Here is a 115,343-nt window from a genome sequence, read left to right on the forward strand (position 1 = left end):
AATTCTGTCTGCGAATACTTTAAGTGCGAGTTCAGCCCGCTCATTGTCTTTATCCGCTTCAACTTGAATATCGCGCAGGTCACTGGAAAAACCGGAAAGGGCCAGCATGCCGCTTTTCTTATTCAGGACATCCAGAACTTCATCTGCTGTTTTACCCGTCTTCTCCATGATATAAGGAATCAATGCAGGGTCGATGTTCCCTGAACGCGTTCCCATAGTAACACCGGCCAATGGCGTAAATCCCATTGAAGTATCAATTGATTTGCCGCCCTTTATGGCCGTGATGCTTGCACCATTCCCTAAATGGCACGATATCAATCGAAGCTGTTCAATTGGGCGGCCAATCATTTCGGCTGCCCTCTGTGATACATATTTATGTGAAGTACCATGAAACCCATACTTCCTTATTCCGTATTTTTCATAATATTCAAGAGGTAAGCTGTACAAATAGGAACCTGCTGCCATCGTTTGATGGAAGGCAGTGTCGAATACCGCAACCGCCGGCACATCATCAAGTGCTTGCCTGAAGGCTTTGATCCCGGTGATATTGGCGGGATTATGAAGGGGCGCCAACTCGGAAAGCTTTTCGATTTCCGCTATTACATCCTCCGTAATCAAGACCGATTCGCTGAATACCTCACCTCCATGCACCACCCGATGCCCTACGCCATCTATCTCTTCAAAGGAGCCAATGATGCGATGGTCAATCAGCTTTTCCAATAAAAGCCCTACAGCCACTTCATGATTGGGTATATCCATCGTTTCAGAAACCTTTTCGCCTTCGACGCTTAAAGTAAATGCGGAATTTTTCAAGCCTATTCTTTCTACAAGACCTTTTGTAATTACTTTTTCACTTGGCATCTCAAAAAGCTGAAACTTCAATGAAGAGCTGCCCGCATTAATAGCCATGATTTTTGACATCCATCCTGCTCCTTTTCTCTAAGCTAGTTCTTCCAATGTTATCTCAACGAAACGTGCAGTATATTGTACAATCTTATCATGACAAGCGGATTCAACCAAATATTAATGAATAATTGCAAATAATCACTCTCAAATAAAAAAAAGAAAGCCAATGCCTGGGGCATCAGCTTTCATTGACTATTTTTCCTCTTTAAACCAATCGTCCATCTGTTGCATGACAGACCTGGTCGCTTCGAAATCCGACAGCTTCGGAAGTTGTACGAGCAACGCCTTCTTCGGTGCTTCGATACCCTCTTTTTTCTTTTGAAGGATCAAGATGCTTTTCGCAGCCGCTTCACTCTTAAACATGGAGAGCGGCAATTGCACCATCCCTTGGATATGTGTATGCTTCTTCAGGAAATCATTGAGTTTCGGCGCTTCCTCCGAGACGAACAGGTTATTCGGGACAATGAAGAATAGATGTCCGCCATCCTTCGTGTGTTTAACACTTTGTTCAATAAACAAATGGTGTGCAAACGAATGTCCCTTATCGGCCTTCAATTCATATTCAGCTGCACGCACATCATTCGGGTAATAACCAATCGGCAAATCACTGACCACAACATCTGAAGGATCGATGAATAGCGGCTCCAGGCTGTCCTGATTGAAAAATTGCAGCGGGTGTTCTTGCAGGTTGGCACCTGCATAAGCAAGCCTGATCAAGGTTTCATCAATCTCGACACCATATGAAGCGATGTTTTTATCAGTAAGTTGATTCAAGATCGCAAATAGTAAGTTCCCTGTTCCGATGGCTGGATCGAGCATGACTATCTCTTTTTGATCCTTGGTGAATTTACCGACTAAATAGCTGACGAACATGCCGACTGCATCAGGTGTCATCTGATGATTCGGCTGAACGCTCTGCTGCATGCCTTTTAAAATGGCAAGCTGGTACGCTTTACGGATTGCTTCCTTTTCATATTTCTCGGGTGAAAAATCTGCATAATGCTTCACTAACCTTTTCTTCGATACTTCACTGATTTCCTCCTGCAGGACTTTCCCTTCGAAGAAATTCTCTCCCGTTTCACCTAAGGCATCCAGATACGTACATGATAGTTCACTTTGCAATATTTGGGCTGTTTCATCAAATTCATAAAATAATTGTTCAACTGGGGTAGACTTCACTTATTAATTCCTCCTGTTTGCTTCTGTCCCTATTTTAAAGGTAAGAAGAAAGAGATACAAGCCGTACGTCCTGCTTATCATTCTTCGTTTGTTTTGCGTACTGTTTTCCGATTTGAAAGCCGCATATATTGAACTCGCGCAGAACCCTTTTGTCAACATTTTTAACCATGAGACATTAATAGGGTAAATGCACCCAGTCCAGGCCTTTTGAGCAGATCCGGTTAGCTTTATTTTTCCCTCATTATCCATGAATGTCCGACTTGTCTGTTGAACTTGGCTCAAAATACTGGGTTGTTGCCCTGCATTTTTTATTAATTGGATAGGCTCAATGAATGCCCAAACAGAATACCATGCATGAGGTGGTGATTATATGGATAATCAATATCAAAACTATCATGGGCAGGTTAATCCAATAAACCAGCAACATGATATACAGTCAGCAGATGAACTTAACAGGCAACAACATGGTATACAGTCAGCAGATGAATTTAACAGGCAACAACAAGGGTTTCAACAAGGGTTTCGTCAAGGGTATCGTCAAGGGTATCGTCAAGGGTATAGAGATGGATATCGAGCAGGGCAACAAGCGGGGTTTTATCCAGGACCTCATCAAAGACAAATGCCGTCGTGGCCTAACGAAATTGACATAAAAGTTGGTACACCCAATGGTCAAGAGTGGTCTGGCAAGATTATTTTACCACTAAATGGCCCGACTTTAGAGCCTTAACTAAATCGAGCATATATAAATGAACTCGTCAAAAATTATAAAAACCAGTGTATTAGAAACGAACGCCCCTGTCCACCTCAACGACAAGGTGTTTATCAACAAGAAAATCAACATTAAAACAAAAAACCGGGCACATTGTGCCCGGTTTCTTAGAATTCGCATCTTATTTTGCCGCTTTAGCCGCTTCGATTGCACCTTCGTAATTTGGATGGTTAGTACCTTCACTCACATATTCTACATATGTGATTTCATCAGAGCTGTTCACTACGAATACAGAGCGAGCCAATAGACGAAGTTCCTGCATGACGACACCATATGCTTCACCGAATGAAAGGTCACGGTGATCGGAAAGAACTTGAACATTGTCCAAGCCGCTGGCAGCACACCAGCGTTTTTGCGCGAAAGGAAGATCGTTACTGATCGTCAGTACTTTCACATTATCCAATTTTGCCGCTTCTTCATTGAATTTACGTGTCTGTGCATCACATACACCTGTATCCACGGATGGAACCACGCTGATAATGCGGACAGAACCTTTGGAGTCGCTTAATGTAACCGGTGATAAGTCATTAGCCAATACCGTAAAATCAGGTGCTTTGTCCCCAACTTTTAGTTCTTGTCCCACTAAAGTGATCGGGTTGTTTTTAAATGTAACTGAAGCCATTAATAATTCCTCCCTTTTCTGCTATATGTACAAGCATAATGATATTTGTTTTGCCGGAATTTTGCAATTAATTGAATTGGGAAATGTGAATGGTGATTGCACATGACATCCAGACCTTTAAAGGTGTAATGGCAGATTGCAGCAAAAATAAAACTCGGCGGATGCCGAGTCGCGTTAGAAATCTATATCCATTTTAGGTTCTTGGTACCTTCTTGCAGTTGGTTGACTGCCGCCTTGATTACCGCCTTGATTACTGCCTTGATTACTGCCTTGCTTTTGATTATTGTCTTTCTTGGATAGCATGGACTGAATTTTATCGACGACTTGAGGAGCTAAATCCATCATTTTTTCGAGAAGATGCGTCCCTTCATCCAGATGAATCATTTTCACCCCATGGGAACCAACAATCAAAAAGGCAATTGGTGTTATGGAAACCCCGCCGCCGCTACCGCCGCCAAAAGGCTGCTTGGAATCGCCTTGCTGTCCTTGATGGTTTCCATCCATCACAAATTCGCTGCCACCGGCTGCAAAACCAAATCCCACTTTGGATACGGTTAAAATGACACTGCCATCCGGAGTTTCCACCGGATCCCCGATGATCGTGTTCACATCGACCATTTCTTTCAGATTTTCCATCGCTTCTTTCATTAAACCTTGGATCGGATGATCTGACATTTAAATTCCTCCACTCTAGAACGATTGTTTATTGGAATCACCTAATAGCTTCGCTAATTTCCTGGACTTGAAATGCGGCTTTCCGCCTTTCCAATAACGAAGCAGTTTTATTCCAGTCACCATAGCCTGCCCGATTCTAAATTGTAATATGCAGGAAATCGACGTGTTTGCCTGCCATCTCTGAAAGTCGGGTGTAATGGAATAGGAGGGCATGATCCGGAAGTTGAAATAGGTTGTCAGCAAACCGATGATTGAACCTTTAAGTGCCCAGCATGCTCCAGTTAAAACACCGGTGTGTGCAGCGTTTTTAGTACCGACCATACTGTGCCAGGTGAATTTTTTGACTTGGACTTTCCCTGCGAATTGACGGACGATCCTATGAAATCCGATTATATGCTGAAGCATCTCCAGAATGTCTGCGAATCCGTCACGCAAATCTTCGGCTGTGATTTTTTTCTTTTCTTCCTTATCGGTTTTCCCGTTCATTTCTTGTTCTTCCTTTACTACTATAGTTGCCGAGTCATCTTCTTTTTTCATGACCGGAACCTTGAATGTATAATGAAAAAGTCCATACCAAGCTGATAATTTAATAAGTATTTGGTCATTCGTTTGGACACGTTTGTAGTCGATGTACATTCTTACTTTAGTGAAAACAACAATAAGCAATACAAAAATGAGGATACCTATAATCAAAAAAAGCCACTTCATGCACCCACACCCCTTCAGCCTATCATTATCGGCATATGCAAAAAAAATAAACCTGCAAAAGCGAAAATCACGCTCTTACAGATTTATGAATGGAAGAAATCATCTTCTGATCAACACAACGCCCGTGTCTGCAAAGACATCATGCAAAGCCTGTTTCTTCGGTAATAGACCCGCCAAGAGATAGCCAATCCAAGTGACTTTTGAAATATAGCGGCCAATCAGCTCCCTGAACAATATCGTACCCCATGAAATGGTTTTTTTCTCTTCCTTCAATGCAACGACTTTCAGTCCAAAAATCATTTTACCAAGGGTTTGGTTCAAGAATTTGGTCATCAAAACAAAGTATAAGAAGAATACGCCCCCTGTTAAGAAGCCCTCTGCGGAAAACCAGAGATCATCTGTCCCTTCATAAAACTTGAAGATGGGATGAATCAAAATCCGGTTCAAACTTCCGATAACCAATAGATCGGCTAAATAGGCCCAAAACCTCATCCAAAAACCGGCAAAATGCACTTTCTTGACTCCGTCATCATCCACTGCCTTCCTGGCTGGTGTAAATTCCTGTTGAACGGGAACTACTTGATCTGCCATTAGATTGGATGAAGCGATTTGTTCATTGTTTTCATTTCGTTCCGTCATCCTTCAGCCCCCCTATTCCGCATACAAATACATTAAGCGTGGAGAATTTGAAGAGGAAAGGATTTTTGTCAAGACTGCCGTTTCCACATCACTTCCCAACATTTTTTGCGCACCCATACTGAATAATGAACCGAATCCTGCCTCATCTGTATAACGGATAACTTGAGCATCCTCTTTACCGATATCCGTTTTCATCGCTGCAATTACATCATCCAAATGGCCAAAATCATCGATTAGATGGTTTTCTTTTGCCTGACGTCCATCATAAATGCGGCCATCGGCGATTTCCCTTACTTCCTTCTCTGACATACCGCGTCCGTCAGCAATGATTTTTACAAATTGATCATAAGAATTATCGATCATGTCTTGGAGTATTTCACGTTCTTCACCAGTCATTTCCCGGGTTGGACTCATAATATCTTTGTGTGGCCCGCTTTTGATGGTTTCGAACTCAACACCATACTTCTTGGCCAACTTCTCGTAATTATACCCCTGCATGATGACACCAAGTGAACCGGTCATCGTTTCCGGGCTAGCATAAATCTTATCGGCTGGTGCGGAAATATAATATCCGCCTGAAGCCGCCATTGACCCCATTGATACATAGACAGGTTTTTTCACTTTCTTGATATCAAGGATCTTTTCATATATCTCTGCACTTTCGACGACACCGCCGCCTGGAGAATTCACCCGAAGGATGATTCCTTTGATATCATCATTTTCCTCAGCCATCTTCAGCTTATCCATGAAGGCACGGTGATTATATGTTGCCGAACTAAGTAATGAGGCTTCTCCTGTATCTTGAATCGTGCCCTCTACATCAAATACGGCAATAACATTAGTGAAATCATCGCCTTCTATGACTTCCTCGTAAAATGCACTTTCTGAAGCAAATAATTCATCAATGATATTTTCCGTATCCGCTGTAAATAGAGTGGTAGCCGCACCTACAGCAATAGAGACAAAAAATAAAACGGCTGCGATTCCAAGTGCCGCCCAACGCTTTCCATTCATCTGTTTTCCCCCTTAAATATATGTATCCTTCTTACCATACGAACTAATAACAAAAATGTTTCATTCCATGATAAACTAAGACATATAAAATTGTAGCAAAGAATCCTCTAATTGGAAATGGATTGGTGCATTTTGCACAATTTGTATTTATCGTAAACAGGATAAAGAAAGCCCTTTCATCACCATACATACTAGGAGGGATCATGATGAACACTCGAAGGAATATTTATTTTTTCCATGCACCGAATGCAGAGATGCTCCACAAGGTTGAATACTTGTCAGACTTGGCGAAGCAACATTCGTATGAGGTCATCCAGGATTTCACAAAAGCGAACATCATCGTAAGCATCGGTGATGACGGCACATTCCTGCAGGCAGTCCGTAAAACCGGGTTCAGGGATGACTGTTTATATGCGGGCATTTCCACCACAGGTAACTTGAATATGTATTGCGATTTCCACTTGGAAGATACGGATAAAATGATCGATGCCATGACTAGAGAGCAAATTGAGGTTCGTAAATACCCAACCATCGATATCCAATTGGACGATCAGCCCTCCTTTTATGCCCTTAATGAACTCAGTATCCGGTCTTCCATCACCAAAACGTTCGTCATGGATATTTTCATTGATCAACTCCATTTTGAAACTTTTCGCGGGGACGGAATCATCATTGCGACTCCGACCGGAAGCACCGCCTATAATAAATCGGTCAATGGGGCCGTTGTCGATCCCCTTCTCCCTTGCTTTCAAGTGAGCGAGCTTGCTTCCATCAATAATAATACCTATCGGACCTTAGGTTCCTCATTCATTCTAAGCGGTGATAAGACGTTGACCGTCCACCTTGAACAAAACGGACCAAGCTATCCGATCATCGGAATGGACAATGAAGCCTTAAGCATCAATCATGTCGAAAAGGTAAAGGTCCGGTTAAGCGGTAAAGTCATCAAGACTGTTAAGCTAAAAGACAATTCATTTTGGGAAAAGGTTAAAAGGACCTTTCTTTGAACGAACTAAAAAGGTACCGGATATGATAGCCGGTACCTTTTTATATATGATAAAAATCTTTCGTATTTTGATAGAGGATTTCATAGACATCCTCCATCGGCAATCCTTTTATCGAAGCAATTTGACGCACACTATCATGCATCATGCCGGGATGGGTCCATTTCCCTTTGAAAACCCCTTCAAACGGCCATGGGCCATCCGTTTCAATCATCATCAGCTGAAGTGGGTATGCCGAAACTAATTCCTGTATTTCCCTCTCATAACAAACATCAGGTGTAATCGAAATGCGGTAGCCCTTTTCGGCCATTCTTTCGACTGTCCGGATATCGCCTTTAAACCAATGAAAGTGCGCCTTTGTGATTTGATGCTTATCCAAAAGGTCGCAAACGATAGGTGCGTCTTCATGGACGGCATGAAGGATGACCGGCTTTTCCACCTCTTTGGCAAAAGCCAGGAACCTCTCCAATATCACTATGTACGCTGAGTTATCAATATCGGGATTTTCCTTCCTTAAGTAATAGGGCAGTCCAACCTCACCTACGGCAACCATATCTTGACGATGTTCCCGCATCCAGTTCAATAATTCGTTCACTTCTTCATCACTCGGTAGGGGCTGCTCTGGATGAAAGCCAAAGGCAGGCTTAATTCGGGAATCTTTCAGTGAAAGCTGATAATTGTTAATCGAAGAAGCCAAATTCATGGAAACAGTCAGCAAGGATTGCAAATGAACCTTTTCCATGTCAGTCAGAATCTGTTTTTGCTTAACAACATCATATTTATCCAAGTGGATATGGCTGTCGATGATTCTCAAATTTAATCGCCTCCTTAATTAAGTAGAAAAAGTTGGCATAAGTGCTGCATATAACTCTCTTTTTAAATGAAAAAATTCATCACTAAGAAGCTGTTCTTCACTTCTTGGCCTTGGAAATGGAACTTTCACTTCTTTGATGACAGCAGCCGGTTTTGCTGATAACACATAAATTCTATCTGATAGGAAAACCGCTTCATCTATGCTATGCGTAACAAAAAGCACCGACCTCCGATTTTCTTCCCAAACCGACAACAGCCATTTTTGCATTTGCAATCTTGTCAGTTCATCCAAGGCTGAAAAGGGTTCGTCCAGGCACATCAATTCCTGTGGACTTAAGATACTCCGGATGAATGCGGCCCTTTGCTTCATGCCTCCAGATAATTCATGCGGATATGCTTTCTCGTACTCTTCCAATCCAGCTTTAATCAAAAGGGCTTTTGCCTTTTCTTTATCTTTGACCCCAGCAAGTTCACTTCCAAGCAAAACATTTTCCAATACCGTTCTCCAAGGTAAAAGGGAAGGCTGCTGCGGCATATAGCTGATATGGCCTTTTAAGCCATTTATCTTTTTATCATCCAGTGAAATGATGCCATGATTCGGCTTCAAAATGCCTCCGATCAAGTGGAACAATGTACTTTTACCGCTGCCCGATGGCCCAAGGATCGTGACAAATTCCCCATCTTCCACATGGAAATTCATATTCTCCAATATATTCTGTTTGCCACCGAAGGAATAGGAGACATCTTTAATTTCCAGCTTCATCCTTGTCGTCCTCCTTTCTCTTCCAAGAAACTAAGTATTTCTCCAGGAAGGTGATGATTCCAAAAAAGATCAGGCTCATTCCCATAATGATGAAAATGGCAACAAACACCCGGTCTGTCCTGAACGCAGAGGACGCGAGCGTCATATAAACACCAATCCCCGATTTTGCCCCGAGCCACTCCGAAATAACCGCACCCATTACACTATAAGTGGCCGAAATTTTCAGGCCGGAGAAGATGAACGGGATTGAATGAGGAAGCTCCAGCTTCCAAAATAACTGTTTTTTTCCCGCTCCCATCATCTTGAAATAATGCTTAAGTTCGTATGGTGTCTGGCGAAAACCGTCCAATGATGCAACCGCAACCGGAAAAAAACATACAAGCGAAATCACTATTAACTTAGGCAGCATGCCAAAGCCAAACCAGATCACCAAAAGCGGGGCCAAAACTATGATAGGTATATTTTGTGATAGTATGAGCAGAGGATAAACCGCGTCCTTCACACCTGGAAATAGGTGTAAGATTGCCGCGATCAATAAGCCGATGCAGCTTCCAATAAAAAAACCCGACAACGCAAGCTCGGTTGTGGATATAAGGTGTCCAAAAAGATTGCGGGACGACTCAATTCCTTCAATGAAAATGGCCGATGGAGCGGGAAGCAGCCATTCCTCAACCTTCAATAAGACTGTCACTGACTCCCAAACTATCAGCAACAATAATAAAAGAAAGAAGGGAGCCCCCTTCTTCCAAATTCCCCTTCCGATCATGCCCGATATTTCTCCGTTAACGTATCCATCGTAATCCCGCTTGGCTGATATAGTATTTTCACTTGGGAAATGACATTCGGCGATCCTATTTCAATCATTCTTACATTCATTTTTTCTATCACGGCAAAAAGATCGGAAAGCTCGCCCTCCATTGTTGTTTCAAGCGGGTGAACCTCATACTTGACACCTGATTCTTCAATGATCTTGATTGCTTCATCGACCATAGGGATGACATTTTCCCCTTTAGGAATAATTTGTATACTAATTAATGAATTGGCCATTGTATTTCCTCCTATTTTGGTAAAAATTCATTGGTAAATGCCTTTTCAGGATCGAAATCACCTTCAAGAAGCTTATTTTCAGTCATCCAATCACTGTAATTCTTCCAGATTTCCAGTTTTTGTTCACCCCAACGCGGAGCATCATCCTGATACTTGGCTGCAAGCCACTCCTGGCTTTTCTTTACTAGTTTTGCATCAAGATCCGGCGCAGACTTAATTAATATGTCTGCTGCATCAGCAGGATTCTTAATCGCAAACTGGTACCCTTTCGAAGCTGCATGAACGAATGCTTTAACAGTCTCGGGATCTTCTTTTATCATCTTTTCATTTGTAGTCAAAACAGGCGTATAGTAATCAAGCTTATCAGAGTATTCGGTTAAGTAAACCATATTAAGCTTTTCATTTCGCAACTCGGCCTCAATGCCTGTCCATCCATAATAAATCCAGGCAAAATCTATATCCCTTTTAACGGAAGTGAAAAAATCCATGTCTCCTGTATTGACTATATCCACTTTATTTACATCCGCATTTTCTTTTTTCATGAGTGAATCAATAATGGCCTTTTCAACCGGAGACCCCCAGCCACCATACGTTTTCCCTTCAAAATCCTTGGGAGTTTTAATGTTCTTTGCCTCAGGTGAAGCGAATCCAGAGGTATTATGCTGGATGACGGCAGCAACCGAAACAATCGGCACGCCCTGCACGCGGGCCTGTGTTATGCCCTCCTGGTAGCTCACGCCAAATTCAGATTTTCCTGAAGCAACAAGCTTATCAGCTCCAGCTTCACCTGGCATGATAATTTCCACGTCAAGACCTTGCTCTTTAAAATAACCTTTTTCCTTGGCTACATACAATCCTGTATGGTTTGTATTCGGTGTCCAATCGAGCACGACCGATACCTTTTTTAATTCTTCATTTTTAGATGCTTCTTCTTTTTCATTAGTTCCGCCTGAACCACATCCAGCCAAAAGGAACAACGAAGTTAACAGTGGTAAGAATTTATTCAAGTCATTATCCTCCTACACATCATATAAGATCCATATGCCGGAACCATAATGGGGCTCCAGGGTCTATTCAAATACTGGATAAAAAAGCAAAAAACGCCCGAAGATGAATTCGGACGTTAACATACAAAACAGAAAGTCAGTAATAATATGTTCCCTCCGCTGGCATCACCCAGATCAGGTTCAAAGAGTCAGCATCTAAAGGATGCAATCTCAGCCAGCAGTACTGGCCCCCCTACATTTCTCGCACATATGAACTTTTCTCTCTCATTATATCAATTCATGGGGAAAAGGGAATACTAATTTGCTTCTTCTCACTAACTGGAAAGATTTTCCTCTCTCTTGAGGATATCTAGCAAAACATCTTTTGGAAGGGAAATGATTGAAAGCAAGATCATTCTGCCTTCTTTCATTCCAATCGTTCTTGACTGCAACTTTGTGGCGTTCCAAATAGTCATTTCTTTGCTGGCATTCATATAATGAACATTACCTGTAGACATTTTTGTGTACCGGCATTATTAAACCCTTAATTTCATAAGCAAAAGGTGGATATGATCATGATAAAGATTAATCACAGATGGTTAGATGTCAGTCAAATCCAACCAGTTACAGCATCTGCAGAATCGCTTGAAATTCTCCAATTGCTGGCGGAAGATTCTAACGTTTTTGAATACCGGAACTTTGGTGAGTTTAATTTCGATATACAGCTGAGGCACCGTGTCATTGATGCAGCGATTTCATTGAATAAAAGTGATGCAGAATTTTCCACACTTGAGGAATCGCAATCCAATGAACAATATTGGCACCTTTCAAAGGATGGCACCTTTACCCTTCAGCCAGGGATTTTCCCTCATGCTGCACTCCTGGACATTTTCAGGAATGGAAGGCTTTATGCCTTCGAATGCGGGACAGCAATAGTCGTCACTTTTTTAAAGGCCATTTTGGATTTGATCGGCCCTAGGAATTTCGACTACCTTTTTTCAAACCTTTTTTTATATGACTGGCGCCCTCCACAGAATATGGCTCTTAATGTTCATAAAGGGAGGGACTATTTACCAGGTGATTGTGTTTACTTCAAAAACCCTGATCACGACGAGGCAACTCCTGAATGGCAAGGTGAAAATGCCATATTATTAGGGCAAAACCTCTTTTATGGCCATGGAATCGGGATTACCACTTCACAAGGAATCATCAATGAATTAAATAGCAACAGAAAGCCGAACGCAACCATATCAGCATTCCTGACTACGCATATCATTTTCCTGGATAGTTCCTTTTATAGACAATTCCAACCGAATATCCCCCGAGCAAAGCCCGATCACAGTCCTGTCAGCCTTTCCAATTGTATTGTTTCTGAAATAGGTTCGAAGATTTACCTTTCATGACCTTTCTGTTTTAACTACCGGCATAAAAAAATGCTTGGGGAGAGATCTCCCAAGCATTTTTTTTATTCACGCACCAATATTCCCTTTGCCTTTAAGCCTGCGGACATTTGCCTGCCCCCATTTCGTTATGGATAGTGTATAAACAGCCAAGGCTGACCATATGAACAAAAAGGCTAAAAGATGCGCTTTGGTAAAACTTTCATGATAAATGAATACCCCGATCAATAAAGATAAGGTCGGAGCGATATACTGAAAAATGCCAAGCATCGATAACGGGATCTTCTCCGCCCCTTTTGCAAAATATAAAAGAGGCAAGGCCGTGACAATTCCGCCGCCCACCAACAGCAAGCTTGTGCTTCCCGCTGTAAAGAATTGCATTTCTGATCGGTTCATCAAGTATATCAGGTAACCCAGGGCCAGAGGCGTTACCATCATCGTTTCGAGCGTCAGCCCGATCGCCGCTTCGGCCTTGATCATTTTTTTTGCCAGACCGTATAAACCAAAGGTCATGGCCAAAACAAGAGAGATCCACGGGATCGTGCCGAAATGAATGCCCAGGATCAAGACTCCTATTCCTGCAAGCAGGAACGAAATGATTTGGGCCCCGCTCAATTTTTCTTTTAAGACTATCACTCCCAATAGTACACTGACTAGCGGATTGATATAATATCCAAGGCTCGTGTCGAGGATCCGTCCTGAGTTAACGGCCCAGATGAACACTCCCCAATTAGCTGTAACAAGCAGTGACGCCGTTAGTAATGCCGCAAAGAGTTTGGGATTTCCCAATATGTTTTTGACATAAACAAGAAACGCCTGCCATTTTTTCATGAACATCAATAAAACCAGCATGAACACGAAAGACCATATTACCCTCTGGGCTAAAATTTCTGTTGCACCGACTCCCTGAAGAAACTTCCAGTAAATCGGCACGACTCCCCACATCATGTAAGAAAGGGCTGCATAGATCGCCCCTTCTTTTTGTTCATCCACTTTCATAACCTGCCTTCTTTCCATTTACATTCCTTTATCTAATTCCATCTAACAATTTTGTATTTCCATTTCTTTTTTTGCAACTGTTATTTTTTATCAAACATGATTTTGTCATCGATGACCGTCATGACAGCCTCAGCTTTTAGGAGGTCATCCGGCGCCACAGTAAAGACATCCAGATTAAACACGGTAAAATCGGCATCGGACCCTTTAATGATCACACCGCGTCGTTTTTCCTGGCCGATGGCTGCAGCACTCCCTTTTGTATACAGTGCGAAAGCCTCGAAAACGGAAAGCCTTTCACCCAAGCCATATACGGTATGGTCCTCACTATTGATTTTCGTCCTTGTGACAGCTGCATGAATGCCCAAAATTGGATTTAATGGCTCAATGGGTGCATCCGACCCTCCCGCACAAATGATGCCCAAATTCAAATAGGTTTTCCAGGCATAGGAGGATTCCAGTAGATTGGCTGGAACCTTTTCTTCCACCCACGGAAAATCGGACGGGACGAAGCCCGGTTGGATATCAAAGATTAGCGGCAGCTTTGCGGCCCGCTGCAACAGCTCCGGCCGGACGATCTGCGCATGTATGAGCCGGTCCCTCTGTCCCTCTTTCGGGGGAAGGGCCTCAATTGCATTCAAGACGTATTCAAAAGCGAGATCGCCAATCGCATGGACAGCGATCGGCATTCCGGCATCCCTTGCTTTTTTCACCAATTCCTGAAGCTCGCTTTCAGTGAATATCGCGACTCCATTCGTATTCTTTTGATCTACATAAGGCTCGCTTAACAGGGCTGTACGTCCGCCTAAGGAGCCATCCGTAAATATCTTCATGCTGTCGAATTTGATATATCGCGTACCTTTCTGATAACCGCCGCCTGCTGCCAGCATTTCTTCAAACGCTTCATGATGGACGAGTAAATTGGCGCGAAAGGCCATTTCCCGGTCCTCGATTACCGATTTAAACGCCTGATATGTCGGAATGAAGCCATTGTAATAATGGAGGTCCTCCGTATGTCCGCCAGTCAACCCTAGCTTATATGCGTCTTCTATGGCCTCTGTGAGCGCGTTTTCGATATACTCTTGATCAATGCCGGGAAGGCTGTCTAAAATAAGGTTCTGCGCCTGACTTTCTTTAAATAAACCATTTAAACGTCCATCAGGATAACGGCAGATCACCCCGCCCGAAGGTTCTTTAATATCATCTTTAATATCCGCTTCCAAAAGGGCGCGGGAATTGACCACCAAGGCATGACGGCAGATCCTTTTCAATACGATGGGATGTTCTTTCGATATCGCATCAAGCTCATCCCGTAATATCAATTCAGGACTCGGCCATTCATTTTCATTCCACCCTTCGGCAACAATCCACTTTCCAGCCGGGGTCTTTGAGCACTTTTCCTTCAAGGATTTCATGACGGACTCCCTGCTATCCATCAAAGAGAGGTCTAAACGAAGCAGCCTTTCACCATGCCCGACCAAATGAAGGTGACTATCCACTAACCCAGGCAGCATCGTTTGTCCTTTTAAGTCGATTTCCCTGGAAATATTGCTGGCATATTCATTTTTCAAGTAGTCCAGGCTACCGGTATCAACAATTACCCCCTTTTCAGTGAAGACTGCCTCCACTTGATCGTTTTCTTTAACCATCGTATAAATCGACCCATTGAACCATAACGTTCCCATCCGGCTTTACACTCCTTATTAAATGATTGTTACTGTGCAGATATGCAGTAAGTGTACCATCTCATATCATGAATTCCCATATTTATGCTTTTGTCAAAGCCCCTGTTAATAAAAAAAACGCCAGCCTTTGAGGCTGACGGTAATGCTTTCGATCAATTGTTAAGCAGTGCTTCTTCCCTTTTCCGTAAATCCACCCGTTTGATTTTACCTGAAGTGGTTTTGGGCAGCTCTTCTAAAAATTCGATTTTCCTAGGATATTTATATGGGGCAGTCAATTCTTTCACGTGCGATTGGAGCGCCTTGATCAAGTCTTGGCTGTTCGGATCGATATCATCCATCAAGACGACATACGCCTTGACCACATTTCCCCTTATTTCATCAGGACTTGCTATAACGGCACACTCTTTAACATATGGATGCTTAACGAGTGCATCTTCCACTTCAAACGGTCCAATCGTATATCCTGAGCTGATGATGATATCATCAGAACGACCCTCAAACCAGAAGTAACCATCCTCATCCTTTTTCGCCTGATCGCCAGTGATATAATAATCCCCACGGAATTGCTGCGATGTCCGCTCGGGATCTTTAAAATATTCTTTAAAGAGAGCAGGTGTATCGACATGTACGGCAATATCCCCAACTACCCCAGGAGAACAGGGTTTACCGGAATCATCAATGATTTCCACATGGTTGCCCGGTGTCGGTTTGCCCATGGAGCCCAATTTAATTTCCATTCCTTTTGTTACACCTACCAACAGGGTATTTTCAGTCTGTCCATATCCATCACGCACTTCAATATGGAAATGGTTTTTAAAGACCTCGAACACTTTTTGATTTAAAGGCTCTCCTGCTGATACAGCACTATGAAGATGGGATAAATCATAGTCATCCAGGTTATCCACCTTTGCAATCAATCGATACTCAGTTGGTGTGCAGCATAATGCATTCACTTTGTAGTCCTGAAGCAGCTGAAGATATTTTTCCGCCTCGAACTTCCCATGATAAGCAAGGCCGGTCGCTCCCGTTCCTAAAACCGCCAGGAAAGGACTCCAGATCCACTTTTGCCAACCTGGGCCCGCAGTTGCCCAAACCACATCCGTTTCGCTGATGCCGAGCCAGTTTGCAGCAGAAGTTTTCAAATGTGCATAAGCCCAGCCATGTGTATGGACGACCCCTTTTGGATTTCCTGTCGTACCGGAAGTATACGATAAGAAAGCCATATCCTCACTCTTCGTGTCAGCCATAGTAAGCTGATCGGATTCCACATCGGCAAGCTCATTCAAATCCAGCCAATTTTCGATTCGTTTTCCGATTGAAAATTTCAGGAGGCTTTCCGCTCCTTCTATTTCATTCACTTCATGAGTATTTTCATGATAACTGATGATTCCTTTGACATCACCATGGTTGACTCTATACTGCAAGTCCTTCGCACGAAGCATTTCCGAACAAGGTATGACAATCATGCCAATTTTCAATGCGGCTAAATACACTTGATAAGCTTCTACCAAACGAGGGATTATGATAAGGACCGTGTCGCCTTTACCCAGTCCTTTTTTCTTTAAGGCATTTCCAATTTTATTTGCACTCTTTAGTAAATTCTCATATGTAAGTTGTTTTTTATCTCCGGTTTCGTTCTCCCAGAGTATGGCAACTTTTTCTGGATCTTTTGCATAACGTTCCATTTCACTCACTAAGTTGTAATGTTCCGGAGCCAATAAGTCTTCACGCTTCATATTCTTCCCCTCCAATTATGAACTCTTAGTACCTACTCATTATACAAGATACTTCTCTAATATTTCTATTTATTTTTACAAATAAATAAAGAGAGCGGGTGTCAGATCCCGCTCTCTTTAGACTGTAGTCAAATTCGATGAATGCCTGGAGTTGCAGTTGATTTCAGCAATCCGCTCCCTGTCCGCCAAGCCTCATCAAAGCAAGCGTCCGTGAGGTCCGGCTAGCCAGTTCTGCGCCAAACTTCTTAAATCCAGTGAGTTTTCATATTATATAATACAGTAAAAAAACCATGTAGTATAACCAAGTCGACAAACAGAAGAGAGCGGGTGTTAAAACCCGCTCTCTGTAGCCATATTTATTAAATTATCTGTTGAATCCTCCGCCTAATTGTTGTTCAGCCATTTGAACAAGGCGTTTTGTGATTTCTCCACCAACTGAACCGTTAGCGCGAGATGTTGTGTCGGCACCAAGTTGTACGCCGAATTCGGAAGCGATTTCATATTTCATTTGTTCTAGAGCTTGTTCAACTCCAGGTACCAATAATTCGTTTGAGCTGTTGTTGTTTGCCATGTGTTTTTCACCTCCTTGTGATTATAGAGTGTGTTAAAACACATGGCTTCATTCACACATTTTTATTGGTAATTACAGGATATTAAAATAAGTCTTCCATCGCTTCTTCCTTATCGAAAGTCTGACCAGGTTTAACCGTCAATATTTCTGTTTCGGAGACCGCTTTTTCAATCAAGGATTCAAAGTCGACGAAGCTTTCATAGTAATTGACCTTTTCACGTTTCGGTTTCGTTTTTGGGCTTGCCGGCGTAAAGACCGTACAGCAATCTTCATACGGCAGATTGGATATTTCAAAAGTATCAAGCTCTCTTGCAATTTTGATGATTTCCGTTTTATCCATGGTAATCAGCGGGCGCAGGATCGGTGTATTCGTCACTTCATTGATGGCAAACATGCTGCTCATCGTCTGGCTCGCAACCTGTCCAAGGCTTTCACCGGTAATCAGTGCCATTGCTTCCTCCTTTTCACGAATTCGATCGGCGACCCGCATCATTAAACGACGGGTTGTAGTCATTGAGTAGTTTTCCGGGATTTGTTTTTGAATCAATAATTGGATTTCCGTAAATGGAACGATATGCACTTTCATGCTTCCACTTATTTCCGCAAGCTTGCCCGCCAAATCAATGACCTTTTGACGTGAACGTTCGCTCGTGAACGGTGGGCTGTAAAAATGGATCGCTTCCACGTCCAATCCCCGTTTCATCGAAAGGAATCCCGCAACAGGGCTATCAATCCCGCCTGAAAGCATCAGCATCGCCTTTCCGCTTGACCCGAATGGAAGGCCGCCTGCCCCCTGGATGATTTCACCTGTCAAATACACGGCTTCGCGTCTCACTTCCACTAGCAGGTTCAAATCAGGGTTCTTTACATCCACTTTTAATTCTTCTGTATTTCGAAGCAAATGCCCGCCTATTGCCCTGTTAATTTCATCAGTATTATATGGAAAATCCTTATCCGCGCGTTTTGTCGTGATCTTGAACGTTTTTACCTCTTCAAGAGTATGATTAAGGTAATATAATGCTGCCGTTTTCATCACTTCCAGATCACGCTCTATTTTTATCGCAGGGCTTAATGACTGAATTCCAAAAATGCCTTTCAATCGGTCAATGACAGGCTTATGGTCCGCACCGTTCAGGAGAACGTACATCCGTTCCCGGTTGGCTGTAAGCACTACGTCTTCTATATCTTTCAAACTCCAGCGGATATGTGCCTTCATTTTGTCTACAAAGCCTTTACGGTTTCTTTTTTTCGTGGAGATTTCTCCATAACGGATAATTATATGATCAAATTTCATTTTGCAACCCTCATTATTTTTTCTAAATTAGCGACTATTTTCTGTATCGCCACCAGAACTTGCTTTGCTTCTTCCATTTCATTGCCATAGGTAGTACTGATTCGGATGACGCTTTCGGAACGAGCAGAATTATGGAACATCTCATCCACCGTTTTGCTTACGGTCCTTTTTTTCGAAGAACAGGCACTAGTTGTCGAAACATATATTCCTTCCGATTCAAGTGCATGAAGCAATACCTCTGATTTAAGTCCCGGAACGGAAAAATTCACAATATGGGGTGCCCCTTCTTCAGGACTGTTAACCAACACCCCGTCCATTTCCTTCAAACCTTTATATAAATAAGTTTTGATTTGCTGCAGCTTATCATGATACAGCAATTGATTGTTCATACTAATACGCAAAGCCTTCGATAGGGCGACGATTCCCGCAACATTTTCGGTGCCGCTCCTGATCTTCGTTTCTTGATTGCCGCCATGGAAAAGCGGATCGACCCGAACGCCTTCACGAACATAAAGGATGCCCGTCCCCTTCAAGCCGTGGACCTTGTGGCCGGAGATTGTACATAAATCCACATTGGCATCACGCAATGATAACGAAACTTTGCCTGCTCCTTGCACATTATCGACATGAAAAAGCACGTTTGGGTATTGTTTTAACAATTTGCCGATTTCAGCAATCGGCTGTATTGAGCCAACTTCATTATTAACATGCATGACGGAAACCAAAATGGTATCTTCCCTCAATGCATCCTTAAGATTTTTTACATCGATTTGCCCAAATTCGTTAACGGGAAGATATGTGATCTCATAACCTATTTTCGTCAATGATTGGCAAGCATCTTCTACAGAAGGATGTTCAATCGCTGTCGTGATTATGTGTTTGCCTCGTTTTCCCTGAGAGTGTGCGGCCCCTTTGATGGCAAGATTATTTCCTTCCGTCCCCCCGGAAGTGAAATATATTTCCGAACTCTTCACCTTTAATAAATCAGCGATCTGCTTTCTTGCAGCGGAAAGCAGTTTTTCTGATTGCACCCCAAGTCCATGAAGCGAAGAAGGGTTCCCGAAATAGTCCGAAGTAACCTTCATGAATGAATCGATTACTTCGGGATATGGTTTTGTTGTTGCACTATTATCAAAATAAATCATGGGCTCACCTTCCATGTTTTTGTATCTATATGGTCACTCTACTAAATATAAGTTTCAATGTTGCTGTTGCAACTTCTAATATTAACATAATTGAATTTGAAAGAGAATGTAAAACACTGGTCCATGAATGATAGGGGACCTGCTTCTTTTTATTCCCGCAGAATGATTTGAACTTCCCACCTATCCATTGGGGGTCCGGTAAAAGAAAAAACCCGCCATGGCGGGTTTTTTAGGAAAGGACTTCTTCTATGTTCGCCCCGATTTTTCGTAAACTGCCTGGGTCGACCTTTTCTATGGCCGTTGCTGCCGTTTCCAATGCTGCTTGATATTCATAGCTTCGGAATTTAGCTTCGGCTTCCCTAAGGCTCTCGGCAACCATATCGTGACTGCTTCGATAGCGATTTCCGAATTGGATCACCTTTTCGGCCAAATACATATGTTCGATCAATTCATGGGCTTTTTCGTGGACCCTATTCACCTGTTGAACCGCTTTTTCCAAATAAATATAAACAGCGGCCATGTCAAGCGGCTTTTCTTCAAGTTTCCCCTGAACGTCATCCATGCTTTCTTTGGCATCCTGAAGCACCAATTTATACTCTTCTGGAAGTCCTGGAATATTGCTTTTTGCAATTAAACGTCCAGTATCGACCATTTTGCGTTTCAATTCAGCCAATGAATCCCTGGCATCCATTTCATCTTTCCGCAAAGCCTGTAATTTAACGGTAAAGTCTTTCTGATTTTCCTGCAATTCCTTCAACTGTACTGTCAGCCCCTGCATCTCTTCGCTGATAAGGGAGCTTGCCATCACATTATCCTCCATTTTCAAGACAAGCAATTGATGGCGTTTCGAAATCTGGGCAATCTGCTTTTCCATTTTCCGTTGTGCATCGAGCTCATTTTCCGTCAGATGATACGTGTGTTGAACATGTATGGTTTCAACTTTAAGTTTATCGTTTTCATATTCAAGGTCACTAATCGTTTTCCTGAGAACTTCATCATTTTTCAAGATATACTGTTTTGAAAGTACCTCTTTTTCCAAAAGGTCATAAAGCACCTCAATGCTTTCGCGCATATCTTTAATGCCTTTATCCACGGCTTCCGTTTCGGCATTTTCCAATTGTGTTTTATATAGTTCCAGTTCTTCCTCAAGCCGGGATATTTCCTGCTCGAATTGGATATGGCTCAACAGATACCCCTGTCCTGACATCTCCTCATAACCATCCTTCAATTCTTGGAGCTGGGAATGCAGCTCGGATTGGCTATCAACCAATAATTTCGGGAGCATTTCCATTTTAACTGACAGAACCGCCAATTTTTCCTTAATGGATAGAACAAGCTCCCTCGCATTCAAATAATTGCCGTTCACGGTCTCTTCTTCATACTTCTGAAGGATCTGCAACACTTCATCCAAGGTATTTTCCAGCTTATCAGCCGCTTTCCCGTAATTATGCCTGTGTGCAAGCAGGGATTTCTTCAATTGACGGTAGGATTCCTTGATATCCTCAATTTCCAATCGATTTTTTTCCTCACTGCCTACGAGTTCATTCAGTTCGTATAAGATCTTTTTGATCATTTCCTCGATTTCATTCAGCTTGACTGTAATTTTGCGCTGTACTTCTTTTGATCGGCTGAAACGGTATTTATCGACGAATTCCTCGGCATCGAATAAAAGCTCTTCGACTTCGGGCATATGATCGGTAATGATGGCATCCCATTCAATGCGCCAGTTTTCGAACATTTCCTCTGTTTCACCTGTCATGTTCAATTGTTTGACTTTAGAAAGCTCTTCCAGCACGGGGCGGTGCATGATGCTTATTTTCCAGGATTCCAGTCGATCTATTTCTTTAAAATATCTCTTTTTGAAAAAATAACCCCAAATGATGAAAATCAAAATTAATACAATTACCCCAATTATGTAATCCATGGTAAGCCCCCTGTTCTAGTCCTTACAGTCTTGCTCATTTATATATCAATTTTAAAAATGTTAAATTTAATGCTTTTATGATACCATGTTAGCAATAATTTTTGACGAGAAAAATGATTTTTTTGTAGAAAATTGCTACAAATACCTGTTTTTTGGGAGGGAAGGACCATGAAAGCTGACGGTCATGTGCACACTCCGTTTTGCCCTCACGGCTCTACGGATAAATTCGATGAATATATTACGCGGGGAATCAAGCTAGGATTAAAGGAAATCACATTTACGGAACATGCTCCACTGCCACAAAATTTTCAAGATCCTACGCCTGAAAAAGACAGCGGCATGGACGCTGCCCTGCTCCTGGATTACTTTCAAGAGCTCCGCGTACTGAAAGAACGCTATAAAGACAAAATCCTGATCAAAACAGGTCTGGAGGTTGACTTTATAGAGGGTTATGAAAAAGAAACAAAAGAATTCCTCGACGAAATCGGAGAATTCCTTGATGATAGTATACTTTCCGTCCACTTTATCAAGCATCAAAGCAGTTGGCACTGCATCGATTTCAGCGAAAATGGGTTTGGTGAGATTGCCAATGAACTAGGTTCAGTGGAATCGGTGTATGCCAAATATTACGATACACTGGAAAAATCAATAACAACTGATTTAGGCATTTATAAACCAAAACGGATCGGGCATATAACGCTTGTCCATAAATTCCAGCATCGATATCCGCCGGCAGCTAGTTTTGACGAGCGGGTTTACAAGGTGCTCGACATGATCAAAGAACACAGGTATGAACTTGATTATAATGGAGCCGGGCAAGTAAAGCCGCTATGCGGTGAACCCTACCCTCCTGAACGGTTTGCAAAGTATGCTTTCGATCTCGGCATTCCGCTTATTTACGGTTCCGATGCCCATCAGGCAAAAGATTTGGGTCAGGGCCATCAGGCACTGATTGAAGGGTTCAATGGGTAACTCATGTATACACTTCAGGCCGGCAGGCTAACAGTGGCTGTAGGTCTATGAAAAGGGTATCTTGCAGAAACCGTCCGACTTCATTTGCATAAATATTCGTGTAATAGGCTTCCTGCGGGAACACATGAAGCACATCCATCGCATAATGGGTATGCAGGACAGGGGCCGTCAATAAGCCCTTCAACTGCAGCATATACATGGGAACGGAGACCTGCTGGAAACTCCTGCTCTTGATCCCTTGCTCCAAAATATATTGAAAATAAGACTTTTCCTTTGTAAAATAAGTCGAATGAATTTCGCGATTCAAATTGGAATCGAGTGAAGATTCCCCATATATGAACCGTGCAGCAAGGAAGTTTTCCCTCTGGAAAGCGAGAATATCCTTTACAAGATTCATCAAGCAATGCTGCGGGCCTTTAAGTTCCAGCTGTGTCATGTTCGTCTCGAGGACCAGGATATACTCTTCTAAATAGGAAGTGAAACAGAATTCCAGCAACCCCTGCTTATTCTTGAAATAGTAGGCAATATTTGCAGCGTTCACTTTCGCTTTATTCGCAATATCCCGTATGGATGTAGCATGATAGCCTTTTAAATGAAATAAATGCAATGCAGCTTCCACAATGGCTTGTTTCGTTGGCGTCTGGCGATTCATTCAGGCAATCCCTCGCTTTCTTTGAGACAAGTCTTGTGGACTACTTCTTCACGGAAGAGCCTGAATCCTTTAGTAAGTTCTCGACAATTTCCCAACAATAAAGCATCATGATCAGAAAGTGCTGTAAAAATATGCGGAAGACAGGTGAACGCTTTTGTTTAATGTCGAAATGTATCAAGGAAAAAAAGAAAATAACTATGAACTGGTCCAAAAACAACTGCTTGCCTTAATCGAAGATGAAACGAACCGAATTGCCAATTTAAGCAATGCGGCAGCTTTACTTAATCAGTTTCTTGATGAGATTAACTGGGTCGGCTTCTATTTATACGAAGAAGGCCAATTAATTCTAGGACCCTTCCAGGGTCTTCCAGCCTGTGTCCGCATTCCAATGGGCAAGGGCGTTTGCGGGACTTCAGCGGCAACTGAAAAAACCCTGCGCATAGAGGATGTCCACCAATTCCCTGGACATATCGCCTGTGATGCGGCATCGCGATCTGAAATTGTCATACCGCTCATGAAGGATGGCAAATTGATCGGTGTCCTAGATATCGACAGCCCGGTCACGGACCGTTTTGACGAACTGGATCAGCAAGGACTGGAGGAGTTCGCTGAAATCCTTTCCAGGCATCTATAAGTTAAAGGGAGCGGCAATCATTGCCTGCTCCCTTTTCCATTACAGGACCCATGTACATGTACCCGGCCCTTCCTGAATTCTTCGCAATATATAACGCCTCATCGGCCCTTTTGACACTTTTAGGGAACCTTCCACATTCCACTTTGAAATGATGCAAAAGGAATAAGATTGAACCATACCAAATGGCAATGGCTCCCAAGAAAGGTCGGAAACCATCCATGATTATTATCTCATCATAACGCTTACAATGAAAAAGCCTCCCTAAAAATTGCTTTTTTTTAAAATTTCCTGCTGCGATTCTCTTTATCTATTCCTTAATTAATCACAACTGTCCTTGACTCATTGAGCAGAATATTATACAATACTCTTTGTGTAAAATATTGCAGCCTATGTGACAGCCTTTATGTTCTCATTTTGTTCCTCAATACAGAGGTGTATCTCGTAACTCTCTGCTGCTAGGGCGAAGGTACATGAAAACAAAATGGTCATGATCGTACATTCACACGGTTTTTATTTTACCCAAATAAAAACATTTAAAGGAGGAGTCATCCTATGGCTCGTTATACTGGCCCAAGCTGGAAACTATCCCGTCGTTTAGGAATTTCCCTAACAGGTACTGGTAAAGAATTAGAAAAACGCCCTTATGCTCCAGGACAACATGGTCCTAACCAACGTAGAAAAATTTCTGAATACGGAATGCAACTACAAGAGAAACAAAAACTTCGTCACATGTACGGAATCACTGAACGTCAATTCCGTTCAATGTTCGACCGCGCTGGCAAACTTAAAGGTGTACATGGTGAAAACTTCATGATTCTTCTTGAATCACGTCTTGACAACCTAGTTTACCGTCTTGGTTTAGCTCGTACACGTCGTCAAGCACGTCAACTTGTTAACCACGGTCACATCACTGTAGACGGAAGCCGCGTAGACATTCCATCTTACAAAGTGTCTCTTGGACAAACAATCGCAGTTCGTGAAAAATCACGCAACTTCTCAATCATCAAAGAATCAGTTGAAGCAACTAACTTCGTTCCTGATTTCCTTACTTTCGATGCTGAGAAATTAGAAGGTACTTTCACTCGTTTACCAGAACGTTCTGAATTGCCTGCTGAAATTAACGAAGCTCTTATCGTTGAGTTCTACTCTCGTTAATAACTTCAAAAACCCCATCCTTGGATGGGGTTTTTTTTGCACCTAAACACCCTTGCATGACAAAGCCCGGCTGGGATTCAGCCGGGCCTTTAACAATCATTTCACTAATGTGTATTTCTTCTTGCCGCGACGAACGAGGATGAACTCCCCTTCAATCTTGGCAGCTTCCGTCACTACATATTGCAGATCAGTCACTTTCTCCCCATTTATGGAGATTGCCCCATTCTGAATATCTTCACGGGCTTGACGCTTTGATGGCGAAATTTTCGCTTCGACGATCAAATCGACCAAACCGATATCTTCCTTGCTTTCACGTTCGAAGCTAGGGACATCTTTGAAGCCCAATTTGATTTCCGCTGCACTTAAATTCTTCACCTCACCGCTGAATAGGGCGGCAGAGATTTTGATTGCCTGGTCAAGAGCTTCCTGACCATGAATCAAACGGGTCATTTCTTCCCCTAAAGCTTTTTGCGCTTTACGCAAATGCGGTTCGGACTGTACGGATTGCTCTAACTCTTCAATCGCCTCACGAGATAGGAATGTGAAGAATTTCAGGTATTTCACGACATCAGCATCGGCTGTATTGATCCAGAATTGGTAAAATTCATACGGAGTCGTCTTTTCAGGGTCAAGCCAAATTGCTCCGCCTTCCGTCTTACCGAATTTCGTTCCATCCGCTTTCGTTACGAGCGGGATCGTCATACCGAATGCTTTTGCATCCTCATCATTGGATTTCCGGATCATTTCAAGGCCGGTCGTAATATTGCCCCATTGATCACTGCCGCCAATTTGCAATTTACATTCGTAATTGCTGTATAAATGACCGAAATCAATTCCTTGTAAGATCGTGTACGCAAATTCAGTAAACGAAATTCCCGTTTCCAAGCGGGAAGCAACCGTATCTTTTGCCAGCATGTAGTTAATGCCGATGTATTTCCCGTAATCACGCAAGAACGTAACCATATCGATTTTTCCTATCCAGTCATAGTTATTGACCATGACCGCACCATTTTCACCGTCGAATTCAAAGATGTGGGACAGCTGCCCTTTTATGCAATCGGCATTATGAAGCACTTTTTCCAGCGTTTGCAGCTGGCGTTCCTCTTTTTTACCGCTTGGATCACCGATAAGTCCAGTCGCACCACCCACTAATACAATAGGACGATGACCGTGCTGCTGGAAACGGCGCATTGTCAAAAATGGCAGTAGATGTCCGATGTGCATACTATCAGCAGTTGGATCGACACCACAGTATAAAGAAATTTTCTGTTTTTCTAAAAGGTTCTTAAAACCTTCTTCATCCGTTTGTTGATAAATAATCCCTCTCCACTCGAGGTCTTTAAGCAATTCCATTGAATATTCCTCCTCCATCTTAGAAAAAACCCGCAAAAAGCACACAAAAACGCCCCTTCATAAATATGAAGGGACGAATGAATTCGCGGTACCACCCAACTTGAGGACATAATATGCCCTCCGCTCAAGACGAATAACGGCCGTCAACCGTTTCCTGCTACTAATCATTTCACAGCAAATGCTCAAGGAAGTAATTCATCATACCATTTGTACCGATTTCCACTAACCACCGGCTCTCTGAAACAGGGATAGTCTGACTACTGGGTCCTATCATCGCGATCATTTAATCATTTTATTATTGTTAATAAACTTTTATCATACATAAGAATCATTGTCAACATCACCCTTACAGATTCTAGAAAAATAAGAAAGATGCCCTTTCCCCTACCTGTTATATGCTATAATATATGTGATTTCAGGGGGTATGATACGATGAATAATAATCAAAAAGATAGATTTCTAACAGTCTGGAAGCAGCTGACCCGTTTTTTTCAAAATGAAAAAACACAAAAGAACGCACGGGTTACATACCAAGTCATTTGGAATTTAACGCTGATCCTCATTATTGTCGGGATTCTAGGATTCTCATTCGCCGGCGGCGTCGGGGCCGGCTATTTCGCTGCCCTCGTCAATGATGAGCCGGTACGCTCAAAAGAAGATTTGAAAAAAGACATTTACAATTATGAAGAGACCTCTGAAGTATACTTTGCTGATAACGTATACTTGGGCAAGCTTAAGAGTGACCTTGAGCGTGAAGAAGTGTCCATCGATAAAGTTTCCGAGCATCTAAAAAATGCAGTCATCGCTACAGAGGATGAGTATTTTTATGAGCATGACGGGGTTGTTCCGAAAGCCATCCTGCGTGCCATTTACCAGGAATTTTCGAATGCAACCGTCCAATCGGGGGGAAGTACATTAACACAGCAGCTCATTAAAAACCAGGTCCTGACCAACGAAGTATCGTTTGAACGGAAAGCAAAAGAAATTCTTCTTGCGCTCCGGGTCGAAAAGTTCTTTGAAAAAGAAGAGATTTTGGAAACCTACTTAAACGTCTCCACTTTGGGACGAAACTCTTCAGGCCGTAACATCGCTGGTGTCGAGTCCGCCGCTGAAGGTATTTTTGGCGTGGAGGCCAAAGATCTGACACTGCCCCAATCTGCGTTTATCGCTGGATTGCCGCAAAGCCCTTTCGGTTATACACCATATACCCAGAAAGGAAAACTGAAAGAAAATCAAGAGCCCGGCATCAATCGGATGAAAACCGTTTTAAAGCGGATGTATAGTAACGGATACATAACAAAAGAAGAATATGATAAAGCAAACGCATACGACATAACAAAAGACTTTATCGGTAAAACGGAGATGCCATCCGAGAAATATCCATGGCTCACCTATGAAATCGAAAAACGCTCCATCGAAATCCTCTCTGTCAGTCTGGCAAAAGACGATGGATATGAAGAGAAAGATTTAAAGAATGATGATTTAAAAGATCAATATCTAGCACTTGCTGATCGTAAGCTGCGTCAAAATGGCTATCAGATTTATACGACAATCGATAAAAAGATTTATGACAAGATGCAGGAAGTAACGAAAAACTATCCGAATTACGGATACGATAAAACGGCACAAGTTGTCGACCCTGATACAAAAGAAATGAAAACGGTGAGTGAGCCCGTTGAAGCCGGGGCCATTCTAATCGAAAATAAAACAGGAAAAATCATCAGTTTCGTAGGTGGCCGTGATTTCAAGCGGGAACAGACAAACCATGCAACCGCATCACTGCGATCAAACGGATCCACGATGAAGCCGCTGCTCGTATATGGCCCAGGGATCGAGTTAGGAAAGATCTCACCTGGAAGCGTATCGGCCAACGTCCCCATTTCCATTCCAGCAGGAAAAATGTGGAGTCCAGGAAACTATGGCGGCGGTAGCTATACGGGGGTAACGACTGCCCGTGAGGCACTGAAGAATTCCTATAATATCCCGGCAGCGCTCTTTTACATGAAAATAATCAACCAAGGTCCAGCTTCCTATTTGGAAAAAATGGGCTTTACAACAGTGACTAAAGAAGATTACTCTAATCCATCCATGTCACTGGGAGCTATGTCAAAAGGTGTAACCGTTGAAGAAAACGTCAATGCATTTGGCACATTTGCCAATTCAGGGGAATTCGTCGATGCTTATATGATCGATAAAATCGTATCAAAAGATGGCGAGGTCATCTATGAACATAAAGCGAAACCAGTGGAAGTATTTTCTCCGCAAGCCGCTTACCTGACGCTTGATATGATGCGTGATGTCGTAAACAGCGGGACGGCAGCTTCGGTCAGGAACCGACTCGCTTTCTCAAGTGATTGGGCAGGTAAAACCGGAACTTCACAAAACTATTGGGACGCTTGGTTCGTCGCTACCAACCCTAATGTATCATTCGGTACATGGCTGGGATATGACACACCGAAATCCTTGCAAGGGACCTATAATGGTCTTGAATATAATAAACGTAATATGTATTATTGGGCAGATCTGATCAATGCCGCATATAAAGTCGATCCTAAACTCATCGACCCCGATAAGCGCTTTGAAATGCCGGGCGGAATTGTCAGCCGTTCCTTCTGTGGCGTTTCAGGACTGCTGCCTTCAAGTGCATGCCAAAAGGCCGGGCTTGTCAAATCGGATTTATTCATCGCCAAATATGCTCCATCCAAGGCGGATGATAGTTTCATAGATGGACAATATGTATCAGTCGGCAGCAAACGCTACGCAGCCCTTCCGCAAACGCCTGGCGAATTCACAAGCGGCGGGTTCATGTTGAACCCCGATTCCTTTGCAGATATCGGATTGAAATATGTCGATGACCCGGGATCTGTGATTCCTGGAGGCGAAAAGTCAGGAAATGTCGTCGGGGCGAAAGCGAAATTGAATGATAATGGCAAATCACCCGATCCCCTATCCATAACGATCAGTAACGGTAAGATTACATGGGGCTTGCATCATGAAGGAGATGTCGTCGGTTATCGTGTCTATAAAGACGGCAAAAAAGTGGCGAGCATCAACGCTGGGGAGAGTCTTGTTTACAAAGTCGGCTCAGGCGGTTCCTATTACGTAACGGCCGTAGACATAGTCGGTAAAGAATCCGCACCTTCTCAACGTGTTGAAAGCGGCGCTAAAAAGACAGGTTCAAAAGAAGACTCCACAAAAAATAAAGATGATCGTGGAAAAGATAAAATAGCTAACGAAGATAAAAAACCAGACTCAAAAGAAGAGAAAGGTTCAGATAAAGATCAAGAAAAAGAACCAGAAAAAGAACCAGAAAAAGAAACGGAAACCGATAAAGATAAAGAGCCAGCTCAAGACAAAGATCAAGACAAAGATCAAGACAAAGAGAATACAGACAAAGATAATCAAGAGACCGACAAAGATCAAGACACAGTCAATGATAAAGAGCAAGATACGGATAAAGCTGAAGAAGAGGAAGAATGACGCTCTTATTAAAACAGGCTGTCGGGTTAGCCCAACAGCCTGTTTCCTTATAATCTCCCCAAAAAGGCATCCATGAAAGTGACCTTCATGGATGCCTTTTTTCCTTTTCAATAATCAGTATGACTCAGTTTCTCAATCCTCCATCGATGATAAATCACCAGTTGGAAGATCCAATTCCCAAGCTTTCAAGACACGGCGCATGATTTTACCGCTTCTTGTTTTAGGAAGTTTATCCCTGAATTCAATTTCTCGAGGTGCCGCATGTGCTGCTAGGCCATGCTTTACAAATGTACGAATTTCCTCAATCAACTCATCGTTTGCATCATATCCGTCACGAAGGGCGATAAACGCTTTAATAATTTCCCCCCGAACCGGATCCGGCTTACCGATGACCCCCGCTTCGGCTACGGCTGGATGCTCGACCAACTTGCTTTCCACTTCGAAAGGTCCGACTCTCTCCCCTGCCGTCATGATGACATCATCAACACGGCCTTGGAACCAGAAATATCCATCTTCATCCATATATGCGGAATCTCCGGAAACATACCATTCACCTGGCATAAAGTAAGATTCATATTTCGCTTCATTCTTCCAGACGGTCTTCATCATCGAAGGCCAGCCTTTCTTGATGGCAAGGTTCCCCATTCTATGCGGTGGAAGCTCGTTGCCTTGATCATCCACTATTGCCGCTTTCACACCTGGAATCGGTTTACCCATCGAACCCGGTTTGATTTCCATGCAAGGATAATTGCAGATGACCTGAGCCCCGGTCTCCGTCATCCACCATGTATCATGGATACGGTGATTGAATACCTTCATTCCCCAGCGCACCACTTCCGGGTTCAACGGTTCACCGACACTTAAAATATGGCGGAGGGTGCTCAAATCGAACCGCTTAACGATTTCGTCACCTGCGCCCATCAGCATCCTGAAGGCAGTCGGGGCACTATACCATACCGTGACACCAAAGTCCTCCAACGTCTTGTACCAGGATTCAGGCTTGAACCGCCCGCCTACAATGACATTCGAGGTCCCTGTCAGCCAAGGTCCAAAGATCCCGTAAGACGTCCCTGTCACCCATCCAGGGTCCGCTGTGCACCAATACACGTCCTCATCCTGCAAATCAAGGACCCATCTTGCCGTTTGATAATGCTGGATCATCGCATTATGAACGTGTAGCACTCCTTTTGGTTTGCCTGTGGAACCTGAGGTGTAGTGAAGAATCAGACCGTCATTCCGATCCACCCATTCAATTTCGAATTTTTTGTCGGCTTCTTTTAATTTTTTATTGAAGTTATGGTAATTTCCTTCTTCTTTTATATTTTCCCCCACCAAGAAAATATGCTTTAAATGGGGTAATTCATCCACTGGGACACGCGGCAAAAGTTCAGGTGTCGTCACGATCACACTTGCCTCACTATCTTCAAGGCGATCTCTTATTGCGCCTTCCATGAAGGCTTCGAACAACGGCCCTACGACCGCTCCCGTTTTAATCGCACCCAACAATGCAAAATATAGCTCCGGGGAGCGAGGCATGAAGATGAATACACGATCACCTTTTTCCACATTGGCAATGTTCTTGAACACATTGGCCGCTTGATTCGTATAATCTTTCATTTCCTTGAATGTATACTTTTCATTTCTTTTATCGTCTTTGTAATAAAGGGCCACTTTATTCTTTTTGTATGTTTCGACATGGCGGTCAATGGCTTCATACGCAAGATTCACTTTACCGGTTTCAGACCAGGAGAATTCCTTTTCCGTCTCAGACCAGTCAAACTTCTTGTATTTTTCATCATAATTCTTTAAATTAAAATTACCTTCCACTACTGGCAACGCTTTCACATTCATACGACAAACTCCCCCTTCATTCGGCTCTATATTCTCATTATAGTATAAGAGGCGAATTATCTCAATTTTTAAAATATTGTAAACTTCCATATTAGGGAAAATGGATTTTGCTGAATTTTGAAAAACCCTAGTATATTGTTATAGTTAAGGTGAATCCATATGATGGCAGGGAAGGAAGAAGCACTGTAACAAAAGCGCCTTGAACTTTCTGAATTACGCCCCTTGTTTTAATGTATAATTTATGTAAGCTTTCCATTCGGTCAGTTTTTAAAAGCAACGCTTCATATACTCCGGAATGCGAGAGTATAAGATTACTATATAACAAGGGTGGTGAAAGAATGGAATATAGTAAGACCTTTTATACTAAGGAACTGCAGACATTAAGCGGAACGCTCATCATCGAGGGGCCGTTAAACGGCGAAAAAATGTCCGCTTATGAGTTTCACGAAGACTTGGTCGCCTTTCGCCCGCCTGCTTTGCAGCATAAAGCGTTAATAGAAATTGCAGACTTGCCCGAGGGCAGGATCTTTATCGCCCGTGAAAATGAAACAATCGTGGGTTATGTAACTTACTTATATCCCGATCCCTTGGAGCGCTGGTCGGAAATCAAGATGGAGGATCTGATTGAGCTTGGTGCAATCGAGGTCATCCCTAAATACCGGGGTGCCTCCGTCGGGAAGAACCTAATCCGCCTTTCCATGGAAGACGATTCGGTTGAGGACTTTATCATCATCACCACTGAATACTATTGGCATTGGGATTTGAAAGGGACAGGGCTAAATATTTGGGACTATCGCAAGGTCATGGAAAAAATGATGAGTGCCGGTGGTTTGGTCTACTTTGCAACAGATGATCCTGAAATCAGTTCCCACCCGGCCAACTGCCTGATGGCCCGTATCGGCAAAAGGGTCCCGCAGGAATCGATCCAGAAATTCGACCAATTGCGTTTTATGAATCGGTTTATGTATTAAAGAGGCGAGTAAGAGGAGGAAGGAAAATGATTGTTGAAACAATAATGAATGAGGATATTATCACCCTCACTCCAACGGATACAATCCATAGCGCTGTCTTGATCATCAAGGAGAAGCGAATTCGCCATATCCCCATTGTCGATGACAGCTTTCAACTTGTGGGATTAGTCAGCGACCGTGATATTCGGGATGCTGCCCCTTCTATATTTCGTACCGAAGAATACAAAAATGATTTACAAAAACCACTATCAAGCATCATGAAAACTGAAATAATCACGGGGCACCCGCTGGATTTCGTGGAAGAAATCGGGGCTGTTTTTTGTGATAACAATATCAGCTGCCTTCCAATCGTAAAGGGAAGGAAGTTAGTGGGCATCATAACCGGTTCTGATTTACTTCATTCATACGTTGAGTTGACTGGAGTCAATCAGCCCGGTTCCCAAATCGAAATCAGAATCCCGGATAAGGCAGGTTCCCTTCATGATATTGCCCATATTTTCAAAAGGCGCAATACGAATATCCTGAGCACCCTTGTTTATCCTGAAAAAAATGGAACCGACTATAAAATTCTTGTAATTCGTGTACAGACGATGAATCCATTTATGGTGGTGGAGGATTTGAAGAAAGAAGGCTATACCGTTTTATGGCCTAGTCTACCGGGGATTTCACATGAATGATACATCCCTTTTCGTCTATTCGGATGAACTACTTACCTACAAATTCAACGATGAGCATCCATTCAATCAAAAACGGCTTAAACTCACGCTTGATTTATTAAAAAAACACCATGCCATCAATGATGATCAAATTATCAAGCCCAGAATGGCAGCCGATGCAGAATTGGAACTGATTCATGATCACCATTATGTAAACGCTGTCAGATTGGCCGGCCAGGGAAAGCTTCCCCCTGAAAAGGCTGTAAATTATGGGCTAGGAACGGAGGATACCCCTATCTTCCCCAAAATGCACGAAGCAAGTGCCTTGCTTGTAGGCGGTACCTTGACGGCTGTGGATGCCGTCATGACCGGTCAGTCCCTGCACGCACTTAATCTTGGCGGCGGCCTGCATCACGGTTTCCGCGGGAAAGCCTCGGGCTTTTGCATATACAACGATAGTTCGGTCGCGATTAAATACCTGCAAAAAAAATATGGGGCGCGTGTCTTGTATGTCGATACCGATGCACATCATGGTGACGGAGTACAATGGTCATTTTATGATGATCCGGATGTATGCACACTATCCATCCATGAAACGGGTCGCTATCTATTTCCCGGCACCGGCAATATTAACGAGCGGGGCCAGGGAAAAGGCTACGGCTACTCATTCAACATCCCGGTCGATGCATTCACTGAAGATGAATCCTTTCTCGAATGCTATAGGGCCTCCTTTAAAGAGGTCATTGAATTCTTCAAACCGGATGTGATATTAACGCAAAACGGAGCCGACTCCCATTATTACGATCCGCTCACCCATTTATCAGCCACCATGAAGATTTTTAGGGAAATACCAAAGTTGGCCCACGAAATGGCCCATAAGTATTGCGAAGGCCGGTGGATTGCAGTGGGCGGCGGCGGATATGATATATGGCGCGTCGTCCCGAGGGCTTGGGCGAGGGTCTGGCTTGAAATGACGAATAATGATATATCAGGTCCCCTATCAAAGGAATGGCTCGATCGCTGGCAGCCTGAGTCCCCTGTTCCCCTACCGAATGAATGGGATGACATGGTGGATATATACGAACCCATTCCGAGGAAGCCTGAAATCACCGAGAAGAATGCCCTGACGCTTGAAAAGGTTCTTTATCCCATCAGGTCTTCCAGGCAAACGACGAAAAGCAATGAACAAAGTTAACCAAAAGATCGTTGAAAAACGATCTTTTTTGTTCGGGCATACATTTGAGAAACAAAAAGAGAGTGCCCTCGGGACACTCTCCAAACCAGTTTATTTCGTTGATTGACGGTTTTCAATCCGATGTGGCAGGATCACTTTTTCAAGACCTTCCTCCACTTGTTCTTTATTCATCAACTTTGTAAGAAGCCTCATCGCAACCGCACCAATATCATATAAAGGTTGGACGATCGTCGTGATTTGCGGACGCACCATCAATGTCAATCTCGTGTTATCGAAGCTGATCACTTCAAAGTCTTCCGGTACATTATACCCTTTGTCCTGAGCTGCATGGACAATTCCAAGCGCCATTTCATCAGCACCGGCGATGAATGCTGTCGGTCTGTTTTCAGCTTCCAGGTACTTTTCAAAAGATTCAATTCCTGAATCATATGTATAATCACCTTCAATGATATAACTTTCATCAAATGAAAGCCCAGCTTCTTTCAATCCTCGTTTATAACCAGTCAATTTCATTTCATTAATCAGCGCGGATGGGTTTCCGCTTACAAAAGCGATATGCTTGTGGCCTTTATTAGCGAAGAAGGTCACTGCGTCGAATGCCGCCGCCTCATAATCAATATTGACCGATGGAACTTGTCCGCTTTCATCCACCGAACCTGCCAGAACGATTGGAACAGGTGAATTCTTAAACTCTTTGACATGCTCATCAGAAATGTTGCCGCCCATGAATACGATACCATCCACTTGTTTTCCAAGCATCGTATTCAACAAATGGAATTCCTTATCTATATTCTCATCAGAACTGCTTAGAATGATATTGTATTTATACATGGTGGCTATATCTTCTATGCCCCGTGCCAATTCGGCAAAAAAGATACTTGAGATATCCGGGATGATGACCCCGACTGTAGTCGTTTTCTTTGAGGCAAGTCCCCTTGCCACTGCATTGGGACGGTACCCTAACTTCTCAATCACATCGGAAACTTTCTTCCTTGTTGCAGGCTTTACATTTGGATTCCCGTTAACTACGCGGGAAACGGTGGCCATGGAAACATTCGCCTCACGCGCCACATCATAAATGGTTATATTATTCATTCATCCATTCCTCCATTTCTTTCATTTTCCCCATAAAAGACCCGAATTATTTCGAAAAAAAATCTTTTATGCGTTTTTCTCTATAAGGAAGATTATTTTAGGAACGATCTGCCTAACAAAAAATGCAGTCCTACTCTCTTCTCAGTCAATATTCAATACCCTATTCAAGTATAAAATTCACATAGATATCACTTTATGTATGACTCAATCTTCCGAACAGTTCTCATTCTTGTTATTTATCATACGATAGTCGAATCTTTCCTGCAATCCAATAGTGCTCATTTCGAAGCTTTTTCTGCAAAAACTAGTATTTTACCATTAAAAAAAGCCCTTGCCAAGTTGGTAAGGGCCGTAAGTAGATCATTTAAAGACTTTCTTAGCTTATACAGTTACCCAGTTCAAACGTTTAATTTCGTCGTAGAATTCATCAAATTGTTTGAAGTCCATTTGCTGTGCAGAATCCGATAAAGCAACGGAAGGATCTGGATGCACTTCAGCCATAACACCGTCAGCGCCGATTGCAAGAGCCGCCTTAGCCGTAGGAAGCAGAAGATCGCGACGTCCAGTTGAATGCGTTACATCAACCATGACCGGTAAATGAGTTTCTTGTTTTAAAATCGGTACAGCAGAGATATCAAGTGTATTCCTTGTTGCTTTTTCGTAAGTACGGATACCGCGCTCACAAAGGATGATGTTGCCATTGCCCTGCGACATGATGTATTCCGCTGCATGAATGAACTCTTCAATCGTTGCAGCCAGTCCACGTTTTAAAAGAACCGGTTTATTTACGGCACCTGCCGCTTTTAGCAAGTCGAAGTTTTGCATGTTGCGCGCCCCGATTTGGATGACATCGATATGATCGATCGCCGCTTCGATATCGTTGGCACTCACGATTTCACTGATTACAGCCAAGCCGTATTCATCGGCAACACGTTTAAGTATTTGTAAACCTTCCAAACCAAGCCCTTGGAAGTCATATGGAGATGTACGTGGCTTAAATGCACCGCCGCGCATCAATTTCAAACCTTTAGCTTTAATGACTTCCGCCACCGCAGCTGTCTGTTCATAAGATTCAACGGCACATGGTCCGAAAACGAAGCTAGGGATCCCGTTACCGACCAATTCACCCTTAATGTCGATGATAGTGTCTTCAGCCTTTTGTTTTCTCGATACAAGAAGCGTTTTCTTCTGATCGTCTTTTTGTAGCTCCAAGCCCAATTTAAAGATTTCTTTGAAAATATGTTTAATCGAACCAAGATCAAGCGGTCCTTGATTATTGGCTTCGATAAGATCCAGCATTGTTCTTTCACGGACCGGATCGTAACGGTTTACACCTTGTTTTTCTTTAACGCGACCAATTTCCTGTACAAGTTCAGCACGTTGATTAATAAGATGTAATAACTGAAGGTTCACATCATCCAGTTGATTACGAAGTCCATCAAGCTCTTTGTTGCTCATTACAAATCCATCCCTTCGTTTTTTAAAATAGAAATCGGTTCAGCGGCCTCAAACTAAAAAAATTCCATTTGGATCCACCCCGATTGTTTTATCAATGAAAAATTTAGAATATTTCATGTATGATTAAATCAATTATAAATGAAGTGCCCATAAATGTCACTATATTTTTCTTTAATAATTAAACGCTTTTAAGCATTAAAGTTATAAATGCATAAAATCAGGTGTTACACATGCAAGAAAAACGATTTAGACTGAATATTGGAACAATCCGTTGTAGGAATTATATTGGAAATAGAACAAGAAAGCTATAATTTAATTATATTTTATCTTAAAGAACATTTGGACCATGATCAAATCGTCTGCCACTTGCCTGGAGCCATCCAGAACGCCTGAAGATAAATGAACAGAAAGGGCCTTTAAAGAAAACGTTTCCCCTGGAGACCGTTTAAAAACCCCTATTGCTTCCAGATGGATAATAAAAGGCCGGACCCCTTACCAAAGGGATCCGGCCTTCATGGTTCATTCAGTGATGGCCTTGCTCAATGAATCATATGTAATACGCCAATGAGATTCATTCCAGGCCGGTTTTCCACTTTTAAAAAGGATAGCCTGAGGTGATTGATGTTTGATATCAAATGTTTCTGCCACATAATTGGATAGTGGACGAGCTTCCTGAACGGCTAAATAGGCCGTTTTAAGTTGTTCGTTCTCTAAGATGTACCTCTCATATTGTTCAAATGCTTCAGCACTGACCGGGCATGTTACGCTATGCTTGAAAAGCAGGAATGTATCCTCTTTTAGAAGCTCATTGAATTGTTCTTCTGTTTCGATTTTGCTCATGACCATAATACAGTCTCCTTTCCTTGTCCATATAAATTTTACCATCAAAAAGGCGATGAAGCCATTGAAGCACTTCACCGCCTTATTCTTCGTCCCTTTATGCCTCTTCATCCCCATTAAAGGAATTCAAGGAATATTATTTCTTTAGGCTATTCTCTGTTTCATCAAACGCCTTTTTCGCTTCATCTAGTTTTAATTTTGCCGCATTCTTATTTCCGCTTGTAGGATCTGCAGGATTATTTTCCGAATCATTGCCGTTAGCAAAGTTCGTTTCGACGGATACGATAGGAGAATCGGAAGTTCCGGTTACATCTATATCCTTATTGCTCGAATTCGTCGTATCATCAGCCGCGTCGCCGTTTTCTTTACCCGGTTTTAGGCTTTTCACTTTATTGACGATATTTGAAGATTTATTGGAAACGATTTCCGTGACAGAGCTCGTTTTCTCTTTTGCAGTATCAGCAATCACTGTACCTTTTTCCATCGCCGTTTGTCTTAATCTTTCTGTTTTCTCTGAAATGTTTCTAGCTTGTTCATTGAAGTCATTCCTTAATTCCTTGCCTGTTTTCGGAGCCATGAACAAAGCTGTAGCCGCTCCGATCATCCCGCCGATCAAGGCGCCAATCATAAAGTCCTTTGAATTGATCGAGTCGCGTTCGTCCTCATATGATTTCTGATAGTCCTTTGTCGGAAATTCTTTTTGAGTCATAATACATTCCCCTTTCAATTTTCATTTCATTTTTTTAACTAGATTTTAAGATCTGGAACGTAAAAACCTTTTTTTAGGCAGGTTATCTGTTTCCAACGCTTCCCTTTCTAACTCCGCCCTTTCGGTTGGGGTCGGGGCAGCCTGTTTGCTTCTGGACTTCCATTTGTCCCTTATCTCCATGGCTACATTACTCCATTGTACAATTTGTGAGATTCGGTCTTGATTATTATCAATCTCAGCCTGCACTTTATGGGAAACCTTTTGGATGGAAGAATTGAAGCTAGAGATGGATGTACCTACATCCTTCACGGCATCCACCACCGTATTCAGGTTTTCTGACTTATGCTGCAAATCTTCAGCCAACGTATTCGTTTTATGTAATAACTGGGTAGTTTCGAGCGTTATGCCCTGCATTTGGCTCTCTAGACCTGTCAGCGTCCGGGCCACACTGTCCAGGGTAGTTTGAAGTGATGTCAGTACCTTTGTTAGGAAAATAACAAGTACCAAAAAAGCTATCGCTGCAACAGCAGCACTTACGTATAAAATAATCTCCATTGGAACACCTCCGAAAAAATTCGACTTAATTAATAGCTGTTAGATATTAATTACCCCTTCCCTATTATTATAAACGTATTTATTTTTTCAATATACCCTATCATACCCTAATCTGGAAATATTATTGTCTGCACCCAGTTCTTCGGTGAAATTCATGGGTGACACTTATGGCAGGAAATCGGGTATGATAGAAAAGATAAGTCGAATTTAAACAATGGAGGTATTTTTTATGAAAGATCCCAGAATTGATACATTGGCCAAAAACTTAATCAATTATTCCGTGAAGCTTCAAAATGGTGAAAAAATCTTGATCGAAAACTTTGGATTGCAGCGTGAACTTGTTAACGCACTTGTGAATGAAGCCTATGCAGCTGGTGGTTACCCATTCGTCCTTTTAAAGGATCACCAAGTGGATCGTGCCTTGCTGATGGGTGCCAAAGAAGAACAGTACAAGATGATGGGTGAGTTTGAAGCAAACGTAATGAACCAGATGGATGCTTATATCGGACTTCGTGCCGGGGATAATATAAATGAACAATCCGATGTCCCTTCAGAGAAGATGGCGATTCATGGACAGACAGTCGGTAAAGTACATAGAAATATCCGCGTGCCAAAAACAAAATGGGTCGTGCTTCGCTACCCGACAAATTCCATGGCCCAATTAGCCAAAATGAGCACAGAAGCATTCGAAGACTTTTATTTCGAAGTCTGCAACCTCGACTATGGCAAAATGAGCGCAGCAATGGACAACCTTGTTGAATTGATGGATAAAACGGATAAGGTCCGCTTAACTGGGCCCGGTACGGACCTAACCTTCTCCATCAAAGACATTAAAGCCATCAAATGTGCGGGTGAGCTGAACATCCCTGACGGTGAAGTATATACGGCTCCGGTTAAAGATTCCATCAATGGCGTGATTTCGTATAATACTCCGTCCCCTTATCAGGGTTTTACTTTTGAAAACGTGAAGTTAACATTCAAGGATGGAAAAATCGTTGAAGCGGTTGCGAATGATACGGAACGCATCAACAAAATTTTTGATACTGATGAAGGCGCACGATATGTCGGTGAATTTGCAATTGGTGTAAATCCTTATATTCTACACCCGATGCAAGATATCCTCTTTGATGAAAAAATTGATGGAAGTTTTCATTTCACTCCCGGACAATGCTATGATGATGCCTTTAACGGAAACCATTCAGACATTCACTGGGACCTGGTCAATATTCAGCGTCCTGAATATGGCGGCGGGGAAATCCATTTTGATGACGTCTTGATACGTAAGGACGGACGCTTCGTATTACCTGAACTGGAAAATTTGAATCCAGAAAATTTAAAATAACATAAAAACCAATAAAAAAACGACCGACCCGCTCTAACGGATCGATCGTTTTTTTATTTTACCTGCAGTGAATGCTCATAGGCTGCTTGGAACTTTTGAATGTCCCCCGCACCCATGAATAACACGACACTGTTTTCATGATTTTGCAATATTGATGTTGTGTTCTCCGTAATCAGCTCGGCACCGGGAATCTTATCTTGAAGGTCTTCAATCGATAACTTCCCTTGATGTTCACGAGCAGATCCAAAAATTTCACATAAGTATACTTTGTCGGCCAAATTCAAGCTGTCGGCGAATTCATCAAGGAATGCCTGAGTTCTCGAGAAAGTATGCGGCTGGAATACCGCAACAACTTCACGCTCTGGGTATTTCTGACGGGCCGAGTCAACAGTTGCAGAGATTTCTGTCGGATGATGTGCATAATCATCAATGATGATCTGACTTCCGATTTCCTTCTCTGAGAACCGGCGTTTAACTCCGCCAAAAGTCCGCAATTGGGCTTTCACAGCTTCCGTATCCAAGTTTTCATATTTACAAAGTGCAATGACACCAAGTGCATTCAACACATTATGCTTTCCAAAAGTAGGAATGGTGAATGTATCATAGTAATTGTTCCTTACATGCACATCAAAAGTCGTGCCATCCGGAGTGACGGAAACATTTTTCGCTTGAAAATCATTTCCTTCTCCAAATCCGTAAAAAATAACCGGTACTTTCGCCTGAATATGTGGTAAATGTTCATCATCCCCGCACGCAATGATGCCTTTGTTGACTTGAAGGGCCATCGTTTGGAAAGCCTCGAACACGTCTTCGACATTGGCGTAATAATCAGGATGGTCAAAATCGATATTCGTCATGATCGCATAATCCGGATAATAGGAAAGGAAATGACGGCGATATTCACATGCTTCGAATACGAAGTAATCAGAATTCACGATTCCTTTACCCGTTCCATCCCCAATCAAGAAGGATGTCGGTTTAGCGCCCCCCATTACATGGGCAAGTAAGCCGGTCGTCGATGTTTTACCATGCGCTCCCGTAACGGCCACGCTGATGAAGTTTTTCATGAAATCACCTAGGAAACGGTGATAACGGATGATCGGCAAATCAAGTTCTTTTGCCTTCACGATTTCCGGATGACTATCCGGAAACGCATTTCCTGCAATGATGGTCATTCCAGGTTGAATATTTTCCTCGTTGAAAGGAAGGATTTTAATCCCGGCTTTTTCTAATGCCAATTGTGTAAAAAATTCTTTTTCGTAATCGGAACCCTGCACCTCAATATTCATATCATGCAGTATTTGTGCTAGAGCACTCATACCCGACCCTTTAATTCCCACAAAATGGTAAGCAGTCATAAAGCGAACCTCCACCAATCGTCTACCTGTATGACAGTATATGACGTCATCTTTTATTTGTTTTTTCATTACGAGACTTGTTAGTAACGCAATTTCTTCATAGGTTTTTCAAGCTTATAATTTCAATCATTCATCAACAAAAAACTATTATATCACTTTTTTATTCATTCATCCATGTCAGGCAGATGCCAATTTATCAAATCATTGGCTTTTCCCTCAATTAAGGTGATAAAAAAGGGTTTTCACCCTTTCACATTATATACAATTTCCTTTTATTAGGTTCTCTTAATTAACCTGTAAAAATTCCAGTTCTTCTTCCGTAATCAATACATCCCTGGGCCTTGAGCCCCTGGATTCGGAAACGACTCCATGTTGCTCCATCATTTCTATCAGGCGCGCTGCACGGTTATAACCGACACGGAAGCGCCTTTGGACACTAGATGCAGATGCAGCCTGCTGGCTCACGACAAATTCACAGGCCTCGAAAAACAGTTCATCCGCTTCTTCCGTGACCTGGGCCCTGTTCAGCAAGTCTTCCTGTTCAAACAGGTATTTCGGCTGCTGCTCCAGCTTAACATGGTTGACGACCTGGTCGATTTCTTCATCACTCACAAAAGTCCCTTGCAGGCGCACCGTTTTTGAAGAGCCGTTTTCAGCGAATAACATATCTCCTCTTCCCAATAATTTTTCTGCACCGCCGCTATCGATGATCGTACGGGAGTCGACTTGTGAAGAAACCGAAAAAGCGATCCTTGTCGGGATATTTGCCTTGATCAATCCAGTTATGACATCGACAGAAGGTCTTTGAGTGGCTACGATCAAATGGATGCCGCAGGCACGGGCCTTTTGAGCAATCCGGCAAATCGCTTCCTCTACATCAGCCGGGGACATCATCATTAAATCCGCAAGCTCATCGATGATCACCAGGATATAAGGCAGCTTGCTTGAATATTGACCGGCTTTTTCCGCTTGGTCATTAAAGCGGGTGATATCACGTACACCGGCATGTACAAACAATTCATAACGCCGTTCCATCTCCTCTACAGCCCATTTCAACGCAGCCGTAGCGGCTTTTACATCGGTTATGACTGGACTGACTAAATGCGGAATCCGGTTATATGGGGCGAGCTCGACCATTTTCGGATCGATCAACAGTAATTTCAACTCCTGCGGGGTCGCTTTATACAGCAAGCTGACCAGCATGGTGTTGATACAGACACTTTTCCCCGATCCCGTTTGCCCGGCTATCAATCCATGCGGCATCTTTCTCAAATCCGTAATAATCGGCTGACCGGAAATATCGAGTCCTAAAGCCACAGCAAGCGGTGATTCATGCTCTTGAAACTCAGTACTTTCCAAAACCTCCCGCAAAAATACCGGTTTGCTTTTTCTATTCGGAATCTCGATGCCAATTGTATGTTTACCCGGAATGGGCGCTTCCATCCGCATATCCTGAGCAGCAAGGCTTAATTTGATGTCATCCATCAGGTTCGTCACTTTATTCACCTTCACTCCCGGTTCCGGATGCACCTCGAAACGAGTTACTGCCGGTCCTTGAGTGACATTGACGACCTTTGCACGGACATTGAAATTTTTCAATGTCTCATCAAGTAATAAAGTCTGTTCCTCGAGCCACTCATCATCATGCACAGCATAAGTGGGAGGTGTCAGCAATTCGATATTCGGAAACACATAGTATGGATTATCATCCGCTTCCACGGAGCCAAAAACTGCCGGGGTATCGCCCTCGCTGCTTTCTGCTGCCGCCTCTGAAGAAACTGCTTCTTGATACTCATTTCCAGATATGGGGGATTCCTGTTCAAAAGGCGGCTTAGTGACCGGGTTGGAACCGATATTGGATTCAACTGTATTTTCAGGCACAGCGGCGGTTTCGGAACCAACCTTAGTGTCCGAAAAGGTTGGTGTAATGGCCGGAGTCTCCTCTTTCGGCACAGCTCTGCCTTCCTCCGGTTCCCATTCAGGAATGGTGGATGGTTTCTCTTTTCCTGTCTCCGTTTGGGCGGCATCAGTCATTGGCCGCTTATCAGGTGAAACTACAGCCCTTTCCGAATTAGGGCTTTTTTTTTCCGTCATCATTTTATTCATGAAGCCATTTTTTTCGCGATCTTGCTTAAGCATCATCACATTAAACGGGATATGTTTTTTCGGACGTTTGTGCTGCACTTCCGGTATTGCCTCAGAAGGATCACTTTCAGGCAGTGTCCCTTGACTAACGGATGGTTGAGTTGATTGTACAACCTCCCCAGGAACCGATATAGCTTCAGGCGTTGTGTCGTCCGCCTGTTCCATGATCGATACAGCGACTTCGCGTCCAAAATCGACTTCGTCTTGTTCAATAGCCTCTTTTTCTACCGGAGGCTCAATTATGTTAGGCTCGCTTACTGCTTGTTCTGGCAGTGACTCAATGGAATTCCTACGAAAGAAAGCGGGTATCTCTGAATCTTCCCGTTTTTCTTCCTCTTGTTCCGGTATAAGAACGGATGGTTCTGTCGTCAATTCCTCATGTGACACTTCTTTTGAGATTTCAGGAATCGATACTGGAATCTCGATATCGGGTTCTTCTTTTATAAGGACGGGCTTTTTGCTTTCCAATTCATATTCGACAATTTCTTCAGAAGCGACTATTTTTTTTTCCGGACGACGGAACCCATAAATGGGTGAAGGGATTTCCGTCGGACGGAATGGAGTATTTGAAGGGACTATTTTTGAGACTTCCTCCCTTTCGAAGCTTCTCCGTTTTGGTTCAGGATCCCTTACAGGCCTTCTCGTCGTTTCTTTGGTCACATTCTTCCCCTGTTTTGGTTCGAGTTCTTCCCTGTTTCTTTCCCTAGGTTTTCTTTTCTGTTCACGGTCTGGAATGAGCGGAAACTTGAACTGTCCTTTTGGATATTGAAACAGGATTTTCGTATCCGGGTCTGGCGTCAGCAACATTTTTTCCACTTTTTGATGGTAAACCTTTATTTCTTCTTCCTTTGACTTCGAAAGCTTCGAAAAATCCATTTTCCTTAATGTCTCTTCATCAAGCGGTTCATCTATAATAATTTCTTCAATTTCAATAATTTCCTCTGCTTGGAACCATTTTTTCATCTTATTTAGCCATTTCAAAACTATCACTCTTTCTACATCTGTAGTTATGTAACTAATTCTACCAGTTATTTTAAAAATATCGAGAAAATTTAAGCTAAATTGGGATTAGTATCTATTTTTTTATCGCACTCTTACTAACTTAACGTATTTCGCAGAACTCCTACCCTATTAAACCCATTCTGGAATGAGCTTAAACCTACCCATCCGAAATAACATTAGCCCCTAGTCTACTATTTAAATAAAACACCGCTGTTAAATCGCGTTTACAAAGAGATTAAGTTTTCATGCAGCCCAGGAAGCAGACTGGTCAATTCATTGAAGCATCCTTCACGAAACCTCCGGTGGCATCCAAATACCTGCAGAAACCCATAAAACACCGTTCGTTAATACCGAACGGTGTTTTGTGGGTTTCTGCATTTTTTTTGCAAACAAATACCAATGGGACTATTCCCATTCATAAAAACTGCATACAACCTGGGCCACTGATTTGGATGCGATCAAAAGGGCATCTTCATCAATGTCGAATTTAGGATGGTGATTGAAATATGCCTTCTCCACCCCTTTCGGTTTACAGCCAATGTAAAAGAAGCAGCCAGGAATCTTTTCTGCATAATACGAAAAATCTTCTGAACCTGAGAAAACCGGAAATTCCAAGACCTTCTTAATATCTTTGTCATTGATGCTTTCCAGGCTATTTTTTACGAATCCAGTCAGTTCAGGGTCATTATATAACGGAGGATAATCAGGCACATATGTTAGTTCACACTGAACATCAAATTCCGTTTCTATCCCTTTGACGATCCGGTGGATTTCCTTATCGATCAGCTGTTGGGTCTCTGCTGTCATATAACGGACATCCCCTTCAATTTCTATACGATCTTTTATGACATTAAAGCTTCCTTTTCCATCGAAGGAGCCGATTGTGACCACGCCCATATCAAAAGGGTTCAAGCGACGGCTGATTACGGTTTGTACGGCTGTCACGAAATGGGCGCCTGCCACAATGGCATCATTAGCCATATGCGGGGACGAACCATGGCCGCCCACACCCTTTATCGCCAACTTGAAATAGGTCCGTCCTGCCATCGAATAGCCGCCGTGATACCCGACAACCCCTGCTGGATGCGACGGAAATAAGTGGATTCCAAAAACGGCATCCAGTTCATCCAATAACCCTGATTCCATAATGCTTTTTGCTCCTCCTGGGGGTGTTTCTTCTGCATGTTGATGGATTATTTTGATCGTACCAGATAGGGAATCTTTAAGCTCATTGATGCAGTCTGCCAGAACCAATAAATAAGCGGTATGCCCATCGTGTCCGCAGGCATGCATGACACCTTCATTTTTTGACCGGAACGGGACATCCGCTTCTTCTGTAATCGGCAATGCATCGAAATCCGCACGGAGACCTATAGTTTTTCCAGGTTTTCCGCATTCGATCGTTACGATGATCCCTAATCCATTTCCTACATTCGTTTGAATCGACACATTCTTCCCCTTATAATAATCAATGATATATTGTGCCGTTTTCTCTTCTTTGAAGGATAGTTCCGGATTCTCGTGTAAATGACGGCGGATTTGAACCATTTCCCCTTTACGGGCTTCCAGCATGTTCATTAATTTGCTTTTCACGTTCACGATCATTCTCCCCCTTATTTCAATATAAATTGTTTTTCAGGAATGCCTTTCGTAATGGCAGGCTTGGATTCATTCATTTTTTTCTTTGGAATGATGAACAATATGGAAAGCATTGCAAGTACAGCAAAAATGACATTTGTCGTTAATCCCGCAGCGGCAGCCACTTCCAAATTTTCAATCGTACCGTACACTGTGGCAGAGATGGCCACTCCAAACGATCCACCGAGTGAGCTTGCCATTTTATATATTCCTGATGCCTCACCAATCTTCTCAACAGGCGCATTGGAAACCGCCGTGTCAATGGATGGGGTGGCGTACATTCCTAGTCCGATTCCCAACAAAGTGAACCCGACAAACACAACGACAGTGTAAATCGTTCCGGGTATAAATGTTAAGGCCATCATCCCAACGCCAATCGCCGCTAATGTACAACCGATGATCATTGGTTTTCTTGCCCCGACCCGCTGTAATATTTTCTCACCAACACGAATCATCGCTAATACACAAACCAAGTACCCCAGTGATAACAATCCGGATTGAAAGGCGTTGAACCCCCTTCCAACCTGTACATATGTATTGGCAACAACCAACGTTCCCGCTACAGCATTCAGCAAAAAGTTAGAAAGGGTGGCCCCTGTATAGTATTTATTCTTAAATAAAGCCAGCTCAATGAACCCATTGGACTTGTTGCTTACGATTTTGAAGAATACTATAAATCCGATGATCATAATGGCGATTAAACTTAACGTAATTGGACTTGTCCAGCCAAAATCATCCCCACGTGTAATGACCAGGTTCAATGCAAGCATAACGAAGACAAATATGGATAAACCAGCAATATCGAATTTAGACGAGCTCGTTTTTTCCGCTCTGCTTTCTGGTGTATCCTTAAGCAGGAACATCGCTAGTAAAGCAAAAAGAATGGAGAATATGAAAATCCATCTCCAATCCATATATGTTGCAATCGCTCCCCCTGCAAAAGAACAGATACCTGAACCTCCCCAAGAACCAAAAGACCAATAGCTTAAGGCACGCTGCCTATTTTCCCCTTCATAATACGATTTGATCAAGGCGATGGTTGACGGCATGATACAGGCGGCGGATAAACCTTGGATGACTCGCCCGATGATCAGCATTCCGGCACCTTGCGCTAAGATAAGGCAAAGAGAGCCTATAATACTCAATGTTAAACCGATATATGTCATTCTCTTTCTTCCAACCTTATCAGCCAATCCTCCGGCTGCAACGACAAAAATCCCTGAGAATAAAGCAGTTAAACTGATGGCGACATTTAAAACGCCTAATGAAATACCGAGATCTGACTGAACTGCCGGAACTACATTTACCATCGTCTGGGCAAAAAGCCAAAATGTGAGAACACCAAACACAATTCCCGTTATCATCTTATTGGTACCTTGATAGTTCGTTTCTATCTTACTCCCCCCTTATTATCAATCCTCACATTACCTACCTACTGCTACTCATTGTCTAAACCTCCTTAAATAGTAAGTTTCCTGTTTACTTCACGCCTCCCGTGTGCAAAGTCAATTAAATAAATAACAATTGACCCATTCTTTTTTTTCACGCTAAAAAAGGACAGAGAAGGGTTGCGTAAACTTACTGCTCCCCTTCTCTGTCCTTTTTACCTGAGAGTTTAACTCCATTTTTGGTCATGGAGGTTTCCCCTTTGGTGGCACACTGCTTCATGCGCGCTCTCCAGAGTTGCGTCCAGCTGTGGTTCCATTTACCTGAGAGATTTGCTCCAAGGGTGATTTTTTGGAACTTGCTCCTTCGGTGGCTCAATGATTTGCACTCTCCCACAACGTTCATCCGCTTATATAGTTTATATTCAAATATTTTTTATATTTTCTAAATATTCCAACTATATTATCTCCCATTAAAAAATAAATATCAACTCATTTCCCTGAGATTTCCTTGTTGAAATCAAGGCGACTCTATTAAACTTTAAAAGGACCGCTGCCAGATGCTGACACGGTCCTTATGTGTTTCAATATATTATTGTTCACGCTTTTTGTTTTTACCCATAATGAAGATGGGCTCCAACTCATTTTCTTCGTAAAGGAATGATAGAGCCGTTATTGGAACATGACCGCTGGCAAAGAAGCTCATGGCCATTTGCGCAAGAATATCATAGCCCGTATCATTCTTCACATCGGCAATGATGATGACATCCTGATGGGGAATGGCCACAGCCATTGTTCCCTCAATCTTGTCCCTCATTTCCCGAAGCCATGATTCATTTAGAATCCTGCTGGCATCATATCCATCATTCGTGTTCAAAAAATAAAATGCATTACCGGCAACGATATCCGACTTCATTTCAGTGGAGAGGGAACGGGCATTGAAAAGGGCAATTTCACGAATCCTGTCACCCTGCCAATTTTCCCGTTGAATCATCTTTTCATCTATAAGACGGTAGGTTTTCCCTAAATCCAGGGCATAAAAAATCCGGGTTTCAGCCGTATGCTCATCGAATAAAAATGGATTTCCTTCTTCCGATTCCATTGGAAAGGAGGTCGAGCGGATGACTGGGAAAATAAATTTCTCCTTGCCTTCCATGCTGTGTTCTTCCCCCATCACATTCAGGGCCTCTTCCACGTAATAGGTAATTTCATCGATGGCCTTTTCCTGTACGTTTTCATAGTTAGCAAGTACAGGAGGCAACTCGATGGTGATCCCCTTTCCGGTCTTCACATTCTCCACCCGTAACGTATCTTGCTTGCTATCGAATTTGAATGTGCGATTCTCATCTTTTAAACGTTCCTTCAAGATATTTTTCAGCTTCGTGCTGTCCATTTTCATGACTGACCCTCCTCTTCATTGAAAAATCCCCAGCGAGAAGGGGAAATTGATTATAGTGATTGAATGAATTCCTCAATTTGTTCTTGCGTTTTGCGATCCTTGCTCACGAATCTGCCTAGCTCTTTGCCATTATCATACGCGATGAAACTTGGTATACCGAATACATCATTAGCCGCGCACACATCGATGAATTCATCACGGTCCACATGAATGAATGTAAAGTCAGGAAATTTCGTTTCAATCTCCGGCATTATCGGTTCGATTACACGGCAATCTCCACACCATGTTGCTGAAAAAAGAAAGATATGTTTGCCTTCATTTTTCAATGCATCATATTGCTCAACGGTTTGTAAATTTTCCATTTGAATATTCCTCCTGCTCTAAATGACACCTTAGTTTTTATAATCCCATCATACCAGACTCTTCACGAATCAACCATTAATACGGATCGATTGAAAGGCAGGGGGCATCTTATTTCTGGGGCACGGATGAAACGATTTCCATCATTTGTTTCGCATCGGTTTTTAATTGGTCTTTATCCGTTTCGGTTGTCAGCTTGACCCCGCCGATCCCCACTGCAAGCTCATACTTTTCTTTCGGTATCTCTTTGATCGAGATAAAGCCGAATTTATCATCAGTTTGAAAAGAATGCAGCAATACAAATTGATCCTCTTGTTCCTTTATCGCCAAATATAAAACGGAGCTGTCTTCTTTTTCATTTGGATTGACAAATAATATATAAATCTTTTCATCTTTTTGTAAAATCAAATTATTATCATGTTCTTCCACTACTTTATAATCCTTTGGCAGATAGACCTGAATTAGCCCTGCCTCTTGATTGGGCTGTTTTTCATCGTCACGAAATGCCACTTCAGCAGCCTTCATTGCCTTTTCGGTTTGTCTCTCGATACCTGAGCAGCCCACGATCAAACTGCTTATCAACAGGAAAACAAGAAAATTCTTATTCGATAAAGCCATCGTCATTCCTCCAGCCGTCTCTTTAACTACCTTAAGGATAATATTATCCTTATTTATGGAATTCATCCATTTACTAAAAAACATGATACAATGAAAGCAATTTCAATAACGAGGAGGAAAACAACAATGAAGTTAACCGTGTATCTTGCTGGGGAAATCCATTCAAATTGGAGAAGCGAGTTGAGAGATAAGGCCGCTGCACTGAAGCTACCTTTAGAATTCGTCGGCCCGATGGAAAATCATGAACGCTCCGATAATATCGGTGAAGATATCCTCGGGGAACAGCCGAATCCCATCCTGAAGGATGCTGCCGCCTCCCAAATCAATAATTTGCGGACAGGTCTTTTGATGAAAAAAGCTGATCTTGTCGTCGCTCTGTTTGGCGAGAAATATAAACAGTGGAATACTGCCATGGATGCAAGCACCGCCGTTTCCCTGGGAAAACCGCTTATTTTGATTCGCCCGGAATCCCATCACCATGCTTTAAAGGAATTATCCGAAAAGGCGAGTGTCACGGTAGAATCCGTGAACCAAGCCATGAAGGTGCTTTCTTATATTTTTGAAGAAGGGCTGTAAATCTCCCTGCTCCTTAACTGTCGAGCTCAAGAATGAAGGATTCATATTTTTCCAAATAAAAAGCTTGCAGGTGAAAATTAGATGCCTAACCTCCCCTGCAAGCGAAAAACGAATAAATTTTATGGTTGAACACTATTCCTTTTTAATGGGAATCCAAATTTCGGAGTAATAATCAGGGTTCGAAGCGTCGTCGTTCGCGTATACTTCCAATTCGGGAGTGCCGGCATGTTCATAACCGCTGGTAGGGAACCATTCTGAAAAAATTCGCTTCCAAGCTTGTTGGATGGCATCAGGCATAGGTCCATGAACTTCGAATACAACCCACTTGGAAGCCGGTATCGTAAGGGTTGAAAACTCTTCAGGCACTTTCCCGGCATACTCTGCACCTATCCAATAATCCATCGTTTCATTTTTTTCCACAGCCCGCTTATCGACACATACACCAATCAAGCCATCTATTCGGCCATTGTTCAACTTCGCTAACCTATTTCCTGTCCCATCCGAATTGACTTTCTCCCACAACTTCGGAATCCCGATCAAATTCTCTTCATTAACCAAGGAAAACTCTTGCTTGATTCCAATCAATTGAAAGGAATCCCTTTCAAGGATATTGTATTTCATCGGTTTTGCCCCTTTCAGAATCACCTGTATCACCAGGCGTTCATAAAATTCCAGCTTCCCCATACACTTTCGGGCTTCGCTTGGAGATACCCCATGCTGCCTTCGAAAAGCTTTTGAGAATGATTCGGGGGTGTCATAGCCATACTTGTAGGCTAAATCAATGACCTTGCCATTTGTGGATGAAATCTCCTGGGCCGCTAAGGTCAGTCTTCGACGCCGGATATATTCACCAATGGTAATATCCGTTAAAATGGTGAATGTCCGCTGAAAATGAAATGCTGAGGCATTCGCCTCCCTGGAAATGCTCTCGATCGTCAAGTCCTCCAATAAGTTCTCCTCGATATAATCGATGGCCTTTTGGATTGATTCAACCCACCCCATTTCACTCACCCCTTGTCACTATACTAGCAAGACCGATCAATGAAATCCTGTCTGATTCTGCTCTGTTTTGGCAGTGTTCGTTTCACTCATTCGAAACCCGCTTTTCCATGACAGTGATTCAATAATCCTGCTTTTTCATTTTCAGCTTATACTCGTATTGACCGGCTAGCATCCTCATGATATGGAGGAACATTTCCCCCCTGGTGATTCGCTCATTTGTAAATACGCCGATCGCTCCTTCCTTTTTGCTAATATTCTCTTGCCTTGTGAAGGCGTCCATCACCGGGCCCAGCTCTTCACCTTCCAGCAGCTTCTCAGCAACAATTCCCGGCACTGGGATTCTCGCTCCGGCAGCTACAAAGACCTCACCGTCCCTCGTGGCCATTGCACCCCAATTACACAGAAACAGTGCTTGTCCCATTTTCACGACACCGCCTTCAAGTCCGATACCCATTTCGGCATCACTGTGAATCAAGCAATTCCGGGCCCTTGTCATTGCCCCCTCCATCGTTTCCTCATCTGAAAAAGGCTGTTCCGGGACCCCGCTCTCCACTTGAAGCGAAATGATTTCTGCACCTTCATATACGCCAAGCACGGCACTTACTTTCGCCGGATTCTTACTGCCAACTGCTATTTTCAATATAATTACCTTCCTTCTATGTAAAAAAAGCTGATGGAAGAGGATTCATGACAGCATCCCTTTCCATTTCAGCTTCCTCCGTCAACCGTTTTTTATCAAGGTCTCGAACGTCGTTTTATCACAGGAACGAACCAATTTCCCAATCAGTTCACGTGCAGCGGCATAATCATCAATATGAATCATGGATGCATGTGTATGAATATAGCGGGAACAAATGCCAATCACACCGCTTGGAATGCCTTCATTAGCAATATGAACCTGTCCTGCATCCGTGCCGCCTTGGGAAACGAAATATTGATACGGAATCTCATTCGACTCGGCCGTATCAAGGATGAATTCCCTCATGCCGCGATGCGTAACCATCGAACGATCAAAAATGCGGAGCAGTGCCCCTTTCCCTAGCTGGCCAAATTCACTTTTACTGCCGGACATATCGTTCGCCGGACTTGCATCCAAAGCGAAGAAAAGATCCGGTTTGATCATATGAGCTGCAGTTTGAGCGCCCCGTAATCCCACTTCCTCCTGGACGGTTGCCCCGGAATATAAGATATTCGGTAACGTTTCGCCTTTTAAATCTTTTAACAATTCAATCGCAAGGCCGCAACCGTAACGATTATCCCACGCTTTTGCGAGGATTTTTTTCTCATTGGCCATCGGCGTGAATGGACAAATCGGTACGATCTGCTGACCTGGCTTAATACCGATTCTCTTCACATCTTCCTTATCATCCGCCCCGATATCAATCAGCATATTTTTGATATCCATTGGTTTTGAGCGTTGCGATTCATCAAGCAAATGGGGAGGAATCGAACCGATGACACCAATGACCGGACCGTTATCGGTTATGATTTCGACTCTTTGGGCCAAAAGCACTTGACTCCACCAGCCTCCTAGGGTCTGAAAGCGAATCATTCCATTTTCCGTTACGGAGGTGACCATGAATCCCACTTCATCCATGTGCCCGGCAACTAGTACAGTCGGCCCATCTTCATTGCCTCTTTTTACGCCAAATATTCCGCCAAGGCGATCTTGGACGATTTCATCCGAATACTTTTCCAGCTCACTTTTCATGAAACTCCGAACTGCATGTTCATTTCCCGAGGCTCCCGGTAATTCCGTCAATGTTTTAAAAAGCTCCAAAGTCTCATGATTCATTTTTCTACCCCTAACCTATGTATTGTTTCTTACTATTTTACAGAACTTAGCATCGTGTTACACTAGAAAGTTCTAATTTATCAGTTAATGGGTAAAATTTCAAATTATTAGTCAAATAAAGCGTACTTCTGTATACTAGAAGAAGTGATTTTAAAAAAAGCAATGGAGGAGAAATCAATGAATTGGAAAACGTTTTTACTAGGTACTGCAGCCGGGTTTGCTGCTGGCTATGCGACAAAACAACTATTGGATCAATCAAGTAAACCTTCTCCCGATAAAGTCTTGGCCCAAGTTAAGGAAACAGTCAAAAAGGATGGAAATATATATGGCTCATGGATCTTGATGAAGCCGGAGAACTATACAAAAAATGATTTGGACTATGAAGTGTACAAAGGCGGGATCACCAGAAACACAGAGGGTAAACGGGAGCAATTCGAATTTGTTGCAGATGCCTCAACAGGAACGATATTGGAGCTTAATGCGCAAAATGATTGAAACAAAAAAAGGAGGGCCGTCAAAAAGACGTCCTCCTTTTGCTTTCCCGCTTACCGCTTCCGTTTCAATTCGTCCATTATCTCCTTACCCGTTACATCCCATTTGATTGCACAGTATTGGGCATCATGGTAAAAGCTATACCAGGACCCATTTTCCAGACCGGATTTCATCCACTTTTCCTTCGCCTCGATGGAAGTCATGGGATAATCGTCATAAGCGAGGACCCAGAGGACATTCGCATGGGCGTGCGTCGGCATGATATCTGCCATGTGAATCAATCTATCCCCACCATCCTCAATGATGATGATCGCATGTCCATCACTATGTCCCCCAGTATGGATCATTTTAATGCCGGCTGTAATTTCCTGCTCTCCTTCAAAAGGACGTACAAGAGAAGCGACAGCCTCCCAGTTTTCTGCCCAATATGTACTTTTTGAACGAATATTCGGGTTTTTCATTTCATCCCATTCAGTTTGGGTCGTAATGATTTCTGCACGCTCGAAAACAGGCACCCAAGTTTCACCTTCACGTTTCGTCAAACCGCAGGCATGGTCGAAATGTAGATGGGTCATTAAAATGTAATCGATATCATTTGGCTGAATCCCAAGTTTGTTAAGGTCTTCGACAAGATTTGATTCCTCAGTCACCCCAAAATTCCGTTTCTGCTTGTCATTCATCTTTCCATTGCCAATACCGGAATCTATAAGCATGTTCAATCCATTTGCCTGCACTAAAATCGGATCCGTTCGTAACTCGATTTGGTTATTTTCGTTAACAGGATACTTCTTGGACCAAAGCGGTTTCGGTACAACACCGAACATCGCACCGCCATCCAAGTGAGTCACACCTCCATTCAACCATGTTAATTTAATTTCCCCTATTTGCATCGTTTCCATTTTTACCCCTCCTCTCCCTTTAGTTTAACACCCGCTTCCATATATTGAAATTGATAACAATCAAGTCATCCTCGTGAATGAAATACACCGCCTTAAACAGTAAAAAACCAGATGCTGTGCACCTGGTTTCTAATCGATGATTATTGGAACATTGCTTCCAAACGGTATATCCGGTTGCCTTTACTCGAGAACTTTTCTTCATATTCAGTCATGATATTGCCTTCAAAACTGCTGTTATGCAGATCAAGGCTTACATATTTCAAGAGCATGCCGTATTCGGAAATACTTTTCAAGGAAGATTCGAATAACCCTTGGTTATCAGTCTTGAAGTGAATCTCACCTTTGTCTGGCAGGATGCCTTCATATACTTCGAGGAAGGTCTTATACGTTAACCGACGTTTTGCATGACGTGATTTCGGCCATGGATCTGAGAAATTCAAGTAGACGCGATCCACGTCACCTTTTGCAAAATAGTCCCCTAAGTTCGCTGCGTCAACATTCAACAGCTTTAAATTTGGAACATCCGCTTCAATCAGCAAGTCCAATGCAGCTACAATGACGCTTCCATATACTTCAATTCCAATAAAATTCACATCAGGATGGGCTTTTGCCATTTCTGTGATGAAACGGCCTTTGCCCGTACCCACTTCAATATATAACGGATTATCGTTACCGAAAACTTCATTCCATTTACCTTTATGGCTCACTGGCTGATGAATTACATATTGTGGAAAATCATTCAAACGGTCTTCAGCCCAAGGTTTATTTCTTAAACGCATGATGACACCCCTATTTATAATATAATCGTTCAAACCATAACACGAGTGGATGGATTCCTGCAAGTTGATTTTTTCAGGAAAAAGCCTGCATGCACCGACTTAACAAATAAAAAAACTGCCGGCCATCCAGGCGACAGTCTCTGTAGTTTTCATGTATAAAACTTTCCGCAAAACACACCATAAATAAGTGAAGGGCAGGCGGGAACCACCTGGGAATCCCTTGAATCCATATTTAAGAAAGGAGAGGTATTATATGCCGCTTTCCAATGAACATCAAATTTCATTATTGAAAGATATATTGACCAATCATCAATCAGACTGCTGCGGATCCGTTTCTGAATGTGAACAGGTTGAAAGGCTCGTCAAATCCTTAATGATCAATATGGACATTGACAGCAATGTGAAAACGATACTGACAGAGATTTACGAATACAGCCAGACTGGCATCGGTACCGCCGATTTAGATGCACATATTTCAACCCACCAGAACGAGTTGTCCCAGTGGGTGGATGATATAGATCAATTCTGATCAGCCAACCATCAATAATGCTTCAAGTTTTTTCAGTAATTCATTTCTTTCCTCGTACCGCTTTCTGCGATGATGCCATTGGATGGAAAGCACAAGTTGTGAAACCGTGTGCCATTTCATCCTCATCTCCAGGCCTGCGTCTAGCTTTTTGCCGTAGCGGGCAAGCCATTGATTCCATTCTTCCCTTGGGACATATGAATACAGGAGTATGCCGAGGTCAATGGCCGGATCGCCAATGACCGCTCCGTCCCAATCAATCAGGAACAATCCATCGGTTTCGGTCATGAGCCAATTATTATGGTTCACATCACAATGACAGACGACTTTTTCGTCGCACTCAATCAACAGGAGATTATTCTGTAAAAAATGGATGGCCTGCTTGATAATCGGAATATCCGTAACATCCGAAGATAACCCGGTTTCTATGTCTGTAAGTATACTTTCAGGTCGTAAAGGGGATTTCCCAAGCCTTTTGAGCATGCTTAACAAAGGATCGGATTGATGAATTTTTTGAAGCAGCTTTGCGACTCTTATATTGTTCATTTCCTGCTGAGATAGCTCCCTGCCTTCCATCCAATGCTGGGCCGTAATTACATCCCCATTTTCCAGGCGCTTTGTCCACATTAACTTCGGAACAATGCCCTCAGCTGAAAGAACAGCTAAAAATGGCGATGAATTTCGTTTAAGGAAGAGCTTCTGCCCCTCTTTCTCGGCAATAAAGGCTTCTCCCGTAGCTCCTCCAGCAGGGGATATATCCCACTCCTGACCTAATAAATGTTCCAACTGGTTCACCTTCGATTTCCTCGCTTAATCATACAAATGTGGGTACGTTCACCTAGTGTATGTATTACCACTACTTTGAGTCCATGTTTTATAAAAAATCCGCCTGCTGGCGAAGCTGCATATATACTTGCATCGGGATGATACCCGCAATTAAAAACATCCTCATTTTAGAGAAATAAAAAAATAGCTATTGAGCAATTAAACAATAGCCATAAATTAAATTTTAGTTGAAAAACGGTTTCTTCGTCAAGTACTATAAAACGATTATACGCATAAAACAAAAACAAATAAATCATTTCATATTTTTGTGTGGGATATCACCCTTGAACATGACGCGCATTTTCTCTTTCAGAACGACTGCAGCTACTTAAATCCATTCCAACAATTTCTCCATCAGACTGGATTCTTACTGACCCTTGATTCTTCATTTTTATCATTTTACCAGAAAAAGAATCAACATTTTTAATGTTTAGGTGACCGCCCCATAAAACGGTGATGAAGACGGTCAATAATTTCAACAAAGTAATATCATGGACCGCAATCACGTTTAACCTGCCATCATCCACCTTCGACATCGGTGAAATTTTCATTCCACCGCCAAAGTAGGGCTGGTTCGCAATGACGATGAACCAAACCTTTTTCAAAAGATGCCGATTTCCATCAAAGATCAATTCCATGCAGCTGGGCTTGTAAGAAAATAACTTTTTTATAAAAATGAACAGATAAATTAAATTACCCGCTCTGACAAAATTAAACCATTTTTTCAGAGGGGAACGGTCTGCTTCATCGGAAATTTCAGCATCAATGCCCATTACCAGGCTGTTCACGAAATAACCAACCTTGCCATTCGTCTCAAACTGTCCAATATCAATGGCATTAAAGGCATTATCCTGGAATAAAGAAAGGGCTTCTTCCACACTATCAGTTTTTTGAATGCCCCTTACATAATCATTGCCGGATCCAGCCGCAAGGGAGACGATGATAGCGTGAGGGAAACCAATGGCGCCATTTATGATTTCATTAATCGTGCCATCTCCCCCGACAGCGATCACCCGGGTATCCTGATTCGTCCCTGAAAGAATTTCCTTCGTCAATCCTAGCGCATGCCCCTTTTCCCGTGTAAAAAACACCTCATGGGGAACAGCTTTTGATTTCAGTATTTCCTCGGCCTTTTTCCAAATCTTCAAACTCTCTTCATTTCCAGCCATTGAATTGACAGGAAATACACCGTTTCATTAAGGTGCGGCATGCTCATTTCCTTCTGTTTGGTTATATTCGGCTTCCCATTCAGGTCTCAGGCTGGATGTAGTTTGGCAATATTCAAGCAATGCCTGCGCCCCTTTTAACTGCTGTGCCTTAAGAGGAGACGATATTGCCCGCATCCTTTCAAACCATTCCGGGAAGGTCCGTTTATCCAATATCGTAATATCATAAGGTGCTTCGGGATAATCGACATATCCATTCCGGGATAAAATCACCTTTTTAATCGGCATGTTCACTTCATATAGCTCAAATAACTGGGAGACGATGTTCGTCATCCGATTTGCACCCAACAAAGGGTTGAGCACTTTTTTATCAGGATGCTTATGATGCCTGCGGACCCAGAACCGATCACTGGAACCGATGAATGCAGCGTCTTCTTCCGCTTCCAGAAAAGTGATGCACCAAGCATCAACAGGAGTCAATAAAATGACTTCGACTTCAACAGGCGCATTTTTCAATAGAAAGATAGGTTTATATAATACGAGAAACGTATCAGGAAAACGCTGCAGAAAAAAGCGGAGCCTCTCATCCAAAAAGAATGATTGGTCCACAAATGACTTTTCACGAAGCGTCGAACTCCCCCATTTCATCTGAAAGCGGAGCAATTGATTTAAATAATTTTGCTTTAATTCATCCTGACTGGCCGGACGGTACGGAAACCTTAATGAAAAAACATTAGTATCTTCAATCTGGTTCGGTATTAGCAGTTCTTCTTCCTCTGCCTCCTGTTTGCCTGTCCGGTGGAATATGCCTTTCACCATTTTAAACAGGCCCTTTGACTCTTCCTGGGACGGATCAAATTTGACCTGTGTTTCACTTTCAGTATGTTCGCTGTACAACCGATCTAGCTCGCCCGCATGATAAGCAGCCTTCAATTTATCCCATTGCTGTTTTTTCAACCGTGCAAATTGTGTTGGATAACGATAAATATCCTGCTCATACCGGGAAATATAATCCTGCATCTTTATGAGCTGTGCCATTCGACCACCACCCATCTTTCTCTATTTTTGAAGGTTTATCGTGAAAATCTTCTCGTATGAAGGGGAGGCTCCAAGATGTGTTTGATATAACGCAACCTGATCTGCTTCAAAATGCTTATCCTCCAAATTCGCTATCTGGCGGACGCTCTCCAACGAAAAGGGACGATCCCCCTCGAATTTTCTTGCCAGCGTAATATGAGGCTTGAACGGCTTTTTATCAAGTTCAAAACCCGCTTCGATACAAGAATTATAGACTTTCCTTTGGATGGCAAAAAGCCTATCTTGCCGCTTGACGCCTGCCCATAGAATCCTTGGGCTCTCACTCTTGCCAAAACCGCCGATATCGCCGAGTTCCAAGCCGAATGAAGCCTCATTGGCAAGCTCGCTTTCCACACGGCCCATGGCATCCTCTTTCAATGTATCGGGAGCATTGCCCAAAAATGCCATCGTAATATGATAATCGGCTGGATGCAGCCATTTCTTAAATGGAAATTCTGGCTTCAGTTGTTCCGTAACAGTATTTAAATAAGCCTTAATATCATCAGGCAATACTAAAGCAAAGAAAAAATGAGTATTCATGGTCACTTACATTCCTTCCTGTTTTCCCTTTAATTTTACCATAATTCCCATTGCATATACCTTTTCTTGGGCTTCCTAATAAATATTCCCTCCATCAGGAATATTCCTACCTTCCATACTCTGAACGAAGTCCATGACGTATTTTTTCCGCGCTAGGTCGAATTATCCCCTCACTGGGTCGGATTATTCCGCGCAAGGGTCGGATACACGAAACACACAGCAAAAAATCTAACAAAAAAGGACCAAAGATTGGTCCTTCCCTGCTTCTTTTAACTGAACAGTGTTTCGTAAAGCAGGAACAAGTTCAGTCCAATGATAAGTACAGCTATAAGCCAAGCGACGCTCGAGGTGATTTTATGGTTGACCAGGTTGCCCATGATTTTTTTATTGCTTGTAAACATGATCAAGGGCACTAGGGCAAACGCGATGCCAAATGAGAGTATAACTTGGCTCATCACAAGTGCTTTGGAGGGATTCACTCCCCATAATATTATGAGCAGGGGCGGAACGGTGGTAATGACCCTTCTTAAATAAATTGTTATATGTCTTTTAATGAATCCCTGCATGACTACATCACCGGTCATTACACCAACGGATGAGCTGGATAAGCCGGCAAATAAAAGTCCAATTCCAAAGAACATCGCGACTGATGGTCCAAGCATGGCCCCGAATTGTTGATAGGCAACATCCAAATCCTCAACTAGTGCTCCATTCTTATGAAATAGAGCAGCTGATACAATGACCATGGCGGCATTGATCGCGCCTGCAATCAACATGGCGATGACAATGTCAATGAGCTCAAAACGATAAATCCTTTTTCTTTCAAAATCATTTACTCCGACTATTCTTCTTTGAATCAAAGAAGAATGAAGGTAAATCGCATGTGGCATAACGGTGGCTCCAAGCATACCGGCCGATAGTAAAATACTGTCCACTCCCTCGAATTTTGGAGTGAAGAGTCCTAAAACTACGGCTGAAGTGTCAGGTTTTGCATAAAAAACTTGAGCACCAAATGCTATTACAACTACAAATATCATGACCGTGATCAAAGCTTCGAATGTTCGATAACCCCTGCGCTGGATTTCCAAAATGGCAAAGGAACCAATCGCGGCAATTATTGCCGATGTGATAAGCGGTAAGTCAAATAGTAAATAAATCCCTAGTGCCGCTCCTATGAATTCAGCCAGGTCGGTTGCCATTATGACGGCTTCGGCCTGAATCCATAAGAAGAAGGATGTTTTTTTCGAAAATTTTTCCCTGCATAACTCTGGAAGGTTCTTTCCAGTGGCTATCCCCAATTTAGCTGATAGTGATTGGATTAGCACAGCCATTAAATTGGATGCGAAGATAACCCATAATAACGTATAGCCATATTTAGATCCGGCTGTAATATTGGTCGCATAATTCCCTGGATCAATATAGGCCACAGCTGCTATAAAGGCAGGCCCTAGATAGGGTAGAAGTTTTTTTATTCCTCTCGAAGAAGCTTGATGCAACACATCGGACATATCTATTCCTACTCCTTTTTACACGCAACTCAAATTGTTGCAACAGGTAAACTTTTTAGGTTATTAGCAAGTATATTCCTGGTTTTTCAAAATGTCAAAAAAGGAGGACTGCATAAGGATGTAATTAATGTGAACGGGGATTTGGAGATGGCCATCTCGGCTCCGACTACACATATAAAAAACCCCCTTGCCAATAGTGCAAAGGGGCTTTTATCTATTTAACGGAACCGCATTGCTTCTCGATTTCCTCGGAAAACAGTTTCTGCAGTCTTTGGGTTATCGGACCGGGTTCCCCAGCTGCAATCGATTGGCCATCGATATTAATAATTGGTGTCACTTCAACGCTTGTGCTGGTGTAAAGGACTTCGTCGGCTGCCATCATGTCCTCGACGGTGAAGGCTTCTTCGACATAGGGAATCCCATGATCAGCGCAAAGTTTCAGCATCACCTGGCGGGTAATTCCATTCAGGATCAAGTTTGTGGCCGGATGCGTTTTAAGTGTTCCATCCACCACGATAGAGACATTGGACGAACTTCCCTCCGTCACCGTACCATCACGATGCTGGATCGCTTCATCACAGCCGGCTTCGGCCGCTTGCTGTTTAGCCATTATATTACCAAGTAGATTTAAACTCTTGATATTACAGCGCAGCCAGCGTATATCCTCGGTGGTAACAGCCTTGACCCCTGGCTTCATTTTTCCTGTATAAGGCATTTCCTTGGTATAGGCAACAAAGACCGGTTCCACCTCAGCAGTTGGAAAAGAGTGTGTACGCGGAGATACTCCCCTTGTCAGCTGCATATAGACGATTCCGTCCTTCAGTTGATCTTCAGCGATCAGCTCTTTCATGCGGGTTTTGATTTCCGCTACAGTAAAGGGAACTTTCATCTGAATCAACTTCGCACTGTCCATCAGCCGGTTCAGATGCATATCCCCCGCAAATAATTCGCCATTATAAACCCGGACGACTTCATAGACGCCATCACCGAATTGATATCCCCGGTCTTCAATATCTACCTTTACTTCGGACCTGCTTTTAAGGTCACCGTTAAAAATGATTTTTCCCATGTCTTTTCTCCCTCTTTGCCTCTTATTTAGCTAATTCATGAATGGCACGTGCATAAATGGACGTAGCCTTAAGCATATCTTCAATATCAATATATTCATCTTTCTGATGCGCAATGTCTTCGCTTCCAGGGAAAAGCGGGCCGAATGCTACGCCTTCTTTCAATGAACGGGCATAGGTGCCGCCGCCAATCGAAAGGAGTTCAGCTTTGTCACCTGTCTCCGCTTCATAAACTTCCTGCAACGTCTTAATCAAGAAGCTTTCACTGTCCACAAAATGTGGAGTCGAATGCGAATTGGACTTCACTTTCAAATTATATGCCGCAAGCCTTTCTTCCAATGCCGCCTTTTGCTGTTCCCACTCAAACGTCACCGGATATCGCATACTGAAACCGATCGAGCTGTCCCCTTGTTTCGAATAATTGAAAACGCCGGCATTGAGCGTCAGTTCACCTGTTTGCTCATCCGAATAAGCCACACTTAAATTATTTCCGCGGGAATCTTCAAACAAACGATCCTTAATGAAAGTGAAGTAGGCTTTCGCATGCGGATCAAGAGTAAGATCAGCTAAAAATGCTGCTAAATATAGACCTGCATTTTTTCCATTTTTCGGTTCCATCGCGTGTGCCGAGACACCATTCATTTCAAGCAGAACTTGATTTTTTTGCGGAACGGCTTGGCCCCTCAATGAGTATTTTTGCAAATAATCCTGATAGTTTGCCGCCACTTCAGCAGGGTTGGCCGCTTCCACGATGGCCGTAGCAAAATCCGGTACCATATTCGTCCTTCGACCTGAAGAAAATTCCATAACATTCACGTTTGAATTCGTGCCATTTCCTGCATCGGCAGGGTGTATAATCGAGAAGTCCCAGATTCCTTTTTCCGCACTGATGATCGGGAAGTCAGCATCTGGTGCAAAGCCGATCGAGGGCATTTCCTCCACTTCAAAGTACCGGTCAACGCAGCGCCAGTTCGATTCTTCATCGGTTCCAATGATCATCCTCACACGTTTGTTCAAAGGTTCCCCTAGCTCCCGGACCAGCTTCATCGCATGATAGGCAGCCATCGTCGGCCCTTTATCATCGATTGCCCCGCGAGCATATATGCGGCCATTGCGGATTTCCGCGCCAAACGGATCCGAACTCCAGCCATCTCCCTCAGGTACCACGTCGACATGGCATAATATCCCGATTAACTCCTCGCCTTCACCCATTTCAATATGACCAGCGACATTATCGACATTTTTCACAGTAAAACCGTCTTTTTCGCCTAATTGAAGCATGAAATCAAGCGCTTCCTTCACCCCTTTACCGAATGGGGCTTCCTCTGTCGGTTGTTCTTCATCCAGTACACTTTTTATTTTCAATAAGTTTTGTGTATCCAGTAATAAGTCCATTTTCCGTTTTTCCACTTCTTCTCGCCAATTCAATTCACTCAAAATATGACAACTCCTCTTTTATATATATTTTTCATTTTATCACTTTTACTACCTGATTCGCCAAACGTTGCTACCTTTTCTCCATATTCCCGTATTATCGCTACCGTCAAACTACCGATAAAATCCCTTACATAAATAAAAAACACCCTCTTTTTTTAAAAAGAAGATGATTTCATTAAACTATCGGCATCCATAAGCTTTGTTACTTTTCGGTTTAGCCTTGGGATGTATAATGCTAAAAACACGGAACGTCCTAAACTGAAAGCCAGGAATGCAAGCCATAATCCATGATTGCCATGATGCGGGACTGCAAAGAATTGGACAATTAGAAAAGCCAATAGTGCCAGAAGCATTGAGTTCCTGACAGGAACGGCTTCAGTCGCACCCGTGAACACTCCATAAAAAATGAGTCCGATAAAGGCACTGAATGGGAATAGGACTATCCAAAGTCCATATTCATGGGCCAGTTCGATAACACCTGGAATATCCGTGAAAAGGAGAATGACCTCATCGCTGAATAGATAGTAAGATGCGGCAAGTGTGAACGAAGCATACAAGCCCCATCGCGCCGATAGTGAGAGCGTTTTTTTATAAAGATTTATATCTCTCGAACCAATCGCCTTCCCGACCAGAAGACTCGACGCGTTCGCGAAGCCATCAAAGCAATAGGCCATCAGGTAATGGATTTGAATGAGTACGGCATTGGCTGCCAGTGTCTCTGTCCCGAAAGTGGCTCCCTTGGCCGTAAAAAGATTGAAAACCGTGATCAGGCAAATGGTCCTGATGAATAAATCCCTGTTGACCACCATCATTTTTTTCAGGGAAGAACGATCGAACCCCTCCCGGAATGAAAATGAATCCGGTACATTGACCGCTTTCCGGATCACCCACAAGCCCAGTAAAAAAGCGGCAATCTCTGATATCAATGAAGCGGCAGCAACCCCTGATACAGACCATGAAAAGCCATTTACAAAAACGAGGCATAAGACAATATTGACCACGTTCATGAAAACTTGTATGAACAAAGATGTTTTTATCCTGGATTTCCCGATTAACCAGCCTAAGATGACATAGTTCAATAATGCAAAAGGTGCACCCCATATCCGGATGCCAAAATAATCTGCGGCAAAGGCGGAAACGTCCGCTTCCGGACCGATTGCGCCTAACGAGACATTTAAAATGGGCTTTTGGATCATGATAAAAAGAAGACCGATGATCGCTGCTATGAAAAAAGGCCGAATCAAGGCCATCAGGCTTTGCTTTTCATCCCTTGCCCCCTCCGCTTGTGCAGCAAAGGCAGATGTACTGACCCGAAGAAAACCAAAAAGCCAATACATCGTATTAAAAATAATGGTTCCGACAGCTACCCCGCCAATATAAGCGGGATCGCTCAACTTTCCAACCACAGCCGTATCGACCGCACCGAGCAAGGGCGTACTCATCGTCGAAATCGTAAGCGGGATCGCCAAGGAAAGATACATTCTGTTATTCATAAAATGATGACCTCCTATGTACAGAAAAGTTCTGAAAAATTAGATTTGGAATGATGTTATAAAACTTTGTATTCAAAGTACAAAAATTTGCAGTATACCCTTTTGATCACTAGAATTGAACATATGGTGCTCTCCAACATGCATACGATGCCTCTACAAGATTACTTGTGAATCGTTTCAAATAGAACGGATTAAGCTATTTTAGATATTCATAATCTACGGTATCAATTTTGAAGATTAAAAGATTGATAACGCTCTCAACCTGCAGCGGTTATGGGAAGTCCAATTTTTACAGACATGCATGCATATTTTTTATCCAGCAAGAAAAAGGAAATTCGCAAGCAGGAAAATAAAATGCTTGATGGATTCTTGAAGGAGTTATAGTATTGCTCGTTGATAATATAACCTTTGAACTATACTTGAACATATATTCATCGTTATAACCAATTAGGAGTGATCATGATGGGAAGATTGACTAATAAAGTAGCCATTATCACTGGCGGAGCATCCGGTATGGGCAGGGAAATGGTCGACCTATTCACAAAAGAAGGAGCACAAGTCATTGCTGCTGATATCAATGAAAAAGCTCTGGCTGTTGTGAATGAATTGGATAACGTCCATGGAACTGTACTTGATGTATCTTCAGACGAAAGCTGGAAAAAGATGACGGATGAAGTTATCGCTAAATATGGCAAAATCGACATTTTGGTTAACAATGCCGGTATCTCAACGGAAAAAGGCATTAACGATACGTCATTGGCCGATTGGCAGCTAATGTTAAGCATCAATGGATTTGGACCATTCCTTGGAATGAAACACGTTGTTCCTTACATGGCTAAAGAAGGTAAAGGGGCAGTCGTGAACATTTCTTCCTTTACTGCTCAAATCGGAATGGGCTTAAACTCTTATTCTGCTTCAAAAGGTGCCGTTCGTGCTATTTCCAAGGCTGTAGCAACGCAATATGGCCGCATGGGCGTCCGAGTCAATGCCGTATTCCCTGGTATCATCGAAACACCAATGACGCAAAAATTAGAAGAGTCAAAAGAGTTAGTGAACCAAATGATCAAGGCAACTCCATTACAACGTTTGGGTCAGCCGGCGGATATTGCAAATGCCGTGCTTTATCTAGCATCCGATGAGGCATCATACGTAACTGGTGCCGAGCTTGTCATCGACGGTGGATACTCAGTTCAATAATTATAAGGCAGAAATGGAAAATCCCGTTTCTAAAAATACAGAAACGGGATTTTCTGAATCAATAAAAATATTTTTTAAATTGTAATGAGTTACGTTAACACACCAATGAAATAGCCAAAAGTCGTAAATACCAAACACCAGCTGAAAGCCCCTGCACCTGCAAATATAAAGTACTTTCGTTTCCCCATTCCATTCATACCGGAAATGTAACTGGCGAAATGACGGACTCCTGGGATGAAATAGGCTATGATAATGGTCCAAGGGCCGTATTTATTGAACCATTTCTCCAATTTTTCCAACCTCGCGGGGGTCATTTTGATCCACTTGCCATGCTTCCTCAAAAAAGGCTTCCCTACCTTTTTCCCGATGAAATAACTGAAAAGCATCCCGGATATCGATCCAAGGAAACTGACAAGGAATGCTCCCTGGACATTCAAAACGGAGATGGATGACAAATAGCCGACAAAAGTCATCATGAACTCATCAGGTACCGGCAAGCCAATAATCCCAATGGCCAACAGCCCATATATCGCAAAATAACCATAGTTTGATATTAAATCTTTTACTATATCCATCTATAGTACTCCATCTCAGCACCCTTTTTTAAAGTAATCCAATTTCTTATGCGGGCCTGGTTAACGTGATTACTTCTTTTTAATAGGATAACCTAATTTAACCCAAATGAGTTGATTTTCATAAAAAAAAGAAAAAAAAGAAGAATGGACACGTTTTTTGTTGAAAGGTCTGTATGACAATGGAATGAACAGAGGCAACAATAAAGCGGACTCTATACCTGAGTCCGCTCCTTCTTATTTCACAATCTTTATTTCATTGATCGGCCAATACACTAGATTCGCCTTGCCTACAATTTCATCGACGGAAATCGTGCCGATTTCACGGCTATCCAAACTATTTTGGCGATTGTCCCCCATAAGGAACAGCTGATCTTCCGGCACAGTCATGCTGCCTGTAATGTCTTCGAGCTTGAAGGATTCAGTCAGCGGCACTCCTGCCATCTGATTCTTATATTTGTCCAAGTATGGTTCTTCATAAGCTTTCCCATTGATATAAAGCGTATCGTCTTTATATTCAATATGGTCACCTGGAAGACCGATAACCCTTTTTATATAATCTTTATCTGCCGTTGCATGAAAAACGACAATATCAAACCGGTCGATACTATCGATATTCGTTCCAAACTTGGTAAGAACAATCCGTTCGTGGTCTTGCAGGGTCGGCATCATTGACTCACCGTCCACGACAATCGGTGCAAAAATATACGTTCGAATTAAAAAAGCTAGAATGACTGCAATCACGATCGCTTTTATCCATGAAAAAACTTCTTTTCTATTTTCCAATCGAAGTCCCTCTCTCTGTTTTTTATTCATGCCATTATATCATAATCCTTTAATTATCACGTCATACAAATACCCACATTTTACACATTATCAATTACTTCCATTTTTCATACTGGATTTCGATGCTTTCCAACTCTATTTCCCGGCGCTGCATTTGGGCTGGACAAATCGTATTATATGTACGGATTTTCTCATTTACTTCATCAATTCGTTTCATTATTTCAGATTCAGGTCCATTCATTTTTTTCAATCGAACCAATCCGGATAGCTCTTCCCGAATTTCTTTTTGCCATTTTATCCAAAGCGGAAGGTAGCCGGCATCCTTGGCCTTCGTCAAGAAGTTGTCATATATATTTCCCGATAACGCCGACTCCGGAAGCGGTTTTCCAAAGCCAGGATTATTCTTCAACCCGCCGTCTCTTTCATATTCCTTAAAAATCTGATCCATCCAGTTTACATGCCCGTGTTCTTTGCCCATAAACAATCTCCCTTCAGATCACTTTCTGTTACATCTATTTACAATTATAGCATTTTTATCAATATCCACTCCACCCTGGAGGATTAATCGATGAACACTTTCTACTATTATATAAGCATATCTTTCAGCCAAAAACATTCAGACATCAAAAAAAGGATTCCACTATTGCCGGGAATCCTTCTTTGCCTTCTATTTAACTGTGATTTTCCTTTTTACTTCAGCTTTATTCTTCGATTTATCCGTAACAGTGTAAGTCAATGTATAGGTGCCTTTTTTCTTCGTATTCACAGTCCCAGTTATTTTGATCTTACTTGTTAAACTTCCATCAAGATTATCTTTCGCGGATACACCTGATTTAGGATTGAATGTCGAGTTATAGGCAATGGTTTTGCTTTTGGCACCGGAAATGACCGGCTTGGTGCTGTCTACCGTAATCTTTATTGTGACTGTCGCAGTATTTTTCGATGAATCAGTGATTGTATACTTTAATGTATACGTTCCCTTTTTCTTCGTATTCACCGTACCTGTCACTTTGATTTTACTTGTCAAGTTGCCATCCAGGTTATCTTTCGCGGATACGCCTGATTTAGGATTGAATGTCGAATAATAGCCAACGGTTTTACTATTGGCTCCCGAGATGACTGGCTTCGTGCCATCTATCGTGATCTTCCTTGTGACAGTTGCTGCATTTTTCGATGAATCGGTGACCGTATACTTCAATGTATAGGTCCCCTTTTTCTTCGTATTGACTGTACCCGTCACTTTGATTTTACTGCTCAAGTTGCCATCGGCATTATCCTTGGCACTCACGTTTGTTTTTGGATTGAATGAAGAATTAAGTTTGATGGTTTTATTCCCGGCACCTGAAATCACTGGCTTGACTTGATCATATACAATTATTTCCCTTGTGACCTTGGCAACATTCCCAGCCTTGTCAGCTACCGTATAAGTCAAATTATAGGTGCCCACTTTCTTGGTATCCACCTTACCTTCCACACGTATGGCACTCGTTACGTCACCATCTTTATCATCCTTCGCCTTTACGCCGGTTTTAGGATTGAACGTTGAGTTGAATGGAATCGATTTACCGGCAGCCCCTGAAATCAAAGGCTTAGCCGTATCCTTGATGGGCGCGACAATCGATGGCCTATTGGAGATGTAAGCTGATGAAACATACCCCTTAATACTCTTGTCTTCCGTTTGTACGGGGTAAAAAACAAATTTATTCCCCTTAGATTCGTGATAGTCAAAATTTCCTGTGATGATCAGCCTTGTATTTGGTGGCACAAGCACTGCACCTGTCGTAGTGCTTATTTCTTTCCTGATATTTGCGCTGGATGATGTCACCACTTTATCTCCTGCCTTGAACCAATAAACAGAGTCATGTGTTTGATCTGTCAGTGTGTATTCCAGCATATTGAAGATGATATTTTCACCGCTATCCCGATCATATTGAAAGTCCGTTGTTTTGAATGGATATTTGGCCAGTTTTGTGCCATCCAAATAACTTTGGTTTTCTATCTCAGCAAAAACTTCCTCTTGGTAGGCATTCGCATTTCTTTGCCCGTTTTCCTGGTAAAGAGGACTGTTAACCGGTTTTGTCCCATTGTATGCCATGACAGGGAAATACCAATTTTCGATGACCCTTCGTCCTGCATCTTTGATCTTGGGCAAATCCCTTCTTGAATACATGCCACTCAGGACTTCGACGCCTGCCTCGATATTGTAGACTATATCATTTTCCAGCTTTTTCTGGTCATAGCCACTTTTATTGGTAAGCTGCATTAGACCGATACCTCCATCGCCGGATTTAATCGGTGTACCGTCCTCATTAAATTGCCTCCAATCCCCGTTTTCCTGCGTGGCCACCGCTTTTACCACTTCAGGGGGGATTTCAGCCTCTATTGCCGCATTTGTCAGTAAGCAGTTGATCTGCTTATGGGAAGGATTTTCATTGGGTTGCATCTCACCGAATGATGAACACGCATTGGTTATTCCGGACTCCGCAAAAGCCTGTCCATTGAACAAACCGAGTGTTAAACAGGTCATTATACCAACCTTCATTAAAGGTATCTTCATTGATCGAACTCCAGTCTATTTATATTTAAATCTATAACAATAGTAACATGATAGACTGGTGATTGCAGGTATAAAAAGGTATATTCCCCTAAAATAACCTCACAGCACAAAAGGAGCTTTCCCGCATTTTCGGGACAGCTCCTTTGTTTTCAAATCACACTATGTATTTTGTGTCGGATCATACGATCACTTCCACCGTTTCCCTCGGCTTCCTTACAAGGCACATGATTCCCGGTACGATGAAGAAGATAAGCGGCCAAACATGAAAGATCGTCAGAATGCCCGTTATGATCAATAAGATTCCGGCTCCCTTCGCTTTGCCGCCTTTTAATAGAAAGATAGCGATTAAGCCGCCTGCCAAGGCAATGACCAGCGATATGATCCCTGCCCATAATAAGCCCATGAAAAACTTGATTGACATATCTACCTCAGACGAGGAAAACTCAGAATCTGTCATTAATGAGTAGTCCATCATTTCTTTCAGATCAATACTGTTGAGATAAATGGCCGTTATGATCGTCACGATTAAAAAAATTGCAGCGATAACCACGCCTGTAATACTTAATACGTATTCCCATGTCCGTTTCATTTGCTTCGCCTCCCTGGAAAAGTCACTTGTATATAATACCCAATCTGGGAAGGAATAAAAGACTTTTATTCCTTCCTTCTCAAAATCTTATGAGCGTCGATTTGGCAGGGCTAACCAAATATATCCCTGCCATAAGTCGTAAACAGGAAAACACCCCAGAGGTGGGACCGTCAGTCATCCTTCTTTTTCAATCGTTCATTTAATTCATCTCTTTTATTTTCCAGGTTATTCATTTTTGTCATATGTTTTATAAAGAAACGGATCGCCTTCACAACCATTACGAATAGCAGAACTAGTAGGGCAAGGTAGAATAATTGCCATAAAATATCAACAATATCAAACATGAAGTCACCCCCTATCTTTGAATGTTAACCATCCTTCCATTCCGGAAATCCTCAATAAAAGCAGTAAGTGAGGCCTTTTCGGATCTTTCCGCATTTTCCCGAGATGTCCCGTAATTAAATGATAACATGATAGTCCATAACACTGAATGCAAACAACATTTCAATTACATGGATAACCTCCAAAGGAAAAAGACCCTGTTTTTATCAGAGCCTAAAAAACATTCCTATTCACGATCAACTCCACCAATTGTTCTACAGACGGTTCCTTTGGCATCATATCCAATGTAAATCCATATTCTTTAAGTCTATTGCCGGTACTTTCCCCGATTACCCCGATGGAGGCTTGATTTAACAGCCCTTCAATATCCACGTCGGCCTTGTTCCCATATTGCATCAGCATATCAACTGAATGCCGGTTCGAAAATAGTACCGTTCCGACAGCTATCCCGCCAAGCATTCTCGGGAGGATTTCAAGGAATCTTTCATCGACAAATTTATCGATTGATTGAAAATAGTCTCCGTCCCCATGAGCAGGATCTCTTTGATCTCTGTTTCGATCTCCAACAACCAGCAGGGTTCCGGCTTCCGACATCTCGGATTTGAGCTCGGCCATCAGACCCCGTTGCTGTAAAGCCTTTTTCGATTTCCTTGATAACACATAAAGTTTAGAAGAAATCCGGCGGAAATCAATAGCATGTTCAGTGAGTGAATCCAAGAATCCATGGACACTTTCGGGCGAAGTGAAGAGTATTCGATCATACGAAAGAAAAGAGAGCAGCTGACTTTCTTCAATTTTCATTTTTGCCGCATTCCATTTAGGAAACTCAATGACTTCGCCGCCAAGTTCATGCAGGGCTTCTGCCAAGGAACTCTTTGCCGTTCCGGTTCGGGCCACTAAAAACCGTTGTCCACATAGTGGCTTCTTTTCGAACCATTGCAGTTTTCCCCTTAGTGAAATGATATCCCCGACCAAGGTGATCGCAGGGTTGCCAAGCGACCTTTCACTTACCCGTTCTACGATATCATCCAAGGTCCCCTCAACACTTTCCTGCCTTCCATAAGTGCCCCATTGAATGACGAGTGCCGGCGTGTTCCCTGGCTTTCCATGATTGATCAAATTTTCGCGGATATACGGAAGGTTGGCCACACCCATATAAAAGGCGACCGTATCAATACTTTTCACAAGTCCATTCCAATCTATATCCTTTTTCGTTTGATCATGGCCCGTCACCATCGCAAAGGAGCTTCCGTAATCCCGATGCGTGACGGGGACTCCTGCATACATGGATGCGGCAATGCTGGATGTAACCCCAGGAATGACCTCGAATGGGATTCCCTCATTTTTCAACAATTCCGCTTCCTCCCCAACTCTTCCAAAAACGGAAGGATCACCGCCTTTCAAACGGACGACCCGATGCCCTGCCTGAGCTTTGGAAACAAGCAGCTCATTGATTTCCCCTTGACTGATGCCATTCTTATAAGGTGTCTTGCCGCAATATATCAATTCACAATCGAGGGTGGCAGCCTCCAACAGTTTGGGATTTAGCAATCTGTCATATAAAATGACGTCCGCTTCTTCAATCGCCGTTTGACCTTTTACGGTGATCAGGCCCATATCACCCGGACCTGCACCCACAAAATAGACCTTGCCCTTGGTCATGCCGCACTCACCCCTATCTGCTTGCTATTCCCTGATAATATTTCACCAGCTCCACCATTGCACTGCCCATCCGTTGATCTTCAGGATAAATGACCCGCTCGATCCCTTCATCGATCACTACCTGCGCCGTTACCTTTCCGACCGCAAGAGCAATTACATCTGATGCAAACAGTTCGGCTATCTTATCCTCCACACCTTGTTCACGGACAAATCTCATTAAATTTCGCGGCTGAGGTGCACTCGTGAAAACAACCGAATCGATTTTGCCTTCAAGGAGTTCTTGGATCAGCTGCTGCATCGTTTCTTTTTCGGGCGGTATATGTTCATATGGCAGGATTTCTTTATGCTCCACTTTTTGTTCATCCAACCAGTTCATCAAAAGAGGCGCCGGATCGCCGTGAAGCTGCAAGGCGACCTTTACACCTCCTGGCAGATGGCCTTCCAGATTGCGAACAAGCCCTGCCGTACTGCCATCATCATCACGGATTAGTGGCTGCAGGCCAAGCTTTTTCAGCATATTCACCGTTTTATAGCCCCTAGCTGCAATTTTCATAGACTGCAAGGCTTCTATGAAACGATCTCCCGCTTCCATCTTCACAGCCGTTTTATATAATAATTCCGTCCCCACTCCCGTCGTGAGGATGATCCAATCGAACTCCCCTGCCATCAACCGGCTGACATCCTCTTCCAAATGGGAATCATCAAGGAATACCGTCCCCTGTGCCGGGCGAACGAGCGGGACTCCCCCAAGATTTTGAACGATTTTACTAAGTTCTTCCGTCTTCCGCGCTCCCAATAAAGCAACGGTCCTGCCATTAAGCTTACTCATCCATGCCCCTCCTATATGTACATTCAATTAAATCCATCTCACTCATTATACAAATTTTCAGTCTTTGAAACTATAAAAAACGAATTCCATATCAAAATCAACGCTTTTTCTTTCATTTATCCTATATGAAATCAATGGAAAAATGGATTAGCAGCACTTTTCTTTTTATAAGTCCCACCCTCGTGGAGGTTCGAGCTTTTACTCGTAAGTTTGGAGCAAATACTCGTGAGTTTCCAAGAAAAACTTGACCTGGAGTTCACTCCAGGTTGTATACTGTCCTCATCATTTAAAAATAATTATAAAAGGGGATGGAGTATATCTGAACACTATACATTGAAGGAACTTATTAAGATATGCGAAGTGAGTGAGGATACAGTACGGTATTATGAAAAAATTAAACTTTTGCCTCCTATATCTCGAAAAGGCAACGGTCATAGAGTCTATGATGAGGTACACAAAGGAACCCTTTAAGTGCCTTAAAAAGACAGGCACGTCTCTTAATCCGAAGAATTGATTGGTGAAGCAATCCGCGAAAAAGGTAGTCGGAACAGCTTGATTATTTCCACAAAGGCTTCACTAAATCCACAGTTTTTAGAAGGTAACCTAAAAGTAGACAATAGTCCGGCTGCTTTACGCCAGTCAGTAGAGGATAGTTTAAAAGACTTCAGACTGATTATATTGACATTCTTTATCTACACTTTCCCAACAGCACAACTCCGTTAGCTGAATCTGCAGCTATACTTGCACAATTAAAAAAGGAAGGAAAAATTAAAGCCGTAGGAGCGTCTAATTTAAACTTTGAACAGCTTAAAGCTTTTAATGAACATGGACAATTGGATGTTCTTCAAACGGAGTATTCATTATTGGCTCGCCCTGCAGAAGAAGAATTAATTCCTTATTGTTTAGAAAATAATATCTCTATTATTCCATTTTTCCCCCTAGCATCCGGATTACTTGCTGGCGCCTATAAGAAAAAGGACATTTTTACAGATACATCCCGACTAAACAATCCTTTATTTCAAGGAGAGGCATTTCTTGCAAACCTTAACGTATTGACCATTTTAAAGTATTCGCAAAAAAGAAAGGAGCACAACCTGCACAAATTGCGCTTGCTTGGTTATTGACTCGGCCAGCTGTTGACCTGATAATCCCTGGGGCGACAAGACCTGATCAAATAACTGCAAATCTCCAAACATTAGATATCCAATTTACCAAGGCTGAACTTAGTGAACTTGATACTATTTTTAAGATAAAATTTACAACAATAATAACATAGCGTGTTTTGAAAGAATGTTTATCAAAACACGCTCTTCTTATCTTAGAGATGTCCTTTAGTTCAATAAGAAATATACCTTTTTCAGTCAGTAAAAAAGCTGCCAGCAGGACATCAGTTTAATCAATTTACCCTTTGTTAATTCTTGTTTAGTGCCCTTTGGGCAATATGCTTCTGTTCTTTTTTCACAAAAACATCATATTGAGTGGTTTCATGGCGATTTTGAAAGCTTTCGGAACCTGAATTCATAGGCGTTTTCGTTTTGAATTGTATCCCTTCCCTTTCCAATTTCGCAACCACCTTAAAATAATTATCAGTCCCGAATGCCGTATATATACATGTCCAATATTTATAGGAAATTAGTTTGGCAGTTACTACACATGCCATCACGAAGACTAGTATTCCAATCATTATATACACCTTTTAGCTCCCTTTCATTTCGGACTTTTTCGAAAAACTATCCAGTACACTATATTCTTTGCCATACATAACATTTCCTTTTTAAGTAAAAAAAGGAGACCCAGTTTCGGGTCTCCTTCTTCATATCTTCATTATTTTTCCGGCACGTTACAGGAACCATCCGTACAAGCGTCGCCTGTTGCTGGATCATTCACGATTGTAAGGGGGTTTTCCTCTGCCCATACTTTTTTAAGCGTATCCAGGAACGCTTCTGTTGGCTGGGCGCCGGAGATTCCATACTTGCGGTTAATGACGAAGAATGGCACACCTGTAATACCAAGCAGGCTTCCTTCTTGCTCATTTCCCCTAACCTCTGCCGTAAATGCCGTTCCTGCCAACATGGCTTCCGCCTCGGACTTTTCAAGGCCAACCTCTTCAGCCAAACTAGCCAATGTAGCGTGATCTCCAATATGTTTACCTTCCGTAAAGTAAGCTTTAAATAGACGTTCATTCATTACTTTCTCTTTACCTTTTGATTCAGCAAAATGCATCAAGCGGTGAGCATCGAACGAATTCGTTAAGACCACTTTGTCCAAATGATAATCGAGTCCCAATTCTTTGGCCTGTTGAGTCAGGTTTTGGCTGTTCGCTTCCACCTGCGCTTGGGACATGCCGTATTTCTTGGCCAGCATTTCATTTTGAGTCATATTGATATCCCGCTCAGCCTCTGGGTTCAACTCAAAACTGCGAAATGAAACCTCTACCTGATCTTTATTTTCAAACTGCTTCAAAGCCTCTTCGAATCGACGCTTTCCTATATAACAGAACGGGCATTGATAATCCGACCAAATTTCCACCTTCATGTAAATACCTCCTCATTTTAAATGCAATCGCATTAAGCACATTATATAATCCTGGGTATCCTCTTGCAAGGATATTACCCCAGACACTCATTTTCAAAATTGGTGAAATCTACTTTCTTCATGAATTCTTCCAATGTATAGCCCTTTAGCAGGCGCAATGTTTCCTTTTCGGCTTCGTTCATGATCTCCTCCAAAGCCGTATCCAGCTGCTTCCCGACTTCACCGCATTCGCTCGTTTCCATACAAACAAGACACTCCGGCCGGACCGCTTGATACACATCGGCCAAAGTAAGCCGAGAGGCAGGCACCTTCAAGCTATATCCGCCTTCCCGTCCTTCCTTTGTTTCGACGATTCCCGCAGCTGCAAGCTGTGCCATCACCCTTCTTAAAAAAGTGGCATGTGACCTCACCTTTAAGGCGATTGCCGAACTTGTCAGGAGCTTTTCGCTTTGTGCGAGCCAAACCAGAGAGTGAACGGCAATAGCGAACCGCGGCGGTCCAATTTGATTGTTTCGATTACCTGAAGACAAAATTATCCCCCCTTACACCCCTATCCATTGTAAGGCCATTATACTATGTTACGTGCTCCCGAACAAATGGCGCAGGTTCCGGATTTTTCGACCGTTGCGCACGATTTCCTAGTCGTTTCCGGTTTTCGGAAAAATAATATACCCTTTTTCGGCACAGTTGAAAACCCGGCAAAACATTTTTGCCGGGTTTTCCAATTCTACTGAATGATTTGTACATTCTCATATAAATAAGCTTCTTCGGGTGCCTTTATTTTCTTCGACTCTTTTAAATCGATTACCGGTACGGGTTCCCCTTTATAGCTTCCTTTTTTTAATGTCCCTGTAATCGTATACCAATCATTCGTCTTCATTCCTTCCACATTCCCGTTGACCATATATCCGTATAACGTCGCATCGACCACACAGCAGGACATGGAGAGGCGGGAGATGGCCATTTGTTTTTTCGTAAATGTATCCTCACGGTATATGAACCCCGAAATCTCTATTTCCTTCCCCTCGATCGTTTCGATGTTGTTCAGTAAATCATCCAGTACTTCAAAATAATTATCATCGGTTACGGAGATTTTCTCCCCATTGGTATGTTTACCTGAATCATAGGAGCTTACCTTCTGTGTCTGCTGATTCGCCATCCCCCTTTTCGCAAGCACTTCCCCGCTTAATGTAAAATCGGTCAAGATGAAGCCCAGAAGAATCGGAATGAAGAACAAACTATATTTCAGGACCAGCGCGGACGAGGAAGACTCTCGATTCGATCCGCAATCACAATGATGTCCATCCTGTTTTTGTTTTTTCATTCTGAGAAGGCTGATCACTAAAAAAGCAAAAAGTGCCGTCAATGCATATGGAACCATTTTGGGTGCAATCAATTTCGTTAAATATCCTGAAACATATAATTTAAAGATCATGAGGCCAAGTCCAAGCAGCAGCAATCCTTCAAGTCTTTGGATAAAAAAACCTTTCATCAGAAGCCCCCCTTACTGATCAATCCGCCTGCAATCAGGCATAGGCTGAAGACGACTGCGAAAACAAGCAGGACATACGTGACGACGAAGCTCCGTTTAAAACAGGACATCATGATCAGAACATTTTTCAAATCCAGCATGGGACCAAATACAAGGAACCCCAGTATGGAGCCTGGCAGAAAACTATGGGAAAAGGAGGCGGCAACGAATGCATCAGCTGATGAACAGAGTGACAGCACAAACGCAATTCCCATCATCAAGGCCGTGCCTTTTATTGGCGCCTGACCAATATCGGCCATTACGGACCGATCCATAAACACTTGAAATACACTTGCAAACAAGGCCCCAATGATAAAGTATCTGCCGACCAAGAAAAACTCCTGTGAAGTATGATCAATGAAGCTTGTCCATTTACTGGACTGAATATCATGTTCATGTTCATGCCCGTGAACCAGTTCCAGCTTCTCCTCTTTCACCACATCTTTAGTGCTGAATATATGAATGAATAAACCTGCAATTATGGCCGTCAGGACACAAAGAATGATTCTTCCATATAGAATGGCCGGATTATTTTGGAACGCATAATAAGTTGAGCCGAACACGATGACATTCAATATTGGGGCAGTTACAAGCAAGACAACACCTGCATGGACCGGGACACCCTTTTGAATCAATTTCCGGACGACAGGGATGATTGCACATTCGCAAACCGGAATGATCAGCGCTGCCCCTATCGCAGCAAATATGGCCGTCAGGGGCCTTTTTGGAATCATCCGCTGAATGATTTCTTCACTTATGAACAACTGGATGAACGATGATGCAATGGCACCCAGGAACAGGAAAGGAATCGATTCTAAAAACAACCCCAAAAACACGACGAACACAGAGTGAAGCATCGGGTAGCCCGAGAAATCAATCGCTTTGGGAATGAATACATCACCTAGAAAAAAGAATGCCAGCAGCAAAAACAGCAGAATCAATAACAGCAAATTTCCCGTGTAGCGTTTCAAAAGCATATTCAACCACCTCACAAATCACAATTATTACGATTTAAGTTTGGATTCGGTCTAGTATATGCTTTTGATAGGATGAACAGAACAAGAAAAAAGAGAATGGAAGAGATTCCCCCCCTCATTTATTTCTTCGATATAGATCCCTGCTTTTGTAACCCTCTCCTAAAATTGCTTTCATTTCCTGGCGCCGTTTCACTTGGGTCGCCTCTTGTTTTGCACTATACACGTAACGAGCCCAATCCTTGCGATACCCTGGTGTAAGTGATTGATAGAACGCAAGCAAATCAGGGGAATCCTGCACATCTTTCTCAATACCAGAAATCATTTCGATATAATCATCTACTGATTGGCTTGCTTTGGTAGATGGACGGTTTCTATTTTTCGAATCTACTTTCAGTCCGACTACCGTAAAGACATCATCCAATCCAACCATACGTGCAAACTTAATGTCACTCGAGCCAATATAACCGTCATCATCCGCACCAAGGCCTTGCATCAGATCATCACGATGAATATATGTAGCATATTCTTTATTCCCCTTCTTGGGATATGCCAAATAGATATAGCCGTTTTTACTCAAATGATTTTTCTCGATCACCTTATCCACGATTTTCTTTAAAGAATCCATATCAAATACGAAGGCAAATATAAGATCATAGGCACTTTCAGTAAGCTCTGTAGCGTAATCCGGCAGCTCCGCTAAATAATCCGCCCCGGCTGGCAGATTCAAGACTGCCACCCGTTCATATTTATGTAAATTCAGTTTTTCGACTATTGTTTTAGCCATTGGCATTCACCATCCTAGTTCATTTTGTCTATCTTCAGTTTATTAGCTCCCCATTGCGTTAGCAACTTTTCTCTTGATATTCTATCCCATATAAAAAGCCTAAAAGACGATGAGTAAACCTTCCGTCTTTTTTCATATAATGATTTATAGGAAAATATTAACTGTGTTATAATTCAGATATAATCAATTTCATTGTCCAGCTTCTTTGGGTTTTTGCCCTTAACATGATAGCAATCGCATAGAGTACGGATGTATAGCTAAGATACCCGAACTTACATTTTCCGGTGCAAAAGAGGAAGCCATAGACATCGCATTCTTGTTTTTGAGGCCCAACATACTGAGTGCAGGCATAAACTTAACTATTGTGCATAGGCATTAGGGTATCAAAGCTTCAGAAAACAATGCAGTGCCTAAGAATTATAGCTGTCTTCAGATCTGTATTTCCCAGGGTCTTTCCCATGAAATCATTTTAACAATTTTACCTAAATGACGTTGTGTCACACCCCGGCAAACATTAAGCACTACTATCCCAACAATGAAAACAAATCATGAATCCACTTTAAATCAGGTGTTTTTTCCGTAGTTTTTATGCATTCTTTATGCAATCAGATATCCCTTTGTTTTTTCCTATATCAAAAAAATCAGTGATGCTTTCATATGGGAGTGTCACAAAAGGGGAGTTCTCATGAATTTTATCGAGTATGATTTGCTATTTGAATCAAGAAAACAGTTAATAGAGGAAATTACGGAGTTGGATGAAAAAATGCTCCACCACAGGCCTGTGCCTGAAGTATGGAACATCGCCCAAATTTGCCATCATTTATATCTTACGGAACAGGTTTTTACAGAAGTTATAGCAAATGGCATTCAGGAAAGGGATTTTAATAATATCATTCAAAAAAACATTTACTTCGTTACTGATAGAACAAGGAAATTCTCATCCCCTGAGATCATTTCACCATCTTCAACCCCATTTCAATTATCGAGCCTTATGGATTTGCTGGCAGAATCAAGGGATCGATTATTACAGGTTCTTTATGATATGGATTCAGATATCTTGTTGAATAGAAAGAAAGCCAAGCATCCCCTGTTCGGGGACCTCTCGTTGGATCAATGGATTGAATTACTATCCTTACATGAACAACGGCATATCAAACAGATACAAGAAATAAAGTCCGCCCTTATATAAGCCTTTCATGACTATGACACCATTAGAACAAATAAAGAGACCACTCCATTTGTGGTCTTTTTTCATGCATACTATGAAACGAACGTGACTGTCAGGGGCTGCACCAAATTGATAGATGGGCAGAACCCATATTTAGTATCAAGATGATACTTTTAGTTTCCTTTTGATCTGAGTTGCGAAGATTTCAAGACAGATTGCAATTATCAGGATAAAATAAGTGATTGCCCCAATTTCACTCAAGTCAAAGTAAAATCCACTTGCCATGAACATATCGAAGCCGATTCCCCCTGCGCCTGCCGCTGCGCCCATTGCGACTGCCACTGCAAAATTGATTTCAAAGCGCATGAAAGTCCATGAAATGATATAAGTGATCGAAGATGGAATGATGACTTGGAACACGATTTGCCACCAATTCGCACCGCTTGCTTGCAGGGCTTCTATAGCACCTTTATCAATTTCCTCGAAGGATTCCGAGTAGGCCTTCACAAGGTAACTTATGGAGTGAAACGTCATCCCTATAACTGCCGCTACACTGCCCAACCCTGCTGCGACTGCAAAAATGAGGACCCATAACACGGTAGGAACGGCTCTGATCAGGGCAACCGATCCCTTTATGATAATCGATAATGGCTTGGACGAGATATTTCCAGCCGCTAAAAGTCCCAACATCAGGGCAATGATTGCACCAAATATTGTCGTTAAGAAAGCTAAACCTAATGTGATCCACACCTGATAAAGCGCTTGAGTAAAGGTAAAGTGCTTCAGATGCGGTTCAAAAAACATGGTCTTCAAATTGTCGACGGTAAGTAATAGTGCGTCCCACAATTTAACATCCTTATAATCAAAACTGGCAAAAGCGTATATAGTCAAAACAGCTAGTACCAGCACACTCAACCTAATGGCGATCGAAGATTTCGAGAAGGGCTTTTTGGATAGCCGTTCAAGTAGCATTTTATCTAAATCATGACCGGTAGGAGAAGGAAATGGTTTGATTGGACCCTCTGCCTGCATTATAAAATCACCCTCCTCACATAATTTGAGATCAATTCAATACATAATATCGAAATGATGATCGTAATGACGACAAGACTGGCAATGTCATAACTAAGGTTTTTATAATAAAGATTAAACGTAAAACCAATACCCGATCCTGTAAGCAGTCCGACCAATGTTGCATTCCGGATATTCGTTTCAATCATAAAAAGCACCCAGCTGATCATTTGCGGAATGGTTGAAGGGATAACAGACTGCGAAATGACGGTTAGATAACTTGCGCCGGTTGTCTGCAAAGCTTCTACGGAACTGCAGCTCACTTCATCGATCGTTTCAATAAAAGCTCTTGTTAAAAAACCGAAAGATCCGAAAAACAAGGCAAAATAACCGGTCAGGGAACTTTGTCCAAACGAAAATAACAGAACTAACGCCCATATTGAGACATCAATATTTCTAAATAAAACTGCTACCCCACGGCTAAAACCTCCGAAAAAGGCATTCACCCTTGTCGTATCGGAACCCAATATCGCAAATACAAAGGCCAATATTCCCGCGAGTGTGGTAGCAGCAACGGATATTAAAAGTGTTTCCTTCAGCTTTATCAAAATGTCTGGCAGTTTGGTAAGGGAATCCTTTGTTGGATAAAAGTTCGATAACGACCATTGTATGGCCTTAGGAACCGAAGCAGCCCCTTTTGCGATGCTAAATTCTGTAATGATAATGGAAACAGCCGTCGCAGCCCCAATAAGCAAAAACAATACAAGTGAATTTCTTCTCTTTTTTGCAAAAACATCAGCCGACATGGGAACCTCCCAAATCAAAAATCAACTTTCCTTCATCTGAACCATAAATTTGATGGATATCATTTGAGGTTATATTTTGAGTTGTGCCATCGAAAACAACCTTGCCACTATTAACACCGATGATTCGATCCGAATATTTCAGGGCCACATCGACTTGATGCAGGTTGACTATAACTGTGATTCCCATGGAAGTGCAGATATTCCTTAAATGATCCATGATCACTTTGGAAGAATTCGGATCAAGAGAGGCAATCGGTTCATCGCACAATAACAATTTAGGATTTTGGATAAGCGCCCGGGCAATACCAACCCGTTGTTTCTGGCCTCCGCTCAATTGATCGGACCTTTTATAGATCAGATCTTCCAGGCCGAGAATTTGGAGAACTTTAGCAGCCTGAAGTTTCTCCTCTTCACTATAAAGGCCAAGGATTCCTGCCAGTGTAGATTTATAGCCTAATCTTCCATGCAGGGTATTTTCAATTACACTTAATCTATTTACAAGATTGTAATGTTGAAAAACCATCCCTATTTTCCTGCGTACTTTCTTTAACTCCCTTTTATTCACCTTGTATACATGATCATTATCAAAAATGATTTCTCCGCTAGAAGCATCGATCATCCTATTGATGCATCGAAGAAGAGTTGATTTCCCTGCTCCAGATGGCCCTATGATCGAAACGAACTCTCCTTCTTTCACAGTGAAGTCAATATTGGATAACGCCTTTGTACCACTTCCAAAATGTTTTGAGACATTTTTCACTTCCAATAATGTTTTCATGTATGATCCTCCTACATATTACTGCCTTTATTTAGATAATTCCCGAATTGGATTAAACCAGTCATCCTCGACTTCTACCAACCTTTCTTTTCCGCTCACCCTTTTAAAAAGACCGGATAACTTAGAATCTTCTGGTACAAAAACTTTCTCGTTATTTGCTATTTCATCAGACATCAACGTTTCAAGAATTTTTTCACGTGTTTCCTCACTGACTAATTCGGTGTTAACAACGAAAGGTGCATTCAAAACCGGTGTCACTGAAATGAGTGAGAATGTCTTATCTACAACTGTGTTAAAGGGTTCAGCTGCATCCTTCTTTACTTTATACATGGCACCTGCTTTATTCTCTTCCCCATCAGCCAGCTCCACATAATTATTGACACATGTGTCACAAAAAGCTGCCACTTCCGCTTTCCCGGTTAATAGATTTACAGCTGATCCTTGGTGTGAACCGCCATAAAGCACTTCACTGAAGAATTTATCTTTCCCGCCTTCCAATAAATCCTCGGCCTTTAATTCCTTAAACTTATCTTGCTGCGAAAAGTAATCAACGATTCCTGTGGAAGGAACTTTGAGGCCGGATGTAGAACTATTTGATACGAAAGAGAACTTTTTCCCTTGGATACCATCTATCTTATATTCGCCGTTAATTTTATACTCATCTGCATTTTGAACAGCCAGCCAGCTATTATAGACTGCATCATCCAACGTACCTGATTCACCGCTTGGAACAACTAGAGGTTGAACACTATCGTTTTTGTTGTTTGCTTCAATATATCCTTGTGCTCCCAGGAATGCTAAATCTGCGTTTCCGTTAGCAATTGCCTCGATTGCAATGTTATAATCCGTAGTTGTTTTATGTTCGACTTTCTTTCCTGTGGCATCTTCTAAGATCTTCCCGATTTCATCGCGGGCTTCCCCTAAATCTTCCCCTGATTCATTTGGCAGCCATGCTATGGTTAATGTATCATCTTCATTTGCACCTGTTGAACTACTAGAAGAACAGCCTGTAAACACCAGCAAACTAACTAACATCAATATGGACATCATCGATTTTTTCACGTTAAATCTCCCCTCCATTTTATAGAACCTTTTCTTATTTCAGTCACTTCCCATATAACAATACCGGTACAATACTAACCTGATGTTAAGGAGGCTGAATATTCAGTAAAATTCATGTGAATCAATCGTTAAATTTTTTGAATAGCTTGATTAAAACATCCATTCTGCATGCTATATTCCTTAGTTACTAACCGATTCATGAACTCTAAGTCATGAAAAATGCCCAGCATTGTCGTTCCTTCGTTCATTAGCTGTTCAAGGAGGGTTTTCACCTTCACTTTAGAATCGTGATCCAAACTTGCAGTTGGTTCATCCAGCAGGAGGAGCCGCGGCCTTTTCACCATTGCTCTTGCTATATTTAACCTTAACTTCTCTCCTCCTGAAAAAGTAGCAGGGTAACTGTCCCATAGCTCTTTTCCTATTTCAAAGTGATCGAGGATTTTTTCTGTTTCGATATTGGCCATTTCCCTGGTTTGTCCCATTTCAAGGATGGCCCCGGTCACAAGCTGCCTTGCTGTAGTTCTTGGCATGACATTTAAAAATTGGGATACATACCCAATCTCATGCTTACGCAGGTAAATCAGCTCCCTTTCAGTTGCTTTTGCTAAATTGATCGCACCAAAGTGGGAAGAATCATACCAGATGTCTCCTACTTGAACCCGATAGGTACCATAAATCGATTTTAGGATCGTTGATTTGCCGCTGCCGCTCTTGCCTGTAATGCCAATAAATTCGCCTTTTTTCACTCGGATCGAAATGTCGCTGACCGCATGGATATGTTTGCGTTGATTATGTAAAATAAAAGACTTGGATAAATCATTGATCTCCAATATGTTCTCCACCTTGCCACCCGCTTTCTAGAATTTATATCCTGTAATTCGTTTTTTGAATCAATTTCCCATCTACAATCACAGTTGTTATCACAGGGAAATCACCAGAAATTTTTTCAATGATAAGTATGTCAGCCTTTTTCCCTTCCTGAATCGAACCAATTTCGTCCTCCATCTTGACTGCCTTTGCGGGATTAATCGTAACTAGCTTAAACATATCGACAAGATCCATCCCATGGCTTTCGACTAATTCAAACATTGAATGCAGAAGGGCAGCTGGGTAATAATCACTGCATAATATGTCTATGCTTCCATCCTGAATGGCTTCAGAAGCACTTAAGTTCCCGCTATGTGAACCTCCCAAAAGCACATTTGGTGCACCGGCTATAGTATACATCCCCATATCATGGGCCTTACGGGCAATCTCAAGTGTGATTGGAAATTCACTTATACTCGTTCCAAAGCTGTGAACCAATTCAAGCTTCTCTATTGAATCATCATCATGTGAGGCAACGGCAATATTGTTTTCTCTTGCCAGCAGTGCAATTTCCTTCATTCTTTCAATGGTCAGCTTTTCTTTCACTTGATGAGTCCGGATCATCACATCAATGGCTTCATCACTATAATCGTTATACCCCCTTAAAGTGTTTCGATAAATCTCTAGATGCCGATACTGCCCTTGTCCTGGAGTGTGGTCCATGAATGAGACCAGATGCACTTTCTTTTCCGTAACATATTCTTTTAGACTATCAATATCCTCCAAATTATCGATTTCATAACGAGCATGAAACCGATGACGGACCAGGTGCTTCATCTTATGTGTTTGATCAATTAAGTCAATGAGCTTCCTTACATTCTCAGGCTCACGAATTGGCTTATATGCGTATTCAGTTGATTTATAGAGCGACAGTGAGTGAAACATGGTCGTAATCCCGTGCGTAATCAGTTCCTTTTCCGTTTCTCTTAAGCTCAAATGAAAATTCATTAAAGAAGTGGGGCGCGGCGCAGTCATATGTTCAATATAATCGGAATGGAGATCAATAAAACCGGGTGAAACATATCCGCCCAAAGCGTCCAGCACTTCCATCCCAGAACTTCTTTCGATTTCTCCCACAGGTGCAATCCGGCAAATTCTATCATCCTTAATTAAGAGATCATGGTTCATCAGGATCGAGTCTTCCGTTATTATTTTTCCATTTTTAATCAGCAACAATGTCTCTTCCCCCATTTTCTTTAGTTTCTTTTACAGCAGCGAGTGTACTAATTGCTGGGTATAAGGATGCTGTGGATCTTCGAGTATTTGATCTGTTAAACCTTGCTCGATTACTTTACCCTCCAGCATAACGAGCGTACGGTCTGCAAGCATTCGGATTACGCCCAAATCATGTGAAACCAATACAATGCTAATATTCAAATCTCTTTGGAGGCCTTTAATTATATCCAATACACTTGCTTGAACTGATAAATCTAAACCCGTGGTGACCTCATCCAATAGCAGTATGGGTGGATTGTTGGACAATGCCTTAGCTATCTGGACCCTTTGCTGCATTCCGCCTGAGAAATTCCTTGGTTCTTCTTTCATTCGATGAATGGGAATATTGACTGCCTCAAGGAGCTCGGCGCCTCTTGATTCCATGCTGCCAACATGTCTGTTCCCAGCTGAAATTAACTTTTCAGCAATATTGCCTATCGAGGAGAAATCCATTTTCAACCCTAGAATCGGGTTTTGATAAACCTTTCCCATCAATTGGTTTCGAACATATCTTTTTTTCTGGGCAGACTCCTTGAATAAATTCTTTTTTCCACCCTCAAAGCCAGCCACATACAGTTCTCCATCGGTTACTTCTTCGTCAAAATACAAACTTTTCATTAAAGTGGATTTGCCGCTGCCGCTTTCCCCTACAATTCCAAGAACTTCACCGTGATACAAATCAAATGTCACATCTCGGCAGGCATAAACCGTCCCGCATTCGTGACAATAGTTTTTCGTCACTTTTCCTGATTTCATATGTTTGCATGTCGAACATCCGTTACCATACTGTTTGTTCATTTTTTTAACTGATAATACGGGAACCTCAAGCACAGACATTTAATTCACTCCCAATGATTGTTTTTGATTGACCATTTCAAGGCAATTGCTTGTATCATTGCATTGAAAATACGTTTCCCCTGATTCCTCATCAACAAGTTCATCCAAAAACACATCATTGGACCCGCAGAGAATGCAAGCATGATTTGCAAAGGACTCGATATCAAATTCATAATCATCAAAAGCCAAAGATGATACATTTGTATATGGAGGTACTGCATATACCTTTTTCTCCCTGCCTGCACCTAACAAAATGAGCGCTTCATTATCGTCCAGCTTGGCATTATCGAATCTTGGTATTGGACTTGGTGCCATGACATACCTGTCGTGAACCATCACCGGATGATCTGCATCCGTCGCCATTATTCCGTACTTCATAATTTGTTCAAATAACATAAGCCATGCTCCGCTATACTCTCTCTCGGCATGCAGCTTTTTCGTTTCATGTTCGCTCGGCTCAAAATTCCTTAAAGGTTCCGGTAACGGAACTTGAAGAATTAAAATCTGGTCTCGTTGCAGCGGCACTTCCGGCACCCTGTGTCTAGACTGGATTAAAGAGGCTTCTTTTGTGCTATCCGTTGTCCTTACCCCAGTGGTATCAGATACGAGTTTTTTTATGTTAACGGCATTTACGGATTCATCCGAGCCTTGGTCGATCACCTTAAGGACGTCATCCTTTCCGATCAATGACAATGTCAACTGCAGGCCGCCTGTGCCCCAACCACGTCCAATCGGCATTTCCCTTGAAGCGAATGGGACTTGATAACCGGGAATGGCAATCGCCTTCAGTGTTGCCCTTCTAATTTCCCGTTTCGACCCTTCATCAAAGAATGCAAAATTATAGGTTTTATTCATGCAATCCAACCTCCTGCTCTGTGGTCTTATCTTTCGACTTCCGAATGCTATCAAGCTTGGATTGGAACGTAACATAATGAGGCATCTTCAAATGGGAGATGAAACCCGTTGATTCCACTGAATCTATATGATAAAGAACGAATTCCTCGTTGTGACTTGGAAACTCCTTGTTGGGTTTTTCCAGGCAATTATCCAAGATGCCCATTGCGATTGCTTTCGTTTCATTTTGTCCCATGCACATGCCATAGCCAATTTCAAACTCTATTTCTTTTTTGCCTTGTTCTTTCTCTACCGTTAGTGGAATCAGCATCTCTACCTCAGTTGCTGCGAAGTCCCCAATATAATAGCTATCTTCCTCTTGCCCGTCGTCCAGCAGCGGGTGATCGAGATGAACGGGCAGCTGGCCTAGGCGTAGTTCCCCTACTGTCGGGTGCAGTGCACCATATCCACGAATGACTGCATAAGCAAGTGATGTCACTGCACCGGTTTGGCCTCTTGTTAAAATTTGCAGGCGTTCACTCCGCATTGAAGGAAACTCCAGACTTTTCCTTGTAACATCCCCAGGCTGCGTATCATTGTTTTCACAGCTTGCTAATAAACCTTCACTTCTTAAGTAGTCCAAAACTTTAGGTAGAGAGTTTAAATCATCCATATGGTCCTGATATTCTGTTGAACGATTTTCTTCTTGAAAAGCCCGTAACCACTCCTGAATGCTTATATCCGATTCATTTTCCAGCTCCGAATCTAGTAACCGATGTGTATAATCGGTCGTGGCACCTAAAATCTGTCCGCCAGGTACATCCTTAAAACTAGCTGAAATCCGCCGCTCCACTTTCATATTTTCAGAACTGATCACTCGTGAAACATGCTTTCGCGGCAAAGTGGATCGATAGGCTCTCAAGAGGAAAACAGCTTCTTCCGGATTGCCTTCAGCCTGTTTAATGGCAAGTGCAGCCAGTGATTGATCATACAAACTGCTTTCTGACATAACCTGATCAATCAACCCTCTCATCCCAGCTTCTATCTTATGCAGCTCCATAGCCGTCCCTTTTTTGACCCGCTCATACTTTAAGCGTTTGATGGATTCCTCAATCGCCTTTGTTCCGCCCTTTACTGCAACATATCCCATATAATCTCACCCCCATTTTCTTTGATTTGAGTCGTTCTCGGTAAAGCTATTAAACGATCTTGTTGATCCACAAAATACATATCAATTCCTAACGGGAATTCTATGTTTTTTTCGTTCCTTACACCCAGCCAGGCGGACACATTCGGGAGGCTTATGAACGATTCCTCTTGAATTCCCGGTCCAGAAAGGATCATTGGGTTCCCTTTCGTCACATCCGGTACTTCTAGAATGATCATTGCCGATTCATGAGGGTTCAACAGATTTCCTACCTTTGCTTTAGTCATCGCTTCCTTCATTTGATCGTCGGAGGCATCATGTAAAATAAAGATAAAATCCGCTTCCGGCAAATCGACAGGCTTAGAATAAGTAAGCTGATTAATCATTCTTGACACCTCCTCCTCCTCCTTTGCAATGACCTTAAAAGTCACTTCAGGGTCAAGTACCGTGCGTGCAAGCAGGATAGTCGAAGATAAGCATTCCGTTTGAACATCCAACGTCTTGGCTTCCCTCTCCAAAACCACTAACGTTCCAGGCCTTGAAGTCGCCGTTACAAGCTTCCGATAAACAGTTTGTATATCATGAACTACATCCAAATTCATTGCTTTCCCCCCTCTTATTGAACATCCATTGTTTCAAAGTTAACCTTGGTTCTTAAGATTGATCGATTCAGCTCTTGAAGGTTTTTCTGTATATTCTTCTTCTCATTTTCTAATACATGTGACCATGATCTCGTTTCGCCAAGATCAGCCTGATAAGCAGCATCAATGATCGCTAAACTATGTGCCAGCTCTTCGCGATGTCCCTTAACGATGCCAATCCCGATGGAATCCTGGATTTGGACCGTGCATTCTGTCACTAGCATTTCCCCTAGATAAAACAAGCTCTTTTTTGCCGTTTCCCTTGTCTTTAGCAGCACAAGAGCACTCTCTGGCTTTTGAATGACGGTAACTTTATATTTCATTGCTATTTCCTTGGCAAATTCCTTCGCAATGTCCTCAGAGCCTTGAATCAAAATCTCGGTTCTTTCCCTTCTTCTCATTCCATTGGCCTCCAATGTTTTAGTTTCCCGCTACATCTTCAATGTATCTTGTTGCCAAGTGAGCGTACGTTAAGAAAGAGTAAATCTTTGTAGGAAATTTGTTAAAAGCCCTAACATAAACAGTCATACACTATTCAAATTTCGTGCTTTACTCGTGAATTCTGAGCATTTACTCGTGAGTTTCGTACTTTTACTCGTGAATTCAGAGCATTTACTCGTGAGTTTCGTATTTTCACTCGTGAATTCAGGGCATTTACTAGTGAATTCGACCGATATCTGGAATGGAAGTTTTTATATAACATATGTGAAACAATCGCTTCGATAGATTATGACCGTGTGCTCAAGGACTTGATTGATCTTCTTATCCCGGCATAATGATTCCACTTGCAAAAGTGGAATTAAACTTGAACACTGCAAAATATCCCGTTCGAATAGAGTAGGAAAAATCACATTCAGCGTGCTCCTGCTGGATCCGAATTCCACAAAGCCACGCTGCCTATAATATTGAAACATAGAGGTAATATCAGGACCGTCCTTTTCTATTTCAGGAAATGTTGATTTTGCTACAAAAGATGTATGAAGAGCAATCGGGAAATCGTCCATTAACCTAAGCCTGCCAATTTTAAAAACCTTGTCATCACTTTCCACATTGAGGCTTTGAAAAATCTTCTGATCATAAGAAACTTCTTCGCAAAAAATAGTACTCGTTTGAAAGGAAAACTGGAATTCTTTCATTTTCTCGGTGAAACTAACATCTCCGGATAGAATTAACGGAATTTGTTTCTTGGTTTCCTGGACATAACTTCCCTTACCTTGCTTTGAATAGATAAAGCCTAAATCTTGAAGCTGCTCATATGCCTTCCTGACAACCATTCTGGGTACATTAAATTGATCGGCGAGTATATGCTCTGAAGGTAACTTTTTATCCAATTGAAAGGTCCCACTCTTAATTTCAGATATCAAATGATCTACTAAAAAGTTTTTTTCCGCCAACAGAAATCCCCCTTTAAATATTCCAAATACCAATTTTTCCTTGTTAATGTCAGTGTAATGAGAAAATATGAAGCTATCATGATTTTCTTGTAAAAAAAAAGTCCTGGTCAATTACCAGAACAAAAGGAATACTTATTATATGAATCTTTTAAATCCATCATCCTGCATTGTTCAGTCTTTCAAATGGCTCATCCGGCATATGATCTAGTCGCTTTAACAGCAAAAACTCCTGGTTTCATAGATCGATATTTTTCAATACAACATCATTAATGGACATGCTTTTTTTCCTTAATTTCAAAGCATTCACGCATTCCTTTCCAGGGCTCATACTGCCAAGCCGAATCGGCTTCTCCCCATAATCCCCATGAAAATCCGAACCTCCTGTCTTAATGAGATTATATTGATCTGCATATGAAATCGCTCTTTCCTCTTCTTCATGACCATGATGCGGATGAAGAACTTCAATCCCTTCAAGCCCTGCTTCTACAAGATCAGGAATAATTTCGAAGCTCCCGTATTGTCCAGGATGAGCTAGGACCGGAACGCCTCCGGCAGCACGAATCGCCTTCACAGCAAGGATAGCATCCACATACTCCATAGCAATAAAGGCAATGCCTGGCTCTTCTCCATATTGGCCGCGACTGAAGATCTTCTTATACAAATCTCCATAGATAGAATCCGTATAACCCGATTCCCGCAGCGCTAGCATAATATGCTGTTTATAAACACCGGTTCCTCCCCTGAATTTAGAAACCTGATCCCAAGTTATCCGATATCCTGCATGAATTAGCCGGTCCACCATTTTTTCAGAAGCTGCATTCCTTTTTTCAATCAGTGGATTACAAAGCTCCTCAAGTGCCTTATGACCAGGCTCAACAAAATAGCCCAAAATATGTACACGCCTTCCTCTTGCAAAGTCATAACCAGAAACTTCTATACCAGGGATGATTTCAATTCCTATTTCCTTTCCCCGTTCCATCATCTCTTGCAATCTCATCGTTGTATCATGATTCGTAATTGCTAAATGACCAATGCTCTCCCTTTTTGCAACCTCCAATAGTTCTTCAAAAGAACTGGAACCATCTGAAATGTTCGTATGACAATGTAATTCAACCTTCATGCCAATCCCCCCATTCTTAATCATTATTCCTTATCATTTTAACTTAGTCCCATGTCGGTCCCGTTAAGAAGATGTAAAAAAACGTAAATGTGTAAAAGCCGTCCGGATTGGTAAAAATACTTTAGAATTTCATGCTGTAGACAAATAAAAACGTTCGAGTTGATTTCAGAAATCCGCTCCCTTTCCGCCGGCTGTCCGCCAAGCCTCATCAAAGCAAGCGCCTGCGGGGTCTCGGCTAGCCCGTTATTCGGCAGGAGTGTCGCAAATTTCTTCCATCCAATTAGGATTACAGGAAAAAACCATGAAGGATAAACTAGTCTTAAACATGGTTCGAGATGAGACCGGCCTGCAGTTTTTTCTTTTTAAAATCCCAGTTGATTTCAGAAATCCACTCCCTTTCCGTCGACTGTCTGCCAAGCGTCTGTGGGGTCTCGGCTAGCCCGTTATTCGGCAGGAGTGTCGCAAATTCTTCCATCCATTAAGGAGTACAGGCAAAAACATGAAGGATAAACTAGTCTTAAACATGGTTCGAGATGAGACCGGCCTGCAGTTTTTCTTTTAAAAAACGTCCAGTTGATTGGAACGGAAGGCGCGAGACTCCTGCGGGAAAAGCGTGGCATGGGAGACCCCGCAGGCGCGCCGAGGAGGCGCCCGCCCGCCCGCGGAAAGCGAGTGCCTGGAGTGGAAATCAACGTTCCCATTTTACAAACCCACAAAAAAAATGTTGGCAAACAAATATTATTTAGTTTGTAGACAAAAGGGTTCTATCTAAATAAAACAAAGGTGATTGGAACGGAAGGTACGAGACTCCTGCGGGAAAAGCGTGGCATGGGAGACCCCGCAGGCGCGCGCCGAGGAGGCTCCCGCCGCCCGCGGAAAGCGAGTGCCTGGTGTGGAAATCATTTTCGTTGTCTATTTCGCTTCCTATCCTGTTACGGATTTCCCATCAAGTTGAAATAAAATCAGAATAAAACCAATAAAAATTTTGACTTACTGTCAAAAATGATGTACATTACCTAATGGGCGAACAATTTTTATTAAAAAAGACAAAAATATTCGTATATAGAGGTGCATAACATGGAAAACGTGTTTGATTATGAAGATATTCAATTAATTCCTGCAAAATGTGTAGTAAATAGCCGTTCTGAGTGTGATACATCCGTTACTTTAGGTAAACATACATTCAAGTTACCTGTAGTACCTGCCAATATGCAAACGATCATTGATGAAAAGATTGCCATTTACTTGGCTGAAAACGGTTACTTTTATGTAATGCATCGTTTTGAGCCAGAAAAACGACTGACTTTCATTAAAGATATGCATTCGCGAGAATTGATCGCTTCCATTAGTGTCGGCGTTAAAGAAGAAGAATACGGATTCATTGAACAATTATCGGCAGACAACATTGTACCTGAATACATTACTATAGATATTGCACACGGCCATTCCAATGCCGTGATAAAGATGATACAGCATATAAAAAAACATTTACCTGAAAGTTTTGTCATTGCAGGAAATGTGGGAACTCCTGAAGCGGTACGGGAATTGGAACATGCCGGTGCCGATGCTACAAAGGTTGGCATTGGACCAGGGAAAGTTTGCATCACTAAAATCAAGACTGGATTCGGAACAGGCGGCTGGCAATTAGCTGCACTTCGCTGGTGTGCAAAAGCGGCAAGCAAGCCGATCATAGCTGACGGCGGTATTCGCACGAACGGTGATATTGCTAAATCAGTTAGATTTGGAGCTTCGATGGTCATGATCGGTTCACTATTTGCTGGACATGAGGAATCTCCAGGTCAAACGATCGAGAAAGACGGAAAGGCCTTTAAAGAATACTTTGGATCAGCTTCTGAATTCCAAAAAGGTGAAAAGAAAAACGTCGAAGGTAAAAAGATGTATGTCGAGCACAAAGGATCTTTGGAAGATACGTTGAAGGAAATGGAACAAGATCTTCAGTCTTCCATTTCATATGCAGGTGGTACAAAGTTGGAAGCCATCAGGAATGTGGATTATGTGGTCGTTAAGAATTCAATCTTTAACGGTGACAAAGTTTATTAAGAAGCAAAAAACGGCCTAATCAATGGATTATGCCGTTTTTTATAATTATACCTTTTTAACAAATTGGGATTTTAATTTCATTGCACCAAATCCATCAATCTTGCAATCAATATCATGATCTCCATCAACCAGACGGATGCTTTTGACTTTTGTGCCCATTTTTAAGACGGATGAGCTGCCTTTCACTTTAAGGTCCTTGATTACCGTAACGTTATCACCATCGTTCAAGGCATTTCCATTAGCATCTTTGATAAACTTCTTTTGGTCACCATTTTCCGTTTCCGCTTCCACCGTCCACTCATGGGCGCATTCCGGGCAAACAAAAAGACTACCGTCTTCGTATGTATATTCTGAATCACATGCAGGGCAATTAGGAAAATCAGACATAAATTCACTTCCTCCATTCGTTAATGCCAATTTTAATATAATAATGGTTTACACACAACCGGCAGGCTATTACAACTCCTGTTCCTCCCTTCCTCTAGAACCTATAAAGGTTTTCCTATATACTTTTAAGAAAAAGCTGGAAAGTGCGGTGAACCCATTGTTTAAACTCTTATTGATAGAAGATGATACGACGTTATTCAATGAAATTAAAGATAGATTGGCGCAATGGTCTTATGATATTTACGGAATCGGTGATTTTAGTAAAGTGGTTCAGGAATTCACGGACATAAAACCTGATTTGGTCATCATTGATATACAGTTGCCGAAGTTTGATGGGTTTCATTGGTGCAGAATGATCCGGGCCCATTCCAATGTTCCCATCATCTTTTTATCTTCACGTGATCATCCTACCGACATGGTGATGTCCATGCAGCTTGGAGCTGATGATTTTATCCAGAAGCCTTTTCATTTCGATGTACTCATCGCGAAGATACAGGCCACCCTTCGCCGTGTCTATAATTACAATACCGAAAAGATCGAATTGAAAACCTGGTGCGGTGCAACGGTGGATTATGAGAAGAACACGGTATCGGCCGAGACTGGCACCATCGAATTGACAAAAAATGAAATTTTCATCTTGAAAAAGCTTATTGAACAGAAAAACAAGATCGTAAGCCGCGAAGAATTGATCAACAGCTTATGGGATGACAAGCGTTTCATAAGCGATAACACCCTTACAGTGAATGTGAACCGTTTACGAAAGAGGTTGGATGAACTTGGTTTAGGGCATTTTATCGAAACGAAGGTCGGACAGGGCTATATCGCCGTGGAAGAGGCAAATGCATGATCAGAAAATATCTCATGGAAAGGTTCAGCTGGATCACATTCTACATACTTCTTCATCTATTCATTATCTTTGTCGCTTATCTTGATTCGGCCATTCCGTTAAAGCCAATACTGTATATTGCCTTTTTATCTTTGCTCATGTTCAGTATGTTTTTGATTTTCCGCTATAAAAAAGAAACGTATTTTTATAAAAGTTTAGAAGCACGGGAAGACAACCTGGATATAACGAATATAGCCGAACCAGAGAGCCCTTTCGAAAAAATCATAGAAAACAGCATCATTAACCAAACCGAATTATTGAAGAGATCCGCAGCAATTGGCCGAATGACTTTAGAGCAGGAGAAGGATGAATTATTATCTTGGATTCATGAAGTCAAGACGCCATTGACGGCGATGCATTTAATGATTGACCGCTTGGATGATGAATTGCTGAAATCACACTTGACTTATGAGTGGCTGCGCATTCACCTTCTTCTTGATCAGCAGCTCCATCAAAGGCGCATGCCTTTCATCGAAAATGATTTGTATATAGAGAAAACCGATTTGGAAACAATAATCTTTGATGAGATTAAAACGCTGCGATCATGGTGCATTCAAAAAGGCATCGGCTTCGACATACAATTGGATGTAACCGAAGTGCTTAGTGATGCCAAATGGCTGGCCTTCATCATGAGGCAGCTCTTGACCAACTCCATTAAATACAGTGAAAACTCAGATATTACGATATATAGCCATGAGCAAGCCGGTCAAACGGTTCTTGAAGTGCAGGATTCCGGACGGGGCATCGACCCAAAGGATTTATCCCGCATATTTGATAAAGGATTTACATCCACGACAAACCATCGTGACAATGCGGCAACCGGCATGGGTTTATATTTGACCAAGAATGCAGCCGAATCCCTATTCATCTCCATTGACGTCAAATCAGAGCTTGGAACCGGGACAACCGTTACCTTGACCTTCCCAAAAAGAAATGATTTCGTGAATATCACAAGCATGTGACAAAAGTGTCACATGCTTTTATTCTTTGTTCGTCGAAACGAAGGAAAAGAAATACATGGCCTTTTATAATGAGGATATAGAAAAAAAGGAGTGTATCCAAATGAATATATTAGAAGCGAAAAAAATCCATAAAAGCTATGGTAATAAATTCAATAAACAAGAAGTATTAAAGGGTCTTGATATAAGCATACAAGAAGGTGAATTCGTAAGTATCATGGGTGCTTCCGGTTCTGGAAAAACGACTTTGCTGAATGTCCTTTCCTCGATCGATAAAATCAGCAACGGCACCATTACGATCGATGGAAAAGAGATTTCGGGGATGAAAGAAAAGAAGTTGGCCGAATTCCGGAAGAACCATCTGGGCTTCATCTTCCAGGAATATAACTTATTGGACACACTAACTGTCAAAGAAAATATCCTTTTGCCCTTATCCATTACAAAAACGCCCAATAATGAAGCGGCACAAAAATTTGATACCGTGGCGAAGGAACTGGGCATATATGAAGTGAAGGATAAATACCCAAATGAAATTTCCGGTGGTCAAAAACAGCGTACTTCTGCAGCACGGGCTTTCATCCATGATCCAAGCATCATATTTGCGGATGAACCGACTGGGGCGCTTGACTCCAAATCAGCTTCCGACTTACTGAACAAACTGAGTGAAATGAATCGAAAGCGCAAAGCGACGATCATCATGGTAACCCATGATCCAGTGGCGGCCAGTTATTGCAGCCGAGTCATTTTCATTAAAGATGGACAAATATATACACAATTGAATAAAGGTGAAGAATCCAGACAAACCTTCTTCAAGGACATCATGAAAACACAAGGTGTATTGGGAGGGGTTCAAAATGAGCATTAATCAACTCATCTTTCGAAATCTGAAAAAGAATCTGAAGAACTATTATCTGTATGTGTTTGCCCTGGTCTTCAGCGCTTCCCTTTACTTTGCTTTCGTCACCTTGCAATATGACCCATCGATGGATGCAGCGGAGGGTACAGTGAAAGGGGCTGCCTCCATCAAGGCTGCATCAATCCTGCTTGTTGCGATTGTTTCCATATTCCTTTTATATGCCAACAGCATTTTCATAAAAAGACGCAGTAAAGAAATTGGCTTATTCCAATTGATAGGCATGACGAAGAACAGAATATTCCGTATCCTGAGTGTGGAAAACCTGATCCTGTATTTCTGTTCCGTATTCCTGGGAATCTTTGTAGGGTTTGCCGCTTCAAAATTAATCATCATGATACTCTTTAAAATAATGGGTGTCCAGGCGATCGCTACCCTTAAATTTTCTTTTCAGCCGCTTGTTCAAACCGTGCTCGTTTTTAGCGCCATCTATCTTTTCATCATGTTGATGAATTATGCATTCATTAAAAGGCAGACCATTCTATCATTGTTTAGAGTGACTTCAATGACTGAAGGAAAAGTGAAAAAGGTTTCGATGGTCGAAATGATCATCGGGATATTCGGGATCATCCTGATCATTGCTGGCTATGTCGTTTCATCCAAATTATTCGATGGAGCTTTTTCACAGATGACCGAGCTTTTTATGGCCATGATCTTCATTTTGGCATCCGTCATCATCGGTACCTACCTATTCTATAAAGGATCCGTAAGCTTCATCTTTAATATCGTCCGTAAAAAGAAAAATGGCTATTTGAACATCAATGAAGTATTGTCCCTTTCATCCATCATGTTCCGGATGAAATCGAATGCGATATTATTGACGATCATCACGACCGTTTCCGCTCTGGCGATTGGGTTATTATCATTAAGCTATATCTCCTACTACTCAGCGGAGAAAATGGCACAAAGCAGTATCCCTACCGATTTTTCCATGACGGATATGGAAGATGCAAATGCATTCAAAGAAGCTTTATCAGACAGTGAAATTGATTACGGCGAAAAGGTGATTGATGTCATTCAAGTGGATGTCAATGTAAAGGAAATAATGGAGACTAGCCTCGAAGGTGTGAACTTTGATCCGGACATCATGACCGTTCCCGTCATCAGTGATGAATCCGTTAAAGGAATCAACCTCGCTGAAGATGAGACCCTTTTCAGCGGATACAGTAATATGATGGAGAAGTTCATGTCCTTGAAGGATTCAGGAAAGATTGAACTTAAGGGCAAACACGAAGTGATTCCGCAAACATATATGGGATTGAATGATGATACCTTCGTGTCCTATTACTTCACGAACGGCGGATTGCCCGTTGCCATTGTAGACCAAACGATATTCGACCGTTTGAAAAAGGATGTCGACCCGAAAATCCAAAAAGTTTCATCTGTAAATATCGGCATTGATGTGAAGGATGAAGCTGAAGTTGAAAAAGCGAATGATCTATTCAATAAAATGAGTTTTAAAGAAGAACATGTTAATGATTCCCAATTAGAAATGTTCAACACCCAGAAGAAGAATATGGGCCTTATCATGTTCATCGTCGGCTTCTTGGGATTAACATTCCTCATCACATCCGGCTGTATCCTATATTTCAAACAAATGGATGAAAGTGAAGGTGAAAAATCCAATTATACCATCTTAAGAAAACTGGGATTCACGCGAGGTGACTTACTAAGGGGAATCCAAGCAAAACAAGTTTTCAATTTCGGCATTCCTTTAGTGGTCGGTCTGCTTCACAGTTATTTCGCAGTCCAATCAGGATGGTTCTTATTCGGGACCGAAGTTTGGACACCTATGATCATCGTTATGGCATTATACACGGCATTGTATTCGATCTTCGGAATCCTATCCGTATTTCATTACAAGAAGGTCATTAAAGAATCTCTATAATATCGAAGATGCTAAAGGCTCCAGGGCCCATGAGGCCCTGGAGCTTTTAGACTTAGAAAAATCCGAAGAAGTTCCAGCTGTTTTCAGAAATCCGCTCCCTTTCCGCCGACTTTCTGCCATGCCTCCTCGCCGCAAGCGCCTGTGGGGTCTTGGCTAGCCAGTTATTCGGCAGGAGTGTCGCAAATTTCTTCAATCCTATGGGATTCCATCCATAAAAAAGTAAACCATGAAGGATAAACAAGTCTTGTTTTATCATCATGGTTCGGGGTGAGACATTTCGAACAGCTTTCAGTTTTCGTTTCCCTTTAAAGGACCCCCGCCGGTCTCATCATTTCTTTGATCAATTCCCTATTGCGCTTTTTAAAGACTTCATTATGGGAAGAGACCATGCCCACTCCGTTAGCGTCAGGCTGGATATATTGCTTTGCCTTGTTTACGGCATTTGCTGCATCTTGAAAAGTGCCTGCTATAAGGTTCAATTTCCCTTCATGCTTAAGGATATCACCGGCAGCGTATATACCATCCATCGAGGATTCACTGGCGGCAGTACCTTCAATATAATAATTGTCGGCTATGGCAATATCCACTTTACTATTTCGAAGCAGCGATGTATCACGCTCATAACCATGATTGATGATGACTTCATCGATCGGCAAGTAAGAAACCTCGCCCGTTTCATGATTCGTCAGTTCAACATGTTCAATTGATTCATGATCAGCACAAGCGATCAATTTTGTGATCGTGGTATTCAAGATACAAACGGCAGAGCTTTCCATCAATTGTTTCGCTTGAGATTCATGACCGGCTAAACTATCTTTCCTGTATGTCAAATAAACCTTTTTGGCGATGGGCTCCAATTCATTTGCCCAGTCAATTGCAGAATTCCCGCCGCCTGAAATGATTACCGTCTTATCCTTGAATCGATTGAAGGACTTAACGGTATAGTTTAAATTGGAGACTTCAAACCTTTCTGCCCCGTCTATTTCCAACTTTTGCGGATTCAGAATTCCGCCGCCAACCGCGACAATGATCGTTTTGGAAAAGTGCATTTGCCCTGAAGCTGTATGTAAAACGAAGATACCTTCTTCATTACGTGTGATTGATTCCACTTTTTCATTCAAGACGACTGTTGGATTGAATGTTAAGCCTTGCTCCACTAGCTGCTCAATTAATTTTTCCCCAGTAGTGGGTGTCAGCCCTCCTACATCCCAAATCATTTTCTCCGGATAGACATGAATTTTCCCGCCTAGCCGAGGCTGGTATTCAATCAGTTTAACTTTCATTTCTCTAAGTCCGCTATAAAAAGTGGAGTAAAGGCCTGCTGGTCCTCCTCCAATAACCGTTACATCAAATAAATCCTGCTGTTCCATTAACGTCCACTCCCCGGTAATCAAGTGTGATTGATTATCATTCTCATTTAATGGTACACTCTTTTTTCATTTTTTACAATAAGCAGTCGAGTTGAATTTCAAAAAACAATTCATTCTGCACGCGATTGGAAAAAGCAATATAATGGTTTTTCAGGCAAGCGAAAAAAAGTGCAGCTATCCTTCATCTCATTCAAGGATGAAAGTTACTGCACTTTTTTTGGCACTGAATGTTAGCTTGAACGAGGTCTTTTCCCGTCTGCTATAAGAAGGTTGATGCGATCTATGAGTTCAGGCAGTTCCTCGATCGTTTTGATGGTGAAGTCGGCACCGTTTTGCATAAAGGTGTCTGCCGTTTTAGAGATCAAATTTTGTTTGTCTCGTTCTGGTAAACTTGTATACTCATCCAAACTCAATCCAATCTCAGAGCTTCCGACAATGATTCCGACCGACCATACTCCTGCATTCACTCCCTCTTACATATCGGAAATGGTATCGCCTACCTTCACTACCTTCCATGCTGCCGTTAACTTCAATTCTTCCACATTTCGATATATCATGTAAGGATAAGGCCTGCCAATCGAATGGGTTGCATCCGGGGTCACATGGAAATCCGGCCGATACCCTTTTTTCATAGCATTTGCTACGACGACCTCCATCATTGTATCCGTTTTTAACCCGTTGTCGACCCAATCTTCAGGCCGCGATTTCTTAGCGCTTCCACCGTCTCGATAACCCCTGGAATGGGATCCGTATAATCTGCCAATGACATCATCAGTGCCTGTTCGAATTCAGCATATTCTGAAATCAACTGAAACGTTTTTTAAAGAAAAAAGCTGTAATCAGGCTATTTTCATGGCTTTGACTCTGACTGGGTATCGGCAATTCCCATAAAGTTGAGCTATGTATCCTACTAAAAATTCCTTTCATGCTGAAGGAGCCATTCCTTTCTCCATAAGCCACCCGCATAACCAGTTAATTTCCCATTTGAACCTATTATTCGATGACAAGGAATCACGATGCTTAACCTATTTCTGCCATTAGCGCTCCCTACTGCCCTAATGGCTTTTTCATTACCGATTGAAACAGCGATATCTTTATAGGAACCCGTGTTAGCGTACAGGATTCCTGTTAAAGCATTCCACACTTTTTTTGGAAGATGGTCCCTTCAAGTATATAAGGAAATGTAAATTCCCTGCGTTCACCTTTGAAATACTCATCAAGCTGACTAAAGCACTCCACCAAAACCTTGGGCGTTTGATCTTGCATAATATTTATCTTCAAATCCCTTTCAGCGAATAGTATGGAACAGATGGCCTCATTCGTTCCTGATATCTCGATAACTCCAATCGGCGATTCATAATCCAATTTATATAATTCACTCATATAAGGACCTCCATAGTCAGGAGGCAGCAGATGCCTGCCTCCCACCCCATTTTCTTAATGTGGTTTACACTCGATTCTTAAGATTCATGTTGCGATATTCACTTGGAGAACAATTTTTCAAACGGCGAAATACCTTATAAAAGTTTGAAGGGCTTTGGAATCCAACTTCAAGGCAAATCTCAAGATTCGTTCGACTTGTGCTTGTTAGAAGATATGCCGCTTTATCCACTCTGATTTTTTCCAAATAGGAACGGGGAGTTTCTAATGTTTCCTTTTTAAATAACCGGTCCAGATAATAGGAACTTACACCGACATGATTGGCAATATCCTTTAACTCGACTTTTTGTTTATACTGATTCACCAGAAAAGCGATGACATCTCTGACAAGTCCCATCCGCGGGGAATCATCAACTTCCGGCTGGCATCTTTTGCAAGCACGGAAACCATCCTTTTCGACTTCATCGATGTCATGATAGAATTTCACATTTATTTTTTTCGGTTTCCTTGACCTGCATGAAGGGCGGCAGTATATTTTAGTTGTCTTTACTGCCGTAAAAAATAATCCGTCATATTTAGGGTCGCAGGCAATGATCTTCTCCCACATTTCTTCAAAAGAAAGATTTATAGCAACAGCCATTATACTCCGCATCCTTTCAGGTTTTAGTTCCCATATAAATGTGAGGTGTCATTTAGCTCTACTATTCGTGATGTATCTTGTTCTAATAAAGCAATGACTTTATCGGATAGGGCATTTCCGAAACTGAAGCGTTTCACGCCTAATGCTTCAAGCTCCTTACCATTCGTTAATCCAGGCAAAGATAAAACATTAAGGGGAGCACGTATATTCAAAATGATTTCCTTTATTTCATCATAGTTCGTTAATCCAGGGATGAATATTCCGCTGACTCCACTCTCCACGTAAGCTTTTGCCCGCTTTACAGTTTCCGGGAAAGGATTTTCTTTTTGAAAATAAGTATCTGTTCTAGCATTGATGTAAAAATCTTCATACCCATTATAATCCAACGCTTCTCTTATTTTTAAAAGTAGGCCGCAGTGTTGAGATATATCTCTTAGCCCTTTTTGTTTTTTGATCGAATCCTCAATATTGATCCCGGCTACACCGACGTCTGCCGTCCTTAACACATTATCGACAATCTTTTCCGCGGTTTCACCATAGCCTGCTTCAATGTCCGCAGTGACGGGAATTTTCACATTATCCGCAATTAGTTTAATGATACCTAAATGTCTTTCAAAATCAATCAATTCGCCATCAGAATAACCCAGGGAGTTGGCAATTCCACAGCTTGTCGTTCCAATCGCCTTGAATCCTGATTTCTCGAGGATCAAGGCCGATAATAGATCCCAGGCGTTCCCCAATATCAACAGGTCCTTAGAAAAGTGTAATTCATTGAATTCCTTAATGTTATTCATTATATTTGCTCCTAAAATTTATTTGTCCTCATTTTAACAATCAACCCAGCTCCAAATCGTCCTCATTCTTGCTCTTATGGTCCATTCAGACAATGGTTATGCTGGATTCCATTCAACGGTTGCGGACAAATAAAAAAAATGCCCTTTCATACCAAGGGCATTTTCAGAATCCAATTTATTAATTTACGAAAAGGTATAACTTTCTATGATATTCCACAAATGCCTGCTGGTCCTTTTCCGTGTAGTCCATCCACTTCACTTTTTTGCATCTTTCCTCTAATCTCTCATTCAGTTCATCTTCTATTTCACTCATGAAACGAATGATTTCCCCATAAGGCATATTGAAATGACGGGATGCGAGCCGGGGCGGAGAATGCTTTACCAGCAATCTCATGAATTGATCAACCGTGTCCGCCTTCGATGCAAGATAATCTTCTTCGTTCACGATGAATTCATACACTTGTTTTTTCACGCCAGAAAGTCTGGTCACTTCGTCGCGCAATAAAAACTCCATTAATCTTTCGTTCATATGGCTCTACCTCGAATTGGTTTATATTTAAATCCTTTTAGATATGTATGAAAAGACTATACTGCCCGATACCTCATTATGACATCGTAACTGCATGCCATCAAGCAATTCCTCACCATGACATAAAGCGTAATAATTACGATTTAAGACCCTTAAGTAAAATAACATGTATATGGCTTAAAAGTCAACGTTCATGTTGTGTGACATTTCGAATCCGAAATGAATATTAAGCGTCCTGTATTGGCAAAAATATGATCATGAACAAATGGAACAACTCTTTATTAATTTTGTATATGTATAGAGAATAATTTTGTTAAAATTTGATATAATAAATGTAATATTTAGTCAATTAGTATCTTTTCCTAGAATTTGCTTTTGCAAAGGGGTAGAATGAAGCTAATGACATCTTATTTTTTCTGAATGTTTCCGAGGAGTTATAGGGTGGGTATAGCAAGTACATAGTGACAGCTGAAATGCTGTCCGACATATCGGTTGTTTTCATTTGTTCAGAATAACAATGAAAAGAATAAGGAGTGATTTTTTGAAACCTTCAACAAATCGCATGTTAACCCGTATTAAATCCGTTTATATGTTCATTAGTAATAACGGTACGGTTTCTACTCAAGAGCTTGTAGAAGAATTTGGCATCACTCCTCGAACTGTGCAGCGCGATTTAAATGTCTTAGCATACAATGACCTTGTTCAAAGCCCAAGCCGAGGCCTTTGGACGACAACAAGTAAAAAGGTGAAGATGTCATCGTAAAAAGAACGACCACCCGAACAAGATCGATATGTAAAATACTTTGAGACGGACAATTTTGTCCGCCTCATTTTTTGTGTCCAAAAATCATTCAGTCGGTTGGCCCGCCTTTAACTGTTCAAGCTCCTCCGCAGTCAATTCACGGTATTCACCAAGCTCAAGTTCCTCATCAAGCTGTAAACTCCCCATGGAAAGACGCTTTAAGTAGACGACACGTTTGCCAACGGCCTCAAACATCCGCTTCACCTGATGGAACTTTCCTTCCATGATAGTCAGCTCGATATCCGATGTGAGACCTGATTTTAAAATGTTCAATTCACCTGGTTTTGTTTCGTATCCATCATCCAAGGTCACGCCGTTGCGGAATGCCTCGATATCCCGCTCCGTCACTTCGCCATCAATGACCGCAAAATATGTTTTAGGGACATGTTTCTTCGGGGAAAGCAGTTGGTGGGCAAGCTTTCCGTCATTCGTGATCAGCAATAAACCTTCTGTGTCCTTATCAAGACGGCCTACAGGAAATGGCTCGAATACCGAATCTTCCGGCTCCAAGATATCGATGACCGTTTCTTGGTAGTTATCTTCCGTTGCCGATAATACGCCTGGCGGTTTATTCATCATTAAATATATGAATTCCCTGTATTCAACCCGTTCACCATGAACCGTCACGATTTCCGTATCAGGATCCACTTGTTCTTTCGGGTCCTTCAGCAGCCTTTCATTGACCTTGACGGCGCCGGATTTCAGGAGCTTTTTCACTTCTTTCCTGCTGCCATAACCGATATTGGATAAAATCTTATCTATTCTCATCGTGTCCTCCTAAAGCCTTTTTCAGTAAAAAGCCTTGCCCACTTTAATGACAGGCAAGACCAATATATCTTTAATCTGGGGATTCACCATTCAATACCCTTTTTCTTACACATCAAACTTCAGCTTATAATCCCAATTTAGCTTTTAACCGATCGATCCTGGCACCGAACAAACGATGGGCGAGTTTGCTTTTCAAGGAAAGCGCCGCATAAATGAGCGCTCCAAAAATTGCACAAACGGCCACGATCAAAATCGCCTGGAAGCGCCCTTCCGTTGTAAGCCACAGCGATAATAAACTGTTCATGCCCCATGCAGCCAGTCCCATTATCATTGAAAAAACAGTGATCAAAACAGATCTTCTGATGGTAAGGCCGTAACGATATCCAGTAAAGTAGGTAATGACATACAAATTCAGCAGCACAGCAGCCAAGTAGCCGAATGCCGTGGCATAAACGGATCCTTCCGTTTCAAACAACTTGATCATCGGGATATTCAAGCTCAATTTGATTAAAAAGCCAACAAGCAGGCTTAGCACCGTATATTTTTGCTGATTGATGCCTTGTAAAATGGCCGCCGAAACGGAAAAAAGAGCAAATAAGATTGAAACGGGCGCATATGCCTTCAGGACACTGATTCCAAGTGGATCATGGCTGTAAAAGGCACTATATATTGGATCGGCTAGTACCGACATGCCAACGACCGCTGGAATCGTAATGAACAACAAAATTTGGAAGGCTTGGTTAAGCTGGCGGTTTAACTCTTCCGAATTCTCGCTTACATATGCCTTCGTCACCGAGGGAAGCAGCGCCATCGAAAACCCGGTCGCAAGCGTCATCGGAATCAAGACAAGCTTCTGGGCATATACATTCAACACCCCAAGGGCATCTTCCGCGACATGCTGCAACCCGATGGACGACATCGCCTTATTGAAAGACAATAAGTCCGCAAACTGAAACATTGGCATCGCGATTCCTACGAATATGAAAGGAATTGACGAAAGAAATATTTCTTTATAGATCTCCTTCAGGGAAATTTCCATCGTCCCCCGGTCTTTCTTCATCAAGCTGTCCAAATAGGGTTTTTGTTTTTTCCAATACCAAAATAACACAACTAAACCGCCGACAGCCCCGACCGTGGCTGCAAATGTAGCTATTTGGATGGCTCTCACTAACTCACCATCAAGGACATTCAATACAACATACACACCAGCCAGAAGGAACACGATGCGGACAATTTGTTCGATAACCTGAGATATGGCCGTTGGTTCCATCGCTTCATGACCTTGAAAGAAGCCGCGGATGATACTCATGAACGGTACAAAAACCAAGGCGAAGCTGACCGCCCGTATGATCTCCGTGACATCCCCGACATCTTCCTTTTTGACTCCAAAGACTTCAGTAAACAGCGGGGCCATCGTATAGAGAATCAAAAAAGCGAGAAAACCGGTGATTACCATTAACTTCAGGCTTGATTTAAATAACTTCTCACCGACGGCGTACTCCTCGAGCGCATTATACTTCGAAATGAATTTAGAAACAGCAAGCGGCATGCCTGCCGTTGCAAAGCTAATGAAAATGGTATATGGAACGTACCCATATTGATAGAGGGTAGCCCCTTTATTCCCAACCATATGTTCAAATGGGATGACGTAAAATAAACCAAGAACCTTGGAAATGATCGCTCCCAGCGTTAATATAAAAGCCCCTTTTAAAAACTTAGATGACATCTAATCCCTTCCTGCCTCTGTCAGTTACGTTTCACACGCTCTTTATCTTATCATATTAAAGTATTTTTTCTATAGAAAACTACACTCAAGTTTATCGTTTTCGAAGATAATACACAAACAAATAATTCCTTTTTTTCTACATTCGCAATCTGACGGGCTCTTGCTATATAATGAAGGGACTGAAAATGATAAAGTGGTGATCAATTTGAAATATGATGTAGTGGTAATTGGCGGCGGTCCTTCCGGATTGATGGCAGCGATAGCAGCCGGGGAAAAAGGTGCCCATGTATTGTTAGTGGATAAAGGCGAGAAGCTGGGAAGGAAACTTGCCATCTCCGGCGGCGGACGCTGCAACGTGACGAACAGGCTCTCAATCGATGAAATCATTCAGCATATCCCTGGAAACGGGCGATTTCTATACAGTGCTTTCTCAGAGTTCAATAATGAAGACATTATTCAATTCTTTGAAAAATTGGGCGTGGCCCTAAAAGAAGAGGACCATGGCCGGATGTTCCCTGTCAACGATAAAGCGCAAAGTGTCGTGGATGCCCTGCTTACGCGCCTGTCGAACTTAAAAGTGACGATCTTTAAGAACTCTCCAGTTGCGGAAGTTCTCTATGAACATGAAAAAACAAGCGGTGTCCTGTTAAAAGATGGACAGACGATTGATACAGATGCAGTCGTGATCGCAGTCGGCGGGAAATCGGTTCCACACACCGGTTCAACCGGCGACGGCTACGCATGGGCTAAAAAGGCGGGGCATACGATTACCGAACTGTTCCCAACTGAAGTTCCCGTACTTAGCCATGAAACGTTCATTAAAGATCGAACACTTCAAGGCCTCGCACTTCGCGATGTTTCATTGAGTGTCCTCAACCCAAAAGGCAAGGCCCTGATCACACACCGAATGGATATGCTTTTCACCCATTTTGGCGTCTCCGGTCCTGCTGTTCTAAGGTGCAGCCAATTCGTCGTGAAAGCGATGAAAAAATGGAACCTATCGGAAGTGACAATGAAACTCGATGCCTTGCCGGACCGAAATAAGGAAGAGGTCTTTCAAGACATCATGAAAGAAATCAAAGCCGAACCGAAAAAAGCCATAAAAAATACCTTAAAAGGTTTAGTTCCGGAACGATACCTTCACTTCCTGCTTGAGCGAAGCGGCATTGACCTTCAAGAACAAGGAGCGACGATATCAAATGAAAAAATCCGCCGCTTTGCAGAACTATGCAAGGACTTCCAATTCGGAGTACACGGCACCCAGCCGCTAGAAAAAGCCTTCGTCACGGGCGGCGGCGTATCCGTCAAAGAAATACATCCAAAAGAAATGGCATCCAAACTAATGGACGGACTGTATTTCTGCGGTGAAATTCTGGATATACACGGATACACAGGCGGCTATAACATCACATCGGCATTAGTAACCGGAAGACTCGCCGGAATGAATGCTGCCATGTATGCCCGTTCATAATTCCTAAAAGAGGCTGATCCGCTTGGATCAGCCTCTTTTAGATGCGATTTGGTAAGCCTATACATCCATTCGGTGTTTGTTTAGCTTTGATTCTGGCGTAGGTGCCGTTAAAGCCGTCACCGTGATCTTTTCGTCCCCCGGAGCCGTTTTTTCTGCCTTCACCGGACTTTATTCGGCCGTCCATGCACTTTTTTCGACCTTCACCGCAGTTTATTCGACCGTCCATGCACTTTTTTCGACCTTCACCGCAGTTTATTCGACCGTCCACCCTGTTTTTTCGAATTTTTTTTCATCCGCACCCGCGCTGCCTCTTTTATCCGCTTTCATTTTAAAATATTTCTGGATGATGGCGAAATGCTTCGAGGTCAATGGTATTCCGTTTCGTGAACGTGACGCCTTCACTCTCGAGCATCGCCTTCTGGTGTTCTGCGGCGCCCTCCGCTTTTATGCCGATTTCGCCTTTGGAATTGATTACCCGGTGCCAAGGAAGGTCATGTTTTTTGCTGCTTGAATGAAGGATCCTTACGACCTGCCTTGCACCGCGCGGACTTCCGGCAAGCTGTCCAATTTGACCATATGTCATCACTTTACCGTAAGGGATTTGTTGTATGATATAAATTACCCGTTCAGTAAAACTTTCCAAATAACCCGCCCCTTTTATTCTATCCGTTTGCTAACATCGTGATTTTTTCATCGGTTATGAGGACCCCATGATGCTTGATCAAGTTTGTTTTAAGCTCGGCAGACACTCTGCAGTCATCGTACGCACAAACAGAAATCAATCCTCGTTCCTTGATCAGTTTGTCGATTCCTTTTTCATATTCGCCTATCGCTAAGCTGGCTTGATCGTCATGGCCCCATTCAACATGGCCCCAAGTCCGCACGTGCTGATTGCGTTTAGTGTATATATCGATATTTTCCAAGAAATAATTAACCATCGTCGAAGGATGGAAGTCTCCATGAAAACAATAAAAATCAAAATTATTCATAAGATGCACTTGCTCCAATTGCTTCTCATTTAAATGAAGCTGCAATTTCTTGTACACGAAAGGAAAGATACGGTCATTTTCGACGACCAGGATATGGTCTCCCTGTTCAACACCGGCAATGATGAATGTTGCCTCATTTTCAATGTAGGCTTCCAATTCATTAAAACAGTATAAGATATGGCCGCCATCCGATTGCTGTATATTTTCAATTAGTTGTTTCATATTGTTATCCAAAATGGATCTCTCCTTTAAATACACCAGTCCGCTCTATGTATTATGTATAACTTTACCCATTATCTCCGTGTTTGTAAAATTCACAGAAAAATATAATCAGTTTTTCTTAATGACATCTGTTATGATCGGGAATTTCGTTGAGGCGAATTGAGGCTGCTTTTAGTCCACTCATTGAAAGACCAAGGCAGCCCTGTTCGTCCTTAAATCACGGGATAATACGGCAAATAACGCGGGTTATAATAATATGGCGGTCTTGGTCCTATGAGCGGCAATTCATAGGTATTTGGGTTGGAATCATATAACAACTCCACTTTTTCATTCGATTGATCGACCAATAACAATTTCACTTCTTCGCTATAATAATATGGCATATAGAGGCCTCCAAAAACTATTTTTCTACACTTCAGCATATTCGAGCTGTACGGCAATGAGCCCGTACCCTACATGTTCTTCATGCACTGCATATACCTGATCGTCATAAAGTAATCCGACTAAACTCTTTTTTAGGAGGACTCCTCATGGCAGAAGATAAGAAAAAGAAATCATCATGTGAAGGCTATCCCATGCATGCGAATTATGGAAAGATCACTCGTTATCAAGACGTCCCCATCACGGTTCCGGAGCAACGCCAATTTCGCCAACCCGGTGTAGAAAAATTAATGGTGCCCCGGCCCATCATCGAAAATCCCAATTATAGGGGCAGCGGGAAATTAACAGGTAGTGTCGCATTGATAACTGGCGGAGACAGCGGGATTGGAGCTGCGGCTGCCATCGCTTTTGCTAAAGAAGGCGCAGATGTTTCCATCGCTTACCTGGATGAACATGAGGATGCCAATCGGACCAAAACGAGAATTGAAGAGCTTGGACAACGTTGCTTACTGCTGCCTGGTGACTTAAGGGATAAACAGCAATGTATCAAGATTGTGGAAGACACCATCGAAACATTTGGAAAGCTCGATATTCTTTGTAACCACGTGGGTATTCAATTTCAGCAATTAAGCTTGCTTGATATCACGGATGAGCAATTCGATGATACCTTTAAAGTGAATATCTATTCCCACTTCTACACGACCCGTGCTGCCCTTCCCCATTTAAAAGCTGGGTCCTCCATCATTAATACCTCTTCTGTCGTGACGTTTAATGGGAATAAGCAATTAATTGATTACACGGCGACTAAAGGGGCCAACATTGGTTTTACCCGTGCCTTGGCAAACAGTCTTGTCGATCAAGGCATCCGGGTGAACGCCGTTGCGCCCGGAAGGTTTTGGACACCCCTCATCCCGGCAAGTTTCTCGGCAGACGAAGTGACACAAGTCGATAACCCGATGGAGCGTCAAGGCCAGCCATTTGAACTGGCTCCCACCTTTGTCTATCTCGCTTCTGATGATTCCCGTTTTGTGACAGGACAAACGCTTCATGTCAACGGCGGGGAAGCGACATCGTCCTAATTTCCACATCGAATATGCCCCTTTCCAAGAAGTCAAGAATCCTATTTTCATGAAAAAGAGACTACCTTGGATTGCCCGCCAGCAAGCAATAGGTAGTCTAATGTTGATTATAGGCCAGCCGGCCTTTATTTTTTTTTATAGATGATCATCGCACTAAAACAATAGATCTGTTCCTCTTCCTCTTCACCTGAAGTGGCGACATTGTATTTGATATCGACGATTTGATTATCACGAATGTCTTCAAGGAAAAAGTTCATTTCATCCTCTAGATCCTTTTCATGCTCATAATCAAATAATTTGACTTGTATCATCGGCTCTCCCCGCCCTTTTACTATAATGATAGTTATCGTGCAGGATGCCCATTTTTCATGAAGATTATACTTGATTTGTTTGTAAAGCGGATATTATTGCAACCACCTCATCCCCGACTTCTTCTGTAGAAGCTGTCCCGCCCATATCAGGAGTGAGCGCCTTTTTATCGACCATCACCTGTTCGATCACGTCCAACACTTTGGCACCCCAAACCTCATGCCCAAAGAAATCAAGAATCTGACTGGCGGACCATATGGCCGCAAGTGGATTGGCGATGCCTTGATGTGCTATATCCGGGGCTGAACCATGAATCGGTTCGAACATCGAAGGATAAATTCGTTCAGGGTTTAAATTGGCACCAGCCGCCAGTCCCATCCCTCCTGCAATGGCAGCACCTAAATCGGTGATGATGTCACCAAACAAATTGGAGGTGACAACGATTTGAAACCGTTCGGGTTGTTTGACAAAATACATGCTCGCCGCATCGACCAGATAGGAATTCGTTTCTACATCCGGAAACTCCTGTCCAATTTCTTCAAAAACCTGATCCCAAAAAACCATGGAATAATTCAATGCGTTCGCCTTGCTTATACTCGTTAACGTCCTGCCCGTCTTACGCGCAAGTTCATACGCATAACGGATTATCCTCTCCGTTCCTTTTCGTGAAAAGACCCCCGTCTGCAGTACCACTTCTTCTGGCTTGCCTTTAAAAAGCCAATCACCGGCACCGGAATATTCCCCTTCACTGTTTTCACGGATGACAACCATATCGATTTGGTCACGGGTCACGTCTTTTAATGGACAGGGTGCACCTTGAAGCAATTTAACGGGTCGTACATTCACATATTGGTCAAATCCCTTTCTGATTTTCAGCAGAAGTTCACGTAAAGAAATATGGTCCGGGACACCAGGATACCCGACTGCCCCAAGATAAACGGCGTCAAACCTCATCAGTTGTTCAAGTCCGTCGTCGGGCAGCATTTTGCCGTGCTCAAGATAATATTCACAGCCCCATGGAAAATAGGTGAACTGGAAAGTAAAATCCCCGGCAATTGAAGCCACTTCCTTAAGGACCTTTATACCCTCATCAATTACCTCAGGACCTATCCCGTCACCCGCAATGACCGCTATTTTATGTACATCCATGCTTCAACTCTCCTTTTTCTATATTTTCAGATTTCAACACCCTAATTTTAACATATTTTGCATTCCCGTCAGGAGAGGTCCAAATAGAAAAAAAAAGAGACCTTTCATTATGAAAGGTCTCTTTTTACGCCTTCAAATATGCGCGTCTTTCCGCATATTCGCGGCATTTTGAACAAACCATGATCTTTTTTCTTTCTTCATTCAAATAAACCGTCACATTCTTGGATTTACGCTTACAAAAGTAACAGGTCTTTTTGAAGAACTTCACTTAACGATGACTTCGCCGTCCCATTCAAGCATTCCGCCAACCATGTTTGCCACTTTATATCCTTGTTCCTGAAGATAATGGCATACATTTTCACTGCGGCGTCCTGAACGGCAGATAAAAATATATTCTTTTTCTTTATCAAAATAGTCGAGGTTTGCCGGGATATCATTCATGCGAATATGTTTCGCGCCTTCGATCATTCCCTCTTGCACTTCTTCGTCTTCACGAACATCGACAAGTTCCAACGCTTCTCCTGCCTCAAGCTTAGCTTCCACTTCTTCAGTTGTAATGATTTTGATTTCTTCCATAATTAGCACCTCGAATTATCGTTTGATTTATCTTTTACATTATAGCAAAATTTCCAGTTAAACATCACCTAATGGACTTCCTGATTTAATTTCCCTCATATCAAGATACCAAAATGAACGAATATAATTGGCGATGATCGCTCTAAAGTCACAATGGAGCCTGAATGTAAAAACGCCGGCGAATATTATTCGCCGGCGTTTTAAAAATCCGTTTCAATGCTTGAATCCCAGTTGATATTGTTCAGGGATCTCCGTTTTTTTATTCAAAGCTTTAGATGCTTCAAGTGCCCAATAAGGGTTTCGCAGCATTCCTCTGCCGACGGCAACCAAATCGGCTTCTTCATTACCAATGATTGAATTTGCAAGAATCGGATCATCTAATCGACCTACAGCAATCACCGGAATATCCAAAGCTTTTTTGATTTCCCTGGCCAACGGAGTTTGATAGCTAGCATGCGTACCAGGCCTTCCGTCTGCTCCAATCGGGCCTTCTCCTCCGGAGCTTACATGGAACATATCGACGCCCGCTTCTTTAAAAACTTGTGAAAAGGCAATGCTTTCTTCAATACCATATCCGCCTTCAACGTATTCTTTTGCAGAAATGCGCATGATTAAAGGCATGTCGGCAGGCATTTCGCTTTTCACTGCTTTAATGACTTCCACTCCGAATTTAGTCAGATCTTTTCCATATTCGTCATCACGTTTATTCGTAAGCGGTGATGTGAATTGATGGATTAAATATCCGTGTGCGCCATGTAATTCAATTACGTCAAATCCTGCTTGAACAGCCCTTCTGGCCGATGCCCGGAATTTATCGACCATTTCCTTCACTTCTTCCGTTTCTAAAGCTCTTGGTGTTTTGTACGTTTCGTCAAACGCAATGGCTGATGGTGCCACCGGAGTTTCGGCATCCTCCGCTTTACGGCCTGCATGGGCAATTTG

General features: G+C 42.3%; 119 protein-coding genes, 2 pseudogenes, 2 riboswitches and 1 other annotated feature (2 of these 124 only partly in view). Of the genes and pseudogenes, 27 read left to right on the forward strand and 94 right to left on the reverse strand.

Annotated elements, in window-relative coordinates:
* Positions 1-921, reverse strand: partial view of an acetate kinase gene (locus J7E52_RS16345; protein ID WP_214748583.1) — the 5' portion only. The gene continues 285 nt to the left of window position 1, outside the view; only the first 921 of its 1,206 coding nucleotides appear in the window; its start codon is at positions 919-921; the stop codon falls past the left edge of the window.
* 177 nt (positions 922-1,098) lie between these two features.
* The gene (locus J7E52_RS16350; RefSeq protein WP_214748586.1) at positions 1,099-2,085 is read right to left on the reverse strand and encodes a class I SAM-dependent methyltransferase; all 987 of its coding nucleotides are present in this window, start codon (positions 2,083-2,085) and stop codon (positions 1,099-1,101) included.
* Positions 2,086-2,455: 370 nt separating this feature from the next.
* Between J7E52_RS16350 and J7E52_RS16355 the strand changes: the two genes are divergently transcribed.
* The gene (locus tag J7E52_RS16355; protein WP_214748590.1) at positions 2,456-2,812 is read left to right on the forward strand and encodes a hypothetical protein; all 357 of its coding nucleotides are present in this window, start codon (positions 2,456-2,458) and stop codon (positions 2,810-2,812) included.
* A gap of 163 nt (positions 2,813-2,975) precedes the next feature.
* Here the strand turns inward: J7E52_RS16355 and tpx are convergent, their stop codons facing one another.
* The 5 genes from tpx to sppA form a co-directional block, all read right to left on the reverse strand.
* Positions 2,976-3,476, reverse strand: coding sequence for a thiol peroxidase (gene tpx / locus J7E52_RS16360; protein ID WP_034309176.1), 501 nt, complete (start codon positions 3,474-3,476; stop codon positions 2,976-2,978).
* Between the two features lie 174 nt (positions 3,477-3,650).
* Positions 3,651-4,151, reverse strand: coding sequence for a GerW family sporulation protein (gene ytfJ / locus J7E52_RS16365; RefSeq protein WP_214748593.1), 501 nt, complete (start codon positions 4,149-4,151; stop codon positions 3,651-3,653).
* 15 nt (positions 4,152-4,166) lie between these two features.
* The gene (locus tag J7E52_RS16370; RefSeq protein ID WP_214748596.1) at positions 4,167-4,859 is read right to left on the reverse strand and encodes a DUF2953 domain-containing protein; all 693 of its coding nucleotides are present in this window, start codon (positions 4,857-4,859) and stop codon (positions 4,167-4,169) included.
* Between the two features lie 99 nt (positions 4,860-4,958).
* Positions 4,959-5,498: an RDD family protein gene (locus J7E52_RS16375; RefSeq protein WP_286197815.1), complete on the reverse strand. Its 540-nt coding sequence runs from the start codon at positions 5,496-5,498 to the stop codon at positions 4,959-4,961.
* A 12-nt stretch (positions 5,499-5,510) separates the two neighbouring features.
* Entirely contained in the window at positions 5,511-6,512 is a 1,002-nt protein-coding gene (sppA, locus tag J7E52_RS16380; protein WP_214748599.1) for a signal peptide peptidase SppA, read from the reverse strand.
* Positions 6,513-6,718: 206 nt separating this feature from the next.
* Here sppA and J7E52_RS16385 point away from each other — a divergent pair, with 206 nt between their 5' ends.
* Positions 6,719-7,519, forward strand: coding sequence for an NAD kinase (locus tag J7E52_RS16385; protein ID WP_286197834.1), 801 nt, complete (start codon positions 6,719-6,721; stop codon positions 7,517-7,519).
* A 40-nt stretch (positions 7,520-7,559) separates the two neighbouring features.
* On the opposite strand, the gene J7E52_RS16390 is transcribed toward J7E52_RS16385, so the two are convergent.
* From J7E52_RS16390 to J7E52_RS16410, 5 genes are read right to left on the reverse strand one after another with little or no spacing between them, the layout of a single operon-like run.
* Positions 7,560-8,330 carry a TatD family hydrolase gene (locus J7E52_RS16390; RefSeq protein WP_214748602.1) on the reverse strand — a complete coding sequence of 257 codons (771 nt, stop codon included), beginning with the start codon at positions 8,328-8,330 and terminating at the stop codon, positions 7,560-7,562.
* 18 nt (positions 8,331-8,348) lie between these two features.
* A complete protein-coding gene (locus tag J7E52_RS16395; RefSeq protein WP_214748605.1) occupies positions 8,349-9,092 on the reverse strand; it encodes an ABC transporter ATP-binding protein in 744 nt (247 codons plus the stop codon).
* Positions 9,076-9,858 carry an ABC transporter permease gene (locus tag J7E52_RS16400; protein WP_214748608.1) on the reverse strand — a complete coding sequence of 261 codons (783 nt, stop codon included), beginning with the start codon at positions 9,856-9,858 and terminating at the stop codon, positions 9,076-9,078. The genes J7E52_RS16395 and J7E52_RS16400 overlap by 17 nt, the downstream gene beginning before the upstream one ends.
* Positions 9,855-10,139 carry a thiamine-binding protein gene (locus tag J7E52_RS16405; protein ID WP_214748611.1) on the reverse strand — a complete coding sequence of 95 codons (285 nt, stop codon included), beginning with the start codon at positions 10,137-10,139 and terminating at the stop codon, positions 9,855-9,857. The genes J7E52_RS16400 and J7E52_RS16405 overlap by 4 nt, the downstream gene beginning before the upstream one ends.
* Positions 10,140-10,150: 11 nt before the next feature.
* Positions 10,151-11,146: an ABC transporter substrate-binding protein gene (locus J7E52_RS16410; protein WP_214748614.1), complete on the reverse strand. Its 996-nt coding sequence runs from the start codon at positions 11,144-11,146 to the stop codon at positions 10,151-10,153.
* A gap of 134 nt (positions 11,147-11,280) precedes the next feature.
* Positions 11,281-11,390: riboswitch (TPP riboswitch) on the reverse strand.
* A 310-nt stretch (positions 11,391-11,700) separates the two neighbouring features.
* Here J7E52_RS16410 and J7E52_RS16415 point away from each other — a divergent pair.
* Positions 11,701-12,528: a protein-glutamine gamma-glutamyltransferase gene (locus tag J7E52_RS16415; protein ID WP_286197816.1), complete on the forward strand. Its 828-nt coding sequence runs from the start codon at positions 11,701-11,703 to the stop codon at positions 12,526-12,528.
* 66 nt (positions 12,529-12,594) lie between these two features.
* On the opposite strand, the gene rarD is transcribed toward J7E52_RS16415, so the two are convergent.
* The 7 genes from rarD to ezrA form a co-directional block, all read right to left on the reverse strand.
* A complete protein-coding gene (gene rarD, locus J7E52_RS16420) occupies positions 12,595-13,524 on the reverse strand; it encodes an EamA family transporter RarD (RefSeq protein ID WP_214748617.1) in 930 nt (309 codons plus the stop codon).
* 80 nt (positions 13,525-13,604) lie between these two features.
* Positions 13,605-15,206 (reverse strand): amidohydrolase, encoded by a 1,602-nt coding sequence (locus J7E52_RS16425; protein ID WP_214748620.1) that lies wholly within the window; start codon positions 15,204-15,206, stop codon positions 13,605-13,607.
* A 152-nt stretch (positions 15,207-15,358) separates the two neighbouring features.
* The gene (gene mbcS / locus J7E52_RS16430) at positions 15,359-16,942 is read right to left on the reverse strand and encodes an acyl-CoA synthetase MbcS (RefSeq protein WP_214748623.1); all 1,584 of its coding nucleotides are present in this window, start codon (positions 16,940-16,942) and stop codon (positions 15,359-15,361) included.
* A gap of 364 nt (positions 16,943-17,306) precedes the next feature.
* Positions 17,307-17,513: an alpha/beta-type small acid-soluble spore protein gene (locus J7E52_RS16435; protein ID WP_125160175.1), complete on the reverse strand. Its 207-nt coding sequence runs from the start codon at positions 17,511-17,513 to the stop codon at positions 17,307-17,309.
* 82 nt (positions 17,514-17,595) lie between these two features.
* On the reverse strand, positions 17,596-18,807 hold the full coding sequence (gene thiI / locus J7E52_RS16440) for a tRNA uracil 4-sulfurtransferase ThiI (RefSeq protein ID WP_214748625.1): 1,212 nt from the start codon (positions 18,805-18,807) through the stop codon (positions 17,596-17,598).
* The gene (locus J7E52_RS16445) at positions 18,804-19,952 is read right to left on the reverse strand and encodes a cysteine desulfurase family protein (protein WP_214748628.1); all 1,149 of its coding nucleotides are present in this window, start codon (positions 19,950-19,952) and stop codon (positions 18,804-18,806) included. Before J7E52_RS16445 ends, thiI begins: the two co-directional genes overlap by 4 nt.
* 229 nt (positions 19,953-20,181) lie before the next feature.
* Positions 20,182-21,876 carry a septation ring formation regulator EzrA gene (ezrA, locus tag J7E52_RS16450; protein ID WP_214748630.1) on the reverse strand — a complete coding sequence of 565 codons (1,695 nt, stop codon included), beginning with the start codon at positions 21,874-21,876 and terminating at the stop codon, positions 20,182-20,184.
* Positions 21,877-22,044: 168 nt separating this feature from the next.
* On the opposite strand from ezrA, the gene hisJ reads away from it, so the two are divergent.
* On the forward strand, positions 22,045-22,848 hold the full coding sequence (hisJ, locus tag J7E52_RS16455) for a histidinol-phosphatase HisJ (RefSeq protein ID WP_214748633.1): 804 nt from the start codon (positions 22,045-22,047) through the stop codon (positions 22,846-22,848).
* 1 nt (position 22,849) lies between these two features.
* On the opposite strand, the gene refZ is transcribed toward hisJ, so the two are convergent.
* Complete coding sequence (refZ, locus tag J7E52_RS16460) at positions 22,850-23,500, reverse strand: forespore capture DNA-binding protein RefZ (protein WP_214748636.1); 651 nt, start codon at positions 23,498-23,500, stop codon at positions 22,850-22,852.
* Between the two features lie 154 nt (positions 23,501-23,654).
* On the opposite strand from refZ, the gene J7E52_RS16465 reads away from it, so the two are divergent.
* Positions 23,655-24,134: a GAF domain-containing protein gene (locus J7E52_RS16465; protein ID WP_214748640.1), complete on the forward strand. Its 480-nt coding sequence runs from the start codon at positions 23,655-23,657 to the stop codon at positions 24,132-24,134.
* Between the two features lies 1 nt (position 24,135).
* Here the strand turns inward: J7E52_RS16465 and J7E52_RS16470 are convergent, their stop codons facing one another.
* Positions 24,136-24,354, reverse strand: coding sequence for a hypothetical protein (locus J7E52_RS16470; RefSeq protein WP_214748643.1), 219 nt, complete (start codon positions 24,352-24,354; stop codon positions 24,136-24,138).
* 332 nt (positions 24,355-24,686) lie between these two features.
* Between J7E52_RS16470 and rpsD the strand changes: the two genes are divergently transcribed.
* Positions 24,687-25,289 (forward strand): 30S ribosomal protein S4, encoded by a 603-nt coding sequence (rpsD, locus tag J7E52_RS16475; RefSeq protein WP_063232686.1) that lies wholly within the window; start codon positions 24,687-24,689, stop codon positions 25,287-25,289.
* A gap of 96 nt (positions 25,290-25,385) precedes the next feature.
* Here rpsD and tyrS read toward each other — a convergent pair whose 3' ends face one another.
* Complete coding sequence (tyrS, locus tag J7E52_RS16480; protein ID WP_214748646.1) at positions 25,386-26,642, reverse strand: tyrosine--tRNA ligase; 1,257 nt, start codon at positions 26,640-26,642, stop codon at positions 25,386-25,388.
* 66 nt (positions 26,643-26,708) lie between these two features.
* Positions 26,709-26,925, reverse strand: a binding site (T-box leader).
* 149 nt (positions 26,926-27,074) lie between these two features.
* Here tyrS and J7E52_RS16485 point away from each other — a divergent pair.
* Positions 27,075-30,122 carry a transglycosylase domain-containing protein gene (locus tag J7E52_RS16485; RefSeq protein ID WP_214748649.1) on the forward strand — a complete coding sequence of 1,016 codons (3,048 nt, stop codon included), beginning with the start codon at positions 27,075-27,077 and terminating at the stop codon, positions 30,120-30,122.
* A gap of 132 nt (positions 30,123-30,254) precedes the next feature.
* On the opposite strand, the gene acsA is transcribed toward J7E52_RS16485, so the two are convergent.
* Entirely contained in the window at positions 30,255-31,973 is a 1,719-nt protein-coding gene (gene acsA / locus J7E52_RS16490) for an acetate--CoA ligase (RefSeq protein WP_214748652.1), read from the reverse strand.
* Positions 31,974-32,311: 338 nt separating this feature from the next.
* Here acsA and J7E52_RS16495 point away from each other — a divergent pair, with 338 nt between their 5' ends.
* The 3 genes from J7E52_RS16495 to J7E52_RS16505 are packed head-to-tail and all read left to right on the forward strand — an operon-like array spanning position 32,312 to position 34,795.
* Positions 32,312-32,944, forward strand: coding sequence for a GNAT family N-acetyltransferase (locus tag J7E52_RS16495; RefSeq protein WP_214748656.1), 633 nt, complete (start codon positions 32,312-32,314; stop codon positions 32,942-32,944).
* A 26-nt stretch (positions 32,945-32,970) separates the two neighbouring features.
* Positions 32,971-33,621 carry an acetoin utilization AcuB family protein gene (locus J7E52_RS16500; RefSeq protein WP_214748659.1) on the forward strand — a complete coding sequence of 217 codons (651 nt, stop codon included), beginning with the start codon at positions 32,971-32,973 and terminating at the stop codon, positions 33,619-33,621.
* A complete protein-coding gene (locus tag J7E52_RS16505; protein ID WP_214748662.1) occupies positions 33,614-34,795 on the forward strand; it encodes an acetoin utilization protein AcuC in 1,182 nt (393 codons plus the stop codon). The genes J7E52_RS16500 and J7E52_RS16505 overlap by 8 nt, the downstream gene beginning before the upstream one ends.
* A gap of 90 nt (positions 34,796-34,885) precedes the next feature.
* Here J7E52_RS16505 and ccpA read toward each other — a convergent pair whose 3' ends face one another.
* The 5 genes from ccpA to J7E52_RS16530 all read right to left on the reverse strand — a co-directional run bounded on the left by ccpA (position 34,886) and on the right by J7E52_RS16530 (position 39,452).
* Complete coding sequence (gene ccpA, locus J7E52_RS16510) at positions 34,886-35,890, reverse strand: catabolite control protein A (RefSeq protein WP_214748664.1); 1,005 nt, start codon at positions 35,888-35,890, stop codon at positions 34,886-34,888.
* Between the two features lie 381 nt (positions 35,891-36,271).
* Positions 36,272-37,348 carry a bifunctional 3-deoxy-7-phosphoheptulonate synthase/chorismate mutase gene (locus tag J7E52_RS16515; RefSeq protein ID WP_034309244.1) on the reverse strand — a complete coding sequence of 359 codons (1,077 nt, stop codon included), beginning with the start codon at positions 37,346-37,348 and terminating at the stop codon, positions 36,272-36,274.
* Positions 37,349-37,867: 519 nt separating this feature from the next.
* Positions 37,868-38,194, reverse strand: a complete 327-nt coding sequence (gene ytxJ, locus J7E52_RS16520; RefSeq protein WP_214748666.1) for a bacillithiol system redox-active protein YtxJ — start codon at positions 38,192-38,194, stop codon at positions 37,868-37,870.
* Positions 38,195-38,324: 130 nt separating this feature from the next.
* Positions 38,325-38,897 carry a YtxH domain-containing protein gene (locus tag J7E52_RS16525; RefSeq protein WP_214748669.1) on the reverse strand — a complete coding sequence of 191 codons (573 nt, stop codon included), beginning with the start codon at positions 38,895-38,897 and terminating at the stop codon, positions 38,325-38,327.
* A 45-nt stretch (positions 38,898-38,942) separates the two neighbouring features.
* Positions 38,943-39,452, reverse strand: a complete 510-nt coding sequence (locus J7E52_RS16530; protein WP_214748672.1) for a DUF948 domain-containing protein — start codon at positions 39,450-39,452, stop codon at positions 38,943-38,945.
* A 229-nt stretch (positions 39,453-39,681) separates the two neighbouring features.
* Between J7E52_RS16530 and J7E52_RS16535 the strand changes: the two genes are divergently transcribed.
* Positions 39,682-40,794: an aminopeptidase gene (locus J7E52_RS16535; protein ID WP_214748675.1), complete on the forward strand. Its 1,113-nt coding sequence runs from the start codon at positions 39,682-39,684 to the stop codon at positions 40,792-40,794.
* Between the two features lie 53 nt (positions 40,795-40,847).
* Here J7E52_RS16535 and murC read toward each other — a convergent pair whose 3' ends face one another.
* The 7 genes from murC to J7E52_RS16570 form a co-directional block, all read right to left on the reverse strand.
* A complete protein-coding gene (gene murC, locus J7E52_RS16540; protein WP_214748678.1) occupies positions 40,848-42,152 on the reverse strand; it encodes a UDP-N-acetylmuramate--L-alanine ligase in 1,305 nt (434 codons plus the stop codon).
* Positions 42,153-42,437: 285 nt separating this feature from the next.
* Entirely contained in the window at positions 42,438-45,278 is a 2,841-nt protein-coding gene (locus J7E52_RS16545) for a DNA translocase FtsK (RefSeq protein ID WP_309476900.1), read from the reverse strand.
* A 426-nt stretch (positions 45,279-45,704) separates the two neighbouring features.
* Complete coding sequence (locus J7E52_RS16550) at positions 45,705-46,892, reverse strand: amidohydrolase (protein WP_214749051.1); 1,188 nt, start codon at positions 46,890-46,892, stop codon at positions 45,705-45,707.
* Between the two features lie 20 nt (positions 46,893-46,912).
* The gene (locus tag J7E52_RS16555; protein ID WP_214748681.1) at positions 46,913-48,301 is read right to left on the reverse strand and encodes an MFS transporter; all 1,389 of its coding nucleotides are present in this window, start codon (positions 48,299-48,301) and stop codon (positions 46,913-46,915) included.
* 322 nt (positions 48,302-48,623) lie between these two features.
* Positions 48,624-48,728: riboswitch (glycine riboswitch) on the reverse strand.
* A 186-nt stretch (positions 48,729-48,914) separates the two neighbouring features.
* Complete coding sequence (locus J7E52_RS16560; protein ID WP_214748684.1) at positions 48,915-49,721, reverse strand: DUF1444 domain-containing protein; 807 nt, start codon at positions 49,719-49,721, stop codon at positions 48,915-48,917.
* A 50-nt stretch (positions 49,722-49,771) separates the two neighbouring features.
* Positions 49,772-50,083, reverse strand: coding sequence for a thioredoxin family protein (locus J7E52_RS16565; protein WP_076364640.1), 312 nt, complete (start codon positions 50,081-50,083; stop codon positions 49,772-49,774).
* Positions 50,084-50,192: 109 nt separating this feature from the next.
* A complete protein-coding gene (locus tag J7E52_RS16570) occupies positions 50,193-50,699 on the reverse strand; it encodes a hypothetical protein (protein ID WP_214748686.1) in 507 nt (168 codons plus the stop codon).
* 126 nt (positions 50,700-50,825) lie between these two features.
* On the opposite strand from J7E52_RS16570, the gene J7E52_RS16575 reads away from it, so the two are divergent.
* The gene (locus J7E52_RS16575; protein WP_214748688.1) at positions 50,826-51,275 is read left to right on the forward strand and encodes a YtoQ family protein; all 450 of its coding nucleotides are present in this window, start codon (positions 50,826-50,828) and stop codon (positions 51,273-51,275) included.
* Between the two features lie 132 nt (positions 51,276-51,407).
* On the opposite strand, the gene J7E52_RS16580 is transcribed toward J7E52_RS16575, so the two are convergent.
* The 3 genes from J7E52_RS16580 to J7E52_RS16590 form a co-directional block, all read right to left on the reverse strand.
* A complete protein-coding gene (locus J7E52_RS16580) occupies positions 51,408-52,277 on the reverse strand; it encodes an AraC family transcriptional regulator (RefSeq protein ID WP_214748691.1) in 870 nt (289 codons plus the stop codon).
* Positions 52,278-52,395: 118 nt separating this feature from the next.
* Complete coding sequence (locus J7E52_RS16585; protein ID WP_214748694.1) at positions 52,396-52,917, reverse strand: DUF84 family protein; 522 nt, start codon at positions 52,915-52,917, stop codon at positions 52,396-52,398.
* An 81-nt stretch (positions 52,918-52,998) separates the two neighbouring features.
* Positions 52,999-54,072: a M42 family metallopeptidase gene (locus J7E52_RS16590; protein WP_214748697.1), complete on the reverse strand. Its 1,074-nt coding sequence runs from the start codon at positions 54,070-54,072 to the stop codon at positions 52,999-53,001.
* A 177-nt stretch (positions 54,073-54,249) separates the two neighbouring features.
* Between J7E52_RS16590 and J7E52_RS16595 the strand changes: the two genes are divergently transcribed.
* A complete protein-coding gene (locus tag J7E52_RS16595; protein ID WP_076364628.1) occupies positions 54,250-54,567 on the forward strand; it encodes a PepSY domain-containing protein in 318 nt (105 codons plus the stop codon).
* Positions 54,568-54,617: 50 nt separating this feature from the next.
* Here the strand turns inward: J7E52_RS16595 and J7E52_RS16600 are convergent, their stop codons facing one another.
* Positions 54,618-55,463: a YtnP family quorum-quenching lactonase gene (locus J7E52_RS16600; protein WP_214748700.1), complete on the reverse strand. Its 846-nt coding sequence runs from the start codon at positions 55,461-55,463 to the stop codon at positions 54,618-54,620.
* A 140-nt stretch (positions 55,464-55,603) separates the two neighbouring features.
* Entirely contained in the window at positions 55,604-56,242 is a 639-nt protein-coding gene (gene trmB, locus J7E52_RS16605; protein ID WP_214748703.1) for a tRNA (guanosine(46)-N7)-methyltransferase TrmB, read from the reverse strand.
* A 253-nt stretch (positions 56,243-56,495) separates the two neighbouring features.
* Here trmB and J7E52_RS16610 point away from each other — a divergent pair, with 253 nt between their 5' ends.
* Positions 56,496-56,771: a YtzH-like family protein gene (locus J7E52_RS16610; RefSeq protein WP_214748706.1), complete on the forward strand. Its 276-nt coding sequence runs from the start codon at positions 56,496-56,498 to the stop codon at positions 56,769-56,771.
* Here J7E52_RS16610 and J7E52_RS16615 read toward each other — a convergent pair whose 3' ends face one another.
* From J7E52_RS16615 to J7E52_RS16650, 8 genes are all read right to left on the reverse strand, one after another.
* Positions 56,772-57,554 (reverse strand): phosphotransferase family protein, encoded by a 783-nt coding sequence (locus J7E52_RS16615; RefSeq protein ID WP_214748708.1) that lies wholly within the window; start codon positions 57,552-57,554, stop codon positions 56,772-56,774.
* Positions 57,555-57,871: 317 nt separating this feature from the next.
* On the reverse strand, positions 57,872-58,762 hold the full coding sequence (locus tag J7E52_RS16620; RefSeq protein ID WP_286197818.1) for a diacylglycerol/lipid kinase family protein: 891 nt from the start codon (positions 58,760-58,762) through the stop codon (positions 57,872-57,874).
* Positions 58,763-58,789: 27 nt separating this feature from the next.
* Positions 58,790-59,797 carry an NERD domain-containing protein gene (locus J7E52_RS16625; RefSeq protein ID WP_214748714.1) on the reverse strand — a complete coding sequence of 336 codons (1,008 nt, stop codon included), beginning with the start codon at positions 59,795-59,797 and terminating at the stop codon, positions 58,790-58,792.
* Positions 59,798-59,818: 21 nt separating this feature from the next.
* Positions 59,819-60,376 (reverse strand): RNA 2',3'-cyclic phosphodiesterase, encoded by a 558-nt coding sequence (gene thpR / locus J7E52_RS16630; protein WP_214749054.1) that lies wholly within the window; start codon positions 60,374-60,376, stop codon positions 59,819-59,821.
* 269 nt (positions 60,377-60,645) lie between these two features.
* Positions 60,646-61,884 (reverse strand): Nramp family divalent metal transporter, encoded by a 1,239-nt coding sequence (locus J7E52_RS16635; RefSeq protein ID WP_214748717.1) that lies wholly within the window; start codon positions 61,882-61,884, stop codon positions 60,646-60,648.
* 214 nt (positions 61,885-62,098) lie between these two features.
* Entirely contained in the window at positions 62,099-62,953 is an 855-nt protein-coding gene (gene dat / locus J7E52_RS16640; protein WP_214748720.1) for a D-amino-acid transaminase, read from the reverse strand.
* Between the two features lie 22 nt (positions 62,954-62,975).
* Positions 62,976-64,388, reverse strand: coding sequence for a dipeptidase PepV (gene pepV / locus J7E52_RS16645; RefSeq protein ID WP_214748723.1), 1,413 nt, complete (start codon positions 64,386-64,388; stop codon positions 62,976-62,978).
* A gap of 155 nt (positions 64,389-64,543) precedes the next feature.
* Positions 64,544-65,857, reverse strand: coding sequence for an MATE family efflux transporter (locus J7E52_RS16650; RefSeq protein ID WP_396020289.1), 1,314 nt, complete (start codon positions 65,855-65,857; stop codon positions 64,544-64,546).
* On the opposite strand from J7E52_RS16650, the gene J7E52_RS27460 reads away from it, so the two are divergent.
* Together J7E52_RS27460 and J7E52_RS16655 are read left to right on the forward strand one after the other, a co-directional pair.
* Entirely contained in the window at positions 65,801-65,935 is a 135-nt protein-coding gene (locus J7E52_RS27460) for a hypothetical protein (RefSeq protein WP_396020290.1), read from the forward strand. The two genes, J7E52_RS16650 and J7E52_RS27460, sit on opposite strands and share 57 nt — an antisense overlap.
* Before the next feature lie 408 nt (positions 65,936-66,343).
* A complete protein-coding gene (locus tag J7E52_RS16655) occupies positions 66,344-67,078 on the forward strand; it encodes an SDR family NAD(P)-dependent oxidoreductase (protein ID WP_214749057.1) in 735 nt (244 codons plus the stop codon).
* An 89-nt stretch (positions 67,079-67,167) separates the two neighbouring features.
* Here J7E52_RS16655 and J7E52_RS16660 read toward each other — a convergent pair whose 3' ends face one another.
* The 8 genes from J7E52_RS16660 to J7E52_RS16695 all read right to left on the reverse strand — a co-directional run bounded on the left by J7E52_RS16660 (position 67,168) and on the right by J7E52_RS16695 (position 74,415).
* Entirely contained in the window at positions 67,168-67,653 is a 486-nt protein-coding gene (locus J7E52_RS16660; protein ID WP_214748729.1) for a DedA family protein, read from the reverse strand.
* A gap of 234 nt (positions 67,654-67,887) precedes the next feature.
* Positions 67,888-68,436: a signal peptidase I gene (gene lepB, locus J7E52_RS16665; RefSeq protein ID WP_286197819.1), complete on the reverse strand. Its 549-nt coding sequence runs from the start codon at positions 68,434-68,436 to the stop codon at positions 67,888-67,890.
* Between the two features lie 94 nt (positions 68,437-68,530).
* Positions 68,531-68,914: a DnaJ family domain-containing protein gene (locus tag J7E52_RS16670; RefSeq protein WP_214748736.1), complete on the reverse strand. Its 384-nt coding sequence runs from the start codon at positions 68,912-68,914 to the stop codon at positions 68,531-68,533.
* A gap of 189 nt (positions 68,915-69,103) precedes the next feature.
* The gene (locus tag J7E52_RS16675) at positions 69,104-70,993 is read right to left on the reverse strand and encodes an immunoglobulin-like domain-containing protein (protein ID WP_214748738.1); all 1,890 of its coding nucleotides are present in this window, start codon (positions 70,991-70,993) and stop codon (positions 69,104-69,106) included.
* 178 nt (positions 70,994-71,171) lie between these two features.
* Complete coding sequence (locus J7E52_RS16680; RefSeq protein ID WP_214748742.1) at positions 71,172-71,582, reverse strand: DUF4064 domain-containing protein; 411 nt, start codon at positions 71,580-71,582, stop codon at positions 71,172-71,174.
* 170 nt (positions 71,583-71,752) lie between these two features.
* Entirely contained in the window at positions 71,753-71,926 is a 174-nt protein-coding gene (locus J7E52_RS16685; protein ID WP_214748744.1) for a hypothetical protein, read from the reverse strand.
* Between the two features lie 211 nt (positions 71,927-72,137).
* Complete coding sequence (gene cobA, locus J7E52_RS16690) at positions 72,138-73,586, reverse strand: uroporphyrinogen-III C-methyltransferase (RefSeq protein WP_214748747.1); 1,449 nt, start codon at positions 73,584-73,586, stop codon at positions 72,138-72,140.
* Positions 73,587-73,599: 13 nt separating this feature from the next.
* Entirely contained in the window at positions 73,600-74,415 is an 816-nt protein-coding gene (locus J7E52_RS16695) for a uroporphyrinogen-III synthase (RefSeq protein WP_214748749.1), read from the reverse strand.
* 360 nt (positions 74,416-74,775) lie between these two features.
* On the opposite strand from J7E52_RS16695, the gene J7E52_RS16700 reads away from it, so the two are divergent.
* Both J7E52_RS16700 and J7E52_RS16705 read left to right on the forward strand, forming a co-directional pair.
* On the forward strand, positions 74,776-74,886 hold the full coding sequence (locus J7E52_RS16700) for a MerR family DNA-binding transcriptional regulator (protein ID WP_309476902.1): 111 nt from the start codon (positions 74,776-74,778) through the stop codon (positions 74,884-74,886).
* 81 nt (positions 74,887-74,967) lie between these two features.
* Positions 74,968-75,691: pseudogene (locus J7E52_RS16705) on the forward strand (aldo/keto reductase).
* A 135-nt stretch (positions 75,692-75,826) separates the two neighbouring features.
* Here the strand turns inward: J7E52_RS16705 and J7E52_RS16710 are convergent.
* The 6 genes from J7E52_RS16710 to J7E52_RS16735 form a co-directional block, all read right to left on the reverse strand.
* Complete coding sequence (locus tag J7E52_RS16710) at positions 75,827-76,099, reverse strand: hypothetical protein (protein ID WP_214748752.1); 273 nt, start codon at positions 76,097-76,099, stop codon at positions 75,827-75,829.
* A gap of 140 nt (positions 76,100-76,239) precedes the next feature.
* A complete protein-coding gene (locus J7E52_RS16715) occupies positions 76,240-76,950 on the reverse strand; it encodes a DsbA family oxidoreductase (RefSeq protein ID WP_214748755.1) in 711 nt (236 codons plus the stop codon).
* A gap of 74 nt (positions 76,951-77,024) precedes the next feature.
* Positions 77,025-77,480 carry an RrF2 family transcriptional regulator gene (locus tag J7E52_RS16720; RefSeq protein WP_214748758.1) on the reverse strand — a complete coding sequence of 152 codons (456 nt, stop codon included), beginning with the start codon at positions 77,478-77,480 and terminating at the stop codon, positions 77,025-77,027.
* A gap of 197 nt (positions 77,481-77,677) precedes the next feature.
* The gene (locus J7E52_RS16725) at positions 77,678-78,442 is read right to left on the reverse strand and encodes a TIGR03943 family putative permease subunit (protein WP_214748761.1); all 765 of its coding nucleotides are present in this window, start codon (positions 78,440-78,442) and stop codon (positions 77,678-77,680) included.
* Positions 78,442-79,458, reverse strand: coding sequence for a permease (locus J7E52_RS16730; RefSeq protein WP_214748763.1), 1,017 nt, complete (start codon positions 79,456-79,458; stop codon positions 78,442-78,444). The genes J7E52_RS16725 and J7E52_RS16730 overlap by 1 nt, the downstream gene beginning before the upstream one ends.
* A 115-nt stretch (positions 79,459-79,573) precedes the next feature.
* A complete protein-coding gene (locus J7E52_RS16735) occupies positions 79,574-80,242 on the reverse strand; it encodes a YdeI/OmpD-associated family protein (RefSeq protein ID WP_214748766.1) in 669 nt (222 codons plus the stop codon).
* 685 nt (positions 80,243-80,927) lie between these two features.
* Here J7E52_RS16735 and J7E52_RS16740 point away from each other — a divergent pair.
* The gene (locus tag J7E52_RS16740; protein ID WP_214748769.1) at positions 80,928-81,431 is read left to right on the forward strand and encodes a DinB family protein; all 504 of its coding nucleotides are present in this window, start codon (positions 80,928-80,930) and stop codon (positions 81,429-81,431) included.
* Between the two features lie 138 nt (positions 81,432-81,569).
* On the opposite strand, the gene J7E52_RS16745 is transcribed toward J7E52_RS16740, so the two are convergent.
* The 13 genes from J7E52_RS16745 to J7E52_RS16805 all read right to left on the reverse strand — a co-directional run bounded on the left by J7E52_RS16745 (position 81,570) and on the right by J7E52_RS16805 (position 93,122).
* Positions 81,570-82,382 (reverse strand): PhnE/PtxC family ABC transporter permease, encoded by an 813-nt coding sequence (locus J7E52_RS16745; RefSeq protein ID WP_214749060.1) that lies wholly within the window; start codon positions 82,380-82,382, stop codon positions 81,570-81,572.
* 59 nt (positions 82,383-82,441) lie between these two features.
* The gene (locus J7E52_RS16750) at positions 82,442-83,227 is read right to left on the reverse strand and encodes a PhnE/PtxC family ABC transporter permease (RefSeq protein WP_214748772.1); all 786 of its coding nucleotides are present in this window, start codon (positions 83,225-83,227) and stop codon (positions 82,442-82,444) included.
* Entirely contained in the window at positions 83,217-84,005 is a 789-nt protein-coding gene (phnC, locus tag J7E52_RS16755) for a phosphonate ABC transporter ATP-binding protein (RefSeq protein WP_214748775.1), read from the reverse strand. Before phnC ends, J7E52_RS16750 begins: the two co-directional genes overlap by 11 nt.
* 27 nt (positions 84,006-84,032) lie before the next feature.
* A complete protein-coding gene (phnD, locus tag J7E52_RS16760; RefSeq protein ID WP_214748778.1) occupies positions 84,033-85,067 on the reverse strand; it encodes a phosphate/phosphite/phosphonate ABC transporter substrate-binding protein in 1,035 nt (344 codons plus the stop codon).
* 128 nt (positions 85,068-85,195) lie between these two features.
* Positions 85,196-85,909, reverse strand: coding sequence for a phosphonate C-P lyase system protein PhnL (locus tag J7E52_RS16765; RefSeq protein ID WP_214748781.1), 714 nt, complete (start codon positions 85,907-85,909; stop codon positions 85,196-85,198).
* A gap of 22 nt (positions 85,910-85,931) precedes the next feature.
* The gene (gene phnM, locus J7E52_RS16770) at positions 85,932-87,110 is read right to left on the reverse strand and encodes a phosphonate metabolism protein PhnM (RefSeq protein ID WP_214748784.1); all 1,179 of its coding nucleotides are present in this window, start codon (positions 87,108-87,110) and stop codon (positions 85,932-85,934) included.
* 30 nt (positions 87,111-87,140) lie between these two features.
* A complete protein-coding gene (locus J7E52_RS16775) occupies positions 87,141-87,986 on the reverse strand; it encodes an ATP-binding cassette domain-containing protein (protein WP_214748787.1) in 846 nt (281 codons plus the stop codon).
* Positions 87,987-88,841 (reverse strand): alpha-D-ribose 1-methylphosphonate 5-phosphate C-P-lyase PhnJ, encoded by an 855-nt coding sequence (locus J7E52_RS16780; protein ID WP_214748790.1) that lies wholly within the window; start codon positions 88,839-88,841, stop codon positions 87,987-87,989.
* A complete protein-coding gene (locus tag J7E52_RS16785; protein WP_214748793.1) occupies positions 88,834-89,970 on the reverse strand; it encodes a carbon-phosphorus lyase complex subunit PhnI in 1,137 nt (378 codons plus the stop codon). Before J7E52_RS16785 ends, J7E52_RS16780 begins: the two co-directional genes overlap by 8 nt.
* Positions 89,952-90,569, reverse strand: a complete 618-nt coding sequence (gene phnH / locus J7E52_RS16790; protein ID WP_214748796.1) for a phosphonate C-P lyase system protein PhnH — start codon at positions 90,567-90,569, stop codon at positions 89,952-89,954. Before phnH ends, J7E52_RS16785 begins: the two co-directional genes overlap by 19 nt.
* A gap of 14 nt (positions 90,570-90,583) precedes the next feature.
* The gene (phnG, locus tag J7E52_RS16795) at positions 90,584-91,009 is read right to left on the reverse strand and encodes a phosphonate C-P lyase system protein PhnG (RefSeq protein WP_214748800.1); all 426 of its coding nucleotides are present in this window, start codon (positions 91,007-91,009) and stop codon (positions 90,584-90,586) included.
* A gap of 291 nt (positions 91,010-91,300) precedes the next feature.
* Positions 91,301-92,002: a GntR family transcriptional regulator gene (locus tag J7E52_RS16800; RefSeq protein WP_214748803.1), complete on the reverse strand. Its 702-nt coding sequence runs from the start codon at positions 92,000-92,002 to the stop codon at positions 91,301-91,303.
* Positions 92,003-92,237: 235 nt separating this feature from the next.
* Entirely contained in the window at positions 92,238-93,122 is an 885-nt protein-coding gene (locus J7E52_RS16805) for a PHP domain-containing protein (RefSeq protein ID WP_214748805.1), read from the reverse strand.
* 1,077 nt (positions 93,123-94,199) lie between these two features.
* Here J7E52_RS16805 and guaC point away from each other — a divergent pair.
* Entirely contained in the window at positions 94,200-95,183 is a 984-nt protein-coding gene (gene guaC, locus J7E52_RS16810; RefSeq protein WP_192206137.1) for a GMP reductase, read from the forward strand.
* A 45-nt stretch (positions 95,184-95,228) separates the two neighbouring features.
* Here guaC and J7E52_RS16815 read toward each other — a convergent pair whose 3' ends face one another.
* Entirely contained in the window at positions 95,229-95,570 is a 342-nt protein-coding gene (locus J7E52_RS16815; RefSeq protein WP_214748808.1) for a zinc ribbon domain-containing protein YjdM, read from the reverse strand.
* A 157-nt stretch (positions 95,571-95,727) separates the two neighbouring features.
* Between J7E52_RS16815 and J7E52_RS16820 the strand changes: the two genes are divergently transcribed.
* The 4 genes from J7E52_RS16820 to J7E52_RS16835 all read left to right on the forward strand — a co-directional run bounded on the left by J7E52_RS16820 (position 95,728) and on the right by J7E52_RS16835 (position 100,216).
* A complete protein-coding gene (locus J7E52_RS16820; RefSeq protein ID WP_054400643.1) occupies positions 95,728-96,417 on the forward strand; it encodes a response regulator transcription factor in 690 nt (229 codons plus the stop codon).
* A complete protein-coding gene (locus tag J7E52_RS16825) occupies positions 96,414-97,418 on the forward strand; it encodes a sensor histidine kinase (protein WP_214748811.1) in 1,005 nt (334 codons plus the stop codon). Before J7E52_RS16820 ends, J7E52_RS16825 begins: the two co-directional genes overlap by 4 nt.
* A gap of 100 nt (positions 97,419-97,518) precedes the next feature.
* A complete protein-coding gene (locus tag J7E52_RS16830; RefSeq protein ID WP_214748813.1) occupies positions 97,519-98,280 on the forward strand; it encodes an ABC transporter ATP-binding protein in 762 nt (253 codons plus the stop codon).
* Positions 98,270-100,216 carry an FtsX-like permease family protein gene (locus J7E52_RS16835; protein WP_214748816.1) on the forward strand — a complete coding sequence of 649 codons (1,947 nt, stop codon included), beginning with the start codon at positions 98,270-98,272 and terminating at the stop codon, positions 100,214-100,216. Before J7E52_RS16830 ends, J7E52_RS16835 begins: the two co-directional genes overlap by 11 nt.
* Before the next feature lie 305 nt (positions 100,217-100,521).
* Here the strand turns inward: J7E52_RS16835 and J7E52_RS16840 are convergent, their stop codons facing one another.
* The 8 genes and pseudogenes from J7E52_RS16840 to J7E52_RS16875 all read right to left on the reverse strand — a co-directional run bounded on the left by J7E52_RS16840 (position 100,522) and on the right by J7E52_RS16875 (position 104,929).
* On the reverse strand, positions 100,522-101,586 hold the full coding sequence (locus tag J7E52_RS16840) for an NAD(P)/FAD-dependent oxidoreductase (RefSeq protein WP_214748819.1): 1,065 nt from the start codon (positions 101,584-101,586) through the stop codon (positions 100,522-100,524).
* A gap of 230 nt (positions 101,587-101,816) precedes the next feature.
* Positions 101,817-102,053 carry a hypothetical protein gene (locus J7E52_RS16845; RefSeq protein ID WP_214748821.1) on the reverse strand — a complete coding sequence of 79 codons (237 nt, stop codon included), beginning with the start codon at positions 102,051-102,053 and terminating at the stop codon, positions 101,817-101,819.
* Positions 102,054-102,059: 6 nt separating this feature from the next.
* Complete coding sequence (locus J7E52_RS16850) at positions 102,060-102,245, reverse strand: hypothetical protein (RefSeq protein WP_214748824.1); 186 nt, start codon at positions 102,243-102,245, stop codon at positions 102,060-102,062.
* Between the two features lie 11 nt (positions 102,246-102,256).
* The gene (locus J7E52_RS16855; protein WP_214748827.1) at positions 102,257-102,394 is read right to left on the reverse strand and encodes a hypothetical protein; all 138 of its coding nucleotides are present in this window, start codon (positions 102,392-102,394) and stop codon (positions 102,257-102,259) included.
* A 102-nt stretch (positions 102,395-102,496) separates the two neighbouring features.
* Positions 102,497-102,969, reverse strand: a pseudogene (locus J7E52_RS16860) (methylated-DNA--[protein]-cysteine S-methyltransferase).
* Between the two features lie 64 nt (positions 102,970-103,033).
* Positions 103,034-103,606: a bifunctional transcriptional activator/DNA repair enzyme AdaA gene (locus tag J7E52_RS16865; RefSeq protein ID WP_214748830.1), complete on the reverse strand. Its 573-nt coding sequence runs from the start codon at positions 103,604-103,606 to the stop codon at positions 103,034-103,036.
* A gap of 23 nt (positions 103,607-103,629) precedes the next feature.
* A complete protein-coding gene (locus tag J7E52_RS16870; RefSeq protein WP_214748833.1) occupies positions 103,630-104,400 on the reverse strand; it encodes an isocitrate lyase/PEP mutase family protein in 771 nt (256 codons plus the stop codon).
* A 178-nt stretch (positions 104,401-104,578) separates the two neighbouring features.
* On the reverse strand, positions 104,579-104,929 hold the full coding sequence (locus tag J7E52_RS16875; RefSeq protein WP_214748836.1) for a hypothetical protein: 351 nt from the start codon (positions 104,927-104,929) through the stop codon (positions 104,579-104,581).
* Between the two features lie 541 nt (positions 104,930-105,470).
* Between J7E52_RS16875 and J7E52_RS16880 the strand changes: the two genes are divergently transcribed.
* Complete coding sequence (locus J7E52_RS16880; RefSeq protein ID WP_034309346.1) at positions 105,471-105,692, forward strand: DeoR family transcriptional regulator; 222 nt, start codon at positions 105,471-105,473, stop codon at positions 105,690-105,692.
* Positions 105,693-105,776: 84 nt separating this feature from the next.
* On the opposite strand, the gene J7E52_RS16885 is transcribed toward J7E52_RS16880, so the two are convergent.
* Together J7E52_RS16885 and J7E52_RS16890 are read right to left on the reverse strand one after the other, a co-directional pair.
* A complete protein-coding gene (locus J7E52_RS16885; RefSeq protein ID WP_214748839.1) occupies positions 105,777-106,499 on the reverse strand; it encodes a pseudouridine synthase in 723 nt (240 codons plus the stop codon).
* Between the two features lie 124 nt (positions 106,500-106,623).
* Entirely contained in the window at positions 106,624-108,225 is a 1,602-nt protein-coding gene (locus J7E52_RS16890) for a putative polysaccharide biosynthesis protein (protein ID WP_214748843.1), read from the reverse strand.
* Positions 108,226-108,430: 205 nt separating this feature from the next.
* Here J7E52_RS16890 and J7E52_RS16895 point away from each other — a divergent pair, with 205 nt between their 5' ends.
* Positions 108,431-109,696: a BaiN/RdsA family NAD(P)/FAD-dependent oxidoreductase gene (locus tag J7E52_RS16895; protein ID WP_214748847.1), complete on the forward strand. Its 1,266-nt coding sequence runs from the start codon at positions 108,431-108,433 to the stop codon at positions 109,694-109,696.
* A 37-nt stretch (positions 109,697-109,733) separates the two neighbouring features.
* On the opposite strand, the gene J7E52_RS16900 is transcribed toward J7E52_RS16895, so the two are convergent.
* The 4 genes from J7E52_RS16900 to J7E52_RS16915 all read right to left on the reverse strand — a co-directional run bounded on the left by J7E52_RS16900 (position 109,734) and on the right by J7E52_RS16915 (position 111,290).
* A complete protein-coding gene (locus tag J7E52_RS16900) occupies positions 109,734-109,922 on the reverse strand; it encodes a hypothetical protein (RefSeq protein ID WP_214748850.1) in 189 nt (62 codons plus the stop codon).
* A 102-nt stretch (positions 109,923-110,024) separates the two neighbouring features.
* Positions 110,025-110,339, reverse strand: coding sequence for an MGMT family protein (locus J7E52_RS16905; protein ID WP_214748853.1), 315 nt, complete (start codon positions 110,337-110,339; stop codon positions 110,025-110,027).
* Between the two features lie 19 nt (positions 110,340-110,358).
* Complete coding sequence (locus J7E52_RS16910; RefSeq protein ID WP_214748856.1) at positions 110,359-110,919, reverse strand: MEDS domain-containing protein; 561 nt, start codon at positions 110,917-110,919, stop codon at positions 110,359-110,361.
* Between the two features lie 200 nt (positions 110,920-111,119).
* Positions 111,120-111,290, reverse strand: a complete 171-nt coding sequence (locus J7E52_RS16915; protein WP_214748858.1) for a hypothetical protein — start codon at positions 111,288-111,290, stop codon at positions 111,120-111,122.
* 147 nt (positions 111,291-111,437) lie between these two features.
* On the opposite strand from J7E52_RS16915, the gene J7E52_RS16920 reads away from it, so the two are divergent.
* On the forward strand, positions 111,438-112,367 hold the full coding sequence (locus J7E52_RS16920) for an SDR family oxidoreductase (RefSeq protein ID WP_214748861.1): 930 nt from the start codon (positions 111,438-111,440) through the stop codon (positions 112,365-112,367).
* 125 nt (positions 112,368-112,492) lie between these two features.
* On the opposite strand, the gene J7E52_RS16925 is transcribed toward J7E52_RS16920, so the two are convergent.
* The 4 genes from J7E52_RS16925 to J7E52_RS16940 all read right to left on the reverse strand — a co-directional run.
* The gene (locus J7E52_RS16925; RefSeq protein WP_214748863.1) at positions 112,493-112,678 is read right to left on the reverse strand and encodes a sporulation protein Cse60; all 186 of its coding nucleotides are present in this window, start codon (positions 112,676-112,678) and stop codon (positions 112,493-112,495) included.
* Positions 112,679-112,742: 64 nt separating this feature from the next.
* Positions 112,743-113,825, reverse strand: a complete 1,083-nt coding sequence (locus J7E52_RS16930; RefSeq protein ID WP_214748866.1) for a tartrate dehydrogenase — start codon at positions 113,823-113,825, stop codon at positions 112,743-112,745.
* 264 nt (positions 113,826-114,089) lie between these two features.
* Positions 114,090-114,401, reverse strand: a complete 312-nt coding sequence (locus J7E52_RS16935) for a rhodanese-like domain-containing protein (protein WP_214748869.1) — start codon at positions 114,399-114,401, stop codon at positions 114,090-114,092.
* A gap of 213 nt (positions 114,402-114,614) precedes the next feature.
* Positions 114,615-115,343 carry the 3' portion of an NADH:flavin oxidoreductase/NADH oxidase gene (locus J7E52_RS16940; protein WP_214748872.1) on the reverse strand. It continues 300 nt past the right edge of the window, so only the last 729 of its 1,029 coding nucleotides appear in the window; its start codon lies off the right edge, out of view; its stop codon occupies positions 114,615-114,617.

It is taken from the genome of Bacillus sp. ISL-34, from assembly GCF_018613325.1.
GTDB lineage: Bacteria > Bacillota > Bacilli > Bacillales > DSM-1321 > Peribacillus.

Coding starts and splice junctions, on each gene's coding strand:
- J7E52_RS16470 (WP_214748643.1), bottom strand. CDS start 24,354: ATGGATGGTTTCCGACCTTTCTTGGGAGCCATTGCCATTTGGTATGGT.
- J7E52_RS16485 (WP_214748649.1), top strand. CDS start 27,075: ATGAATAATAATCAAAAAGATAGATTTCTAACAGTCTGGAAGCAGCTG.
- rarD (WP_214748617.1), bottom strand. CDS start 13,524: ATGAAAGTGGATGAACAAAAAGAAGGGGCGATCTATGCAGCCCTTTCT.
- J7E52_RS16870 (WP_214748833.1), bottom strand. CDS start 104,400: ATGAATAACATTAAGGAATTCAATGAATTACACTTTTCTAAGGACCTG.
- phnC (WP_214748775.1), bottom strand. CDS start 84,005: ATGAAAACATTATTGGAAGTGAAAAATGTCTCAAAACATTTTGGAAGT.
- ytxJ (WP_214748666.1), bottom strand. CDS start 38,194: ATGGTCATGAGCAAAATCGAAACAGAAGAACAATTCAATGAGCTTCTA.
- J7E52_RS16625 (WP_214748714.1), bottom strand. CDS start 59,797: ATGGCACAGCTCATAAAGATGCAGGATTATATTTCCCGGTATGAGCAG.
- J7E52_RS16915 (WP_214748858.1), bottom strand. CDS start 111,290: ATGCCATATTATTATAGCGAAGAAGTGAAATTGTTATTGGTCGATCAA.
- J7E52_RS16580 (WP_214748691.1), bottom strand. CDS start 52,277: ATGGGGTGGGTTGAATCAATCCAAAAGGCCATCGATTATATCGAGGAG.
- J7E52_RS16675 (WP_214748738.1), bottom strand. CDS start 70,993: ATGAAGATACCTTTAATGAAGGTTGGTATAATGACCTGTTTAACACTC.
- rpsD (WP_063232686.1), top strand. CDS start 24,687: ATGGCTCGTTATACTGGCCCAAGCTGGAAACTATCCCGTCGTTTAGGA.
- J7E52_RS16710 (WP_214748752.1), bottom strand. CDS start 76,099: ATGATTGGAATACTAGTCTTCGTGATGGCATGTGTAGTAACTGCCAAA.
- J7E52_RS16575 (WP_214748688.1), top strand. CDS start 50,826: ATGAAGTTAACCGTGTATCTTGCTGGGGAAATCCATTCAAATTGGAGA.
- J7E52_RS16405 (WP_214748611.1), bottom strand. CDS start 10,139: ATGGCCAATTCATTAATTAGTATACAAATTATTCCTAAAGGGGAAAAT.
- J7E52_RS16865 (WP_214748830.1), bottom strand. CDS start 103,606: ATGGCTGTTGCTATAAATCTTTCTTTTGAAGAAATGTGGGAGAAGATC.
- J7E52_RS16415 (WP_286197816.1), top strand. CDS start 11,701: ATGATAAAGATTAATCACAGATGGTTAGATGTCAGTCAAATCCAACCA.
- sppA (WP_214748599.1), bottom strand. CDS start 6,512: ATGAATGGAAAGCGTTGGGCGGCACTTGGAATCGCAGCCGTTTTATTT.
- J7E52_RS16500 (WP_214748659.1), top strand. CDS start 32,971: ATGATTGTTGAAACAATAATGAATGAGGATATTATCACCCTCACTCCA.
- J7E52_RS16505 (WP_214748662.1), top strand. CDS start 33,614: ATGAATGATACATCCCTTTTCGTCTATTCGGATGAACTACTTACCTAC.
- ezrA (WP_214748630.1), bottom strand. CDS start 21,876: ATGGATTACATAATTGGGGTAATTGTATTAATTTTGATTTTCATCATT.
- J7E52_RS16785 (WP_214748793.1), bottom strand. CDS start 89,970: ATGGGATATGTTGCAGTAAAGGGCGGAACAAAGGCGATTGAGGAATCC.
- J7E52_RS16935 (WP_214748869.1), bottom strand. CDS start 114,401: ATGGAAGAAATCAAAATCATTACAACTGAAGAAGTGGAAGCTAAGCTT.
- J7E52_RS16775 (WP_214748787.1), bottom strand. CDS start 87,986: ATGTCTGTGCTTGAGGTTCCCGTATTATCAGTTAAAAAAATGAACAAA.
- J7E52_RS16885 (WP_214748839.1), bottom strand. CDS start 106,499: ATGAGAATAGATAAGATTTTATCCAATATCGGTTATGGCAGCAGGAAA.
- J7E52_RS16515 (WP_034309244.1), bottom strand. CDS start 37,348: ATGAGCAACAAAGAGCTTGATGGACTTCGTAATCAACTGGATGATGTG.
- J7E52_RS16495 (WP_214748656.1), top strand. CDS start 32,312: ATGGAATATAGTAAGACCTTTTATACTAAGGAACTGCAGACATTAAGC.
- J7E52_RS16600 (WP_214748700.1), bottom strand. CDS start 55,463: ATGGAAACGATGCAAATAGGGGAAATTAAATTAACATGGTTGAATGGA.
- phnG (WP_214748800.1), bottom strand. CDS start 91,009: ATGAGAAGAAGGGAAAGAACCGAGATTTTGATTCAAGGCTCTGAGGAC.
- J7E52_RS16745 (WP_214749060.1), bottom strand. CDS start 82,382: ATGCTACTTGAACGGCTATCCAAAAAGCCCTTCTCGAAATCTTCGATC.
- J7E52_RS16655 (WP_214749057.1), top strand. CDS start 66,344: ATGGGAAGATTGACTAATAAAGTAGCCATTATCACTGGCGGAGCATCC.
- J7E52_RS16900 (WP_214748850.1), bottom strand. CDS start 109,922: ATGGACGGTCGAATAAACTGCGGTGAAGGTCGAAAAAAGTGCATGGAC.
- J7E52_RS16555 (WP_214748681.1), bottom strand. CDS start 48,301: ATGATAACGGGAATTGTGTTTGGTGTTCTCACATTTTGGCTTTTTGCC.
- J7E52_RS16695 (WP_214748749.1), bottom strand. CDS start 74,415: ATGAGTAAGCTTAATGGCAGGACCGTTGCTTTATTGGGAGCGCGGAAG.
- J7E52_RS16660 (WP_214748729.1), bottom strand. CDS start 67,653: ATGGATATAGTAAAAGATTTAATATCAAACTATGGTTATTTTGCGATA.
- refZ (WP_214748636.1), bottom strand. CDS start 23,500: ATGAATCGCCAGACGCCAACGAAACAAGCCATTGTGGAAGCTGCATTG.
- mbcS (WP_214748623.1), bottom strand. CDS start 16,942: ATGAAGCGTGAAGACTTATTGGCTCCGGAACATTACAACTTAGTGAGT.
- ytfJ (WP_214748593.1), bottom strand. CDS start 4,151: ATGTCAGATCATCCGATCCAAGGTTTAATGAAAGAAGCGATGGAAAAT.
- J7E52_RS16590 (WP_214748697.1), bottom strand. CDS start 54,072: ATGAATCATGAGACTTTGGAGCTTTTTAAAACATTGACGGAATTACCG.
- J7E52_RS16930 (WP_214748866.1), bottom strand. CDS start 113,825: ATGGATGTACATAAAATAGCGGTCATTGCGGGTGACGGGATAGGTCCT.
- J7E52_RS16825 (WP_214748811.1), top strand. CDS start 96,414: ATGATCAGAAAATATCTCATGGAAAGGTTCAGCTGGATCACATTCTAC.
- J7E52_RS16425 (WP_214748620.1), bottom strand. CDS start 15,206: ATGGGAACGTTATGGTTCAATGGGTCGATTTATACGATGGTTAAAGAA.
- J7E52_RS16735 (WP_214748766.1), bottom strand. CDS start 80,242: ATGGCTAAAACAATAGTCGAAAAACTGAATTTACATAAATATGAACGG.
- J7E52_RS16875 (WP_214748836.1), bottom strand. CDS start 104,929: ATGAACGAAAGATTAATGGAGTTTTTATTGCGCGACGAAGTGACCAGA.
- J7E52_RS16750 (WP_214748772.1), bottom strand. CDS start 83,227: ATGTCGGCTGATGTTTTTGCAAAAAAGAGAAGAAATTCACTTGTATTG.
- J7E52_RS16920 (WP_214748861.1), top strand. CDS start 111,438: ATGGCAGAAGATAAGAAAAAGAAATCATCATGTGAAGGCTATCCCATG.
- trmB (WP_214748703.1), bottom strand. CDS start 56,242: ATGCGTTTAAGAAATAAACCTTGGGCTGAAGACCGTTTGAATGATTTT.
- J7E52_RS16595 (WP_076364628.1), top strand. CDS start 54,250: ATGAATTGGAAAACGTTTTTACTAGGTACTGCAGCCGGGTTTGCTGCT.
- J7E52_RS16565 (WP_076364640.1), bottom strand. CDS start 50,083: ATGGAAAATTTACAAACCGTTGAGCAATATGATGCATTGAAAAATGAA.
- J7E52_RS16805 (WP_214748805.1), bottom strand. CDS start 93,122: ATGAAGGTTGAATTACATTGTCATACGAACATTTCAGATGGTTCCAGT.
- cobA (WP_214748747.1), bottom strand. CDS start 73,586: ATGACCAAGGGCAAGGTCTATTTTGTGGGTGCAGGTCCGGGTGATATG.
- phnH (WP_214748796.1), bottom strand. CDS start 90,569: ATGAATTTGGATGTAGTTCATGATATACAAACTGTTTATCGGAAGCTT.
- J7E52_RS16570 (WP_214748686.1), bottom strand. CDS start 50,699: ATGGCTTTATCGAATAAGAATTTTCTTGTTTTCCTGTTGATAAGCAGT.
- J7E52_RS16395 (WP_214748605.1), bottom strand. CDS start 9,092: ATGAAGCTGGAAATTAAAGATGTCTCCTATTCCTTCGGTGGCAAACAG.
- J7E52_RS16435 (WP_125160175.1), bottom strand. CDS start 17,513: ATGGCAAACAACAACAGCTCAAACGAATTATTGGTACCTGGAGTTGAA.
- J7E52_RS16680 (WP_214748742.1), bottom strand. CDS start 71,582: ATGAAACGGACATGGGAATACGTATTAAGTATTACAGGCGTGGTTATC.
- J7E52_RS16715 (WP_214748755.1), bottom strand. CDS start 76,950: ATGAAGGTGGAAATTTGGTCGGATTATCAATGCCCGTTCTGTTATATA.
- J7E52_RS16445 (WP_214748628.1), bottom strand. CDS start 19,952: ATGATTTATTTTGATAATAGTGCAACAACAAAACCATATCCCGAAGTA.
- J7E52_RS16370 (WP_214748596.1), bottom strand. CDS start 4,859: ATGAAGTGGCTTTTTTTGATTATAGGTATCCTCATTTTTGTATTGCTT.
- J7E52_RS16925 (WP_214748863.1), bottom strand. CDS start 112,678: ATGATACAAGTCAAATTATTTGATTATGAGCATGAAAAGGATCTAGAG.
- J7E52_RS16740 (WP_214748769.1), top strand. CDS start 80,928: ATGAATTTTATCGAGTATGATTTGCTATTTGAATCAAGAAAACAGTTA.
- J7E52_RS16835 (WP_214748816.1), top strand. CDS start 98,270: ATGAGCATTAATCAACTCATCTTTCGAAATCTGAAAAAGAATCTGAAG.
- thpR (WP_214749054.1), bottom strand. CDS start 60,376: ATGAATACTCATTTTTTCTTTGCTTTAGTATTGCCTGATGATATTAAG.
- murC (WP_214748678.1), bottom strand. CDS start 42,152: ATGACTGCTTACCATTTTGTGGGAATTAAAGGGTCGGGTATGAGTGCT.
- J7E52_RS16635 (WP_214748717.1), bottom strand. CDS start 61,884: ATGTCCGATGTGTTGCATCAAGCTTCTTCGAGAGGAATAAAAAAACTT.
- J7E52_RS16670 (WP_214748736.1), bottom strand. CDS start 68,914: ATGGGCAAAGAACACGGGCATGTAAACTGGATGGATCAGATTTTTAAG.
- tyrS (WP_214748646.1), bottom strand. CDS start 26,642: ATGGAATTGCTTAAAGACCTCGAGTGGAGAGGGATTATTTATCAACAA.
- J7E52_RS16890 (WP_214748843.1), bottom strand. CDS start 108,225: ATGTCATCTAAGTTTTTAAAAGGGGCTTTTATATTAACGCTGGGAGCG.
- J7E52_RS16780 (WP_214748790.1), bottom strand. CDS start 88,841: ATGAATAAAACCTATAATTTTGCATTCTTTGATGAAGGGTCGAAACGG.
- J7E52_RS16535 (WP_214748675.1), top strand. CDS start 39,682: ATGAAAGATCCCAGAATTGATACATTGGCCAAAAACTTAATCAATTAT.
- J7E52_RS16400 (WP_214748608.1), bottom strand. CDS start 9,858: ATGATCGGAAGGGGAATTTGGAAGAAGGGGGCTCCCTTCTTTCTTTTA.
- J7E52_RS16730 (WP_214748763.1), bottom strand. CDS start 79,458: ATGCTTTTGAAACGCTACACGGGAAATTTGCTGTTATTGATTCTGCTG.
- J7E52_RS16610 (WP_214748706.1), top strand. CDS start 56,496: ATGCCGCTTTCCAATGAACATCAAATTTCATTATTGAAAGATATATTG.
- J7E52_RS16685 (WP_214748744.1), bottom strand. CDS start 71,926: ATGTTTGATATTGTTGATATTTTATGGCAATTATTCTACCTTGCCCTA.
- J7E52_RS16525 (WP_214748669.1), bottom strand. CDS start 38,897: ATGACTCAAAAAGAATTTCCGACAAAGGACTATCAGAAATCATATGAG.
- tpx (WP_034309176.1), bottom strand. CDS start 3,476: ATGGCTTCAGTTACATTTAAAAACAACCCGATCACTTTAGTGGGACAA.
- thiI (WP_214748625.1), bottom strand. CDS start 18,807: ATGAAATTTGATCATATAATTATCCGTTATGGAGAAATCTCCACGAAA.
- J7E52_RS16355 (WP_214748590.1), top strand. CDS start 2,456: ATGGATAATCAATATCAAAACTATCATGGGCAGGTTAATCCAATAAAC.
- J7E52_RS16620 (WP_286197818.1), bottom strand. CDS start 58,762: ATGGCTGGAAATGAAGAGAGTTTGAAGATTTGGAAAAAGGCCGAGGAA.
- guaC (WP_192206137.1), top strand. CDS start 94,200: ATGGAAAACGTGTTTGATTATGAAGATATTCAATTAATTCCTGCAAAA.
- J7E52_RS16560 (WP_214748684.1), bottom strand. CDS start 49,721: ATGAAAATGGACAGCACGAAGCTGAAAAATATCTTGAAGGAACGTTTA.
- acsA (WP_214748652.1), bottom strand. CDS start 31,973: ATGAATGTGAAAGCGTTGCCAGTAGTGGAAGGTAATTTTAATTTAAAG.
- J7E52_RS16815 (WP_214748808.1), bottom strand. CDS start 95,570: ATGTCTGATTTTCCTAATTGCCCTGCATGTGATTCAGAATATACATAC.
- ccpA (WP_214748664.1), bottom strand. CDS start 35,890: ATGAATAATATAACCATTTATGATGTGGCGCGTGAGGCGAATGTTTCC.
- J7E52_RS16725 (WP_214748761.1), bottom strand. CDS start 78,442: ATGAAAGGTTTTTTTATCCAAAGACTTGAAGGATTGCTGCTGCTTGGA.
- J7E52_RS16830 (WP_214748813.1), top strand. CDS start 97,519: ATGAATATATTAGAAGCGAAAAAAATCCATAAAAGCTATGGTAATAAA.
- hisJ (WP_214748633.1), top strand. CDS start 22,045: ATGAAAGCTGACGGTCATGTGCACACTCCGTTTTGCCCTCACGGCTCT.
- dat (WP_214748720.1), bottom strand. CDS start 62,953: ATGGGAAAAATCATTTTTAACGGTGACCTTAAAAGCAGGTCCGAAGTA.
- J7E52_RS16850 (WP_214748824.1), bottom strand. CDS start 102,245: ATGATGGAGGTCGTCGTAGCAAATGCTATGAAAAAAGGGTATCGGCCG.
- J7E52_RS16385 (WP_286197834.1), top strand. CDS start 6,719: ATGAACACTCGAAGGAATATTTATTTTTTCCATGCACCGAATGCAGAG.
- J7E52_RS16530 (WP_214748672.1), bottom strand. CDS start 39,452: ATGGAGATTATTTTATACGTAAGTGCTGCTGTTGCAGCGATAGCTTTT.
- J7E52_RS16375 (WP_286197815.1), bottom strand. CDS start 5,498: ATGACGGAACGAAATGAAAACAATGAACAAATCGCTTCATCCAATCTA.
- J7E52_RS16840 (WP_214748819.1), bottom strand. CDS start 101,586: ATGGAACAGCAGGATTTATTTGATGTAACGGTTATTGGAGGAGGACCA.